We start from the raw sequence: 91,352 nt of genomic DNA, 5'->3' as shown, positions 1-91,352 counted from the left end.
TTCTGGTTCTGGTTCTGGTTCTGGTTCTGGTTCTGGTTCTGGTTCTGGTTCTGGTTCTGGTTCTGGTTCTGGTTCTGGTTCTGGTTCTGGTTCTGGATTCTTTTTGGGAGGGGGGAGTTCAGCCCTTGCGGCCGGTGGTGACGACGAGCGTCCCGGCGGCGGCGAGTTCGGTTCCGACGCACGCCCGCACCTTCACCTGGCGCAGGCCTCCGAGGCGCTGCCCCAGCTTGGCCTCCAGCGTGAGCTGGTCCCCGGGGACGACGAGCCGGGAGAACTTCATGTTGCTGATGGAGCCGAGGTAGCCGACGCTTCGCGAGGCGTCGTCCTCTCCGGTGCCCGCGGCGCTTTCGAGGATCTCCGCGACGTAGACGACGGCGACGAGCTGGGCCATCGACTCGACGATCATCACGCCCGGCATGATCGAGTGGTCCGGGTAGTGCCCGGCGAAGAATGGCTCGTTGACGGAGACGCTCTTGACGCCGCGGCCCGAGACGCCCGGGACGACGTCGTAGGCCCGGTCGATCATCAGCATCGGCCACCGGTGCGGCAGCATCTGCTTGATGTCGTCGGACGAGTAGCTCAGGGCCTTGCGCGCGGGCGCGGGGGCCGGCGCTTCGAGGAGTGTGGTCGCGGGGCTCACGCGGCGGTCTCCCGGTCCTCGATGAAGTCGACCAGGGCGTTGATGGAGCCGAAGGCCTCGAAGTCGTCGTCGCTGATCAGCACGTCGAACTCGTTGTTGACCATGACGACGATCTCCAGCGTGTCCAGCGAGTCCATCTCCAGGCCCCGGCCGAACAGCGGCTGGTTGTCGGAGACGACGGCCGGCTCGACTTCGAGACCGAGCCGATTGATGATCATCGACTTGACCTTCATGTTCTTGCCGAGACGGGTCTCGGCCTGGGTACGGATGTCCTCGAAGGTGGCGGTGGACATAGTGGGTCTCTCCTGTGAATCGGTGGATATTGAGTTCAGTTGGGGATCATTCCGCCGTCGACGGTCAGCACCTTTCCGGTGATGTACGAAGCGGCGGACGAGGCCATGAAGACAGCGGCCTGGGCGACCTCGGCGGGGGTGCCGGTGCGGCCGAGCGGGATCACCTGGAGGGCTTCCTTCAGGTGGGCCGGGGGGACCTTCTTGACCATGTCGGTGTCGATGAACCCCGGGGCGACGACGTTGACGCGGATACCGCGCGGCGCCACCTCGTACGAGAGGGTCTTGGCCAGGGCGATCACTCCGCCCTTGCTGGCGGCGTAGTTGGCCTGGCCGGCCCGTCCGGCGATCCCGCTGGTGGAGGCCATCAGGACGATGGAGCCGCCGCTCGCGTACATCTGCTTGGTGGCCTCGCGGGCGGTGAGGAAGGAGCCGGTGAGGTTGGTGCCGATGACTTCCTGCCACTTGGCGCTGCTCATGGCCGCGAGGTGGCCGTCCGCGGTCACGCCGGAGTTGAGGACGGCGACCTGGATCGGCCCCCACTCGGTGCGGATCCGCTTGAACATCGCGATGACCTGAGCCTCGTCACCGACATCGGCCTGGACGAGGAGGGCCTCGCGGCCCAGGGCGCGGATCTGCTCGGCGACCTCCTCCGCCTTGGCCGCGCTGGCACGGTAGTTGAGGACGATGTCGCAGCCCTGCTCGGCGAGCGCCAGCGCGGTGGCCGCGCCGATGCCGCGCGAGGCTCCGGTGACCAGGGCCCGGGTGCCCTCGGGGAACAGGAAGCTCATGCCACGCCTCCCGCCATGGCCGCGGTGACCCGGTGCCGGCCGGGGTCGAAGCCCTCCGCCTCGCTGCCGATGCCGTCCCGGGTGGCCGCCGCGAGGATCGTCCGGGCGACGGCGAGGTCGAGGATGCCGAGGCCGAAGGGGGAGAAGACGATGGTCCCCCCGGTCACCGGCCCCTCACTCTGGCCGAGCACGGTCGCGATCTCGGCGTTCACGAAGCGGCGGTGCCCCACCTCCTGCTCGGCGCGGTGCAGCGAGGTCCGCTCGCGCATCACGTGCTCGATGTCGTCGACCACGTTGTAGGCGTTCAGGACGGAGTCCGTGCTCAGGTCGCGCAGCGACAGGTGCAGGATCACCTGATGCCCGGGGCGGTCGGGGTGGGCGGCGAGGTCGAGCCAGTAGGTGGAGTCGGTGGTGGCGACGGAGACCGTGCCGGCGCGCAGCGCGTCGTCGACGTCACCGGCGAGGAAGCTGATCTCCGGTCGCTCGGCCGCCAGTTGGGCGGCGAAGGTGGCCGCGCGGCCGGGCACCGCGTCCTGGACGGTGACCGTGCGCAGTTCGGGGTGGACCAGCACGAGGAAGTCCAGGACGCGCCGGTTGATGGTGCCGCAGCCGATCAGCCCGGCCGTGTGCACCGGGCGGTCGCCGTGCAGCGTGCGGCTCGCGAGGGCGGCCGACGCCGCGGTGCGGGACGCCGATATCTGGCTGGCCTCCAGGACGGCGGCCGGGTAGCCGGTGCGCAGGTCGTTGAGGATCTGCACCGACGAGGCGCGCTGCAGGCCCCGCTCGACGTTGGCCGGGAACGAGGAGATCCACTTAAGGCCCATGACGGGCTCGGGTCCGCCCAGGTAGGCGGGGAGCGAGATGATGCGGGAGCCGTCGTCGCCGGGCGGGCGCAGGAACCCGGAGAACGGCACCTCCGAGCGGCCCTGGCCGTGCAGCACGTACGCGGTGCGTACGGCGTCGAGCACGGCGGGGTCGAGGCCGTTGAGCGCGGCGGCGACGTCCTCACGACCGAGGATTCTCATGACTGGTCAATTCCTCTGCGTGGAAGATGAGTTGAGACGAAGAGTTGATGGGACGCGTAACGCGTCGCCGGCGGGGCGGTCAGCCGAAGCGGGACTCCACCCAGGTGTCGCTGTAGATCGTGTCGAGGTAGCGGTCGCCCCCGTCGGGGAGGATCGCGACGCAGGTGGCACCCGGCGTGATCCAGGAGGAGGCATCCAGCAGGGCGGCCATGACAGCGCCGGACGAACCGCCCGCGAGGATCGACTCCTTCGCCAGCAGGGCCCGGCAGCCGCGCACGCAGTCCAGGTCGGTCACCTTCACCACCCGGTCCGCGAGACCGGGACGCATCAGCGCCGGGACCACCGCCGCGCCGTGCCCGGGGATGGTGCGGCGGTGCCGGCGCTCCCAGGACTCGGGCGGGCCGAAGATCACGCTGCCCACCGCGTCCACCGCCACCACCTGGGTGGGCAGGCCCTCGGCGGCGATGTACTCGGCGCAGCCGCGCAGCGTGCCGGTGGTGCCGGCAGCCAGGAAGAGGTAGTCGGGAGCCTGCGAGAGCGCTTCGTGGATCTCGCGCATGGTGTGCTGGTGGGCGAGGGCGTTGTACTCGTTGCCGTACTGGTTGGGCCAGTAGGCGTCGGGCACGGTGCGCAGGAGTTCCCCCACCCGCCTGATCCGGGACGGCAGGTACTCGCCGGTCTCCGGATCGCGGTCCACGATCTCGACCGTCGCCCCGTACGCCCGCATGATCGCGGCGTTCTGGGCGGTGGTGCGCGGGTCGGCGACGCAGATCAGGTCGAGCCGGTAGAAGTTGCAGAGCTGGGCCAGGGCGATACCCAGGTTGCCGGAGGAGGACTCCACGACGGTGGAGATGCCCGGCATCAACACCCCGGTGGACAGGGCGTGTTCGATCATGGAGCGGGCGGCGCGGTCCTTGATGGAACCGCCCGGGTTGAACCGCTCGCACTTGCCGTAGACCTGGAAACGCGTGGGCGGGAAAAGACGGTCGAGGGCGACCAGCGGGGTGGAGCCGATCGTCGCGATGATGTCCGGATCGCGGGGACGGGCCGCGGCGGCGGCGCGGGTCGCCGCGGCGGAGGGGGCCACGGTCATTCCGGTACCTTTCTGCTGATCTGGAGCCGGAGTTCACTGACGTAGCGCTCGCCGTCGGCCCCCGTGAGCCAGGAGTCCCGGGGGTGCGGCAGCGGCTCGCTGAGGATCACGGTGGCGTCCTCGTCCAGGCGCCGGGTGCGGCGGACGAGGTTGGCGAAGGAGAGCACCAGGGTGGGACTCGTGAAGTCGACCAGGGACGGCTTCGTCTCCTGCGGGAACTTCACGAAGGCCTGGTCGGGCAGCCCGCCGGCGCGCAGCCAGCGCCGTACAGCGAGGTAGTCACCCGCCCGGTCCGGCTTGGCGGCGAGCAGGATCTCCCCGACGGGCACCCGCCAGGTCTCCCGGAACAGGACGAGCCCGTCGAGGGTGACGCGCGGGGCGTGCGGCCGGTCGAGCCCGATCTTGAAGGCGTCCGCGGCGATGATCGACACCGGTACGGCGAGCAGTTCGGCCATGCTCCACTCGCGCCCGCCGGGCGTGGTGGCGGTGACCGTGCCGTCCCGCTCGGCCAGGGTGATCGCGGCGGCCGGGTCGATCCGGGAGCGGTCGTCGAACGGCGCCCGGGTGAACCCGATGAGCCGGTCGCCCGCGCCGATGGGGGCGGGCACCATGCGGCCGCTGTTGCGCTTCCAGTCGACCGGGAGCAGCGGTACCAGGCGTGGCGCGCCGATCGCCGCGTTCACCTTGTCGCGCAGGGAGCCGGCGTCACTGGTCCAGTCGAGGAACGGCAGGTCGCAGGTGGCGAGGCAGGCGTGCAGCTCGCCGAGGACGACGGTCAGGTCCCCGTCCGCCTCCTGGACCACCTGGAGGTCGGGGCTGTGCAGGGCGAGATGGGGCGAGCGGACCGGGCCGGTGGCGAAGACGGCGCGCGCCCGCCGCTCGATGTCGCCCACCCGCAGCGCGACCGGCTCCACGCCGGCCGGATCGAGATCGAGGACCTCACGCCACTTGCGGGCGAGTTCCCTCGTCGCGGTGTGCACCGGCCGGGCGCCGTCGCCGCCCCAGAACAGGCCGAGCACCTGCGGCCACACGTCGGCGAGGGTGACGGGGGAGCGCCGCGGCGCGGCAGCCCGGATGAACCCGGCCACCTCCGCCTCGACCAGCTCCACCAGGCGGTTGCCGAACCAGTCCGCCGCGTCGGCCACCAGGGCGAGCGGCCGGGCGATCCCGTCCAGGAAGCCGGTGCCGACCTCGACCTGGCAGTCGCGCACCGCGTCCTGGTAGCAGAGGGTGCGGCCCGCGTACGCCTTGCCCTCGTCGCGGGACGCGTCGAGTCCGGTCGTCCGCACGAAGTACGCGTCCAACTCGTCCATACGCGCGGCGAGTTCGTCGGCGGTGGTGGCGGCGTCGATGGCGTCGCGGTGCCGGTCGAGTCCGGTGAGGACGGTCTCGAAGCGGACGAACAGCTCGGGATCGGCGACGGCGGCGACCCGCCGTCGCAGGATCCGCTCGGCCCGCACGTCGACCGGGATGTTGGCGTCCCAGGTCAGCACGCGCTGCTTGAGCAGCCGGGTCAGGATCTTCTCGACGCGGGGCCGTGCCCCCTCGGCGTCCCAGCCGTCCTCGCGGACGAGGGCCTCGGTGATCGCCGCGCCGTTGCGCTCCCCGTCCGCGTGGCCGAGGACCTGCCGGTCCTCCGGGCGCAGCCGCGTCACGCGTCCGCCCGGCAGCAGCAGCCGGTCACCGTCGAGGTGGACGTCGGGGCGCGGCAGCGGCGGGAACCACCAGCGGGCGCCGGGCTGGGCGGCCATCCAGTCCGCGACAGCGGCCAGCGCCCAGCGTTCGAAGTACGTACGGCTGCGCGCGACCAGCCGCTCGCCGTGGTCCACCGCGAGGCCTCCGGGCGCGCGCCCGACGGACATCCAGGCGGCCGGACCGAAGAAGCCGATGGTCTCGGCCTTGGCGCAGTAGCGCAGCCAGTACATGGCCAGGGTGCGCTCTCGCTGCTTGCGCTTGGACTCCTTGCCCGTGCCGGCGGCGAGCGCGTCGAGGACGCGGTAGACGGTGCGGTTCTGCCAGGCGATGGCCGTGCGGACCTTCTCGTCACCGGCGAGGACGGCCAGGCGGTGCGTCTCGGCCGCGCAGTCGGCGAGGTAGGCGGCGGTGAAGGCGTCCTCGTCCCCGCGGTCGGCCGCGGCGGCCGCCGCCGGCCCGCCGAGCAGGTCGAGTCCCGAGGCGGGGAAGCCGGCGCTGCGCAGCAGCCCGACGCCCCACATGTGCCACTCGCTGTCGCCGAGGCGCCGGGTGGGCCGGAAGTCGGCCCAGTCGTGCCCGCGCAGCGCTTCACGGGTGCCGGTCACGCGGCCCGCCTCCCGAGGTCCGCGTCGCGGTCCCCGCCGGTGCCGGTTTCGGGGCCGGCCTCCGCGCCTCGCAGCGCGGCCGCGAGCCGGGCGACCCCCTTGGGGATGAGCTTGCGCGGGACATTGCTGAAGCAGAGCCGCAGCGCGTCGCCGCACTCCCCGTCGAGCCCGAAATGGCTGCCGGGGACGAAGGAGACGCCCTGCTCGGCCGCGGCGAGCGCGAAGCGGCCGGTGTCGGCGCCGCCCTCGTGCCGCAGCCACAGGTAGAAGCCGCCTTCCGGCCGCTGCCACCGCCAGGGCCCCTCGGTCCCCAGCTCCTCCTCCAGCGCATCGGCCATCAGGCCGCACCGTTCCCGGTAGCGCTCGCGGTAGGCGTCGATCAGGGCGTCCCAGCCACCGCGGGCGTGGAACGTGGCGAGCGCGGCCTGGGCGAACGCCGACGGCGACAGCGCCATCACCTCGGTCGTGCGGCGCAGCCGCTCCGCGACCGGCTCGGGTGCGGCGATCCAGCCGCAGCGCAGCCCCGGCGCGAAGATCTTGGAGAAGGTGCCGAGGTAGACGACGTTCTCCGGGTCGATGCCCTGGAGGGTGGGGACCGTGCCGCCGTCGAAGCCGAGCAGCCCGTAGGGGTTGTCCTCGACGATCAGCAGGTCCAGTTCCCTTGCCGCTTCCGCCAGTTGGTGGCGCCGCTCGACGGACAGGGTGGCGCCGGTGGGGTTCTGGAAGGTCGGGTTGCAGTACAGCATCCGTACCTGCTGCCCGTCGGCCCGCAGCCGGGCCACGGTCGCCCGCAGCTCCAGCGGGTCGAGCCCTTCGGCGTCCTCGGGGGCTCCGTGCAGCCGCAGTCCCGCCGTACGGAAGGCGGTGGCCGCGCCCGGGTAGGCGGGGGTCTGGCACAGTACGGTCTCCCCCGGTGTGGCGAGGCCGAGGCCGAGGGCCAGCAGCCCCATCTGGGAGCCGGCGGTCGGCACCAGGTTCGCGGCGCCGGTGCTGCCGCCCTCGCGGGCCATCAGGTCGGAGATGGCGGGGACGAGGGCCTTGGCCACATGCGGGGTGCTGTACTGGAACGCGATCCGGCCGCCGAGCCGGGTCAGCCGGGCGAACTGCTCGGAGAGTTCCTTCAGGGGCAGCAGGTCGAGGTCCGGCAGGCCGCCGGCGAACGAGATCAGATCACCGCCCCGTTCGAAGAGCTGCGGCATCTCGGCCGTGGGTCTTATGTCGGTCCACATGGCGGTCAGCTCCCCGACAACGCGTTCGCGCCGCTCGCCAGCTGCTCGTGCACGAGCTTCAACAGGCCGGCCGACGAGGTGAGCGAGAGGTCGGCGAGCGCGTCGGGGTCCAGCTCGATGTCGAATCTGTCCTCGACGGCCATCACCAGGGCGACGGTGTGGAGCGAGTCCACGCCGAGATCCACGAGCGGCACTTCGGAGCCGGTGACCTGCACGGCGCATATCTCCTCTACGAGCTGGTCAAACTGCGACTGGTCCATGGGAGCTCCCTGTGAGTGCGGCGGGGACGGTGGTGACAGCCGTGGTGACGGCTGCGGAGGGTGCGGCGGTGGCCCCGGCCAGGAGCAGCCGGGCGACGGCCGCGCGGTCGGGCTTGCCGTTGGCGGTCAGCGGCACGGTGTCGAGCGGGACGATCCCGTCGGGAAGGCGGGCCGGGTCCAGACGGCGGGCGAGAGCCGTACGGACCTCGTGCGGGGCGAGATCCGTCTGCACGGCGAGCAGGAGCGGGGCGTCCTCGTCGGCGGGGCGCGGGACGACGGCGGCGTACACGCCGGGGACGCGCTCGGCGGCGAGCTCGATCTCCGACAGGCTCATCCGCACACCGCGCCGTTTGATCACGTCGTCGTCGCGGCCGACGAAGTACAGCAGACCGTCGGCGTCGAGCCGGCCCTGATCGCCGGTGTGCAGCTCCAGGGAGCCGTCGGCGCGGCGCACGTACCGGCTCTGCCGCTCCAGCGGGACCCCCCAGTACCCGGCCATCACGGTCTCGCCATGGACGACGATCTCGCCGACCTCGCCCGGCGGCAGGGTCTGCCCGTCCGGGCCGACCGTCCGTACCCGGACACCGGGGATGGCGCGGCCCACCGAGTCGGGATGCCGCTCGTAGAGCGCCGGGTCCAGGACCGAGATGCGCTTGCACTCGGTCATCCCGTACATCGAGGCGAAGACGGAGCCGGGGAAGGCGTCGAGCAGTTCGCGCATCACGGCCGGGCTGGGCCGGGCACCGGTGTTGGTGAACAGCCGGACCCCGGTGGCGCGGCGCAGCTTCTTCTGCAGCAGGCCGAGGATCTGCGCGAGCGAGGGCACCAGCGGGATGACGGTGACTCCGTGGCGCTCGATCACCCGGATCAGTCCGATGTCGCCGCCCCGGTCGGTGAGCACCAGGGCCGAGCCGGCCAGCGTGCACAGCAGGGCCTGGTAGAGGCCGTAGTCGAAGGAGAGCGGCAGCCGGCACAGCACCACGTCGTCGGCGCGGTAGCCGAGGCCCGCGTTGACGGCGCGGACCGCGGCGAGGATCTGCCGGTGCGGGCAGACGACGCCCTTGGGGCGGCCGGTGGTGCCGGAGGTGTAGATCAGCAGGGCGACCGCGTCGTCCGCGACCTCGGCGGTGGTGTGGTCGGCGGGCGTGTGCGCCATCTCCCGCGCGGCCCGCTCCACCTCCACGGTTCTCCCGGCGGCGCCGCCCGCGGCGGGCGGGCAGACGGCGAGAGCGGCCGTGCAGTCCCGCACGATGTGGTCGATCTGGTTGTCCGTGAGGTCGGGGTGCACCGGAACGAACACCGCCCCGATGCGGAGCGCGGCCCAAAGGAGGGCGAGGAAGGTACGGTCGCCGCCACCGGCGTAGACGACGCGGTCGCCCTCGCCCACTCCCTGACCGCGCAGCCAGCCGGCCGCCCGGTCGGTCTCGGTGCCCAGCTCGGCGTAGGTCAGCGGCCCCGCGGCGTCGACGAGGGCGAGGTGCCCGGGGCGCTCGGCGCGGGCACGTGCGAACAGCTCAGACACCGGCATGGACGAGGTCCTCCTTCCAGGCGACTGCGGCACCGATCCGGGCGCGCACCTTGTCGAGGTCGCGGGGCGCGGTGACGCAGACGACGGCCAGCTCGGGAAGCTGGCGCTTGAAGATGCCCGCGAGGGTGCGGGCGGGCGGCAGACAGACCGTCACCTCGGGCGCGATCCGGCCGAGCGACTCCAGGCACAGGTCCCAGCGCACCGGCTTGACCACCTGCTCGACCAGGCGGCGGCGGATGTCGTCCGGTTCGCGGACGACCGAACCGTCGGCGTTCGACAGGAGGGCCCCGGTCGGCCGCCGGAACGGTGTCCGCTCGGCCGCCGCGGCGACGGCCCGGCGCGCGGACTCCATGTACGGGGTGTGGAAGGCGCCGGCGACCTGGAGCGTCTTGACCGTGGCGGAGGGCGGCGGGGCGGCGACGAGCCGCTCCAGGTCCGCCGTGGCCCCGGCCGCGACGATCTGTCCCGCGCCGTTGAACGTGGCCGCGTGCAGGCCCAGTTCGCGGATGCGGTCGAGTACTTCGGCCTCCTCGCCGCCGACCACGGCCGCCATCGAGGTGGGGACCTCGGCACAGGCCGCGGCCATCGCCCGGCCACGTACCGCGGCCAGCCGCACGGCGTCGGCGGGGGCGAGCGCCCCGGCGTACACCGCCGCGGTCAGCTCCCCGACCGAGTGCCCGGCGGCCACCAGCGGGCCGTCCGGCTCGGCCATGGTGAGCGCCTCATGGGCGAGGAGCCCGGCGGCGACCAGCAGCGGCTGGGTGTTCTCGGTACGGGCGATCTCCGCGGCCGGCGCCTTGCCGCCGAGGTACACGAGGTCCACATCGGCGGCCTCGGACCAGGCGCGCAGCCGCTCGGCGTGCACCGGGTCGCGCAGCCAGCCGGCCAGCATGCCCGGGGTCTGGGAGCCCTGCCCCGGTACAACGAATGCGTACATGAGTTCGAATCTCCTTTCGTAGGGGTGTCGTTGACCGGTGCGGGGGCCCGGCGTCGGAGGCGGAAAGGGTCGGAGGGAGAAGAGCGTCGGAGGGAGGAGAGGGGGAAGCGGTGAGGGGAGGTGCCGGCGCGGGCCTCAGTTACGGCCGGTGCTCTTGCGGAAACGGCGAACGGCCATGAAGGAGAAGGCCGCGAACCAGGCGACGGTATTGACCACGGCCATCACGAGGCTGGAGTGCTCACCGCTGAAGGAGTAGCCCTCGGTCAGGCTGTACCGGGCGAGCGTGGCGACGCCGAACATCGGCGAGTAGCGGGAGATCTCCAGCATGGTGCCGGACAGCGGGATGAAGAGATTGCCGAGGAAGGCGAGCGCGGTCATGGTCAGACCCGGCATGTGCATCACGGTGTCGGGCTTGAGAGCGAGCCCCAGCGCGATGCCGAGGGCGGCGAAGACGGCCGCGCCGAGCCATGCCACCAGCAGGGACGTCACCCACACCGTGGCCGTGGCCTCCACCCCGGTGAACACACCGAGCACACCCACGACGGCCACCGGCACCGCCGCCATGATCACGGAGGACAGCATCTTGACGAAGAGGTAGCCGGGAGGGGCGAGCGGGCTGAGCGCCATGGTGCGCATCCAGCCGGACGCCTTCTCCACGGAGATGGTGGCCGCCGAGCTGACCGCCGCGGTCGCCGCTCCGTACACCGCGATGCCGGTCATCATCCAGGCCGCGAAGTTGCCGTGCGGGAGGGTGGCGTTGGCGGGTGCGGTACGGAAGAGCGCCAGGTAGAGGACGGCCGGCAGCAGCAGCGTGAAGATCGTGGTCTGCCGGTTGAAGCGGCGGCGCAGTTCGTAGCCGATGAAGACGGAGTTGACGCCACTGAACGGCGAGGTCCGCACCTCGTGGGTGGCCGAGGCAGTGCTCATCGGGTGCCCCCTTCGGTACGGCTGTGGTGGGTGACGGTCATGAAGGCCTCTTCGAGGCTGCGCGGGGTGACCTCGATGTCGGTGGCGGATGTCTGCTCGATCAGCAGGCGCAGCAGCGCGTCGGAGTCGGTGGTGTCGAAGTGGTACCGCCCGCCGCGCGGGGTGCACGAGCGGACCAGCGGGGACTGCGCGAGGGTGGCTGCGCTCTGCTCGCCGATCCGCGCCGACACGGTGCGCCCGCTGAGAGCGGACCGCACGTCGGACACCGAACCGTCGACGACGACACGGCCGCGGTCGAGCATCACCACCCGGTCGGCGAACCGGTCCGCTTCCTCCATGTAGTGGGTGGCGAACATGACCGTCATGCCGCGCTCCGTGTCCTCACGGACCGTGGCCCAGAACTCCCGGCGGGCGACGACGTCCATACCGGCCGTCGGCTCGTCGAGGACCAGCAGCTCGGGCCCGGAGAGCAGGGCGAGGGCGAACCGCAGCCGCTGCTGCTCGCCGCCGGAGCACTCCGCGACGCGGCGGCCGCGCAGCTGGTCGAGCCCGGCCCGTGCCAGCACCGCGTCGATGTCGGCGCCGGGGTGCAGCGAGCCGAGCATCCGCACGGTGGCCTCGACACTCAGGTCGGGCAGCAGCCCGCCCGTCTGGAGCACCGCGGCGACCTGCCCGGAGCGCACCACCTGCCGCGGCTCACGTCCGAACAGCCGCACCGAGCCCTCGTCGGGCCGCGTCAGCCCGAGCAGCATGTCGATGGTGGTCGTCTTGCCGGCGCCGTTCGGTCCGAGGAAGGCTACGATCTCACCCCGCCGGATGCGCAAGTCGATGCCGTCGACGGCGGTGAACCGCTCTCCCTTGGTATCGGTGAACCGCTTCACGACAGAGGTGAGCCTGACGGCATCCGAGGACGTCACCTCCTCGGGCACCGGGCGCGGTCGGGTTTCGATCATCTTCGAGTCCTCACGATCTGGGCGGGGGTGGCCTGGCAGGGGCCACTCTTCCGGGACCGCCTATCCGCCCCTGCCCGCCGGTCTATCCGGCCGCTATCGGGATGCGGAGGTGCCGGATAGCGGAGTCGGGGCGGCGAGCTGCGGGCCGCGGGCCGCCGGGAGGTGTCCGGCACTTGGACGTACCGGGCATCCGGGATGCCGCCGGACGTCGTAGTGATCTGTCGGCCCTTCGACTTCGGCACTCGACTCGACCGCCTCGCGGACCTGGCGCAGTCGGCGCAGTCGGCGCAGTCGGCGCAGTCGGCGGGCCGCAACGAGGAACCGGCCGCGTTGGCGGCGTCCGTCGGGGCGGCCGCGCAGGGACGTGGCGGCGCTATTGGGCAGGAGGACGGCCGCCCAGATCCGTTCCATGTGGTCTCAATACTGTGGACGATGGATTTCGGCGCAACAGCCGGGTGCGTCGCGAATAGGACCAGGAGCCCTGTTCAGTTCACCAGACACGCACCATCAACGGGCCTGAACCCAAAGAGTTTCGGATCAACAGGACCGGGGTGCCACCGCCGAATCCAGCAGTCGCTGGAAGTCCCGAACGAGCACCATGCAATAGGTGTCGAGATGTGCCAGGTTCCGAAAGACATCGGTCGCGATCTGCTCTTGTCGCTGAATGTTGCTGTCGAAGTCCCGTACGGTGATCAGCGCGTCGTAATCCTCGAAACGAATCCCATGGTCGTCTTCGTAATCATGTGACAGCTCCACTTCGACGGCTGCACGACCGAGGGAGGCGCTGTAGTCAATACGTCCGGGCGTCGTGACATGCAGCAGGGTCCCGCAAGCGGACCCGATGTCGGAAATCAGCCTTTCCACTGGCCGCCCGGGGCTGATGAAGATGGTGTGACTGACGCTCAAGGGTTCCGGCCGCCGTTCACTCAGGCGCTGACCCGCGCCGCTGGGGCGCGGTGTCTGGTTCGGCGGCCCGGAGGTCGGCCAGTAGTTCGGCCTGGCCCGTCAGCACGCCGGACAGGATGGTTCGCGCCACCCGCAGCAGCTCCGCCACCTGTGGGTTGGCCAGCGAGTAATAGACGGCGGAGCCCTCGCGGCGGGGGACGACGAGGTTGGACCGGCGCAGGACGGCCAGTTGCTGGGAGAGGTGGGCCGCTTCGATGCCGATCTCGGACAGCATCTCGGAGACCGCGTACTCGCGTCGGCTGAGGAGTTCCAGCACGCGGATGCGCACCGGGTGTCCGAGGGTTTTGAAGAACTCCGCTTTCAGCTGGTACAGCGGCGCGCTCACCGACCGGGCCCCGCTGCACGCCGGACCGACGGACCGCCGGACGGCCGGGCGGCCGCTGTCGTGCGAGTACCGTGCATCGCATCCACCTCAGAACTCTTCGCCATGGGGACATCATCGCGCCCCCACGCCGAGGTCGTGACCTCGGGAATTGCCAAGATTAGCAATGCCGGAAGGCGCCGAAGGGGGTTCGGTGCCCGGCTCCGGGCAAGACCGGAGCCGGTGGACCGGCGTGTGGCGCGTCGGTCGTCCCACCGCCGCGTGCCGAGGTGTCCGGTCAGGCCTTCTTGACCACACTGGACTTGAGCTGCATCGGGCCGAACCCCTCGATCCTGCAGTCGATGTCGTGGCCGTCCGCACCGTCCACCAGGCGGATATTGCGCACCTTGGTGCCGGCCTTGATTCCGCTCGGGCTGCCCTTGACCTTCAAGGTCTTGGTCACCGTGACCGTGTCGCCGTCGGCGAGTACGTTGCCGACCGCGTCCCTGACCGCCCCGTCGCCCCCGGTGCCGCCCGAGGGTTCGTCGGACGCGGGTGACCACTCATGGCCGCATTCGGGACAGACCAGAAGCGCGCCCATCTCGTAGGTGTGCACGCTGGAGCACTCGGGGCACGGCGGCAGCGTCTCGGTCGTATCGCTCATGGTGATTCCTTGCTTGATCGTTCCTGTACATGTACATCTCCCGCATCGGGCCCCTGGACGCGGGCACCTCTCACAGCGGGAGGGTGATCCAGATGCTCTTGCCCTTGCCGTCCGCGTCGCTCCTGACGACGGCGGTGCCGCCGAGGCCGAGGGTGAGTTCCATGACGGTGCCCAGCCCGCCGCTGCCGCTCGTGCCGGTGGCCGCCGAGAAGAGCAGGGGCCGGTACGGGTGCCGGTCGTGCACGGCGAACGCGAACGTGTCCGGGCCGGCCGCGTAGATCACCGTGACGGTCGGGGACAGTACCGCGGCGTGCTGGACGCTGTTGGTGACCAGCTCGGAAAGGATCAGCAGTGCCGGATCGACCGTGGAGTGACGTCTGCTGACGCCCCATTCGGTCAGCACCTGTTCGGTGGTCTCACGCGCGATCCGCACCGCGGAGCCCATCGCGGGCAGAGTCAGTACGTGCCGCAACGGGAGAGCTTCGAGTCGACTGCTCACCTGGCGGCCCCGGCGTGGGCCAGGCGGAACCCCGCGACGGTCTGCGGGCGGATGCGTACCAGGGTGTCGTGCGGCCCGTGCGCCCAGCCCTGGAGGGTGCGGCGGTAGTGGCCGGCCTCGTCCGGGTCGGTGATGGCCTCGGCCGGGCCGGTCACGGTCACCGTCCAGCCGATGCCGCCTGCCGCCTTGATCTCCTGTGCGTGATAGGTGAGCGACGAACGGGAGGCCAGGGCCGCGGCCTGCGCGGGCGTACGGACGATCAGTCGCCCGTACTCGAGGACGTGGACGGCCGGGCGGAGCACGGGAACCTCGTCCCGGACGTACACCAGCTGTCCCTGGGACGCGCTTTCGAGCAGCCACAGCGCCTCGGTACCTGGCAGCTCGATCATGCGGCGGGAGACGGGGGTGGTCATCGGGGGGCCTCTTCGGTGACGGGTGCGGCGGGCAGGAGACCGGCCCGGTGCAGGTGGGCGCGGGCGCCGGCGATCGCCTCCGGTGTGGTGGCGTACTCACGGCCCTCCAGGCGCAGCAGGTCCAGCGCCCCGACCGATTCGAGGGCGCGTCGCTGGCCGGGGCGTATGCCGGAGGTCAGTACGGCGATGCCTCGCCGGTTCAGCTTCTCCACGGCGTCCTTGAGGACCAGGGCGCCGGTGGCGTCCATCGTCGTGATCCGCGACATCCGCAGGATCACCACGCGGACGTCGGCGACCTCGGAGAGCTCCAGGAGGAAGCGGTGGGCACCGGCGAAGAACACCGGCCCGTCGATGCGGTAGGCGACGATGTGCTCGGCCAGCAGCGCGTGTTCCTCCTCGCTGTGCTCGCCCGGCAGATCAGCCGTGAAGTCGACCTGGTCCATCCGGGCCTGGTTGGCGACCGCCCTCAGCGCCAGGGCGCCCGCGACGACCAGGCCGATGATGACCGCGTAGACCAGGTCGAGGGCGAGTGTGGCCACGGCGGTCAGCACCAGCACGATCGCGTCCGGGCGCGTCGCCTGGACCATCGCCCGCAGTGCGCCGACCTCGACCATGCGGATCGCGGTGGCCAGCAGCACCCCGGCGAGCGCGGCCAGCGGGATCCTGGAGACGAGCGGGGCGGCGGCGAACACGATCACCGCGAGGACGGCGGCGTGGGTCAGGGCGGCGAGGCGGGAACCCGCGCCGCTCCGGACGTTGACGGCGGTACGGGCGATCGCCGCGGTGGCGGGCACGCCGCCGAACAGCGGGGCGGCCAGGTTCGCGATGCCCTGCCCGAAGAGTTCCTTGTCCGGGTCGTGCTTCTGGCCCACCGTCATGCCGTCCGCGACCGTGGCCGACAGCAGCGACTCCAGCGCCGCGAGCGCGGCGACCGCTATGGCCGGGGTCAGCAGCGAGCCCAGCGCGGACAGATCGAGGAAGGCGAGCGACGGCGCGGGCAGCCCGGACGGCAGGTCGCCGATCGGGGCCGCCGCGTCCAGGTGGAAGAGCTGGGCGGCCAGCGTCGCGGCGACGACGCCGACGATCGAGAACGGGATGGTGGGCCGCCACCGGGCACCGAGCAGCATCACGGCCGCCACGGCGAGGGCCAGGGCGGCCGCGGTCCAGTTCGGGGCGCGTACGAACTCCCCGACGGCCCGCCAGGCCACCACCAGGACCGTGTCGCCGTCGGGGGTGGCGACCCCGAGGGCGTTCGGGATCTGCTGCAGGCCGATCACGCACGCGATGCCGAGGGTGAAGCCCTCCACCACCGGCGCGGGGATGTACCGCATGTACCGGCCGGCCTTCAGCAGGGCCAGCGCGATCAGCAGCACGCCGGCCATCAGCCCGACCGTCAGCACCCCGCCCGGCCCGTACTGGGCGACGATCGGCACCAGCACCACCGTCATCGCGCCGGTCGGCCCCGATACCTGGAGGTTGGAGCCGCCGAACAGCGCCGCGAGCGCACCCGCGACGACGGCGGTGGCCAGTCCGGCCTCGGCGCCCAGGCCGGAGGAGACCCCGAAGCCGAGCGCGAGCGGCAACGCCACGATCGCCACGGTGAGACCGGCGAGCAGGTCACGGCGCGGATTGCGGGCCATGACGGCGAAGTCCGCACGGGCGGGCAGCAGCGACCGCACCCGGTCCCACGACCGGGCAAGCACCACGCTCATCGCGCCGAGACCTCGGCTTCCCGCAGTTCCGCGAGCAGCTCGTTCTGCCCGGCCAGCATCTCGGTCAGAATCCGCCGCGCCGCCCGCAGCAGCTCCGCCACGTCCCCGCCCGCCAGCTCGTAGACCACCGTCGAGCCCTCCCGCACGGAGGAGACGATGCCCGAGCGGCGCAGCACCGCAAGCTGCTGAGACAGCGCCGAGGGCTCCACCTCGATCGCCGCACGCAATTCACGGACCGGCATCGGACCGTCCTGCAACAGCTCCAGAACCCGTATCCGCACGGGGTGCCCGAGCATCCGGAAGAGCTCGGCCTTGGCCTGGTACAGCGGAACCGCCACGGTCACGGACCCCCTTCACCACCCCGACAGCCCGGGGCTTCGCTCGGCACCGCGCCCACGGCTATCTGTCGGCACGGCACACACAGCATGTAGTGAATTGCATAATTTCGCAATTCGTTGATTCATTGAAAGGTCTCAGGTGCTCGCAGGCTTGGGGAACCGCCTACCTAGTGGCCGCCGGTGAGTTCGCCGCTGAGCCTGTCGTGGATGCGGGCGCTGGGCTGGTTGAGGCCGATGATCTCGACGGACTTGCCGCGTTGGGCGTACTTGGTCTCGATCGCGTCGAGCGCCGCGACGGAGGAGGCGTCCCAGATGTGGGTGGCCGTCAGGTCGATGACGACCTTGTCGGGGTCGCCGGCGTAGTCGAACCGGGTGACCAGGTCGTTGGAGGAGGCGAAGAAGAGCTCACCGGTGACCGCGTAGACGACCTGGGTGCCGTCGGGGTCGACGACGGCGGTGACGTCTGCCAGGTGGGCGACCCGCTTGGCGAAGACGACCATGGCGGTGACGGTGCCGACGACGACACCGATCGCGAGGTTGTGGGTGGCGACGACGCAGGCCACGGTGACGGCCATGACGGCGATCTCCCCGGCGGGCATCCGCTTCAGGGTCTTCGGGGCGATGGAGTGCCAGTCGAAGGTCGCGAAGGACACCATGACCATGACGGCGACCAGAGCGGCCATGGGGATGTCGGAGACGACCGGGCCGAAGACGACGCACAGCACCATCAGGAACGAGCCCGCCAGGAACGTGGACAGACGGGTGCGGGCGCCCGACACCTTCACGTTGATCATCGTCTGGCCGATCATGGCGCAGCCGCCCATGCCGCCGAGGAAGCCGGTGACGATGTTGGCGATGCCCTGGCCGATGGACTCGCGCGTCTTGGAGGAGTGGGTGTCGGTGATGTCGTCCACCAGCTTGGCCGTCATCAGCGATTCCATCAGGCCGACCAGCGCCATCGCGAGCGCGTAAGGGGCGATGGTGGTCAGCGTGTCCAGGGTGAAGGGCACGTCGGGCAGGCCCGGTACGGGCAGGGCGGACGGCAGCTCGCCCTTGTCGCCCACGGTCGGCACGGCGATCCCCGCGGCGACCGTGATCACGGTGAGGATGACGATGGACACGAGCGGGGCCGGGATCACCCGGGTGACCTTCGGGAAGAACACCATCAGAGCGAGCCCGGCGGCGATCAGCGGATAGACGGGCCAGGGCACGTCGTGCATCTCCGGGACCTGGGCCATGAAGATGAGGACGGCGAGGGAGTTGACGAAGCCGACCATCACGCTGCGGGGCACGAACCGCATCAGCTTCGCGACGCCCAGTGCGCCGAGGATGATCTGGAAGACGCCGGCCAGGATCACCGCGGCGATCAGGTAGCCGAGGCCGTGCTCGCGGTTGAGCGGGGCGATGACCAGGGCGACTGCGCCCGTCGCGGCGGAGATCATCGCGCGGCGTCCGCCGACGACCGAGATGGTCACGGCCATGGTGAAGGACGCGAACAGGCCGATCGCGGGGTCGACCCCGGCGATGACCGAGAACGAGATCGCCTCGGGGATCAGGGCGAGCGCGACCACCAGGCCGGCCAGGACCTCGGTGCGCCACACCTTCGGGTCGGACAGCCAGTCGGGACGCAGACCGCGCAGCCGCGCGGCCGGGGACAGGGCGGAGGTAGTCAAGAGAAGCGGAACCTGTCGTGCTCGGGCCCACCCGGCGGCACCGAGGGGCGTACGGAACAGTACGAAGGCCGGGGTCGCCGTACGCGGCGACCGGGATGGCCGTACGCGGAGACCCGGATGGCCGTCCGCGAAACCCGCGAGCGGCGGGCCGAAGTCACCGGGAGCAGTGGCACAACCTGCGAACAGTCCGGATGCCGCCGCTCAGGGGCGAAGGGTCACGGCGGGAAGGCGGCGGCGCCGGGCTGTACGGGCATGCGCACGCGCTCTCCTGCGGCATCGGGCTTCGCCGAGGGCGTCGTCGGTCCCGGCACGGCTTTTGGCGACGGGCCGACCCGTCCCGCACCATGAACACGGAACGGCGGTGGCTCAAACCCTGACAGCCGCCGACTCTACTCTAACGTAACGGTAGAGATTGACGCAGACCGCCGCTGGACCGGGACCGGGACCTGGACCCCGCCCCCGGCCCCGGCGGCAGACGAGGAGAGGCACCCGCGTGAGCAGCGAGCACATGCAGATCGGCGAGGTCGCCGCGCGGACCGAGCTGTCGCTGCGCACCATCCGGCACTACGAGGAGACCGGCCTGGTCATCCCCTCGGCCCGCTCCCAGGGCGGTTTCCGCCTCTACACCGAGACCGACGTCGCCCGACTGATGGTGATCCGCCGCATGAAGCCGCTCGGCTTCACCCTGGACCAGATGCGGGACCTCCTCGACGCCACCGACCGCCTCGACGCGGTCCCGCCCCCGGCGGGCGCCGAGCGCGATGAACTCCTGGAGCGCGTGAGCCACTTCGAGCAGGCCGCCGCCGAGCGCGTCGCCGACCTGCGCAAGCAGCTGGGGCGGGCCGAGGAGTTCGCCGGCACCCTGCGCGAACGACTCGGCGAAGCCGCGCCCACCCGGCCCTGACAGACCCGGACGCACGGGACGCACGGGACGCACCGGACACACGACGCTCACCGGACGCGCCGGACGGCGGCGACAGCGATGGGCAAGCGGGCAAGTGGGCGACATCCCTTCGTACCGGGTCCAAGGCCCCGCTCCTGGCGGAAACCCGAGTTTTCGCCAAGTCGGCCTCTCGCGCCCCTTCGTGCACCAATGAGCCCCGCCCCGCCCGTATGCGGGCCCTGACCTCACGGTCAACGGTGAGCGACGGGGCGCGAGGGGAACGCCGCGCGCGTGTGGCCGGCCGGGCGGGCGATGAGGGCGCGACGGGGGGTGGCGGCGTTCAGGCCGTCCAACTGGCACTTCTGTTGTTACCAGTCGGTATGTGCGATGTGGCGTGAAGCACACCCTTGAGAGTGGCCCTCTGCGACCATCAACGCCTATCAAAATCAGCCGTCCGGACCTGCCGCGGGGGGAGTGGCCATGGGGCTGCTCGGCAATGATCTGGCGTTCGCGCGCGCTCTGACGGCACACGAGCACGAGAACGTCATGGCTCTCGGGAACCGGAAGGTCTATGCGGCCGATGCCCATCTCCTGTCGGAGGGGGACCGGTCCGGTCACGTCATGATCATACTTCAGGGATGGGTGACCGTTTCCGTGGCAACGGACCGTGGCGCCACCCGGCTGATACTCGGCCTGCGCGGTCCCGGTGAACTCCTGGGCGAAATGGCGGCGTTGGACAGCCACCCCCGTAGCGCCACCGTGCGGGCGCTGGGCCCCATAGCGGCCCAGGTCATCCCGGGAGACGCGTTCCGCCGCTTCCTCGCCCAGCACCCCCGGGTCAGCGGGCTGGTGATACGGCAGCTCACCTTCCGGCTCCGCAGCGCCGACCAGGAACGGTCCGCGCTCGCCTCGCTCACCGTTCTGCAGCGCCTGGCCGGGCGGCTCACCGAACTCTCCCGGGCCGAACCCGCCGGCCCCTACACGCAGTCCGCGCCGCGGCCCCTGCCCGCCGGCACCGTCGTCCACCTGGCCCAGGACGAGCTGGCCGCCACCGTCGGAGCCACCCGTGAGGCCGTCGCCAAGGCGCTGCGGCTGCTGCGGGACCAGCGCATCGTGCGGACCGGAACCCGGCTGGTGGAGATCCTCGATCCCGAACTGCTCGCACTCCTCTCGGACGGTCATCAGGAGTAAATCCCCCGCCTGTCGTGTGTAAACGACTACAGACGGCCTCTCGTCCCGGGCCCGAGGCTGATGGGGGACGGCACAGCGAACAGGACAGGGGCACGAGGTGGACCACGACGTGACGGATGTCGCCGAAGCGCGCTACGAGCTGGTGATCAGCGTCGACGCCAGACGTTCCGGCGAGTACGACGACATCGAGAAGACCCGTATGCGTGCCCGGATCTACCGGGTCCTGGAGACGGCGTTCACCCACACCAAGGTCGCGCGGGACTCCCTCCACATGGAGGACCGCGGCGACGGCGTGCTCGTCTCGGTGTCCGGCCAGGTCCCCGTCGCCAGGCTGCTCGGCCTCTGGATGGTGGAGGTGCACGAGAAGCTGCGGGACGAGAACCGCGCCCTGCGCGTACCGCTGGGGCTGCGGGTGGGCATGCACGTCGGGCCGGTCCGGCACGACGACCGGGGCATCGCCGGGCGCGCGGTCGACCTCGCCTGCCGGCTCGCCGATTCCACCGTCGCACGGCAGCTGCTGGACACCGAGCAGGCCGACCTCGTGCTGGTGGTCTCCCGGTCGCTGTACGAGGACGTGGTCAGCGGCGGCGGCAAGTTCATCGAGCCCGCCCGCTACTCCGCCGCCCGCCTGAAGCTCAAGGAGGGCGACGTCACCGCCTGGTTCCACCTTCCCGGCAGGCCCGCACCGGCCATCGCGGCCGATGATCCGCAGCGGGCCACCGGCACACATACGCCCGTGACGGGGGCGGGCGAGTCCGGCGCCGGTGGCCTCACACCCACCGGCGCCGAGGACTCCCGCCCGGACGTCCACGGTGACACCGACAGCTCCGACGATCCCGACAGCACTGGCGCTCCCGACGACGCCCAGTACTACGTGCAGGGCGACATGTCCCAGCACACGCGCAACGTCTACCAGCAGCCCGTGCACATCGGCCGCCGCACCGGCGACGCCGGCCCTCGGAAGGGCTGATCCCCATGAGCGACGAGGAGCCCGCGGGCGGTCCCCCGGACGACGCTCCCCCCGAGGACGTCGACAAGAACAAGGACAGGGACAAGAACAAGGACGGCGGCCGGGACAGGGAGAAGGAGAAAGAGAAGGGCGGCGAGAAGGGCAGGGACGGCAAGTCCTCCTCCGACGAGGGGAAGCCCGACAGCGACGGCGAGTCCACCGACAGCGAGGCGGACGACAAGGAGTCGGAACGGGAGCGCGCCGCCGGGCGGTTAAGGGAACACACCCGCAACCCGCTCGCCGAGGAGGAGAGCGAGGACGGACCCACCGATCTCGCCGCCGCCTCACGGGCCCACGGCGACGCCCGGATGCTGTTCAGCACCGGCCGGGACCTGCACACCTTCGACCGTCCGCGCATCGGCCGTGTCTACATCGGCGACACGTACATGCAGATGGACGCGCGTCGGTCGGGTACGGGCATCCGCAGCGGACCCGTGCCCGCCGATGAGCTGCGCGAGCTCCGCCGGGCCCATGTGGCACCCGATGGGTACGTACGTCTGCGCAACGCGCTCGGCGCACGGCGGCTGCTGGTCCTCGGCGCCGCCCCCGGCACGGGCCGTACCAGCACGGCTCTCTCACTGCTCGACGACGTCACCAACTTCGCGGTGGCGGAAGCGAACAGGAACGCGGATACGAATACGGGTACAGGTACAGGTACAGGTACAGGTACCCGTACGGCTACGGAGCCCCCGGCGGACTCCCGGGTGTGGCGGGTCGACCCCGACGACGGAGTACGGCAGCTGGCCGACTCCCTGGGCGGCGAGGAGGTGCGGCCCGGCACCGGGTATCTGCTGGAGCTCTCCCTCACCGGGCCCGGTGTGCTGCCGCCGGACGAGATCGGCCTGGACCGGCTGGCCGCGGCCCTGGCCGGCTGCCGGGCCTTCGCGGTGATCGTGGTGACGGTGGGTTCGGCGGCGAACCCGCTGCTGGCCGGGCGGTACGGGATGCTCTGCCCGCCCGCGCCCACCCAGGAACTCCTCACCACCCGGCTCCGGGAGCGGCTGGAGGACCGGGCCGACGCGGCCGCCGACGACAGCCCGCCGACGGCGGAACTGCTGGCGCGTGCGGAGGAACTGGCGGAGCGCGAGGAGGTCCGGGACGCGGTCGGGCTCGCTGATCTGCGCCCCGTCGAGGCCGAGTTGTTCGCCTCGCTGCTGGCCGGGCATGTGCTGGAGACCGTCTCCTACGAGGACTTGCTGGCCGGCTGCCGGAGCCTGGCCGCCGGCCAGGCCCAGGAGTGGTTCGCCGGGGTGGACCGGGCACTCGCCGCGCGCCCGGCCGACACGGAGGGGACCACGGGGCAGGCCGCGGTGCTGTTCCACCCGGTGGCGTTCCGTATCGCACTCGCCGTGCTGGGCGGCGCCTCGCACAGCGCCGTGGCGTCCGCGGCCCATCTGCTGACGTGGGAGCTGTCCGTACAGTGCGACCCGGACAACGCCCCGGCCCGGCCACTGTTCTGCGACGACCCGGACTCCGATCTGGCGCTCTCCCGCGCCGAGTTGAAGAACGGCCTGGTGGAGGTCGCCGGGGCCGAGGTGGCTGCCCGGCTGATCTGGTACCGGGGCTCCGCCCTGCCCGCCGCGGTGCTGACCGAGGTCTGGGACCGGCACTTCCCCGCCCGCGCGCCGGTCGTGCGCTGGCTGCGGCTGCTGGCGGACGACCCCCGGCCCCAGGTGTGGATGCGCGCGGCGGTCGCCGCCGGGGAGCTGTGCGTACAGGACTTCGACCACGGTTACGCGGAGCTGGTCCGGCCGCTGGCCGAGGCGTCCACCGCGCGCCGCAGGTTCTTCGCGGCCACCATGATGGACCAGGCGGCCGGCCACGCCTCGCACCGCAAGGCGGTGCGCAAGCTGGTCGACGACTGGGGCAGGTACGGGACGAACTCGCTGCGCTGGTCCGCGGCGATGGCCCTCGGGTACGGGAACGCCGCGGCCACGACGGACGACGCGCTGGACGCCCTGGCCCGGATCGGGGTCCGGGACGAGGGCGAGCAGATGGCGGTCGCCTCGCTCAACGTCGTACGGCTGCTGGCCCTTCCGGACGGTCCCCGGGTGCTGCGGCGGATGACCGACTGGACGCGCCACAAGTACGTGACGTACCAGGACCTCGGCCTGGTGACCGCCGTCCGGCTGATGCTCACCTCGGTCGACGAGGTGCTGTTCGAGGCCTCCGCCTCGCCGCTCGGGGAACGCGACGACCGGCCGCTGGCGCTCGCCCTCGCCGCCTCGCGACCCGAACTGGTGGGCCCGATGGCCGACTTGATGTGGACGGCCCTGAACACCGCCCGGTCCAGGGACGTGGCGATGGACGCCCTGGAGTCCTTGCTGCGCTCGGCCGTGCGCAAGAACCGCTCCGAGGGGGCGCGACTGGGCCTGGCGGCACTGCTGCCCGTGCTCATGGCCGAGGAGCAGGACAGGCGGCGGCTGGACTGGCTGCTGCGCCGAATGATGAACGATCCCGAGAACCGGCTGCCCGACGCGCAGGCGCGCGCCCTGTGGTGGCTCGCCGTACCGGCGCGGGGCCGGGCGGGCGAGGAGGAGAGAAATGGCTGAGGAAAGCGGCCCGGCACCCGCGGGTCCGCTCCTGCGGGAGTACGCGCCCACCGGACCGTTCCGGCAGACGAGTGCCCGGACGGCATCGGTGCTGTTCTACCGGAACGGCGGCTACAGCGTGGTCACCGTCTCCGGGGTCCAGCACTACGACAAGCGGGCGCTGGCCCGGCCGCACACCGTGTGCGAGATCGCGCTCGGCACCTACGAGACGACGCTCCAGATGGAGTTGCCCGCCAGGGGCGGGGCCTCGTTCTTCAAGGCCGAGGTCGACATCCACTGGTCCGTGACCGATCCGCACCTGGCCGCCACCGAGGTGGTGACCGATGTCGCCAAACGGCTCACCGCCCCGATCCTGGAGCGGCTGCGCGAGGTGTCGTCGGCCTTCCCGGTGGCCGAGGCCGAACAGGCCAACCGCGCCATCACCGGTCACTGCGCCGGCGGGCGCTGGGACGACCTGGGCGGCGATGTCGGCCTGCGGGTACGGCTGTACGTCAGGCTGCGGGTGGACGACCGGACGATCACGCACATGGACGACATCCGGGAGGCGCGCGACTCGGCCGAGGTGACCCGGGTGCACCAGGAGAGGTTCCGCGCCATGTTGCAGGGCGGGGAACTGGACCAGCTCAGCTACATGCTGGCGGCCCAGCCCGAGGCGGCCAAGGACTTCCTGGAGAAGATCCGCCAGGAGGGCAGGCAGGACGAGAAGGACCGCGTCGAGCGGCTCTTCGACATGGTCGACAGCGGCCAGATCCAGTCCAACGACCTGGAGACGCAGGCGCTCGCCCTCCTCAACCGGGGCCGCCGGCCCGTGCAGGGGCCCGTCGGCTCGCTGCCCGCCCACCGCAGGGCCCCGGAGCTGGAGCCCGCGGCGCCGCAACCGTACGCCCCCGAGTGGCTGGCGGAGGAACCGCCCGCCGCGCCGGGTCGCAGGACCGGCCCGAAGGAACCCGAGGACGAGACGCCGGAGCGTCCGCGCCGCCGCCGCGACGCGGACGACGGATGGGCCTGGGCGGAGGAGGACTGATGACTGCCGACGGCGGGGCACGGACCTCCCCCGATCCGGTCGTCACCGTGCAGGGCGGGGGGCCGCACGGCGACGACCGGACGGGGGAACGCATCGCCGAACGGCTGCTCAACACGGTCAGGGAGGATCTCGGCCGGGCCGACTCCAAGGCGGCGGTGCTCCTCTCCGGGGCACTGGCGCTGCCGGCCTTCCTGATCGGGCGGCACGGGGCGCCCGACTGGCGCGGGCCCGCCGACGCCGCGCTGATCGCCGCGGGAGTGCTCTGGATCATCGCGGTGACCGCGCTGGTCCGGGCGCTCATGCCGCGTACCGGCACCGTCCGCAGCGGGCGCGGGGTGACCTACTTCGGCGATCTGCTCGCCCCGTACGACCTGGTGCGGCTGTCCGCCGAGGTCTCCGACGCCGGGCGCGATCCGGCCCGGTGGCTGCTCATCCAGGCGGTGGACGTCAGCTCGATCCTGGCCGGCAAGTACCGGGCCATCCGCTGGGGCGTCGGCACGCTCGCCCCGGCGGCGGCGCTGGCCATGGGCTGGAGCCTGATCGCGCGCTGAGCGGCAGCCGGATGCGCGCCACACCGCACCACACACAGAACACAGAACACAGAGACTCAATAAGGGGACGGCCGTGGGAAGACTCAGGACAGGACGGCGGACAGGAAGGCACTGGTCGCGCCGGGCGGCGGTCTCCGCGCTGGGCGGCGCCGCCGTGCTCGCGTCCCTGTTGTCGCCCGCCCGTCATGATCCGGTGGTGGCCGCGGCGTCCGAACCGGCCTCCGCCGCCGTCAACTACGCGGTCGGCGTGGACGAGTCCGCCAGCCTCGCTCCCGCGGACATGAAGGCGGAGAAGGCCGCCGCGTCGCGGATCGCGATCGGTGACGTCTCCGCGTCCTCGCACGTCACCGTCTTCGGTTTCGCCGCCGCCGAGACCGGTGACCAGCGGGCGGTGGACCCGGTGTGCCCGCGCACCGAACTGGACGCGGCGGGACGCGAGTCGATCGGCGCGTGCGTGGGCAAGCTGCGCAGCCGCAAGAAGAACGAGGGCACCGGTACGGACTTCCCGAGCGCGATACGTCAGGGAGTGCACGATCTGAGCACCGGGACCGACCCTTCGGTGCCCCGCGTGCTGTTCCTCCTCACCGACGGCCGGATGGACGTCACGGACAGCGAGAAGTACGGCGGCGAGGCGCACCGCGCGGCCGAGGGCGAGCGGCAGCTGACCGCGGCGCTCAAGGAAGCCGCCGCCCAGCAGGTCCAGATCTGGCCGCTCGGCTTCGGCTCCGCCCCGGACAAGGCGCAGCTCGACCGGATGGCGGCCGGCGGCTACCAGAAGGGCTGCGTCGAACTGCCCTCCGCGCGGCCGGGGGCCGGCAAGGTCTCCGGGGCGAAGGACGTCGGCCCGATGCTGGAGAAGATCTTCGCCGCGGCCCACTGCCTGCGCTACAGCCGGGGCCCCAGCGACCGGCCGCCCACCACGCTGGAGATCGGCGTCTCGCCCCTGGCGACCGTCGGCAGCATCGTGGTCGACAAGGGTGATCCCGAGGTGACGGCCACCTATTTCGACCCGAGCGGCCACAAGGTGCCCACCTCGGGGACGTACCGCAAGTCGGGGTTCGAGCTGGCGGGTGCCGGTGCCACCGTCGAGGCCCTGAAGATCACCGACCCGGTGCCCGGCGTCTGGAAGGTGAAGGTCGAGGCGCCCGAGGGGCACCGTTCGCTGCCGGTCGGCGTCAGCGTGCTCTGGCACGGCGAGCTGCGCGGGGCCATCACGATGGACCCGCCGTCGCCGCAGGCCGGGCAGAAGACCACGGTGTCCATGCGGCTCCAGACCCGCGAGGGCTACGAGATCAAGGACCCGCGCGACTACGAGGGCCTGCGGGTCCGCAGCGAGCTGACGGGGGACGGCTTCGAGCCGCTGGAACTGAACCTCACCGACGACGGCACGGGGGCCGACCCCGAGAAGGGCGACGGCTCCTTCACCGGGACCGTGCGGGTCCCGGAGGAGGCGGACGGGGCGCTGAAGGTGACCGGCACCCTGACGGCCTCGGGGCTCACCGCCGACGTCCGCAGCGAGGCCGGCACGGTTCCGCCGGGCGAACCGGACGTCGTCGCCGCGCTCACCCTGCCCGGCGCCGACGTCCATCCCGGCGCCGCGGTCGGCGGCACCCTCGCCGTCCACAACACCAGCGACGCCCCGCACACCCTGCGGCTGTCCGTCGCCGACATCGGCCGGGGCATGCTCACGGTCACCCCGGCGGAGATCGTGCTGAAGCCGGGCGAGTCCGGGACCCGGAAGGTGAGCGTCGAGGTCGCCCCCGCCGACGTCTTCGGGGCCCGCCTCGGCGACGACGGGCTCCAGTTGGGCGGCACCCTGACCGTCGTCGACGCCACGGACGCCCACCGCGCGCTGGTTCGGTCCCCGCTGTCGGTGCGGGTGACGCCGGAGCCCGGGATCTGGGACGCGTACTGGTGGGCGTTCATGGCCGGCGCCGTGCTCGTCGTACTCGCCGTCGTGGTGGCGCTGGCCTGGCGCAGGCTGCGCATCCGCCGCCGGGACCCGTACGGCCTGGTGCTGCAACTGGTCTCCGACGAGGGCGACATCCTCGGCGACCATCCGGCCAGGCACGGGAACAAGCAGCAGTGGTACGAGTTCGCCGTCGTGGAGCCCCATCGCAGCCCGCGCATCGAACGGCGCGACCACGGTCCGTACGCCGTGCAGCGCAGCCCCGAGGGCGGGGCGGTGCTGCGCAAGCGCGGCGGCGAGCGGACCAGGCTGCCCGTACAGGGCCGGGTCCAGCTCATGGAAGGGCTGAGCCTGGCCCTCGGCACCCCGGCGGGGGGCGCATCGGCGGACGGCTCCGTGCCGCCGACCCCGGACGGGGGCCCGAGCACCTACGACGAGACCTACCTGTGACGCGCGGGACGGGCCGGTGCGCCGGAACCCCGCCCCCCGAGCACGGGCCCGGGGCCGGCGGGCCGCGGGAACCCCATGGACGCACAGAGGACGAACCGGCTGTCGTTACGGCCGTAAGCGGGAGGAACCCATGAAAATCTTCCAGCCGATGCTCTTCGTCGGACTGGGCGGCACCGGTGGTCTGGTCGGCGCGGAACTGGAGCGCAAGCTGCGCGCCGAACTGTGCGGTCCCGACGGTGTCGCGCTCAGCCACCTGGGCAACCACGCCCCCTACCAACTGCCGGGCTGCCTGCAGTTCGTGTACGCGGACTACAGCGAGTCCGACCTCCAGCGGCTGCCGCAGTTCAATGTGGACCCGTCGCTGCGGGCCGCGTACGCCCACACCTCCCGTGCCACCCACAACCTGCTGCCCAACTTCGACAGTTCGCCCGAAGTGACCAAGATGCTGCGGGCGAGCCTGCGCGACGAGGTCTCCGACTGGCTGCCGCCGCGCACCGACGAACCGAAGGTCACCCCGCTCCACAACGGTGCCGGCCAGCTGCCCACCGTCGGCCGGGCCGCTCTCTTCGCGACCCTCAGGCACAGCCTCGCCCCGGTCCTGGAACCCCTGCTCCAGGCGATCGACGCCATCGCCAGGTCCGCCGGTGAGCTGAGCGAACTCGGCGGCGGCAAGGCCACCGGCTGCGATGTGTTCGTCGCCTTCTCCGTGGCCGGAGGCACCGGCGCGGGGATCTTCCTGGACTACCTGCACCTGATCAACCACGCGTTCCAGCAGCGCCATTTCGACGGGGTGAAGATCTATCCGCTGGTCGTGATGCCGTCCTCGTTCTCCTCGTCGGGCGGTGGCGGCCGGGAGGCGGAGCTCAACGCGGCCCGCGCCCTGGTCGACCTGTTCCGGCTGGTGGACGGGCAGAACGCGCCGACCGAAGGGGAGGAGATCGGCGACCTGGACCACAGCCCGGGGATCGGCATCCGCTATCCGGGCATGACGCCGATCCGGCTGCGGACCGGCATTCTGCCCACCGCGTTCCTGTTCAGCCCGACCGCGGGCATCCGCCAGGACGACCTGCGCCGCTCCATCGTCTCCCTGGTGATGTCGCTGATCGGCACCGAGCTGGGCGACGGACGCTCCCGGGGCCGGTCGACGGCGGCCGACGACGACTTCCAGACGTTCGCCGCGAGCTTCATCAACCGCGGGGTACAGCGCAGCGCCGTGTCCCCGACCGGGATCGGCAGACAGGGCGTCTCCACCAGCCTGGTGGCCTCCATGACCGCGCCGATGGACCAGCTGGCCGACCTGGTGGCCGGCCGGCTGCTGCGCAAGGCGGTCACGGAGCTGGTGGAACGGCCGCGCGCCGCGCTGCGGGACAGCGCCGTACCGATGATCCGGCAGCTGTTCACCGACGCCCAGCTCGAAGAGCTCTGGGAGCGCAGGCAGTTGGACGTGCCCGAGCCCGATCCGCTGCCGCGCGGCAGCAAGGCCATCGAGCAGGCGCTGGCCGAGCGGAGCGCGGACATGCAGCGGCTGCTGTCCGACCTCCAGTCCAAGGCCGACCGGCAGGCCGCCTCGATGGCCGACCGGTTCTCGCCGCGCCCCGCCATCGACAAGCTCCTCCAGAGCGTGGACCCGTTCCTCGCCGAGCGCGTCGTGCGGGGCGTCCCCAAGAGCGACGAGCAGATCGCCCGGCTCGGGTTCCTCGGCATGCTCAACAGCCGGGCCGGCGCCCCCCAGCGCCCGCCGGGAGTGACGGAGCAGCCGCCGAAGAACCCGCGGATCAAGGGCCGGCTGGCGGGTATGTCCCCGGCCCGCTGGGGCGACGACGACGTACAGGCCGCGCTCCGGGCACAGGACACCTGGTACCAGTGGCGGAGCCGCACCGTCTGGCACGAGGCCTGGCGGGAGCAGCAGCAGCGCTGGCAGTCCCACGCGGACACCGCCGGGACCGATCTGAGCCGCCTGGTGAACGCCTTCCGCAAACACTCCGACCAGGAGCGCAAGGTCTCCGCGCAGAAGGGCCTCGAACTGTACGAGGACCGCACCGGCATCTCGTACCTGCTGCCGCCCCAGCGCACCCTCAACCACTTCTACGAGGACCTGGTCACCCGGCTGATCCGCCGGGAGGGGCTGCGCGAGCACGACGACGAGGCCGCGCTGCTGCTCAAGATGATCGACGGGGACACCTGGCGCCACGTCCACGCGCTCAGCCGGCGCAGCCCGGACAACGCCGTCGCCGTCGTCAAGGCGCAGTTGGAGGGCCGCATCACCCGGCTGTTCGCGGAGAGCGGCGAACAGCTGGAGGAACGGCCGCTGTTGCCGCCCATGGGCACCCTGCTGGCCGCCGCCGCGGGCGACGCGGACGCGACGGACCAGGTCAGCAAGGAGGCCCTGGACCTGTTCGGCCGGAAACTCACCGGGCTGCTGCCGGTGGGCTTCACCCCGGAGGGCACCGGGCCGCTGCGGGTCCTGGTCACCCACCCGCGGGTGCAGGCGGTGGACGAGGTGAAGGAGTACCTCGGCAAGACGCTGCGGCTGCCGGCCGACGCGAAGAACTCCGTGGACTTCCGCGGGGTGGAGAGCGACTCGATCACCGTCGTCCTCTTCCGCAGCGAGATGAGCCTCACCCAGGTGCCCGAGGCCCGCAAGGTGCTGCGCCAGTGGGCCAGGGCGAAGGAGTCCGAGCAGTCCCAGGACGTGCTGCGCTGGCGTCAGCGGCTCGGCTACCGCGACAGCTGGATGGTGAGCAGCGAGGAGGACCGGCGCACGATCCTGCACCGGCTGCTGTGCTGCATGTGGAACGGTCAGGTGGATGTCGTGGACGGTGACCCCGCGTCGCCGGAACGGGTGCGGCTGCGGCTGTTCCCGGAGACGGGCGGCAGTGTGCCCGGGGTCCGGCTGCGGCTCGGCGACTTCCCCGGCGGTGTGTCGAGCTGGGCGGAGCTGCTGCGGGCGTACGAGCGCTGGACCGTCCTGGACGACGAGCGGACCGTCGAGGACTACTGCCAGGGGCTGATGAGCGCCCAGCCGCTGGGCCTGGCCAGGACCGGCAGCGAACCGCACCCGCTCTTCGTCGAACTGGTCGAGAAGATCGCCCCGCGCCAGCTGGAACTGCTGGCGGACCGCAGGGAGCGGGGCGGCGAGCGGGTCGAGGGATGGGTCCAGCCGCTGTGGGAGTTCTGGGCGGAGACGCTGCCGGCCGCGCTGGACGCCGAGTTCGGGGACCAGCGCGCGGTACAGCCGACCCTGCGCACGCTCCTGGAGCATGTGCGCGGCGGTACGCCGGAGCCAAGGGCCCGCAAGGAGTTCCCGGAACCCCGGCGCCCCGTGGCCGATGACGACGACTGGGGCACCGCACCGGGCGCCTCCAGCGGCTACACGGCCTCCCGCGACGGTGACGGCGGCGGCGCGGCGTACGGCTCCCGCGACCCGTACGCGGAGCCCGAACGCGACACCCGGCGCGACACCCAGCGCGAGCGCGACGCGTACGCGGGGCGCGACACGTACGCAGGGCGCGACGCGTACGCAGGGCGCGAACCCGACACCCGGCGCGAGCGCGACGCGTACGCGGGGCGCGACACGTACGCAGGGCGCGACGCGTACGCAGGGCGCGAACCCGACACCCGGCGCGCACGCGAGGCGTACGCCGAGCCCGAACCCGAGCCCGACACCCGGCGCGTGCGCGACGCGTACGCCGAACCCGAACCCGAGCCGGACGCGCGGCGGGAACGCGACCCGTACGCGAAGCCCGAACCCGACACCCGGCCCGATCGCGCCCCGTACGACCCCCTGGGGGCGGACCCGGACGACGACGACCCGTTCGTCGGCGGCCCCCGGCGTGCGCCCGAGGACCGTTCCGAGGGCGACGCGCCCCGTACCGGCAGGCCGGCGCCCTGGGACGACGACTCCGGCGACCGGCGACCGTACCGGGCCGACGGCGACGACGACCGCTACCGCCGCAGGTCCCTGGACGGTGATGCGGAGTGATCACGCGTGAGGACGTCGCCAACGTCGTCCACCTGGACCTGCGCAGCGGAGCCGCGGAGCTCGACGCCGCCGCTCCCCTGCGGGCCAGGGTCGCCCGCCAACTGGGCCTCGCCGGACTGCCGGAACCCGATCACCCGCTGTTCCTGGTGGTCGACACCCCGGCCGGGCTGAGGGACCACCAGCGGCAGTACGAGCTGCTCACCACCTACCGTGCCGTGGGCGAGATCAGGATGCTGGTCCTGCTGGTGGGCAGTGCACCCGGTTCGTACTCCGGCGAGGACGAGGCGTTCCAGCCGGACCGGCGGCTGGAGAGGCCCGCGGTACTGCGGGCCTCCGGCATCGCCCTGCTGTGGGCCGGGGATCTGCGCTCCGCCCGCACCGCGCTGGAACAGCCCGCTCCCGACGCGCCGGACGCACTGGCCGTCCTGGTGGACCTGCTGTCGGTTCCGGACGTCTTCCTGAGGGTGCTCGACGACCTCGGGTCGCTGCCGGAAGCCATCGGCACGCCCGGGGTGCGGCTGCTGGAGCAGGACCTGCCGCCGGAGGTACGTGACCGGGCCTGGCGCGACGCGCTGCGCCGGTTCGCGGGCGAGGACACCGAGCTCGCACCGGACCTGCCGGTGACCGCGTGGTCCGGCGCCGATCTGCCGGAGCCGCTGCGGGGGCTCGCCACGGGCCGGTCCGGCCGCGACCAGCGGCACCGGGAGCCGGGCGGGATGGCGGACAGCGCGTACGCCTCGTGCGCGCGGGCCCTGGACCAGGCCCGGAGCACCCTGTCCGGGCTGCGGGCCCTGACCGGGCTGCTGCGCGCCTCGCACCGGGAGGCGTTCGAGGCGGATCTCGACCAGGCCCGCGAGGCCCTGGGCGAGTACCGGGAGCTCGTCACCACCGCCCTGCACAGCGACGGCGGCTCCGGCACGGCGCCCTCCGCCGCCGAAGCGGCGGCCCGGCTCGCGGCCCTCGGGCTGCGGGTGCCATCGGCCGAGGGGGTGGGCGAGCGGATCGGCGAGGGGCTGCGGGAGTTCGCCCGGAAACTGATGGGCCAGAAGCTGGCCCTGCGCGCGGTGGCCCAGCGCTTCACCGGGCTGGCCGGGCAGGTGGAACCGGTCCCCGGCTCCGCGCTGCTGCCGAAGCTGGCCGGCCACTCCGCCGAGGCCGTGGCACTGCGGTCCGGGACGCGCGGCGGCCCGCTGCCGGACTTCGTCACGGGTCCGGCGGCGACGGCCCTGGCCGCCTCGGCGGGACTGCTCGGCGCACTGTGGCAGGGGCCCCTAGCGGTGCTCGCGGTCATCGTCCCGCTGGTGTTCTTCGGCGTGGCGGGGCTCAGCGCGTCCCGGCTGCGCGACGAGCCGGCGGGTCACCGGTCGGTCGGCCCCCGGGTCGCGGCACTCTGCGCCGCCGCGGCCGGGCTGGCCGTCGCGTACGCGACGGACCCCCCGCTCTGGCTGAGCACCGCCGGGCTGCTGGTGGGGCTCGTCCTCGCGGTGGAGACGGCACGCCGGCTCTGGGACGCGGCAGCCGCCTACTGGGCCGCGGGCAAGGGGGCGACGGCGCTCCGCCGGGCCCTGGACGGGCTCGACGGCCTGCTGGCCGACGTGGTCCGTGAGCACTGGGCGGCGAAGGAGCGGCTGTACTGCGCCGACGCGGCACGGTCCGTCGCCGGGATGCTGCGGGCCACGGCCGCCGCCGCGGACGCCGAGGCGGTGCCGGGGCCCGAACAGGCCGCGGTCCACGCGGGGTCCGGCGCCGAACCGCCGGCCATGGACGACTGGCTGGACAGTTCCTCGGCCCTGGAGTCCGACACCTTCGCCGCGTCCGACGACGACGAGGCCGACTGGGCGAGCGAGTACGCCTGGCAGGACGAGCGGTCCTGGGACGAGCCGGCGAGCGGTCCCGGCGCCGCCGCCCTGCCCGCCGACCCGTGGGAGGACCGCACGGCCGGGACTCCGCGCTGGCTGGACCGCGAGAGCGGCGAGGGCGGGTCCGAGCTGGTCGCCACCCTGGCCGACGATCTGATGGACGCCGCCCTGGAAGCGATGAACCCGTACTGGGGCGCCGTCGAACACGGCCAGACCGGCACCCTCGCCGTCCGCCGCACCGAGGAGCGGGTACGCGATCTGCTGGCCGCCGCCCGCCGCCACCTCCAGCGCAACGGGGTACTGGCGCCGCCACCGTTCGCCGACAGCCACCGCACCCGCACAGGATCGGCGAACCTGCTGGGCACCGACCCGCACGGGGTGGCCGAACTGGTCGGCGCCGAGGCCGACCGCCGGGCCGTCGTCCAGCTGTCCTCACCCGAGCAGGGGACGCTGCTCAGCCGCGACCCCGAGGCGGCGGTGTGGATCCGCTTCGCACCGCAGGCCGTGCGGAGCGAGGTCGAGACGGCCTGGCTGGCGAGCGGATCGCTCCAGCCGGAGGACGTGCTGTGGACCTCGTCGGGCCGGTACGCCGGTCTCATCCGGCTCACCCCGCTGCGCATGGGCGTGGTGGAGAACGTCCGGCCCCACCAGAGCCCCCGCAACCCCGGGTCCGACTGGCTGGAGCAGGAAGCACTGGAGTACGAGGAAAAGGACGGCGACCGCTGGTGACCAGCACCTCCCATTCGCACCTGGCGGACCCGGAGAGCCCGCGGCGGGCCACGCTCACGTTCAGCACGCCCTCGGGCCGGCGCCGCACCGCGCCGGCCCGCTTCGGCGCCCGAGGGTCCCGCCGTGATCCGCAGCTGCCCCAGGTCATCCGCAACGGTCTCCTCGACGACGAGGGCCAGCAGTGCGTCCAGGTCCGGCTGACCGCCGCCGACGCCGCGAATCCGGCGGCGCGCGCCCTGCTGGACACGGAGGCGGGCACCGCCCTGCATCTGCACCGGGTCCTCGACGGTTCGCCGTACGCGCCGCTCTTCCCGAGGATCATCGGCCATGAGCTGGACACGGCCGAGCCGTACCTGCTCTACGCGGCACCGCGCGGTGTCGCCGCCGCGCGCACCCATGTGATGTCCGCGACCGATCAGCGGGTCCTCGCCCGTGACCTGATGCTGGCCCTGTGCCTGCTGGACAGCCAGGACCTGGTGCCGCGCGGCATCTCGCCGGGCACCGTGCTGTGGGACGGCACCTCGCTCCAGCTCTGGGGACTGGAGGCGGTCGCCCGCACCGGACGGCCCAGGACCCGGTGGGGACGGGCGCCCTACTGCTCGCCCGAACAGCGCCGGGGCGAGGGCGTCACCGACCCCCGCGACGGGGTGTGGAGCGCCGCCCAGGTGCTCTACCAGCTGGTGACCGGCCGGCCCGGCCCCGCCGACCGGGTGCCCGCCGACCTCGCCTCCCACCGGGTACTCGCCGAGACGCTGCGGGGCGCCTTCGCCCCGCTCGCCCAGGACCGCCCGACGCCCGCCCGGCTGCTCGACCTGCTGGCCCCGGGCAGCTCCCGGCGCGTCGCGCTCGACGTACCCGCCGACGAGACGCGCCCGCACCGGGAGGCGTTCGAGCAGACGCTGCGCCTCAAGCGGCAGGCGCCCGTCCCCGAACCCCGCGACGAGCCGGACGGGCAGGGCGCCGGCGAGGTGGTCTGCCCGTACTGCCTGGAGAACATCCAGCTCGACCTCGGCTCGCTGTTCGTCACCGACAGCAGAATGCAGTACCAGCCGCTGGACCCCGCGGGCATCGCCAACCCCTTGCGGCGCCAGGACGTCATGCGCGGCGCCGTGCAGAAGTGCACGGCCGATCCGGACTTCCCCGAGCACTTCATCCCGGTGCCCTATCTGACGTACGGGCGGCCCCTGACCGTGGCGATGGTCGGTCAGTCCTCCACCGGCAAGAGCCATCTGCTGACCCAGATGATCGCGGCGATCACCGACGGCGGCCTGGAGCCGTTCGGCCTGAAGTGGCAGTCCGTCAATCCGGAGCAGCACGCGCGGTTCGTACGGGAACGGGTGCAGCCGCTGCGCAACGGCAGGGTCCTCGACCACACCAGCGGCGTCGGCCTGGACGGCTTCGCCCGCTTCGTGGAATCCCTGCTGATCACCGACGCGCAGGGGCAGGTGCGACCGGTCGCCTTCTTCGATCTGGGCGGCGAGGACCTCGTACGGACCGACTCCGCGCTCCGCTTCCTGCTCGGGGTCGACGCCATGGTCTTCGTCGTCGACCCGGCGCTCGCGCTCCCGCTGCCCCAGCTCGACCACGCCAGGCGGCACTGGGGCCTGGAGGTGAACCGGGACGGCGATCTCGCCTTCGCCACCGTCCTGGACCGGCTGCCGAAGAACGGCCCGTACCTGGATGTGGCGGCCGCGATGGTGCTCGGCAAGGCCGACCTCCTGCGGTTCCAGCCCCCCGTCGACCGGTGGCTGGGCGAGGCCGCGCCCACCTCGCTCGACCCCGCGCTGACCCGCGAGGAGAGCGGGGACGTCTACGCGTTGCTGCGCCGGCACGCCGGGCAGGCGTGGCTGCGCCCGTTCGACACGATCCGCCGGTGCACCCTGCACGTCTCCTCGGCCACCGGCGGCCAGGAGGACGGGGGCCGCTACCCGGCGGGGGCGGGCCCCCGCCGGGTGCTGGAGCCGCTGCTGTCGGTGCTGGCGATGCACGGGCTGATCGAAGTGCCTGGCGGCGCGGAGGCGTTCGCCGTGGGAAAGGCGCCCGCGATGGAAGCGGTACCGCTGTCGGAAGCGAGTGAATTCCCGGGAGAGGAAACGACGTGAGCGACTTCCAGGACCGGAGGCCGGCTCACCGGGATCCGGCCGGCCCGCGCGGACGGGACGGGCAGGGCGCACGGGACGGGCAGGGCGCACGGGACGGGCAGGGCGCACGGGACGGGCAGGGCGCACGGGACGGGCAGGGCGCACGGGACGGGCAGCGGGCGCGGCGGCGCGGCGACGCCCCCGGCCCGGTGCACCAGGCCGTCTTCCGCTGGGAGGGCAACCAGGGCCGCCAGGGCACCGGCATGAAGGCCGTCGCCCACTCCTGCCCGGCCGAGCTCGCCGACGAACTGGGCCGGGAACTGGGCCCGTTGCTGTGGGTGTCGGGTACGGCGGCCCCACGGCCGAGCGTCGTGCGCACCCTGTCGGGCGACGGCCGGGTCATGCTCGTCCGGCGCTGGCCCACCACGGACCGGGGCGGCCGGCCCAGCACGGTCAGCCACGTCCTGATCGGTGACGCGCGGACCCTGGGGACCGAGGAGTGCCTCGGGCTCGCGCACGGCGGCTGGGGCAGCAGCCGGGAGGCCGCCGAGCGGGCTTCCGGGAAGCTGAAGTTGGTGGAGTACGCGCAGCTCGAACCCCTGGTGTCCCAGCGGCTGCCCGGCATGACGAAGCGGCTGGAGAGCGTCCGGCGCACGCTGATCCTGGTCGCCGCGGAGTGGCTGCGCGATCCGGATCAGCGGGTGTCGCTCCTCACCGACGAGGTGGATCCGCACGGCGGACTCGACCCGGACGACGTGCCGTTGGTGTACCTGGGGCTGTACCGGCTCTTCGGTTCCTGGCCGGGCCGGGACTGGACGTTCGCCACCTACGACACGGCCGACCACCATCAGCTGCGCCTGATGTGCGTGTCGCGCTGGGAGCCGGACACGGGCGGCTCCGGTCCGCTGGCCCGGATCACGGGGCGGATGGGGGGCGAGCCGAAGTTCGAACACCTGGCGGCCGCCAGGCTGGTGGACCATCTCCTCGCGCACCCGGCCGCCGCCCCCGGTGTACCGCAGCTGGCCGGCCTGCTCAGGGACGGCGCTGCACTGGGCTGGCAGCGGCGGCGCGGCCTGCTCAAGGAGATCCTGGACGCCGAGCACCGGCGCGGCACCCGCGTCGTCGCTCCCTCGCCGCGCCCCCTGGAAGCGGACCGTGCCCCGGACGAGGAACCGGCCCCCGGTCCGGCCGGGCCCGCCGTGCCTGCCGCGCCCGCCGCGCCTGACGTGATTCCGGACATGGGCCCGGACATACTCACCGCGATCCCGGCCGCACCGGCCGAACGCCCGGCCGTGCCCGCCGACCGCCCGGCCGTGCCCACCAGGACCTCGGAGGCAATCGCCGGCCGCCCGGACCCCCTGTCGAAACCCCTGACCGCACCCGCCCCGCCCGCCCCGCACGGGACACCGGCGCCCTCGGTCCCGGCGCGGCCGCCGCACCTCGGCGGGCCGCCCCTGCCCCCGGCCTCCGGCGAAACGCCACTCCACGAGGTCCTCCGCACCCACCGGCGCAACGATGCCGTCGGACGCGGTGTGCTCGCGGAGCGCATGCGTGGCGTCCCCGACGAACTGCTGCTGGCCGAACTGCGGTCCGAAGGGCTGCCGCAGGAGTCCGTGGAGCTGCTGCTGAACGAACTGGGAGGCCGCGCCCGGGTCTCGTCGCGGCCGGAGTCGATGCGACACGAGCTGTGTGCGGAAGTGCTCCGCAACGGGCTGTACTTCGCACCGAACAGGCCGGGCGCCGAGTCCGTCTCACGGTTGGTCCTGGCCGAACGGGCGGCCGCGCTGTTCACCTGGGCCGTCGCTCCGCTGGCCCGTGACGGGCGCCATCTGCTCGATCTTCAGGAGCTGCTGCACCGCATGAGCCGGGACCGCCACCCCACCGCGGGCACCTGGATCCAGCTGAGCATCACCGACCCTCCGGGCGGCAGCGCACCCGATCTGCCGCCCGTCCTGTGGCAACAGCTCCTGCGGGACCGGATCACCCAGGCCCCGGCCAGGACCCCGCAGCCGCCCGCTTCCCCGCTCGCCCCCGCCCCGGCGCCGGTTTCGCCGGCGGCCGCACAGCGGCCCCCCGGCCTGTGGGACCGGCTCACCGAACGGACGACGGAGGCCGGCTGTGTGGTGGGGTGCACCCTCGGACTGCTCGTCGTGATGATCGCGGGCGTGGTCATCTTCGTGTGAGGGCAGCGACCGGACGGCCGCAGGACCCCGCCCTGCCCGTCGCGGACCACGTGGTGCCGCTCCCCGTCCACGTCCCACGCCTCGTCGACGTAACAGAGCAACTGCCACGCCTCCGGGTCCCCGTACAGCGTGAGGCCGGTGGCCGCCGGTCCGGTGGCGGCGCGCGAGGCGGGGGCGAGGTACGCGCAGGGGGCGTTGACCCGGAAGTCCTTGCCGCCCCGGGGGACGCGTACCGCACGCGGTCCGCGAACACCCTTCCCGCGCTTGACGGTTACCGGCTTCTCCTCGCTGCTGACCACGAAGGTACGGACGTCCGCCCACGCCACCGGCTCCACCGGCGGCTCCTCGGTCTTCCTGCTCCTGCCGAACGCCACCGCTGTTCTCCCTGGTCACTCGCCCGTCGCTCAGCACCTGACCTGAGCGTACGACCCCTGCGGAGTTCACGATTTCTTCACGCCTCCTCCTTCCGGGCGTTACCGTTCTCCTCGTGTACAGCGGATTGCGCTGTGTCACGGATCAACATGCCGCCGCTGCCAGGGCGCGTCCCGACGCGGCTGCGTGTCTGGGGGGACTGCATGCGTGAAATGACCAAGGGGGCCAACGTCGGCCTCGCGGACCTGAGCGACGAGGCCGGATCGGTCATCGCGAGTCTGAGCTGGAGCAGCAACGCCGGGGACGGCGACGCCGATGTGTCCGTACTGCTGCTCGACGGCAAGGGCAAGGTCCGCACCGACGCCGACTTCTTCTACTACAACAACCCGGCGGCGGCCGACGGCAGTGTGCAGTTGCTCGGCAAGACGCCGACCGGCAGCGGCAGCGAGGACCGCATCAGCCTCGACCTGACCGCCGTACCCGCGGACGTCGAACGCCTGGTGGTGGCCGCGAGCCGGTACGGCGGCTCGCGCTTCGGTGAACTGGACGATCTGCGGATGACGGTCGCCGACCGCACCGGAGAGGTGCTCCTCGGGTTCTCGATCGCCGATGCCGGGGTGGAGAGCGCCTTCATCTTCGGTGAGTTGTACCGACGCGGCACGGAGTGGAAGTACCGGGCCATCGGCCAGGGGTACGAGACCGGACTGGCGGGTCTCGCCACGGACTTCGGGATCGACGTCGACGACGAGGGAGAGCACGAGGAGGCGAACGGCAGCGGGACCGAGAGCGACGGCGGGACCGAGAGCGGCAGCGGGACCGGCGGTCCCGGCGACGCGGCGGAGCCACGGACCGCGCGGGACGCCACGGGCGCTCCCCCGCCCCGCACCGGCGAGCCCCCCGCGCCGGTACCCGCCGGGCAGCCCGCCTCCGTGCCCCGGCAGCCGGTTCGCGAGGCCGAGGGTGACGGCACTGACCCGGCGACGGCCCCGCCCCGGCCCACCCGTGGCCCCCGGACCGCGAAGAAGAAGGTGACGCTCCCGGCCGTGGCCAAGAAGTCGCTGGCCGAGAACGACACGTGGAGGCCCGCCCGGCTGTTCCCCGTCCCGACGCTCAAGAGCGACAGGGAGCGGGAGGTGCGGGCGACCTCCGTGCTGCTGTCGGTGATGACGCAGGTACCGGAGTTCGGACGGCGGCTGACCGCCGCGTTCGGCGCTCCGGCGGGGCGTATGCAGACGTTCACCGAGGTCTCGCTCCCGCACGGGGACACCCCCAAGCGCCCCGACGGTGTGATCCGGGTGGAGCGGGCGGGCAAGCTGTGGACCGCCCTCGTCGAGACGAAGACGAACGGCAACGGGCTCAAGTCCGAACAGGTCCAGAACTACATGGACATCGCCGCCCGCCGCGGTTACGAGGCAGTGATCACGCTCTCCAACGACGTCGCCCTGGAGGGCAGTCCGCTCGTCGACGTCAAGACCGACGGACGGCGCAAGCACAAGGTCGCGCTCTGGCACCTGTCCTGGGCGGAAGTGGCCCACCAGGCACACATGCTGATCCGGCACGAGGGCGTCGGGAACGCCGCTCACGCCTGGCTGTTGCAGGAACTCCTGCACTACCTCCAGCACGAGAACTCCGGCTGTCACGGTTTCCAGAACATGGGGCCCGCGTGGGTCCCCGTACGCAGGGGCATCGACACGGAGACGCTCAGCCTGGGCGATCCGCGCGCCGTCGAGGTCATCGAGAGCTGGGAACGCCTCATCCGGCAGGTGTGTCTGCGGCTCGGGGGCGAACTGGGCCAGAAGGCCCTTCCCGTGCAGCGTGCCCAGCGCGGCACCACCGCGCGGTCGCGCCGGACGGCCCTCGCCGAACAGCTCTGCGAGGACGGCCGGCTGACCGCCGAACTGCGCGTCGACGGTTCCCCCGGCACCATCACGATCACGGCCGACCTGCGGACCGGGAAGCTGCGCACGTCGGTGGAGATCCCGGTGCCGGAGGGCGCGTACCCCCTCACCTCGGCCAAGCGGCTGATGCGGCAGCTGGCGGAGGCTCCCGCCGACCTCCACGTCGAGACGCTCGTCGAGGGCCACAGCGGTCCGCGCGGCACCCTGGAACGCCTCCGTCCGGAACCGGGCGACATGCTCCCCAAGGACGGCAGCCGGATCGCCGGGTTCCGGCTCTCCCTCTTCAAGGGCATGGGCGGCTCGCGCGGCAACGCCGAATCCGGCTTCATCCGCAGCGTCGACGACGCCGTGGACCGGTTCCACGCGCACGTCGTCGCACATCTCCCGCAGGCCGAACGCCGCACCGCGCGCCGGTCGCCGGAGCCGGAGCCGTCAGGTGCACCGGTGCCGGCCTGACACCAGTGCCGGCCTGACACCGGTCCCGGTCTGACAGCGGTGCCTGCCTGACACCGGTCCCGGCCTGACAGCGGTCCCGGCCTCCCGGTCCGGCGCGCACGTTGTGGGCCGGTCCGGGAGCCTTTCGGGTCTCCGCCAGGAGGCGCCGCACGACGTCCTCGTGCGCCGCTCCCCCGAGCGCGGGCTCCGCGTCCGTCCGATGTCACACTCCTGCCCCGGCGACGCTCTCAGGGTGTAACCGCGACAGGAGGCACCTGATGTCCGACCCCGCCCCCGGCCCCCGGCCCGGAACCGACCCGGGCCTCGGGCCCGGCACCGCCACCGAGGTGTTCGTCGACCATCGCGAGCTGCTGTTCTCGCTCGTCTACAACATGCTCGGCAGCGTCGCCGACACCGAGGACGTCCTCCAGGAGACCTGGCTCTCCTGGACGGCCCGGAACGAGGCGTCCGACGCGGAACGGATCGAGAGCCCGCGCGCCTACCTCGTACGGATCGCCGTCAACAAGGCGCTCTCGCGCCAGGCCGCCATCAGCCGCCGCCGCGAGACGTACGTCGGTACGTGGCTGCCCGAACCGCTCGTCTCGACCGCCGGCGCCCCGCCGCCCCCCGACGACGAGGCCGCCGACCGGGCGGAGCAGGCCGAGTCCGTGTCGATGGCGATGCTCGTCGTCCTGGAGATGCTGAGCCCGCTGGAACGCGCCGTCTTCATCCTGCACGAGGTCTTCGGCTACGCCCACACGGAGACGGCCCGGATCCTGGGCCGCAGCCCCGCCGCGGTGCGCCAGCTGGCCCACCGCGCCCGCGACCACGTCCAAGCCCGCCGCCCGCGCCACCGCCCCGATCCGCTGCTGCACCGGCGGGCCACCGAACACTTCCTGGACGCGGTGTTCGGCGGCGATCTGGCCGCGCTCATGCGGTTGCTCGCCCCCGACGTCACCCTCTGGGCCGACGGCGGCGGGAAGTCCCCGGCGGCCGGACCGCACCCGGTGCACGGCCGCGACAACGTCGCCCGGCTGCTGATCTCCCGCGCATCGCACCGCGAGGGCCTGGAGATCGCCTACCGGCAGGTCAACGGCGACCCCGCGGCGGTTCTGTTCAGCGGCGACACCCCCTTCGCCGTGATGGTCCTCGACCTGACGCCGGACGGCGAACAGATCAGCGACATCTACAACGTCGCCAACCCCGACAAACTGCCGCCCCCGGCCCCGTCCGAGTGCCCGGCTTGAGCGCCCCGCCCGCGCGCCCCCTGCACCACAGCGCGCCCCCTCCACCACCGGTCACTCAGGACGAGAAACGGGAGAAACCTCATGCTGTTCGTCCTCTGCACAGCGGTCACCGCGCTGACCGCCGCACTCAACGCCATGTCCGCGGTGCTCGACTTCCTCCGCTACGAACCGATCCTGGTCAACATGGAGAAGGCGGGAGTGCCCGCCTCCTCGCTCTTCCGGCTCGGAGTACTCAAGGCCGCGGGGGCCGCCGGGCTGCTCGTCGGCTTCGCCGTCCCGCTGATCGGTACGGCCGCCGCGGCCGGGCTGGCGCTGTTCTACATCTGCGCCATCGGCGTCCATCTGCGCGCCCGTGACCACGGCTACTGGCTGGCCGGCTTCTTCCTCGCCCTGGCCGTCGCCACCCTCGCCCTGGGCGTGGCCCACCGAGGGGCGTGGTGAGGGACGGAACCGGCCACCCAAGGCACCAAAGGGTCACAAAGGGTGGCAAACGGCTTCAATCGGCCGCGAACAGCTCCGCGGGCGGTGATGGTGCTGGCCGTCGCGCCCCGCGCTCGCGATGATCGGGCCATGACCAAGAGCGACAAAGGCCAGGACATCACCCTCCGGATCGCCCAGCAGCCGGAGGCGGACGAACTCCTCGGACGCAGCCCGCTCGCCGCCCTGGTGGGCATGCTGCTGGATCAGCAGGTGCCGATGGAGTGGGCCTTCTCCGGCCCGTACACCCTGGCGCAGCGGATGGGCGGGGACGATCTGGACGCCCATGAGATCGCCACGTACGACCCCGAGGCGTTCACCGAGCTGTTCACCGCCAAACCCGCGTTGCACCGCTATCCGGGCTCGATGGCCAAGCGGGTGCAGCAGCTGTGCCAGTACCTGGTGGCTCAGTACGACGGGGTGGCGAGCGCGGTGTGGAGCGACGCCGCCACCGGGGCCGAGCTGCGGAAGCGGCTGAACGCCCTGCCCGGTTTCGGCACCCAGAAGTCGCAGATCTTCCTGGCGCTGCTGGGCAAGCAGTTCGGCGTCCGGCCGCCGGGCTGGCGCGAGGCGGCGGGCTCGTACGGGGAGGACGGCTCGCACCGCTCGGTCGCCGACATCACCGGCCCCGAGTCGCTCGCCGAGGTCCGCTCGTACAAGCAGGAGACCAAGGCGGCGGCCAAGCAGGCGGCCAAAGCCGCGAAGGCCGGCGCCAGGGGCAGGTGAGGCGAGCGCCGTCCGACGCCCCAATTCCGGAATGGACGCTTATATGCCCTCGCGGCCGGCAGCGCAGTCCCGCTCCGTGGCTGCGCCCGGTGGCTCTTGACCGGTAGGCTTTCCGTGTGATCTTCAAGCGCATCGGAAATGGGAAGCCTTATCCCGACCACGGCCGGGAAAGCACCCGGCAGTGGGCGGATGTCGCGCCGCGCCCGGTCCGCCTCGACCAGCTCGTGACCACCAAGGGCCAACTGGATCTCGAAACCCTCCTCGCCGAGGACTCCACGTTCTACGGCGACCTGTTCGCGCACGTCGTGAAGTGGCAGGGCGACCTCTACCTGGAGGACGGGCTGCACCGCGCGGTCCGTGCCGCGCTCCAGCAGCGCCAGGTACTCCACGCCCGCGTGCTCGAACTCGGCTGATACACACACCGCCCCGCACCGCGTCCCGCGGGGTTCGTTCGGGTGTTTTCCCACTCGGACGGGTGCGATCCATTGATCATTTAGTAGGCATCATCACCGGGTCGCACTACGCTGCGCCCATGAGCATGCTCACTCCCCCCGGCATGGGCGGAAAATACCGCATCACGGGTGACAAGTACCCGCGCATGCGGCGCCCCCGCCGCCGCAGCAAACTGGTCCTCGCAACCACCGCCTCCGTGGTCGCCCTTGGGGTGGCCGGATGGGGCACACTGCAGCTCATCGATGTCTTCACGGGCAGCGACAAGACGGCCAGCGCCGCCGACCGCAAGGCGCAGTGCCCGTCCGCCAAGCCGGCCGCGCCCGCCGCGGCACTGCCGAAGCCCGCGAAGATCAAGGTGAACGTCTACAACGCGACCCCGCGCGGCGGGCTCGCGAAGGCGGCGGCCGATGAGCTCAAGAAACGCGGGTTCACGATCGGCAAGGTCGGCAACGCCACCGCCACGTACGACAAGAAGGTCGCAGGGACCGGCATACTGCTGGGCGCTCCGACCGCGGTCAACGGCACCTTCCCGGTGCTCGGCACACAGCTGCCGGGGGCCGCGACGAAGACCGACGCCCGCAAGTCCGCGGACGTCGATCTGATCATCGGTACGAAGTTCAAGGCGTTCAGCACACCGCAGGCGGCCTCCACCGCCCTGACCGCCCTGCTCAAGCCGACCCCCGCGCCGTCCTCCTCCTGCTGAGGACCGCGGGGGCGGCGGGCGGGACAGGCTCCGGTCGTGCTCCGGTCGGCTCTAGTCGGCGGTGCCGTACATCCGGTCACCGGCGTCACCGAGGCCCGGAACGATGTAGCCGTGCTCGTTGAGCCGCTCGTCGACCGAGGCGGTGACCACGGTGACCGGCGTCCCCGCGAGCTCGCGCTCCATCACCTCGACGCCCTCGGGGGCGGCGAGCAGCACGACGGCGGTGACGTCGTCCGCACCGCGCTTGATCAGCTCCTGGATGGCCGCGACCAGCGTGCCGCCGGTGGCCAGCATCGGGTCCAGGACGTACACCTGGCGGCCCGAGAGGTCCTCCGGCATACGGGACGCGTACGTGGACGCCTGCAGCGTCTCCTCGTCGCGGATCATGCCCAGGAAGCCCACCTCGGCGGTCGGCAGCAGCCGCACCATGCCGTCGAGCATGCCGAGGCCGGCCCGCAGGATGGGCACGACCAGGGGCCGCGGATACGAGAGCTTCACGCCGGTGGTGGGTGTCACCGGGGTCTCGATGTCGACCTGCTCGGTGCGCACATCGCGGGTGGCCTCGTACGCGAGCAGGGTGACCAGCTCGTCGGCGAGGCGCCGGAAGGTCGGGGAGTCGGTGCGCTTGTCGCGCAGGGTGGTGAGTTTGTGCGCGACCAGCGGGTGGTCGACGACGTGGATCCGCATGGACCCACAGTAGCCGCGCCTCCCGTACGCGTGCGCTGGCATCAACCACACGTTCGGGGGGAAGGTGGGGGCATACGGACCCAGCCTTGGGGTGATGAGCCGATGCCGGACGGGGCACAGCGGAAACGGGACGGGGCGGACCCTCCCGGGCCCAGGGACGCGCAGGAGACCGACGCGCAGGAGACCGACGCGCAGCGCCGCAGGCGCCGCGCCCAGTTCCTCCGCGAGCTTCACGAGGCCAAGGCGCTGCGCGACCGGGTCCAGCCGCGGCGGGTCAAGGCCGCCCGAATGCGCCAGGCCATGCGGATGCGGACGTTTCGCTGGTAGCCGTCCGGCCTGCGGAAGAACCCCCTGGTTGCGGCGTCGGACGGAACTGATGGCCGACGCAACGTCCGAACTGCTCTCGCCGGGCCCTCGTTTCTGCCACGATTCCGATGGGCGGGACGCAGGACAGCCGGACCACCGACTGCCCTCCCGCCGGACCGACACACCTAGGGTCTTTCGTTTGGATCAGGCCGGATCAGGCCGGATCAGGGAGCGGGGTCAAGATGCGCGTGCCGGACCCCGCGAGCCCGGCCTGAGCCGAACGAGAGGCCCCTAGACCAGTGGGAGAGTCACGGTGTACTTCGCCGCACTGCTCGCGCGCACCGAAGACGGGTGGGAAGCGAGCGACACGGATCTCGACGACGTGGAGACCCTGTCCGATCTGACGGATCTGGCCCGTGAAGCCTCGGTTGACGAGGACACGGTGCTCGTTTTCATCGAGCAGGAGGACGCCTGGTTCGGCGTCATCCGGGTGGACGGTGAGGAGGACCCGCGTATCTACGTCTCGAACGCCTCCGCCGCCGCCCGCTCCTCGTACGGGGAGATCCTGCTCACCGATGAACTGCTCGGCCGCGAACCCGGGGCCGAGGACTCGATTGCCGCCCTCGAAGAGCTCGTCGGACTCGACGGTACTGAGGACGGCGAGCCGGACAACCACAACGACAACAACAACACCACCACCACCGACGATGACGACGACGACGGGCTCGACCCCGTACCGGCAGGCCCCCTCGGTGACACCGGGGTCCTGTCCGACCTCGGGCTGCCCGAGGCGGAGCTGCTGATGCTGCGGACGGACGCACTGGTGGAGATCGCGGACGCGCTGGGAGCGGCCGAGGTCCTGGAGACCGTCCGTTAAGGTCCGCGGGTGACCGAAGCACCGCACCCGCACGACCCGCCCCAACCGCACGATCCACCGCACGATCCCGTACGGAACCCGTGGCGGGCGGCCATGCGCCGCGCCCTGGACGAGGCCGACCGGGCGGCGGCGGCCGGCGATGTGCCGGTCGGCGCCGTCGTCCTCGCCCCGGACGGCACACCGCTCGCCGCGGGACACAACGAACGCGAGGCGACCGGCGACCCGACCGCGCACGCCGAGATCCTTGCCCTCCGCCGGGCCGCCGCCGCGCTCGGCGAATGGCGGCTGTCCGGATGCACCCTGGTGGTCACGCTGGAGCCCTGCACGATGTGCGCGGGCGCGCTGGTGCAGTCCCGGGTGGCCCGGGTCGTCTACGGGGCCCGGGACGAGAAGGCCGGAGCGGCCGGCTCCCTCTGGGACGTCGTACGCGACCGCCGGCTCAACCACCGCCCCGAGGTGATCCCCGGAGTGCTGGAGGCCGACTGCGCGGCCCGCCTCACCGCCTTCTTCCGCCACCGCTGACCTGGCATCCCCGCGTCCGGGCGGTTCCTTCGGGAATCGGATTTCGAAGGACGGCCGGGATGGTCTAAGCTCTCTCTCGGTAGCGTGTCCGAGCGGCCGAAGGAGCTCGCCTCGAAAGCGAGTGTGGGGAAACTCACCGAGGGTTCAAATCCCTCCGCTACCGCAGGTAGATGAAGGGACCGACCCGTTTGGGTCGGTCCCTTCACTGCGTTCCGTCTCAGTTTCCGTCTCAGTTGGCCGGTACGAGAGCCCCGGCGGCTCCGTCGTCATCGTCGGGCCGGGTGGCCTCGCTCCGCCAGATGAGCCCGTCGACCTGGTCCGCGACACTGGTCCGAACGGTGTCGACCATGTGCTGATAGCGGGCAGCCATTGCGGTGGTTGACCAACCCATGAGCCCCATGACGGCCCGCTCCGACACTCCGAGGATCAACAGAACCGTCGCGGCGGTGTGGCGGGCATCGTGCAGACGGCCGTCCCGCACCTTCGCGGCCTGCAACAGCTCCTTCCAGTCGTCGTAGTCCGTGCGGGGCGATGTGCCCCGACCGGTCACCGTGGCGAACAGCCAGCCCTCTTCCGTCCACTTGTCTCCGGCAGCGGCCCTTTCGACGTCCTGCCGCTTCCGGTGTGTCCGGAGCAGATCCGCGAGTTGCTGCGGGAGCCCGACCGCCCGGCGGCCAGCGCGCGACTTGGTGTCGGCCGTCTCCGGGTTGGTCCGCTGCCGCTGGGGGCAGTACCCAGCCTTCCGCCCGCATTCCTTGGCGCTAGCACAGCCGTGGGCGTACTGCGGCCGGCGTCGACTGCGCCTCACCATCAGGACGCCACGCCCAAGGTCCACGTCGGTCCACTTGAGCCCCAGTGCCTCGCCCTGCCGCAGACCGAGCGCCAGCGCGACGGCCCAGCGAGCCGAGTTCCGCCGATCGTCGGCGGTCCGCAGCAGCCGCTGCACCTCGTCGACAGTGAAGGGTTCGATCTCTTCTTCCCGCACCCGCGGCGCCTTGGCCAGGCGTACGGGGTTCTGTCCGAGGTGCCCCCGCCGCACCGCCTCGTTCAGGGCGGTGCGGAAGGTGCGGTGCACCTGATGAGCGGTGCCCGGTTTGCTGCCGGCCGCCATCATGCGGCTGTACAGGTGCTCGATGTGCTCGGGCCTGAGCTTGTCCAGCTTGTGCGCCCCGAGGCCGGGAATCAGGTGCTTCCTGACCGCGACCCCGTAGCCCACCATCGTGTTCTCGTTGACTCCGAGCGGAGCGATGTCGTCCACCCAGTGCGTGAGCCATGTGGTCACGGTCCAGGCGCGGCCCGGCTTGCGCAGAGTCTTTGCGTCGCGCTCCCGCTCAAGTTCCTTGACGGCCTTGGCTACCTCGGTGCGCGTCTTGCGTTCGACGTGCCGACGGTCCGGCTTGCCGTCATCGCGGGTGCCGACGGTCACGCGGCCGTGCCACTTCCCGTCCTTGCCCTGGTAGATCGAGGATCGGCCGTTCGGCTGGCGGGTGCGCCTCTTCTTCTCGTCCATGTGGTGGCCTCTCAGGCAGTGGTGATGGCAGGCCGGTTGGCCGTGCGGAGTCGCGTGACGTAGTCGTGTACGGCGTCGGCCGGAACCCTCCGCAGACGGCCGACGGGGACGGATTCGAGCTGTCCGGTACTGATCAGGCGGAAGCAGAGCGTTCGGCCGATCCCGAGTCGCCGGGCCGCCTCTTCGACGGTGAGGAGCACCAGCGTCGGATCAATCAGTTGTGTGGCAGTGCTCACGGGCGCGCCTTCCTGGGGCAGCGAGGGGCCCGGGGCCCCTTCCTGTCAGGTCCGCTACCTCCGCTACCTCCGCTACCGCCCTGGTCAGGGGCATGATCGAGGTAGCGGATGTGGTAGCGGTAGCGGATGGGAGCCGCTACCGGCCCCGGCCCGGGTGGGTGCGGGACCGGTAGCGGGTAGCGCTCAGGTAGCGGACGGGAAGAGCTCTGCCGCTACCGTTTCCGGGCCGCTGACCTGCGCGGTAGCGGAGGTAGCGGAGGTAGCGGCTCCTGAGGGGGGAGGGGGGCAGTACCGCTCCCACGCGTCATGGAGATCGAGTGCGTAGTAGCCCTTGAGCACAGTTCCGGCGGTCTTGATGTTGCGGGCCTTGACCGGCATGTTGTCGAGGGTCATGTACTCCCCGAGCATCTTGGCCAGGCCCCGGGAGTCGAGCGGCCGGCCGCTCATGTCCGCCCATGGCGCTTCGTCCAGCGCGCACAGCCGGTCCAGGATGGCGACGGTCGGCATGCGGTCGATGCCTGCCATGACGTGGTCCCGGAGATCAGTCAGCAACCGGATGCCGAGACTGCCTTTGTCGTCGGCACGGGCGGCGTTGACCAGTTCCATGCACGCGGTGCGGGCGCGCTCGGGCCAGTCGCCGCCCGCCGCGTCCGCGACAGACAGCAGCGGCTCCCACACGTCGGCGGGGCGGTCGGTGACACCCTCGGGCATCTCGGGCCACCTGCCCGCGATGTCGTCGCGGACCTGCTCGGCCCACTGAGCGAGCCGGTCCCGCAACTCGTGCCCCTCGGCTTCGTGGAGCCGGGCGCGGAAGGGCTCAGCCTTCTCGTTCCTGGCCCGGCGCCGCATCCGGATGATGACGGACCGGGTGGTGATGGTGTCGGGCAGGTAGCCGAGCCCGGCGACGGCAACGGCGGTGTAGGAGGGGAACTCCACCACTGTCTGGTTGCCGCCGTCACCAACGCACCGGTAGGTGACTCCGGAGCGGCGGTGCCCGGCGTTCAGGAAGCCGCGGAGTTCTTCGTTGTCGCCGGCCTTGGGACCGAAGACGGTGTCGATCTCGTCAAACAGGATCGTGGGCCGTCCGGCCGGGTCGGAGACGGAACGGAAGAGTGCGGCGGCCCGTGCGTTCACCGCCAGCATGGGGCGCGGCACCAGGGTCTCCACCACCTCCAGGGCGCGGGACTTCCCACTGCCCGGTTCCGGGGAGAGGAACGCGAGGCGCGGTGTGGAGTCGAACGCGTCCAGGAGATGGGCGTGCGCGTCCCACAAGGTCACGGCGACGTAGGCAGCCTCGCGGGGGAAGACGTTGAATCGGCGGTGAAAGGTCTCGACCTCGGCGAGCAGGGCGGCGCCGTCGATGGGGGCCGTGGTCTGTGCGGTGGCGCTCATGCGGCGTTCCTCCTGGACTCGGCGACGGTGTCGTGCGGGCACTGCCCGACGTGTGCGAGGGCGGTGAGTTCGATGACGGCCCGTTGGCCACGGGCCCGTTCGTGGTGGCCACAGCCACAGAGCCAGTCCGCTACGGGGATCTCGTAGCGGTCGAGCCCGTGCAGGCTCAGACCGGGCTGGATGCCGGACACGGTGGCCATGTGCGGGTCAGGGAGAACCGCAACGGGGACGCCTTCGGCGACGACCTTCGGCGCGCCACTGCCGGATGCGGCCGGGGCCGGTTCGGCGGTGCCGGGGCCGGTGCTGGGTGTCTGGACGCTCTTAAGTGGAGGATTTCTGCGCGCCGTCATGAGGCCCTGCTCGCGGGGTTGTTGGCGATGGACCAGTTCAGTGCGCTGGTCACTGCGGCGCGGCACTCGTGTTCGCGGAGTCCGGCCCGCAATCCCGCTGAATTAAGAGCCTGCTCTACCTCGTGACGGGCGAGGTCGCCGGACGGGATGAACCGCCCCAACGCCCGTGCGGCCCGGATCAGCGTCCAGTTCCGCGCACCCTCCCCAGCCCCGGCCACGGCCGCCGTTTCGGCCCTGAGGGCGGCTGAGGCGTAGCGAGGGGCGTTCGACGGCGATGGTGCAGCCATCAATGCCCGCACAGGCTGACGAGGCGCCAGGGGGGCGTACAGCCATTCCGGGAGCGGTACGGGTTCGGTGGGGTCGATCACCTCGTACGTGCCGTGGGGGAGGGTGCTGCCGGGGGCGACGACGTATCCGCCGTGGGCGCGGGTGTCGATGTGGGTGCCGAGCTTGCCTGCGCTGTTGCCGAGCCGGGCCCCGTCCGGGGCGGTGAAGTACAGGTGCGCCCCGCCGCTCGCGGTCCGGACCCGGTAGGTGGTGGGGACGGCCTGGTCGGCGCGCTCGCAGAGCGCTTGCAGGGAAGTGACGCCGTCAGGCGTTCCTTTCGGGTCCTTGGCCTTGACCGTGTCCAGGTCGACGACGACCAGCCCGGACGGGCCCGTGGCGATCCCGACGTTGAACGCCCCGGACGACCAGGCCGCGCGGATACGGTCCGGGTCGGTGGTGGCCCGCTGCTCCGGCTTGCGGTGCCCGTCGGCGCAGCCTCCGAGACCGGGACAGACACTCTCGCCGTGGAGGGCGGGGCGCTTGTCGCGCGGGCGGAGCGGGAACACGTGCCAGCCGCGCTCGGCTGCTCGTAACGCCGCGCAGAGCAGCGCGGTGGTGCGGTCGTGGGTCATGCTGGTGTCTCCAGTTCTCTCTCGTGGGTGTTCTGGACGTGGGCGGCCCCGGACTTTGGCGAGACGGGGCCGCCCTCGGTGTGTTCAGGCGATGTCGAGCGCGAGTTGCGCGGGCACGAAGGGCGCGGGCTCGGCCGTTTCCACGGCGAGCAGGGTGCGGTAGGCGGTGTGGGCCTGGTGGATGACGACGCCGTTGCCGAGGATTTTGAGCTGGTCGGAGCGGGAGAGTCCCAGGTCCGTGCCGGTCACCCAGCCGGAATCGGCGCCCATCATCCATTCGACGAACGCCGGGGAAAGGCGCCGGTTGTTCTTGGTGCCGGGTTCGGTCGGCTCGGGTGCGGGGCGCCCCAGCACGGCTTCCCAGCGCCGGATGGCGGGTCCGTAGTCGGTGCCGTTGGTCGCCACCCACTGCCCGTCCAGCCGCACGGCCTGGCCGGGGAGGTAGTAGTTAGCGGCGCGGTCGTGCTGGCGCGGGCCGTTCTGCACCTGTCGGCTCGGGTCGAGCTGGCGCGTGGCGTCCGTCAGCGTCATCCCGTAGCCGCTGCTGTACGGCGTCCCGTCTGGCCGGAAGTTCGCCGTGCCTCGAGCATCCGCGACCATCGGCGTCGGCAGCAGGTTGACGGCGGTGCGCAGGTTCATTCCGCCCTGCCGTTTGTCCGAGAGGCCGGGGCCTCCGGTGCCGTCGGCGGCGGCCGGTGTGGGCAGGAGCCTCAGGTGTTCGCCGGGGGAAGCAAGAACACCACTTCGTCCTCCAGCGTGGGCCCGTGTCCGCCCGCCTTGCGCTTGTCCGGGTGTTGCGGTCCGCCGTTGCGGCCCAACTGTGAGGTGGGGGTCTTCAGCAGCGGGATACGCGATGGCGAACCAGCGGTCGCGTCGGTGGCAGGCTCCGACTTCGGGATCTCCAGCGCGTAGGCACATCCACCGCGCGTCGTACCCGATCGCGGCCAGGTCGGCGGCGACGACGTCAAGTCCCCGGCTGCGGAGGGCTGCGACGTTTTCCAGGAAGACGAGTCGGGGTCGAAGGTGGCGAATGGCTTGGGCGATGGTTTTCCAGAGTCCTGAGCGGTCACCGGCGATTCCTCCCCGAGGTCCGGCGTTGGAGATGTCCTGGCAGGGAAACCCGGCGGTCAGTGCCGCCGGCCGGGGCCGCGTCGCGGCGAGTGCCGCCCAGTCGACGGCCTTGATGTCCCCCAGGTTGGGAACGTGCGGCAGCCGGGCGGCGAGCAACTGGGAAGCGGCCGGGTCCTTCTCTCCGACCAGGACCGTGGGCAGCCCGGTTGCGGCGTGCACGGCCTGGTCCAGCGCACCGGACCCGGTGCACAGGCTGATGTTGCCGCCGTCCGACGGCACGGTGGACAGATGCGTCATGCTGGCTGTCTCCAGTTCTCTGATGTGGATGGCTGGACGACGGCGGCCCCGGATCATTGGTGTGAGAGGGGCCGCCGTCGGCGTAGCTAGTCGCAGGTGCAGCCGGGGTGCTCGCTGCTGCCGTCGGCGCCGCATCCGCAGCAGTGCGGGTAGAAGTAGGGCTCGGTGCCGTCGGTGGGGTCGCACCGTTCGCAGTCGAGGTACTCGGGTTCTTCGGCCGCGTCGTAGTCGTCGTGGTCGGTCTGGGCGCTGGTCACGCGGTGCCTCTCGGGTGGGAAACAGGGCTGTGGAGGGGTGCGGGAAGGTGGCGGGCACCCCCCTTTACCGGCCTTACCTTGCAGGTCAGGGGCCTTTACCTCCCCCTCTACCGGGGTAAGGGGCCCCCGCTACTCCGTAGCCCTGCCGAGGGGCGGGCAAGAGGGTGTTGTCGGGGGTGTGTGGTGGGGGCCGGGTAGTGGGGGGGGACCCTTTACCTGCCGGTGCTGAGGAGGATCTCGGCGGGTACGGCGGCTTCGATGTCGCGGCGCTGGTATCCGGCGCCGTTGGAGCCGCTGATCTTGACCTGCTTGCTGGTTCGCTTGACTCCGGCGGACTCCAGCGCGGCGGCGAGCTGCTCGGCGTTGAAGTCGCCGTAGACGTCCTCGTCGAGGTTCACGAGACCGTTCAGCAGATCGGTCGTGAACATGCGGGGCGAGTGGCGCATGACTTCCAGCGTGTCCGAGACGATCGGCGGGACGGTGACGCCGGCCGCGTCGGCTGCGGCGGTGACATCGCCCGCGGCTTGTCCGGTGAGCTGTCCGGCGGCCTCGCGCAGGACGCGGCCCTTGCGGCACAGTCCGCCGAACGATGGCCCGTCGAGGTAGTCGGCCCGCACGGTGACGTAGGAGGCGGGTCCGGTGACCAGGACGCCGACGCCCTTGTGTTCTTCGGACAGGACGGAGGCGTCGGCGCCCTGGGCGGCCTTGCCCTTGCCGAGGACCATGTCACTGCTGGCCCGGTCGACGACCTGTGTCGAGTAGCGGATGGTGATGATTTCGCGCAGCTTGGTCGGGACGCTGTCGGCGTCGGGGCGCTGGGATGCGAAGTTGGAGACGAACCCGGCGGCGGGGCCGCGTCGGGCGATGCGGCACAGGTCGTTGATGACCTGCTCGCGGTCTTCCCTTTCCATCGCGGTGAAGTATTCCTGGAGTTCGTCGATGGTCACGAAGATGACCGGCACGTTGTACTTGGCGACGATCTCCGGGGTGAGCTTGCCCTCGGGGCACACGGAGGTGGGCAGGTCCCGCAGCAGGGCGAACCGGCGTTCCATCTCCACCAGCAGTTCGGCAAGCATCGCCTTGAGCGCTTCGATCGCGTCGTCCTCGGCGCCCATGACCAGGCAGTGCGCGACGGCCTTCATCGGCATCCAGTCCGCGCCGCCCTTGCCGTCCGCGACGTAGTGCCGCACGAACGGGTCCAGCAGCCCGGCAGAGGTCAGCAGGCGCTGGGAGAACGTCTTGCCGCGTCGGGGCAGGCCGCCGAAGAACATCGACTGCCACATCACCGGGATGCTCACCCGCACCCCACGGGCGTCCTGGCCGAAGGGGACCGGGTCCCAGATCGAGAACCGCTCCGCTGTCTCGAACGGTGACGGGTTCAGCGGGCCGAGGTAGGGGTCATCGTCTGCGACCCACATGGAGACGCGGCCGGCGTTGCCGCCCTTGGCCGCGCGGACGCGGGACATGATGACCTGGATCTCGTCGACTCCGAGTTCCTGCGCGATGACTTCCCGCTTGGCCAGCACGTCGGAGGCGGTCTTGCCGCCGCCGCGGGGGAGGTCGAAGATCACGGCCCAGCCACGGCCGTCACGGACCGGGCCCATCGAGCAAGACACCTTCGGAGCGTCCTTCTCCTCGCCGGTCCGGCCGCTTTTGAGGAGGCCGGCGGCGCGCAGGGCGTCGTTGAGCTGCTGCGCGGACATGTCGACCCGCAGCGGCGGGGCGCCCTGGTCGAGGAACTGGGTGTCCTTGCCCCGGCCCAGGTAGGCGAGGGGGGTGACGACGGCGCCGGCGATCCCGGTCTGCAGGACCGGGTCGGCCAGCATGATGCCGATCGCGGCAGCGGCCACACCCACGGCGGCGGCACCGAACCGCCAACGCCGGGTACGGGTCCGTTCCGCGTGGGCGATCTGCAACCGGGTGGCCAGCTCGATGTCCTCGGGTCGGGCCTTGCTCTGGGCCCGGAGCGCTTTGACGGTGGCGGTGTGGTCCTGTGCGGACAGTGTCGGCCACAGCCCTGCCGTGGCGCGGAAGAAGCCGCGGGCGGCCAGCATCACGGTCTTGATCAGGTATTTCGGGGCCCGCAAGACGTGGTAGCGGGTGTGCCACCACGTGAGGCGGGCCAGGGCGGCGGCGTTGGCCTTGATGGACGCGGCCGACCGCGCCCACGCCGGCAGGACCGGGGCGTCCGGGACGGTCAGCCAGTCGGACAGCGGATTGTCGGCCCGGTCAACCGCCTCGACACCCGCCACCACGGTGTCGGCGTCGGGTGCGGTCGGGGCGGTCTTGACCAGGGATACGGGGGTGGGGCGGTGGTCGTCCAGATGGTGGAGGGTGCCCATGTCGGCGCCCTCGGTGGCAAGTTCGGTCATGGCGGGTGCGCTCCTGTCTCACAACGGGGTGACCTGACGACACGCAGGGTGGTGTTCAGCGGTCGGCGCGCTGCACGGCCCGCTCAGCGAGGCGTACGCGCTGCTCGGCTTCCTTGCGGGCCTGGCGGGCGGCGGGGCGGTCGGTGCGGGGTGCGGTGCGCTCGGCGGCCTTGGCGTTGGCCAGGGCCTGGCGGGCATCTGCCTGGACCTGGTGCAGGGCCCGCAGCTCCTGGGCGCCGCGCTCGGCGGCCCGCTGGTCGATCCGCTCGATACGGGCCTCAAGGCGGGGGTCGACACAGTCGGCCATGGCCTGACGGAAGCCCTTGCGGAACAGCCGGTTGCGCTCACGCTTCTCGGCGGGGGTGTAGCTCTCCATCACGGGGTGTCCTCCCGGGCGACGGGCCGGGCTGTCCGGCCCTGCGCCCGCCCGGTACGAGACCGGACGGACACAGGGACGTCAGCCACGTCGACGCCGGGCCCTGGACACCGACTTGGAGGCGGCCTTGCCCTCACTGCCACCGACCGACTTCACGACGGTGACCACGCCCCAGGCCATGACGGCGGCGAGGAGCGCGAGGATCGCGAGGTTCGCGGCGATGGCGGTGAGGACACCGACCAGCAGCGGGCCGAAGTACACGCCGGCCGCGACCATCCCCGCGCCGACGCCGGAGCCGAGCGCGAGGCGCTGAACGGTGCGATCGGGCGGGGCCTGGTGGATGTGCTGAACGATCTGCTGCGGCGGCGCCTGCGGGGCAGGCAGGGTGCGCGGGTCGGCGTAGGTGTAGGTGCCGTCCGGAAGCTGTATGACAGTGACCGCCCGGGGGGCGGGCAGGCTGGGGTCCATGCGGTTCCTTCCACAGGCATCGTGCGTGCGGGAAGTGCCCCGGGCCGGATTCGATCCGGCACCCTCACGGCGTGGTCCGGGGCGGTGTGTTCAGTAGTCGTGGGCTGGTCAGAGGTCGAAAAAGGGGTGTCCGGCCCAGAGGTCTCCTGCCGGGTCAGCGCTGGTGGAAGTCGCGGGCGGACTGTCGGGCGGTGTCCTTGATGCCGGTCACCAGCTCCTCGACACGGTCGAGGGGGACGTAGAGCATCCGGCTCTTCCCGCCGTTGCTGATCCGCACGGCCACGGCGGGTTCCGGACGGTCGGAGGCGGCCCGCAGGATGACGGGCTCGGCGGTCAGCTCGGCGCCGCCGCCGGAGCCGTCGACGATGAAATGAAAGGTCATCGGCGTGTCCTGTCCTGTCCGGTCAGTCGCGGCGGGTGGAGTTGTTGATGGCATCGGCCAGGTCGGAGGTGGCGGCGGCGGTGGCGAGCTGGGCGAGGATCTCGGCGCGGCGCAGCTCGGTGTCCCGCAGCGGCGGCCCGTTCAGCGGGTCGCGGGTGACGATGCGGGTGGCGGCCTGACGCAGTTCGGCGGCGGTCATGTGGGGGTGTCCTTCCGGGGCGGCGGGGTGTCGTGGCAGGGGACGCACATGCCGAGCGAGCGCGGGATGCAGTACCCGGTATCGCGGCGGCAGTTGGGGCAGGTGCGGCGAGCCCGCATGGCTTTGGCCAGCGCAGCGGCGCGGCCGGGTGTCATGGGGCGTACGGGGCGGGCGCGGTCGATGCGGTAGAGGTAGGCGACCAGCGGTTCCCGGCGGCGGCGCGGGCGGTGGAGTACGGCGGCGACGTCCTGTCCGCCGGGCCGCAGCCCCAAAGCGCGCAACTGCCGGCGGGTCGCGTATCCGTCGGGGGCGAGGTGCCACCGGTATTCGGGGAGCGTGGCCATCACGCGACCATGCGTTTCCACGCGGCCCGCAGCCGGACTTCGGATGCGGAGTGTCCGGCCGCCCGGAAGCGGCTCGCCATCTCCCGGTAGGAGAGGGCGGGTGCTTCGCTGTGGCGGATCTGGTCGACCATGGTGTCCAGCGCCTCATCGGTGAGGGCGCCGGCGGACTCCAGCTCGAACACTGATACGGGCTCGGTGGGGCCCCAGACGGGGAGTTCCCAGCGGGGTGTGACGCTGGGTGTGACGCGGGTCGTCACGCTGGTCAGCGCCCGTCCGGTGCCTTCACCCTTGCGTGCTTTCTCCAGCGTCGACCAGGCCTGGGAGAGGGTGTTGGCGGTCGTGGCCTGGACGTGTGCGACGCGGGCACCGGCCTGCGTCACGGCCGTCAGCCGGGTCTCTTCCGTGGCGGCTTCCGACCGGAGTCGGGCGCGGGCCACGGCGGCTTCGTCGCGGGCTTCCTGCTGGATGCCCTGGATCGCGTCCAGTGCCTCACCGGTGAGCGCGGTGCGCTCCCACAGCCCGTGCACGAGCCACAGGGCCTTGGCGGCGATGGGCAGCCAGGCGACGGCCAGCCACGCGCCGGTGGACTCTTCGGCGGTGATGGCGTGGGTGATCAGGACGCCGGTCGCGATCAGTCCGAAGGACCAGCCGACGGCGGTGACCGCGTTGCTGTGGTCGCCCTGCGCGGCGAGGCGGCGTTCGTAGGCGAGGGTGGCCAGCCACCCTCCGTCGATCCCGAGACCGACGACCAGGGCGACGGGCCATGGCATCGCCGTGCCGAGCCACATCACGACCACGGCCAGGGTGAGCACCATGGACACCGTCGTCATCGCGACGGCGGGCAGAACGGTCTTGGCCTTCATGCCGCACCGCCCGTGCTCAGCGGCCGGACCGACACGGTCGCGATCAGCCAGACCGGCGACGTCGGGTCGCCGTAGATGTCGCTGTCCTCGATCCAGGACCACTTGTTGCCCGGCGCGCTCTCGTAGCCGAGCCCGTTCAGCGCGCGCTCGCGCTCGGCGATGGTCGGGGTCACAGCCTCACGGGGCCAGATGTGCTCGGGCCACGGGGCCGGGGTGTTCAGCAGCGGGACGTGCAGGTGCCACTGGCCGCCACTGTCAGACATCTGCGCGGGAAGTGTGGTCATCACCGCTCACCGCCCCGGCGGGCGCCGTTGCGCAGGACCCAGCCGATGAACTGGACGAAGCCGCCGCTGGCGAGCAGGTAGCGCCACACCGTCTCGTGCGTCAGCATCACCAGCACGGCCCCGGAAACAGTCACCGCGATACCGACGGACACGATGACCAGCGCGCGGCGCTGCGAGGTGGAGTCCGTGTTCACGCCGCACCGCCCGTCAGGGGCGACGCGGCACGGTTGGTGACGTCCCGCCGGGCGACCATGACCCGGTTACGGGCCCGGCGGACACGCCGCATGTCCAGCTCGTTGGCCGGGCGGTCGATGGTCATGATCTGCGCGTCCAGCAAATCGACTTCCGCCCGGATGAGCGGCATCTCGTGCTCGATCGCGTCCAGCTCAGCGGCCGTCGGCTCGAAGTCGAGCGAGGCGGCCGTAACGGTGGCTTGAAGTGCAGCGATGGTCTTCATGGGTCGTTTTCTCCTAGTCGTGGGACGGCCCGAAAGCGGCCCCGGTGGTAGGACACCGGGGCCGCGCGCCGTCTTGGTGGGCCACCCGTGCGGGGTGGCAGTGCCCCGGGCCGGATTCGATCCGGCGCCCTCACGGCTGGGCCGGGGCTGTCCGACTAGCCGCGGAAGCGGTCGTTGGGGTTGCCGTAGGTACCGAAGTGGCTGTCGGAGGCATCAAAGGCCTTCTCGTCCGCCGCCTGTGCCTGCGGGGAGTCCTCGCCATAGGTACGGCGCGCCTCGGTGCAAGCCTTCTCAGCCTCGGCCAGTGCGTCAGACGACTTCTTCCAGCCCATGTCGGGCTCCTCTCGGTTGGTGACTGATAGAGCGGGGAGTGCCCCGGACCGGATTCGATCCGGTGTCGTCACGGCACCCGCGATGCGGGTCCGGGGCTGGGGTGTTGGGGTCAGCGCTGGACGACGGGGCGGTGAAGGTCCCGGTGGGTGACCGAGACCCGGTAGCCCTCGGTTCGCAGCCGCTCGGCCAGGACCCCGGCGAAGGTCGGGGCGCGGTGACGGCCGCCGGCGCATCCGTCGGCCACGGTCACCGCCCCGGCGCTGGGACCGGCAGCGAACGCGGCCACCGCCGTGGCGGTCGCGTCGACCAGCGCGGTGATGCCCGGCGTGTTCAGCACTGCGGTGCGGACCGGCTCGTCATCGGCGGTCATGTACCGCAGCTCCGGGCTGACGTGCGGGTCACGGAAGTGCTCGCGCAGATCGATCGTCAGGTGAGCGGCGGGCGGGGCGCTGTGCAGGTAGCCGAACGAAACGATCTCGATCTCAACGTTCATCAGGACTCCCAAGCGGTGAGGAAGGGGTGTTCCGGCTCCCCTCAACCCCGCCCGTACAGCCCCGCAGGAAGCGGTCTGGACGGGCGGAGGAGGCAACCGGCCGCAGCCCAGAGGGTGCGGGTGGTCAGATGACGCGATGGGCGCGGCTGCCATGCCGGTCCAGCAGTGGCAGCGCCCCAGGTATTCGTCGAAGCATCGGAACTCCCTCGGCCGCAGGGACGGGGATGAGAGTTCGGTTCTCGTGTTCGCACGGCGCCGCTCGATCCGGGGAGATCCGAAGTCCCGGACGTCTGAGGGGGCGGCTTCAAGGTGAGCCGCGCGGTTCTTTCGAGTCGGTGGCGTGTCCCCCATCTGGGGTGTCGGGCCCCGGTGTGACGGGGGCCCCTTCTCGGCCGACTGGTCTCCACTCGCCTCGCCGCAACGGTCGCGACGTACTGCGGTGGATCACGCTGTGCAGTTGTCGGTATGGCGCAATCGCCCCACTCCGAAAGTTCCGGATTGGGCGGTGGCCACACCAAGAGACTGGACCGGTGGACCGGTCCAGTCAAGTCGCGAAACAAGAGTTGGGAGAGCTTGGATTGAAAGTTCGCAGCTCAGACGGCATGACAAGCCATCAAAAAAAGCTGGACCGGCGGACCGGTCCAGCTCCATTCGGGGGCTTGCTTTGACTACATCGCGTAGGTGTCGACCTGCTCGAAGAGCGAGGAGGGGGTTACCCCCTCCTCGCAGACCAGGGGATGCCCCTGCTCGTCGTGCGCCGTGTGCAGCAGCACTGCGACCGGGGCCCCTGTCGGCACTCCCAGACGTTCGGCCTCCGTCTCAGTAGCGAGGCGCACGGTGGTGATGTCGACTCCGCTGGTCGGAAACCGTCCGGTCTGACGGCGAACGTAGCGTGTCGTACCTTCTGCGATCGGGGCGGTGTCAGCCAGGCGGGGCGCCGCTTCCGCGATGTCCGGCGGGAACCATGCCTCTACACAGCTGTGCGGGGCTCCGTCCGGGAGCTGGAGGACGCGGACGCGTCGGAGCGCCTTCACGCCGGGGGCAATGCCGAGCGCGACGGCGACGCGGGCGGGAGGCTCTGCCCAGTCAGGCTCGCCGATGCGCAGGAAGGGCATCCCGCCCAAGATGCGAGCCGAACCGGCGCGGCGCGTGCCGGCAGGACGGGCCACGGGCGTCTCCGACACGACAAAGCCGGTGCCCTGCTTGGCAACGACCACGCCGTCATTGCGCAGCACGTCCACAGCCTTAATGGCAGTGGCGCGCGACACCCCCCACTGTTCGGCCAGCTCCCGCCCGGACGGGATGGTCTTCCCAGGTTCGATCCCACCAGCAGCAATTCGGGCGCGCAGTGACTCAGCGATCTCTTCGTACTTCAGAACGGCCATGGCTTCCCCTATTCCGCACGCTGGACTGGTCCACCGGTACACAGGATACTGCGACCATGTCGAATCTCGAATTGGCTCCCTCCGTGATGCGGTTCTACGGCGAGACTGTGAACGAGGACAGCCGCCTGCGTACCTCGGCAGACGGCCGGATGGAGTTGGTCAGGACTCAAGAACTCCTCCGACGCTTCTTGCCCCCCGCGCCAGCACGCGTGCTGGACGTGGGAGGGGCGACCGGGATTCATGCTGAATGGCTGGTGAAGGACGGCTACGACGTCACTCTCGTGGACCCCGTGCCCCGCCATGTCGAGAGCGCGTCTGCCGTGTGCTCGGCGTACGTCGGGGACGCGCGAGAACTGCGCGAGCCTGATGACAGCTTTGACGTTGTGCAGCTACTCGGGCCGCTCTACCACCTGCCCGATGCGAATGATCGAAGCAGAGCATTGACGGAAGCCTGCCGGGTGGCGAAGCCGGGCGGGCTGGTCGCTGCGGCAGCGATCAACCGGTACGCATCACTCTTTGAGCACGCCACGTACGCCCACCTGCACACTGAACGGATTCACGACTCCGTCTCCAAGATCCTGGAGACAGCCGTCTATGACGGCGTCCGAGGTTTCACCCTGTCCTACTTCCACCGGGCCGAAGAGCTGGTAGAAGAGCTGACCGCCTCCGGCCTGACGGACGTACAGGTCTTCGGTATCGAGGGACCCGCGTGGTCTCTGGTGAAGGCTGCGGAGCAGCAGCCGGGCGAGGGCCCCACGGACGGGTTGCTGGCGTCCGCCTTGGCCGCCGCCCGTATGGCAGAGCCGTACCCGGAGCTGCTCGCAGCCAGCTCTCACCTTCTGGCTGTGGGCAGGGCCCCCGCCCACAGCAACGGCTGACGATCGCCGTCTCAGTTTCCGTCTCGTTCACTGCCGTACGCCACCGTTCACGGCCGTACTCCGCCCCTTGCGGAAGCACGGAAAAAGCCTGCCGCGAACGGCCGTGAACAGTGGCGTACGGAGCCCTGACCAGCAGGAACAGACCTCGAAAGCGAGTGTGGGGAAACTCACCGAGGGTTCAAATCCCTCCGCTACCGCTCTCACACCCTCCTGAACTGCGGAAACGCAGTCAGGGGGGTGTTTTGCGTGAGGCATGCGCCGCGCGACCGTGCTGCACCGGAAGGCCCCAGGAGAACAACTGGTCCGCGCGCCAGTCGCGTTGCGCATTCCCACGGAGGGATATGGCCCTGCGGTCCCTCCGAGATGACGCCCCGCACCCGGCCTCACCGCCGGCGATCAAGTCCGCCATCGACACAGCCCGCTCAGATGCGGCTGCGCCGCCCACGTGGGAACCCGGCTGGACAGAAGTCCTACCCTTGGTGGGATAATGGGGGTATGGCTATCGAGCATGCACCTCTGCACGAGACCACCGTCAAGAAGTCCGTCACCATCCCCAGGTCGCTAGCCCGCGAGGTAGAAGCCCGCACGGGGGCTCGGGGCTTCTCCAGTTTCGTCTCCGACGCCGTCGAACACGCCCTCGCCCTGACCAAAACCAGGGAGATCGTCGAGGCGCACGAGGAGAAGCACGGCTCCTTCACTCCCGAGGAGATCGAGGAGGCCCGCCGGACATGGCACGGCGAGTAGTCCCGGCGTTCCCCCGTGCCCTCCTCATCCTCGATGCACAGCCGCTGTCTCTGCTGGCCGACCAGGACCGCAATATGACCTTGATGCTCAAGGTCGCCGAAACCGAGGGGTACGCGGCCGCGATCTCCACCGTCAGCATCGCCGAAGTCCGCCGCACCGGACAGGCCGCGAACCACCTGCGCTGGCTCCGCTCCCGACTCACCGTCATTCCGGCGACCGAGATCATCGCCGACCGTGCGGCGAAACTGCTGGAGGACGCCGGTCTGGACGGTCACGAAAACGTCGTGGACGCGCTCGTGGTCGCCACGGCGGCCTGCTCCGACGGGCCGATGAAGGTCGCCTCCACCGACGGTTCCCACATTCCGAAGCTCTGCCACGCGGCATCCGTGGGCCGCAGCAGCCCCGTGGAGTGGGTTCGCGTCTGACTCCTCCCCCGACCGCCGCCCGGACATCACGCGCGCGGGCCCCGGCTCGGGAACGAGCCGGGGCCTGCGGGCTGTGCTTCTGCTCAGGTCGGGGGAAGCGGCATCGGGGGGACAAGCCGCTCCCCCCGATGAGAACGGGCCCTACCAGCCCTCGCCGCGATCGGGGGGATGCTGCGGCGAGGACCCCACAGAGGGGCCCAGTTCCTCGCCCTGCGGACTTCCTGCCACATCCGCCGGGCTCGTCATCCATCCTGCCTGCCCGCAGAAGCCGCGCGGCCGGGCAAAGGGCCCCGATCTCCGGGTCCTTGGTCCTTAAAGTCCGGATGAGTGATCGGAAACAGCAGGCGGATACGGCCATTCGTGCGGATAGACTCGCCCGACCGCGCAGGCGATCGAAGGGGAGTCAGGGGCCGATGGTGCAAGCGAAGAAGATCGCTCTCTACTTGATAGTCGTCTTCGTGCTCTACACGATCATCACGTCCCCGGCACGGGCCGCCGATCTCGTCCAAGTAGGGTTCGAGGGCGTTTCGAGTGCCGCGCAGAGCGTCGGTGACTTCATGTCCGAGCTCGTGAAGTAGGAGTACCCGCATGATCCGCCATCTGGTCCTGTTCAAGCTGAACGACGGCGTCGAGCGCGACGACCCGCGGGTCGTCGCGGGGGCCAGGGCCTTCCAGGAACTGGCGGACAAGGTCCCCGGGCTGGAGTTCTGGGAGTGCGCCTGGAACATCACCGACCGGCCGATCGCGTACGACTTCGCCATCAACTCCGCCGTCGCCGACGAGGCCGCGCTGAAGAGCTACATCGAGCATCCGGCCCACCAGGCGGCCGCCGGTCAGTGGCGTGAGTTCGCCACCTGGGTGATCGCCGACTACCCGTTCTGACCCCTTCGGCCCTGCGAGCCCCTCACCACAGTGGTGAGGGGCTTTTCTTTGTGTTTAAACCGATTCGAGGCCAACACGGCGCAATAGGGTGCTTGCACATAGTGGACATGTCTTGTGATGCTATGACCGCTTTTGACGGATGAGTTGATCGAAGTTGACCGCAAAGGGGTGGCGTCACCGTGCCGGCCAGTACAGCGCCTCAAGTGCCTCCCCAGACCGCCCAGACGGGGCAGACCACCCAGACGGCGTCCGCCGTCCAGACGGCACCGCCCGCCCGGACGGAGCAGACCGTCCAGCAGCCGCAGAGCGTCCAGCCGTCACAGGCCGTCCAGCCGCCGCAGCAGGTGCAGTCGGCACAGGAACAGGCGCAGTCGGCCCAGGAGCAGCCGCAGGCGGCCGTGCAGACGATCGAGACCGAGACGCCCGACGACACCGTCACACCCGCCCGGACCAGGGGCGCGGACACCAGGGCGCTCACCCAGGTGCTCTTCGGGCAGCTGAAGGGGCTGGAGCCGGGGACGGCGGAGCACGGCCGGGTCCGGACGGCGCTGATCGAGGCGAACCTCCCGCTCGTGCGGTACGCCGCGGCGCGGTTCCGGAGCCGCAACGAGCCGATGGAGGACGTCGTCCAGGTCGGCACGATCGGCCTGATCAACGCCATCGACCGGTTCGACCCCGAACGGGGCGTCCAGTTCCCGACCTTCGCGATGCCCACCGTGGTCGGCGAGATCAAGCGGTACTTCCGGGACAACGTACGGACCGTCCACGTGCCGCGCCGGCTGCACGAGCTCTGGGTCCAGGTCACCGGCGCCACCGAGGACCTGACGACCGCTCACGGCCGCTCGCCCACCACCGCGGAGATCGCCGAGCGGCTGAAGATCTCCGAGGACGAGGTGCTGGCCTGCATCGAGGCGGGGCGCTCGTACCACGCGACCTCGCTGGAAGCCGCCCAGGAGGGTGACGGCCTGCCCGGCCTGCTGGACCGGCTCGGCTACGAGGACCCGGCGCTGGCCGGGGTCGAGCACCGCGATCTGGTCCGGCACCTGCTCGTCCAGCTGCCCGAGCGGGAGCAGCGGATCCTGCTCCTGCGCTACTACAGCAATCTGACGCAGTCCCAGATCAGTGCGGAACTGGGTGTCTCCCAGATGCATGTGTCAAGGCTCCTCGCCAGAAGTTTCGCCCGACTTCGATCCGCAAACAGGATCGAGGCGTAACCGGAACGGGTAAATCACTCCCTGGAAATTCCCGCCGGATCGCATGTGGCAAACCCCTTGTTAACAGCACAGACTCCCCCAAGACTTGTCGACAAGTCACTACAGCGCGTTGCCGACATGTGACATTCTGCGGGAACCGCGTTTGCCGCCGCCTCACCTCCGGTATTCAGGTGGAGGCTGCGTTCCTCCGATGGTCGCGGCCGCCGCGACCGTCCGCGACCTCAAGGGGGTGGCATGTCCGCAGAACAGGGCAGCTCGAAGGTGCTCACGCTCACCAAGAGCGCACCCGCACCCGTTGTGCTCACCAGCTCGTCGGAAGCCATCGACACCCGCACGCTGTCCCGCTCGCTGTTCGTGCGGCTCGCCGCACTGGGTCCCGCACCGGGTCCCGATGGAACGGACAGCCCCGAGCGTGCCTACGTGCGGGACACACTCATCGAGCTCAACCTGCCGCTGGTGCGTTACGCCGCGGCACGGTTCCGCAGTCGTAACGAACCCATGGAGGACATCGTCCAGGTCGGCACGATCGGCCTGATCAAGGCGATCGACCGGTTCGACTGCGAACGCGGCGTGGAGTTCCCCACGTTCGCGATGCCCACCGTCGTCGGCGAGATCAAGCGCTTCTTCCGCGACACCTCGTGGTCGGTACGCGTGCCCCGCCGGCTCCAGGAGCTCCGGCTCGCCCTCACCAAGACCAGCGACGAGCTCGCCCAGAAGCTCGACCGCTCGCCGACCGTGCCGGAGCTGGCCAAGGCGCTCGGGGTCTCCGAGGAGGACGTCGTCGACGGCCTGGCCGTCGGCAACGCCTACACCGCCTCCTCGCTCGACTCGCCCTCACCCGAGGACGACGGCGGCGAGGGCTCGCTGGCCGACCGGCTGGGGTACGAGGACGCGGCGCTGGAGGGCGTCGAGTACCGCGAGTCCCTCAAGCCGCTGCTGGCCAAACTCCCGCCCCGTGAGCGGCAGATCATCATGCTGCGGTTCTTCGCCAACATGACCCAGTCGCAGATCGGCGAGGAGGTCGGCATCTCGCAGATGCACGTCTCGCGCCTGCTGACCCGCACGCTCGCCCAGCTCAGGGAGGGGCTCATCGCCGACTGACCCATGCGCAGCCGCGCAAGGGTTCCGAATTGACGGACCGTCAGCCACACTGGCGCGATGCGACGTCAGACATTCGGCCCGCCCGGCCGCCGGGGCACCGTGATCGCCGCCTCGGCGGCCGTGCTGTGCCTGGGCGCGGCGCTGGCGGGCTGCGGCGACGGGACGGGCGGCGGAGGCTACACGGCCATCGGCGCCGCGCAGACGGCCCCCGGAAAGGCCCCCTCGGGGGCGGTGCCGCCCTCGGGGAAGGTCACCCTGGTCCCGCTGGACGGGGACGAGCAAGGGGACGAGCGCGGGGACGAGCGCGGAGGCGGCAAGAAAGACGGCGACGGCAGACGCGGCGGCGCCTCGCCCTCACCGGGCTCCTCGGCCGCGTCCCGCGACGCGGGCGGTGCGGGTGATTCCGGCGGTACGGGTGGTTCCGGCGGTGCTGCCGGGCGGCCGGGTGCGCCGGGCCGTACAGCGGACGGTTCCGGCACCACGGGCGGCAGCGGCACAGGCGGCAGCGGCACGGGCGGCGCGAGCCCCACGGGCGGCTCCAGCGGCTCCAGCGGCTCCAATGGCTCCGGCGGCTCCGGCTCCACCGCCACCGCGACCCCGTCCGCGCCGGGCTCCACCGCCCCCGCAGGGGCGGCCGTGCTGAAGGTGGGAGCGCCCGAGCGGGCGGCGGCGGACCAGCGCTGGTGCGAGAAGGTGACCGTGGAGTTCCGCAACACCGGTGGATCACCGGCGCGTTCGGGCACCGTCACCTTCGCCACGCACGTCATCGGCGGGCTGGGGATCGACTGGGCGACCCTGGAATCGACAGCGCCGCTGCCCGCACCGATCGGCGCGGGAGCGGCGCGGAAGAAGACGTACACCGTCTGTGTGGACGCCTGGCGGGTGCCCCTGGGCATGCATGTCGAGACCCGGGACGTCACCGCCGTCTGGAAGTGACGGATGGGAACGGGGTGACCGGAGGGCCGGTCAGCCGAGCGCGAGCCAGGCGACCGCGCCGAGGACGACGATCACCGCGACGACGATGGCGATCAGTCCGGTCCTCGGGCCGGACGACACGGCCGCGGGCTGCTGCCGGCGCTGCGGCTCGCCCTCGTCGACGAAGGCGCGGAACATCTGCGTGTTGCCTGCCGGGTCGCTTGTGCCCTCGGGACCCTGCGGGGCGTGGGGGTTGTGTGCCATGTCGCAGGACCCTAGCGAACTCGGCGCAGGCGCCCAACCCCCGGGGCGGTGAAGGCGCGAGGCCGCGGCCGGGGAACCGGCGCCGAAGGCGCGGGTGAGGAGTGCGGAAGCCTCGGGTGTCCGGCGGGGATGGCAGGTATGTGCGGCGGGAAGCCCTCCGGGCCGGCCGGCCCCCACGCCGTGACCCGGGCCGCGCCGGGCGCCGCGTCTCCCGCGCAACACCGGTGCGCCCCGGGCCACTTGGGGATCGCGGCCGCCCGCGCCCACCGGTCCTCCCGTATATACACGCGAGGGGCGGTCGCACACCGCTCGCGGGCGGGGCACCATCGCCCGCCGGGCGGACCGGCCCGGCGGGAGACCGGGCTCCGGACCGTGCCGCCCGTACCTCCTGTGTGGCACGAGACACATCCAGCACTCGCGCACCGCACACGCTGGGGCTTTGACTCCAGCTCTACGGAGCCTTTTGCGTTCCTTTACTTATGCAAGCCCTTTTTCGTTTGCCTGCATCAACCAACGGCTTCTATGGTTGCCCTAAGCAACAAGATGGCCGGTATGAAGATGTGTCTGGGGGTCCCGTGGCTGCACGGAGTCAGTATGAAGAACTGGCCCGGCAGCTGAGCGCCATCGGCGCCGTGAAACGAGGACTCGCCCGAACCCTGCCGGCCGAGTGCCCCGCGGGCTCCGCGGCCGTACTGGCTCTGCTGAGCCGGCACGGCGAAATACGGATCAGCAGACTGGCCGAACTACTCGACGTCAACATGTCGGTGACCAGCAGACACGTCGCCCACGTGGCGGAACGCGGCTGGATCGAACGGTCTCCGGACCCGGCGGACAAGCGTTCCCGGATCCTGCGGCTGACCCCTGCGGGCGAGGACGTGCTCGGCGACCTGAACCGCCGGACCACCGAAATGTTTGTCCACCATCTCCAGGATTGGTCCGACGAAGAGGTCGGGCAGCTCAACACACTGTTGGCCCGGCTGCGCGACAGCTTCTCCTGTCGCAGTTCCGGCGGGTGCGCCCCCGGAAGGCACAGCGGTGACTGCCGCTCCCGGCCGGCCGACGGCAACGACGGCTCGTACACCCGTACACCCGTGTAACAGAAGCAAAGACAAGGATTTCAATGGCTACGACCACACCAACCGGTGTGCGGGGCGGCCACGCCAAGCACGGAGGGAACGATTCCTCCGACGGCACGCCGATGACACACCGGCAGATCATGGAAGCACTCACCGGGCTGCTGCTCGGCATGTTCGTCGCGATCCTGTCGTCCACCGTCGTCTCCAACGCCCTGCCGGAGATCATCTCCGACCTCGGTGGCGGTCAGAGCGCCTACACCTGGGTCGTCACGGCCTCGCTGCTGGCCATGACGGCGACCACCCCCCTGTGGGGCAAGCTCTCCGACCTGTTCAGCAAGAAGCTGCTGGTCCAGATAGCACTGATCATCTACGTGCTCGGCTCGGTCGTCGCCGGTCTGTCGACCAGCAGCGGCATGCTGATCGCCTGCCGTGTGGTGCAGGGCGTCGGCGTCGGCGGTCTCTCCGCCCTCGCCCAGATCGTGATGGCCGCGATGATCGCCCCGCGCGAGCGCGGTCGTTACAGCGGCTACCTCGGCGCGGTCTTCGCCGTCGCCACCGTCGGCGGCCCGCTGCTCGGCGGTGTCATCACCGACACCAGCTGGATGGGCTGGCGCTGGTGCTTCTACGTCGGCGTGCCGTTCGCGGTCATCGCCCTCATCGTGCTCCAGAAGACCCTGAAGCTCCCGGTCGTCAAGCGCGAGGTCAAGGTCGACTGGACCGGTGCGTTCTTCATCAGCGCCGCGGTCTCCCTGCTGCTCCTCTGGGTGACCTTCGCGGGCGACAAGTACAACTGGATGTCCTGGCAGACCGGCGTGATGCTGGCCGGCTCCCTGCTCCTCGCCCTGCTCTTCGTCTTCACCGAGTCCCGGGCCCGCGAGCCGATCATCCCGCTGCGGCTGTTCCGCAACCGCACCATCACGCTGGCCTCGCTGGCCTCGCTGTTCGTCGGTATCGCGATGTTCGCGGGCACCGTCTTCTTCAGCCAGTACTTCCAGCTGGCGCGCGGCAAGTCGCCGACGATGTCCGGTGTGATGACGATCCCGATGATCACGGGTCTGTTCATCTCCTCGACCCTCTCGGGCCAGATCATCACCAAGACGGGCCGCTGGAAGGCCTGGCTGGTCAGCGGCGGCTTCCTGCTCACGGCCGGTCTCGGGATGCTCGGCACCATCCGGTACGACACCACGTACTGGCACATCGCGGTCTACATGTTCGTGATGGGTCTCGGCATCGGCATGATGATGCAGAACCTGGTGCTCGCCACCCAGAACCAGGTCGACCCCAAGGACCTCGGTTCGGCCAGCTCCGTCGTCACCTTCTTCCGTTCGCTCGGTGGCGCGATCGGTGTCTCGGCACTGGGCGCCGTCATGGCGAACCGCGTCACCCACTACGTCAAGGACGGCCTGACGGACCTCGGTCCCCAGGGCGCGTCCATGGACACCGGCGGCGGGGGCATCCCCGACCTGGACAAGCTGCCCGGACCGATCCGTACGGTCGTCGAGGCCGCCTACGGACACGGCGTCGGTGACGTCTTCCTGTACGCGGCTCCGGCCGCACTGCTCGCCTTCGTGACCACGATCTTCATCAAGGAGGTCGCGCTGAGGACGAACGCCGCGAACGACGCCCCCCAGCCGGAGGCAGAGGCGGCGGCAGTGACGCCGGCCGACGCGGCGGTCCTCGCCGAGGTCCCGTCCGGCAGCGCGGCGCTGGTCTCCGAGGGAACGGCCGGCGTCACCGCGGTCGACACCCTTCAGGCCCCTGCGGTGGCGACCCTGCGGGGCACCCCGGTACGCGGTGTGGTGCGCGGCGCCGAGGGCGCGCCCGTCGGGCACGCCGCCGTCACGCTGATCTCGCTGGGCGGCCGGCAGCTGGGCCTCTCGGCCGCGCAGGCCGACGGCGGCTACGCCCTGGACGCCCCGGGCACCGGTTCGTACGTACTGATCGCGTCCGCCGACGGCTTCCAGCCGCAGGCGTCCACCGTGGTGGTCGGCGAGGAGCCGCTCACGTACGACATCCTGCTCGCCGGTACGAGCGGGCTGGCCGGAACCGTGCGGGCAGCCGAGGGCGGTACGCCGGTCGAGGGCGCCATGATCATCGTGACCGATGTGCGCGGCGACGTACTGGCCACCGGCAAGTCCGGTGAGGCGGGCGAGTTCGCCTTCGGTGAGCTGATCCCCGGTGCGGTGACCGTCGCGGTGAACGCGGCCGGGTTCCGCCCGATGGCGCTGCCCGTGGAGGTCGGCGGCCAGGGTGTCACCCGGGTCGACGCCGCACTGCGGTCCGGTGCGCTGGTGCAGGGTGTCGTGCGGGCCGGTTCCGGTCTGCGGCCGCTGCCGGACGCCCGCGTCACGCTGATCGACGCGGCGGGCAACGTGATCGCCAACTCCACGACCGGGGAGGACGGGGCATACGCCTTCGCCGACCTGGACGCGGGCGAGTACTCGGTCATCGCGACCGGATACCCGCCGGTGGCGGGCGCCCTGACCGTGGCCGGTCGGGGTATCGACGGCCACGACATCGAGCTCGCCCACCCCGGCGAGTAGTCAAGACCCCCGGCGGGACAGCGCTTCGAGCGGAGAGGCTGTCCGCGCCGGTGGAAATGGGCCCCGGTGGCGGGGACGGCAGGCAGGGGACGGCCTACCGTCCCCGCCCCGGGGCCCGACTCATAGAGTGACCCGTTCCGTGAGCGGGCGGGTCATTGAGCAAGGAGAGAAAACGGGATGGGACTTCGCGCACAGGTACGGACGCGGGACGGCTGGGCCGTCCAGCACGCGGTCGTGACGGTCACCGACATGACCGGTACGCAGGTGCTGCGGGCCGCCGCCGACGAGGACGGGGCGGTACGGGCCGATGCCCCGCTGTCCGCGGGCGCGTACACCGTGATCGTGACGGCGGTCGGGTACGCACCCGCCGCCTCGACCGCCCTCGTCACGGCGAGCGGCCGGGTCGAGGCCGGCACGGTGGTACTGGCCCGCCAGGGCGGGGTGGAGCTGCCGCCGCCGGGCGCCTGGTCGCTGGACCCGGCGCACTGCTCGGTGGGCGCGGTCGCCCAGCACCTGGGGATCTCCAGCGTGCACGGCCGGTTCACCGAGTTCGGCGGCCGGATCGAGATCGCCGAGGACGTGCAGCGGTCCCGGGTGGAAGCGGTCATCAGTGCGACCAGCATCGACACCGGCAACGGAATGCGGGACAAGCACCTGCGGTCCCCGGACTTCCTCGACACGGACCGGTTCCCGGAGATCACGTACCGCTCCAGCGGGCTGACCCCGGCCGGCCCCGACCGGTGGACCGTGCACGGTGAGCTGTCGCTGCACGGGGTGTCGCGCCCCATCGACCTCGACCTGAGCTACCTCGGCACCGGCCCCGACCCGTGGGGCGGCGTGCGCGCGGCGTTCCGGGCGACGGCCGAGCTCCGCCGCGAGGACTTCGCCATGAACTACAACCAGGTGATCCAGGCGGGCATCTCGGCGATCGGCACGACGCTGCGGGTGGAGCTCGACATCCAGGCCGTGCAGGGCGATTCCCTTCCCGCCGCGTAGCCGTCCGCGGTCGTAGGGTCTGTTCCATGGCATCCAACATCGCGACCAACACCGCCGTGGAACTCGACGCATTGCTGGCCTTCGTACGGCCCAGGCACCGGGCGATCCTGCTGACCACCCGGTCCGACGGCCGCCCCCAGGGCTCCCCGCTCACCTGCGGCGTCGACGAAGCGGGCCGGATCGTCGTCTCGACGTACCCCGAACGCGCCAAGACCCGCAACGCCAAGCGGGACGAACGGGTGAGCCTGATCGTCCTGTCCGACGAGTGGAACGGGCCGTGGGTGCAGATCGACGGCTCGGCCGAGGTGATCGACTCACCGGACTCGGTCGAGCCGCTCGTCGAGTACTTCCGCACCATCTCCGGGGAGCACCCCGACTGGGACGAGTACCGGGCGGCGATGGTGAAGCAGGGGAAGTCGATCATCAGGATCACGCCCGAGCGCTGGAGCCCCATCGCGACGGGCGGCTTCCCGGCGCGGCTGGCATCCGATGACTGACCGGATGCCGGACCGGATACCGGACCGGATGACGGACCGGATAACTGACCGGCCGGCCCGCCTCGCGACCGTCCCGCCGGTCAGTGCCGAACACCTCGCGCGGGCGCGGCTGCTGGCCGCGCCCGACCTGACCGCGCCCGTGATCCGCTCGCTGGAGCGGACCGCCGGGCGGCCGGTGGAGCGGACGGGCGCGGAGCCCGCCGTTCCGGACGGTCCCTACGTGTACGTGGGGGCGACGCTGCCCGAGGCGCTGCGCGGGGACGGGCTGCTCTGGTTCCACAGCGTGAACGCCGGTACCGACGCCCTGCTGGACGCCGGGCCGTGGCCGTCCGGGGCGCTGCTCACCCGGACCGTGGGCCGGATGGGCGAGCGGATCGCGCAGTACGTGCTGGCGTGGGTGCTGGCCGACTGCCAGTTCGTCCCGGAGTTCACGGCGCAGCACGCGCGGGCCGAGTGGCGCCGCGTCCCCGGCGAACTCGTCTCCGGGCAGACCGCGTTGATCCACGGCACCGGCCGGATCGGCTCGGCCGTCGCGGGGCTGCTGCGGGCCTGCGGCATCCGGACGGTGGGCGTGGCGCGCACCCCGCGCGAGATCCCGCCCGGCTTCGACGCGTTGGCCGGCCCGGACGAGCCGGTGGACGCCCGCTGGGTGGTCGCCGCGCTTCCGCTGACCGGGGCGACTGCGGGCCTCTTCGGGGCGGAGCGGTTCGCGACCATGGGCGGCGCGTCGTTCATCAATGTGGGGCGGGGCGCGACCGTGGACCTGGCGGCGCTGGAGGCCGCGCTGCACGCGGGGACGGTGGGGCGGGCGGTGCTCGACGTGCTGGCGGACGAGCCCGCGGGGCCCGGTGACCGCTGCTGGCGGCTGCCCCGCACGGTGGTCACCTCGCACTCCGCGGGCATCACCGCGGACGACGACATCGTCACGGACTTCGCGGCGTGCCTGCGCGAGCTCCTCGCGGGCCGCGTCCCGGCACTCGCCGTGGACCCGGCACGCGGCTACTGACGACGGGCGCGCGCCGGCGGGACTTCTCGACCACGGCCTATCCCCGTCCGCGCATCGCCTCGATGCCCGCGATCAGCAGGTCGAGGGCGAAGGTGAAGTCCCGCTCGCGCATCTCCTCGACGGTGTCCCCGCCGCGCGCCTCGATCAGGCTCTGCGAGGCCGCCATCAGGTCCTTCAGCTGCGGCTGGACGCTGAGCGTGCCCAGCGCCTGCCGGTAGAAGTCGTCCTGGCTGAGCCCCGCGTCCGAGGAGCGCTGCACGACATGGCCCTCGATGGTGCCGAACCCGTACACGAACTGGAAGACCGCCGACATCGCGCCCGTCTGGTGCCGCAGCGGCAGCCCGGTGGCCCGGATGATGTCCTGCATGGCGTACGAGAAGAGCAGCGAGTGCGGGCCGATGTTCAGGAAGTTACCGGCCAGCGCCGACGCCCAGGTGTGCCGGACGAGCATGTTCCGGTAGCTGGTGGCCAGTTCGCGCAGCCGTTCGCGCCAGTCGGCGTCCGTGCGCGGGGGCGCGATCTCGGCGAAGACCGAGTCCAGGGCCAGCTCCAGCAGGTCGTCCTTGGTGTCGACGTACCAGTAGAGGGACATCGCCGTGACGTTCAGCTCGGCGGCGAGGCGGCGCATGGAGAACTTGGCGAGGCCCTCGGCGTCCAGCAACCGGACCGAGGCCGCCGTGATCCTCTCCCGGTCGAGACCGGCCGGCTGGTCGGATTTCCGGCTGCGCGTCGGTGCCCTGCCGTCGAGCCACACACTCGTCCTGGCAGGGTTCTTCACGCGATCGGCCGCGGACACCATGGCGCACTCCCTTGTCTCGCCGGCGGGACGAACCGGGTACGTACTCCATGCCCAAAAACCGGAGTCGTACGGTCCGGAACGTCCCGTCCGATGCTATGCCGCTACCGCGGCCGGGTCAGCCTGAGCTGATTCTCCCCGCTCCGCACGGCGCAGCAGCACGGCGGCCAGCACTCCGCCCACCAGCACCGCCGCCGCCCCCACCAGCTGGCTCGTCCCAAGACCCGAGGCGAAGGCCTCCGTGATGCGCTGCCGCTCCCCCGCACCGCTCGCGGCGGCCTGTGCGGCGGGCAGCGAGGCGGCCCCCACGGCCGTCGGGACGAGCGTGGCGAACCGGGAGTTCAGCACCGCGCCGAGCACCGCGACCCCGAGGCCGTTGCCGCATTCGGCGAGGGTGCCGTTGACCCCGGCGCCGACGCCCGCCTTCTCCGGCGGGATCGCGCTCATGATCGCGTTGGCCATGGCGGGTGCGGCGAGCGAGATGCCCGCGCCCATCACGACCAGGCCGAGCAGCATGCCCCCGTAGCCGCCCCCGCCGAGCAGCGCGATCGAGGCCAGACCGGCGGCGAGCAGCCCCATCCCGGAGGCGATGGTCACGGGCGTGCCCAGCTTGGGCAGCAGCCGTGCGCCCAGCCCGGCGAGGTTGAGCACGATGACGCTCACGGCCAGCGGAGCCGTCCGCAGACCGGCCTCCAGCGGACCGTAGCCCAGCACGAACTGGAGCTGCTGGGTGAGCAGGAAGAGCGAGCCGCCCATCCCGAACGCGACCAGGATCGCGCCCGCGACCGCGCCGACGAACCGCTGGTTCCGGAAGAAGTGCATGTCGAGCATCGGATACGGGATGTGCAGCTCCCACAGCACGAATCCGGCGAGGACGGCGACCCCGGTGAACGCGGTCAGCAGCACCTGGCCGGAGGTCCAGCCGTGCCCCGGTCCGGAGATGATCGCGTACACGACCGCGGCCATACCGATGGTGGAGAGCAGCGCGCCGAGGAGGTCGGGGCGCTCCCCGATCCGGCTCTTGGACTCCGGCACCAGCCACGCCACGGCCACCAGGCCGATCACGGCGACCGGGATGTTGATCAGGAAGATCGCGCCCCACCAGAAGTGGTCGAGCATGACCCCGCCGATCAGCGGGCCGACCGCGAAGCCGAGCGAACCGACGGTCGACCAGACGCCGATCGCCTTCACCCGCTCGGTGTCGTCGAAGATCTGGACGACGACGGCCAGCGTCGTGGTCATCAGCAGCGCACCGCCGATGCCCATACCGGCCCGCGCGGCGATCAGTTGAGCGGAGGTCTGGGCGAGCCCGGCCACCAGCGAGCCGATGCCGAAGAGGGCGAGCCCGGCGATCAGCATCCTCTTGCGGCCGTAGCGGTCGGCCGAACTGCCGGCGGTCAGCAGCAGACCCGACTGGACGAGCGAGTAGGCGTTGATCATCCACTGCACATCGGCGGTGGAGGCGTCCAGTTCGCGGGTGAGGGAGGGGATCGCGATGTTGAGAACGGTGTTGTCGAGCACCACGGTGAGCTGGGCGAGGCAGATGACACCGAGGATCAGCCAGCGCTGCGGATGGCTCCTCGGCGAGAGGTGGTTCTGCTCGGCGGCGGTCGCCGTCATACGGACTCCCGGACGTTCGGTCATGGCCCTATACGGTGTACAGGGAAGCAGTTATACACCGTAGAAGGGCTCCCGTCCGGCGTACAACCGACTTTCCCGGGGTACGGTGCCGATCGCTGATCCGACAAGGGCTGGAGTGGTATGTCACTGCGTCGTCGTACGGTGGAAGTCCTGCTTGCCGCGGGCCTGTTGGGGACGGTGCTCGTACCTCCCGCGACGGCCTCCGGTCACGGTCACGGGCACGGTCATGGGCAGGAGCGGCTGGTGCCCCTGCGTGTCGCCACGTACAACATCCATGCGGGTGCGGGCATGGACAACGTCTTCGATCTCGACCGGCAGGTGGCCGAGCTCCGCTCGCTGGACGCGGACGTGATCGGGCTCCAGGAGGTCGACGTCCACTGGGACGCCCGCAGCGAGTGGCGGGACCTGGCGGGCGAGCTGGGCCGGCGGCTCGGCATGCGGGTGTCGTTCGCCCCGGTCTACAGCCTCGACCCGGCGACAGCGGGCGCGCCGCGGCGCGAGTTCGGGGTCGCGGTGCTGTCCCGGTACCGGATCGTGAGCGCCGAGAACCACGACATCACCCGGCTCTCCACCCAGGACCCGAACCCGGTGCCGGCACCCGGACCCGGCTTCGGCGAGGTGGTGCTGCGGGTGAAGGGGCTGCCCGTGCATGTGTACGCGACGCACCTCGACTACCGCGGCGACCCGTCCGTACGGACCGCCCAGGTGGCCGACACCCGCCGGATCATGGCCGAAGACCGGAAGGAGGAGCGGGGGCCAGTGCGGCAGATCCTGCTCGGCGACTTCAACGCGGCGCCGACCGCCCCGGAGCTGGCCCCGCTGTGGAAGAACCTGACGGACGTCGAGCCGGGCGGCCCGACCTTCCCGGCGCAGGACCCGGTGCAGCGGATCGACTACGTGGCCGTGTCCAAGGACACCGTGCGGGTACGCGACGCGGCGGTGACCGAGACACTCGCCTCGGACCACCGCCCCGTCGTCGCGGACCTGTTGCTGCGGCGCTGAGCCTGCCCGCCTACCTACCTGCCTGCTTACCTACCTGGCTGGCTACCTGGCTGGCTGGCTGCCTGCCCGCCTGCCTCAGCCGTTCTTCGCCGGCTGGGTCAGGTCGTAGAACGTGGCACTGCCTGCCGCGACCTTCTTGAAGTTCGCCTCCACCCAGGTGGAGATCTTCGACGAGGTACCGCTGTCGCCGCCCATGCCACCCATACCGCCACCGCCTTCTCCGCTGGAGATGAAGTAGTGGATGCGGCCGTCCTCGACGTACTTCTTGAACTGGGAGAGCGTCGGGGACGGGTCGCTGCCGTTGAAGCCGCCGATCGCCATCACCGGGTCACCGGTGGCGAGCTGGTAACTGGCGGCGTTCTGCGAGCCGATGGCCGCGGCACTCCAGGTGTAGTCGTCCGCGTCCTTGGCCAGGAGCTTCTTGGCCGCGGCGTCGACGGACGCGCCGTTGAGCAGCCCGCCCATGCCGCCACCGCCACCGCCACCGCCACGGCCACCTCCGCGGAAGCCTTCGCCCGCGCCGGGCATGGCACCGGGCTGCTTTCCTTGCTGCTGACCCGGCTGCTGGCCTTGCTGCCCGCCCTTCTGCGATGTACCGGGCTGCCCCTGCCCCTGGCCCTGCTGGTTGCCGGTCGGGGGCTGTCCGCCCTGGCCGCCGGTCGGGGGCCGCATGCCACCGCCGGGGCCGCCGCGCCCGCCACCGCCGCCGAATCCGCCCATCCCGCCGGCGGACGGGCCGGCCGTCACGATCGAGCCCTGGTGTCCGGTGTTCAGCGTGTTCAGCGTGTACGCGAGCGGGCCGGCCAGCGAGGCGGCGAAGCCCAGCCCCACGGCGGCGAGGGCCAGTTGGCGCCCCAGCCGGGCCGCGAGGAGCAGGCCCACCGCGCCCACGAGCCCGGCGACGAGTACGGTCGGCCGCAGCCACGGCAGGTAGTCCGGGGTCCGCCCCAGCAGCACGTACGACCAGAGCGCCGTCGCGGCGACGGTGAGCGCGAGCGTGGCCCCCGCCCACCAGCGGGACCGCTCCTCCCACAGGACCGTGACGCCCATGCCGATCAGCGCCGCGATGTAGGGGACCAGGGCGACCGTGTAGTACTGGTGGAAGATGCCGGCCATGAAGCTGAACACGCCCGCGGTCATCAGCAGCGAGCTGCCCCAGGCGAGGAAGGCCGCCCGGACCGTGTCCGTCCTCCTGGCCCGCCAGGTCAGCCAGACGCCCGCGACCAGCAGGATCAGGGCGGCGGGCAGCAGCCAGGAGATCTGGCCGCCGATCTCGGAGTTGAACATCCGGCCGATGCCGGTCTCGCCCCACTGACCGCCGGACCCGCCGCCGGACCCGCCGCCGGGGCCGCCCCCGCCGCCGACGCTGCCGGTCTCCTCGCCGTTGATCCGGCCGAGCCCGTTGTAGCCGAAGGTCAGCTCAAGGAACGAGTTGTTCTGCGAGCCGCCGATGTACGGGCGTGAGGAGGCGGGCCACAGCTCGACGATCGCCACCCACCAGCCGCCCGCGACGACCATCACGAGCGCCGAGAGCCCCAGCTGGCCGAACCGCTTCCGTACGGAGACCGGTGCGAACACCGCGTACAGCACCGCCAGCGGCGGCAGGATCAGGAACGCCTGAAGGGTCTTGGACAGGAATGCCAGCCCGACCGCGACGCCCGCCCACACCAGCCACTTGGTGCGGCCGTCCTCCATCGCGCGCAGCACGCAGTAGACCGTGACGGTCATCAGCAGCGCGAGCAGCGCGTCCGGGTTGTTGAAGCGGAACATGAGAGCGGCGACGGGCGTCAGCGCGAACACCGCCATGGTGATCAGCCCGGCGGCGGCGCTGAACCGGCGGCGCACGGCGGCGTAGAGCACCCCGGCCGTGGCCACGCCCATCAGCACCTGCGGGAGCAGGATCGCCCAGGAGCTGAGGCCGAGGACGCGCACCGACAGGGCCATCGGCCACAGGGTGGCCGGGGGCTTGTCGACGGTGATGGCGTTGGCCGAGTCCAGCGAGCCGAAGAAGAAGGCCTTCCAGCTCTGGCTGCCGGCCTGCGCGGCCGCGGAGTAGAAGGAGTTGGCGTAGCCGGAGGCGCTGAGGTTCCAGAGGTAGGCCACGGTGATGACCAGCAGCATGCCGAGGAAGGCCGGACGCGCCCAGCGGGGGTCCTCGGGCCGGCCCCGCCACCCGCGCTGCGGCAACGACCGGCCGGGGCGCCCGTGGTTCACGGAAGGGGCGGAGGGCGGGGGCGCGTCCGGCGGGGACGGGAGATGATCGGGGTGGAGCGTGGTCATCGGACGTTCCTCAGGTCGTTGCGGGTGTCGTCGGCCGGGGCGGCGGCCGGAGCCGGGACGGGGGCCGGGAGGCCCGGAGCACCGTCGCGGTCCGGGAAGACCCAGGCGCGGAAGAGCAGGAAGCGCAGCACCGTTGCCGCGAGGTTGGCCGCGATCAGCACGGCGAGCTCGGTGGAGTGCGAGGGCGCTCCGCTCGCCGCCCCCAGCGCGGCGAGCGAACCGCTGGTCAGCGCGAGGCCGATGGCGAAGACCACCAGGCCCTGCGCCTGATGGCGTACGGCTCCGCCCCGGCCGCGTACCCCGAACGTGAGCCTCCGGTTGGCCGACGTATTGGCGACGGCCGACACCAGCAGCGCGCCCCCGTTGGCGAGCTGCGGGCCGACGCCCAGCCGGAACAGCGAGTACAGGGCCAGGTAGAAGAGGGTCGAGAGGGCGCCCACGACACAGAACCCGACGAGCTGCCGGGCCAGTCCGCGCGGCACCCCGCCGATCCCCCGGTCGCGCGGGTCGTCACCGAAGGGCCGGGCCAGCCGGTCCAGCGGCAGCGCGCCGACGGCCAGCGCGCGCCCCACCCGCCAGACGCCCTTCAGGTCCTCGGTGGCGGTCCGCACGATGTGGACCGTCGAGTCGGGGTCGTCGACCCAGTCGACCGGCACCTCGTGGATGCGCAGCCCGGCCCGCTCCGCGAGCACCAGCAGCTCGGTGTCGAAGAACCAGCCGGTGTCCTCGACCATCGGCAGCAGCCGCTGCGCCACATCGCGGCGGATCGCCTTGAACCCGCACTGCGCGTCGCTGAACCGGGCGGCCAGCGACGAGCGCAGGATGATGTTGTACGCCCGCGAGATGAACTCCCGCTTCGTCCCCCGCACCACCCGTGAACTGCGGGCGAGGCGCGAGCCGATGGCCAGGTCGGAGTGGCCGGAGATCAGCGGGGCGACGAGCGGGAGCAGCGCGTTCAGGTCGGTGGACAGGTCCACGTCCATGTAGGCGAGGACCGGGGCGTCCGAGTGCGACCAGACCGTACGCAGCGCCCGCCCCCGGCCCTTCTCCTCCAGCCGGAAGGACCGCACCCGGGGAAGCGCCGCCGCGAGCCGCCGCGCCACCTGCGGGGTCCGGTCGGTGCTCGCGTTGTCCGCGACGGTGATCCGGAAGGCGTACGGGAAGGTGCGCGCCAGATGGTCGTGCAGCCGCAGCACACACGGTTCGAGGTCCTTCTCCTCGTTGTAGACGGGTACCACCACATCGAGTACGGGGGCACCTGCCGTGTCGCCCGCACCGGCCAGGAGGTGTTCCCGGGCCGGCAGGGTGCCCCAAGGAGTGTCGGTTCGCATGACATCGACACTCGCCAACCGCGCTGTCACACCCGTGTGCTGAGCCTGTGGTCCGCCTGTGAGTGCGCGGGGGCGCCGGGCGTGGATCCCGCGTGCCCGGGGTCCGCCGGGAGATGGACGGCGAACACCGTGTCCCCCGGCACCGACCGCACCTCGGCGAGACCGCCGTGCGCGGCGGTGACGGCCTGCACGATCGCGAGGCCGAGCCCCGTCGACCCGGCGTGCCGGGAGCGCGAGGCGTCCCCGCGAGCGAACCGTTCGAAGACGTGCGGCAGCAGCTCCGCCGGGATACCGGGCCCGTCGTCCTGGACCTCCAGGGTGACCCAGGGATACCCGGCTCCCGCGCGCACCCGGGCCGTGACCGTGGTGCCGGGAGGGGTGTGCGTACGGGCGTTGGCCAGCAGGTTGACCAGCACCTGCTGAATCCTGGTCGGATCGGCCCGTACGGTCGCGGGCGCCTCGGGCAGCTCAAGCCGCCAGTGGTGCGCGGGCCCCGGCCCCTCCGGGGATGCCGCCCGGCCCGCGACGCGGGCGTCGCTCACCGCGTCTATGACGAGCGGTGACAGATCGGTGCTCTCGTACGAGAGCGGCCGTCCGGCGTCCAGCCGGGCGAGCAGCAGCAGATCCTCCACCATGCCCGTCATGCGTTCGGCCTCGGACTCGATCCGTCCCAGCGCGTGCCGGGTGTCGGGGCCGGTGTTCTCCCGTCCGCGCCGGGTCAGTTCGGCGTATCCGCGGATCGAGGCGAGCGGGGTGCGCAGCTCGTGGCTGGCGTCGGCGACGAACTGCCGGACCCGCATCTCGCTCTTCTGCCGCGCGTCCAGGGCCGAACCGACATGGCCCAGCATCCGGTTGAGGGCCGCGCCGACCTGGCCGACCTCGGTACGCGGATCGGCCTCGGTCTCCGGGACCCGTTCGAACAGGGCGACCTCGCCGCTGTGCAGCGGTATCTCGGAGACCCGCGTCGCGGTGGCGGCCACCCGGCGCAGCGGCCGCAGGGCGACCGTGACGATGGCGGCGCCCGCGATCCCGGCGGCGATGAGCCCGGCCCCGGTCACACAGACCTCGACGAGGATCAGGGTGCTGAGGGCCCTGCTCACCTCGGCGGTGGGAATCCCGACGAGGACGGTCGTGCCGTCGCTCATGGAGACGGACTCCACCCGGTAGCCGCCGAGTCCGGGCAGCTCGACGTCGTGCGCGTGCCGGTCCGTGCCGACACCGGCCGTCTCCAGCACATGCTGCTGGGCGCCGGTCAGCGGCTCGTTGCTCGGCTGCACGCCGGGCCCGCCGGCCTTCACGACCACCGAGTCGGTGACCGCGCCGTCCGCGAGGACGACGCCGAACGTGTTGAACGGCTGGCCTCCCCCGCCTATGAACCCGAGCGGCTCCTTGTTCTTGAGCCCACCGGGTCCGGGCGCACCCGGCAGCCGCTCGGCCCGGACCACGATGTCGCGCAGCTGGTCGTCGAGCTTTCCGTACATGTAGCTGTGGAAGGCGATGGCGGTGACCGAGCCGATCACGGCCGCGACGACCGCGATCAGCGTCACCGCGGAGACGACGAGCCGGGTCCGCAGCGTCCACGGCCCCTTCCGCAGCCGTCGCACGCGGTTACTCACCGGGCTTGATGAGATATCCCGCCCCGCGCCGGGTGTGGATCATCGGCGTCCGGCCGGCGTCGATCTTCTTGCGCAGGTACGAGATGTACAGCTCGACGACATTGGCCTGGCCGCCGAAGTCGTAATTCCAGACCCGGTCCAGGATCTGCGCCTTGCTCAGCACCCGGCGCGGATTGCGCATCAGGAAGCGCAGCAGCTCGAACTCGGTCGCGGTGAGGTGGATGTTGGCACCGCCCCGGCTGACCTCGTGGCTGTCCTCGTCCAGCATCAGGTCGCCCACGGCGAGCGTCGACTCGCTGCGCACCGCCGCCGTACCCGACCGCCTGATCAGCCCGCGCAGCCGGGCCACGACCTCCTCCAGGCTGAACGGCTTCGTGACGTAGTCGTCGCCGCCCGCCGTGAGCCCGGCGATCCGGTCCTCGACGGAGTCCCGCGCGGTCAGGAACAGCACCGGTACGTCGGAGAGCTCCCGGCGCAGCCTGCCGAGGACGGCGAGCCCGTCCATGTCGGGCAGCATCACGTCGAGGACCACCGCGTCGGGCCGGAAGTCACGGGCGGTACGGACCGCGCCGGCACCGTCCCCGGCACTGCGCACCTCCCAGCCCTCGTAACGCAGCGCCATGGAGAGCAGCTCGGCCAGCGGGGCCTCGTCGTCCACGACCAGGACCCGGACGGGGCTGCGGTCCGGCCTGAGCAGTTCGGTGCGCCCCTGGGGCGAGGTGGTCGTCGTCATGGCCCCAACCCTGTGAGACGCCCCTGAGAGAGTTCTTTCCCGATTCTGTGAATTCCCTGAGAAAGCCCGAGAAAGGCGGTGGCGGCCCGGTTCAGCAGTACCGGCTCGGCTCAGCGGTACCGGCTCAGCTCAGCAGGACCGGCTCGGCTCAGCAGTCGAACAACGCCTTCGCGTTGTCGTGGCAGACCGCCCGCAGCCAGTCGTCCCCGAGCTCCAGCCGCTCCAGGGCGTGCAGTTGATGGGCGTACGGGTACGGGATGTTCGGGAAGTCCGTCCCCAGCAGGATCCGGTCCCCGAGCGCCGCGAGCCGCCCCCGCTCCGCCATCGGGAAGGGGGTGAAGCCCTCCGTGAAGTCGGTGAACGTCATCGTCGTGTCGAGCCGCACCTGCGGGTACGCCTCCGCGAGCGCCAGGAACTCCGCGTACTCCGGCATCCCCATGTGGGCCACGATCAGCCGCAGCCGGGGATGCCTGGCGAGCAGCCGTCCGATCGGTTCCGGCCCGGTGTGCTTCCCGGGGGCCGGCCCGGACCCGCAGTGCATCACGACCGGGACCCCGGCCTCGGCGAGCAGCCCCCACACGGGTTCCAGCAGCGGATCGTTCGGGTCGTACGCCCCGACCTGGAGGTGCGACTTGAAGACCCGCGCCCCGGCCCCGACCGCCTCCGCCACGTACCGCTCCACGCCCTCCTCCGGGAAGAAGGTGGCGGTGTGCAGACAGTCGGGCACCCGGTCGGCGAACCCGGCCGCCCAGCCGTTCAGCCAGGCCGCCATGCCCGCCTTGTGCGGGTAGAGCATCGAGGTGAACCGGAGCACGCCGAACGAACGGAGCAGCGCGAGCCGTTCGTCCTCGTCGTGCCGGTAGGCGATCGGCCACTCCATCCCGGTCAGCGGACCGGCGGAGTCGAAGTAGGCCCAGACCTTGCGCAGCACCTGCTCCGGCATGAAGTGCGTATGGACGTCGATGAGCCCCGGCAGCCCGAGCCGCTCCCAGAACCGCACCACGTCGTCGCGGCCCGCAAGGTCCTCACTACTCATCCGGCACCCTCTTCTTCTCCGATGATCCGATCGCCTGCGGGCGCGGTCTCCGCCCGGCCCCGACCGCACGATCGTCCGCCCGTCCGCCCGTCCGCCCGTCCGCCCGTCCGCCCGTCCGCCCGACGATGCGTCCGCCCGTCCGTCCGACGATCTCAGAACAGCCCGTCCTGCGACACGCCGCCCCCGACGCCGACGGTCGGCACACTCACCCCGGCCTCCGGGCCGGCCGCCACCAGCGCCCAGCCGGTCATCAGCCGGGTGTCCACCACGACGGTGCCGTCCGCACCGGTCTCCAGATGCAGATCGGGCCCGGCGGCCGCGACCAGCCACCCCGCGACCGCACCCCCGCCCACCAGCCCGGTCACCGCCCGCACCACCCCACCACTCCCACTGCCTCCGCCACTCCCACCGACCCCAGTGCCCCCACCACCAACTCCACCGAGCCCACCCACCTCTCCGACCTCACCGATCCCGAAGATCCCCGCGTGGTCGACGGCCTCGAACGGCAGCCGCTCCAGCGCCTCCGGCCAGCCGCCCCCGTCGAGCGCCACGGCACGCCCGTACAGCTCGCCCACCTCACCGGCCCGCTCGGCCGCCCCCGGGAGCTCCGCCCGCACCGCCCGCTTTCGCGCGTACGGAATCCGGTCCGGCACCCCGAGCGCGGCCCGGAGCAACTCCTCGGCCCGGCGCGCCGCCATCAACGGACCCCGCCCCAGCCAGCTGAAGACCACCGCGCCCTGCTCCCGCAGCCGGGCCGCCCCGCGCGCCTCGGCCGTGATGCCCACCTTCACCATCCCGGGCCCGAACCAGGCCAGGTACACGCGGTAGGTACGCGGGTCATCGGGAATCGTGTCGGCCGCCACCGAATGGGCCCGGTCCAGCCGCCCGCACTCCGGACACCGGCCCCCGGTGCTCCGCGCCGCCACCACGGCCCCCACCGGACACACGTTCCCCCGGGCCCCGGCGCAACCCCGCACCCCCTCGGCGCGGAACCCGAACCCGGCCCCGTACGCCAGCGCGCTCCCCCGGACCTCGCGCCCCTTCCGCCACCCGAGCACGGGACCACCCCGTTCCTCGGGCCACCGGAGCCCGGTGCACTGCCACTCCATACGTGAACCCTACGACCGGCCACTGACAACGGGCTCGGGACTAGGATTCGCGCCATGGACCTGACCGTGCAGGACGTGGACCGGTTCGAGGCCGCCAGGCCCCGCCTGGAGGCCATCGCCTACCGTCTCCTCGGCTCGGCGAGCGAGGCCGAGGACGCCGTGCAGGACACGTTCCTGCGCTGGCAGGCCGCCGATGCCGACCGGATCGAGGTCCCCGAGGCCTGGCTGACGAAGGTCCTCACCAACCTGTGCCTCAACCAGCTCACCTCGGCCCGTGCCCGGCGCGAGACCTATGTGGGCCAGTGGCTGCCCGAACCGCTGCTCGCCGGGGACTCGATGCTCGGCCCCGCCGAGACCGCCGAACAGCGCGAATCGGTGTCGTACGCGGTGCTCACCCTCATGGAACGCCTCTCGCCCAACGAGCGGGCGGTGTACGTGCTGCGCGAGGCGTTCGGCCATTCGCACCGGGAGATCGCCGAGATCCTCGACATCACCGAGTCCGCCGGCCAGCAGATCTTCCACCGCGCCAAGAAGCACATCGCGGAGGGCAAGCCCCGCACCGAGGTCGACGAGGCCGCCACCCGGCGGATCGTCGAGGAGTTCCTCACGGCCGCCACCAGCGGCCGGACCGAACCGCTCGTACGGCTGCTCACCGAGGACGCCGTGTCCGTCGGCGACGGCGGCGGAAAGGTCCCGGCCCGCGCCAAGGCGTTCGAGGGCGCCCTCGCGGTCGCGACGTTCATGCGAGGCCTGTTCAAACCCGGCAAGGCCAAGCGCGCCCTGGTCGGCGGCTCACCCGGGGTCTACGTCACGACCGCCAACGGCGCCCCGGCCATCGTGGCGGTCTTCGAGGGCCGGGTCATCGGGATCATGTGCCTGGAGATCACCGCCGAGGGCATCGCCGCGATCCTTAACCAGGTCAACCCCGACAAGCTCGAACGCGCGACCCAGCGGTGGGCGGCCGCCGGCGGCCACGGAGACCCCTTGTTCAACGCCTTCTAACTCCAAATGTGACGCGCATCACACTCCACTCGTGTCAGAAAACGGCGGGCCGCCCGGTTCAAGGGGCGAACCCGCGCGAGACAGGAGCAGGGAAATGCAGCATCGAATCATCGTTCTCGGAGCCGGATACGCCGGAGCCGTCGCCGCCGGACGCCTCGCCAAGCGCCTGCGCCGCGAAGACGTCGCGATCACCCTCGTCAACGCCGAGCCCGACTTCGTCGAGCGGGTCCGGATGCACCAACTGGCGGTCGGCCAGGACCTCAGGCCCCGGCCCTTCAGCGAGATGTTCGCGGGGACCGGGGTCGAGCTGAGGCTCGCGAAGGTCACCGGCATCGACGTCGACCGCAGGACAGTCACTGTCACGGAAGCGAACAGCGCCGAGGAGCAGAAGCAGGAGCTGACGTACGACAGCCTCGTGTACGCCCTCGGCAGCAGCTGGAACACCCAGGGCGTCCCCGGCACCGCCGAGCACGCCCACGAGATCGCCGGCCGCCCCGGCGCACTCCGGCTGCGCGAACGGCTGGCCCGCCTGGAGGCCGGACAGCCCGTGGTCGTCGTCGGAGGCGGACTCACCGGCCTGGAGGCCGCGACGGAGATCGCCGAGTCCCGCCCGGACCTCGACGTAACCCTCGCCGCCCGCGGCGGGCTCGGCGACTGGCTCTCCCCCAAGGGCCGCCGGCACCTGCGCCACGTCTTCGACAAGCTCGGCATCACGGTGCACGAGAACACCGCCGTCACCGGCGTCGAGCCCGACCACGTCACCACCGCCGACGGCACGTCCGTCCCGGGCGCGGTCACGGTGTGGACGGCGGGCTTCGCCGTCCACCCGATCGCGAAGGCCACCGCCCTGGAAGTCACCGGCACCGGCCAGATCGTGGTCGACGGAGCCATGCGCTCGGTCTCGCACCCGGACGTGTACGCGATCGGCGACGCGGCGATGGCGATGGGCCCCGGCGACAAGCCGCTGCGGATGTCGTGCGCCTCGGGCATCCCCACGGCATGGCAGGCCGCCGACGGCATCGCGGCACGCCTGACCGGCGGCAAGCTCCCGAACACACCGCTCCGCTACTTCAACCAGTGCATCTCACTGGGCCGCAAGGAGGGCCTGATCCAGTACGTCACCGCCGACGACCGCGCCGTCCGGGCCGCCGTGACGGGCCGATTCGCCGCGTTCTACAAGGAACTGGTCTGCAAGGGCGCGGCCTGGGGCGTCGCCAACCCGACCTTCGGCATGCCGACCCGCCGCCGCCCGGTCGTCCGGGCCGGGCAGCAGCCCCAGGAGGCCGCGACCGCCAACGCCGAGGCCTGACGCGCGGCAAGCCGGGCCGGTGCCGATGCCGGGCACGGAGACCCAGCGCCTCCGCGCCCGGTACCGCTTGAGCAGAGCGGATCCGCTCGCCCTCCACACCGGTCACGTCAGGGCAGGATCGTGCCGGGCGCCGGTACGCCCACGGCGCACCCCGGTGAACTCGTACAGCAGCACCTCGTCCACGAGCCGGTTCGTGTACAGACGGCGGGTGTCCCGCTCGCCGGGGTTCTCCAGGGCGGCGAGCACCAGCCCCGGGTCCGTCGCGGCGGCCGAGCGCAACTGGACGACCTCCGTACGCGTCAGCCCTTCGATTCCGTACGACGCGCCGTCGGCCCCCACCGGCACCACGCCCCCGGCAGACTCGGCCGACGTCTCCCGCACGTCGGTCACGGCACGGCTGAACGCCTCGGGCGGGTTCGCGCCCCTACGCCCCACGGGCACTCGGCCGACTGCCAGGGCCGCGATGATGCGGGCCGCCGGACGGGCCGGGCGCCGGCCGATGGCCACCCCGTGGAGCTCGGCAGCGATGTCGCGGGCGTCGAGGCCGCGGTCGATGAGCGGGCGCAGCGCGTACACGAGGCGGCGCAGCCCCTCGTGCTGCGTCCAGGCGACGAGGGGCGCACCTGCCGGGCGACGGCGATGTCACGGGCGACCTGGAACGGGGAGCGCGGTGGCACACGGCCGGACGACGTGCGCCTGCGCGAGGTGTAGTTCAACCTCCCACTCACATCAGCCTTGCGTACGTCGTGGTGGGGCCCGGAAGAATGGGGCGCACGCCCGCCTGAACCGCGCTTTCCAACAGGCGAATTATCCACAGGCCGGGGCTTGGGCTTCACCTGTGCGCTCTGCACCGCACGAGTCCGGCCCGCGTCCGTCACCCCGCTCACCCTCGCCCCGTATCCGGCGCCCTCCAGGCGGTGACCCATCGCCGTGTCGTACACGGCCGGGATCGTCGCCGTGCCCGCGTACCGGCGGCCGGGCAGGTGCAGGTTCCGCTTCGTCCCGTGCCGCTGCCACACCAGCGCGCCCAACTCCCGTAACACTCGGACGTGCCGCTTCACCGTCGCCGCCGACACCCCGCACCGGGCGGCGGCGCCCTCCAGGTCGTACAGCACGGAACCGAGCCGGTAGTCCATCCGCCCGGCCAGATCGCGCGCGACGGCGAGCGTCGTCGCCCCTGCCCGGCGATGCAGACCCGCCTCTACGAGCCACACCACCGCTCGCAGCCACACACGCGGCCGGGTGCGCCGGGAGGCCGTCGCATCGAGCTCCTGGAGTACACGGGGAACGGGGGCCCATGCCGGATCCGGGCATGACGGAGAAGCGCAGCACGAGGCCGCGCCGGTGGGGTGGCGCATCACAGTCCGAGGGGTGAGGGGCGGCCGGTGGAACCGCGGGCGTCGCGGAGAAGGGGGCCGTCGCGGACGGCTCAGGGCGTGGGAGTGGTCACCACGCGGATGCCGGCCCTACGATCGAACGCGAATCCTTCTCTTCACATGGGTGGATCTCGGATCGGCGGGGTGATAACCCGCTGGTCACTACGGCCGGGCGGTCTCTGCACCGCTCGGCCGTTCTGTTATTCGGCGGCAGGCCCTTGCGCTTCGCGGTCGGCCCTGCGACGTTGCGCTCCGCTCAGCCGCGATGCTGTGCAAGCCGTCCCGCATGGGCGCGGGGCACTTCTTCCCAAGGAGACCGACGACGTGGCGGAGCTGGCCGACGACCGCCGGCCGTAGGATCTCGCCGCCGTGTTCGTCCCACCCGCGACAACGCCGCCCACCTCCCTTGCGGCCCTCCAGACTCGGGTCCTCACTCAAACCGGCGAGGCCCACAACAAGATCAAGACAACGTGTTAATGATCTGCGAGCCTTTAGCATTTCGGCGTAACGTCGCGGGCGCTGCCCAGGATGGCCGCCGGGAGACAGCCAGCCCCGGGAGGAGTTCGCGGCTCAGTTGGTGGGCGCTGGCATGTTGGCGAGGTCGCTCTACAGGCCGGTCAGGGACTGAGTACCGCCCCTGACCGCGAGACAAAGCCGCCCTCTTATTACGTGTAGTGGGGAGATCCGGACTCAATCATCCCTGGTGGAGCGATCTTTGCTCTTGAGCCATGTGACACTGCCTACTATTAGAGCGGCGAGAAGTACGAGTGCCACGATGATGGCAATCTTTGAGCCAACGTCCATGGTTCCGTACACGAAATCCTCCTCGTTAGAGTACTGAAGCTGTTCTGATGGTTCGATGCCTGAGGTGCTGGCTGCACCTACCTTTCGTCCGCGCGGTTATCCTCCCGTTGAACGCTGAGGAGGTCTCCGGGCTGGCATTCGAGGACCTCGCAGATGCGCGCCAGCGTGCTGAACCGGATGGCCTTGGCACGGCCGTTCTTCAGCACCGAGAGGTTGACGTTTGTGATGCCAACCTTGTCGGCAAGGGAGGCAAGAGTCATGCCGCACTCCCGTAGCAGTTGGTCAAGGTGGACTACGACCGCATGACCATCACTGTCTTCAACTGTCATACGAGCCCCTCGAGGTCTTCTCGCATTCTGGAGCCGACGCGTGTGATGCGGGCAAAGGCCAAGAGTCCGAGCCCGGTCAAGATGGCCAGATAGGGTGGATTCCAGGATTGAATCCAGGTGCCGGCGCTAAGGTCAGCGCTGCGGGAGAGGCTGCCTAGCAGGGCAGTTTGCGCCACTGCGGACACGCTTTCCGCGATCATGCTCCCCGCCAGGATCCACCACCCCAAAAGGCGGAGCCTGGAAGCTGTCTGCGCCGTGTGGACGCCAGCGTTGGAGGCACCGTCCAGGAGCCGGTTGAGGAGGTGCAGCCCTCCGATCCATGCGGCCAGTGAGGTCAGGGCGCCAAGGTGGGCGAGGATGCTCTGCCCGGTCGTGGCGTCCGTTGCGCAGTAGCGCGGAACGGAGTCGACACTCGCGCCGGGTTCAGGAATGAAGGCCTTCGGGGACGAGGAACTGTTGGATGTCCAGTCGGTGACGCATACGCTGCTGCCGCCCCACTCCCCACGAATTATGGCGAGCAGGAACCAGGCGATGAGCAGCCCCATGATCAGGCGCAGGGCCACCGAAGCCACCGTCGCGATGGGTTCAAGGAGCTTCTTGTTCTCTTCCACTGCACTCCCCCGTATCGTTTTTCGATGTTATCGAGAAACGATACGCAGGTTGCGGGGGCAGGGGAACCCCCAACGCCAGTGGGGTGGGGGGGGGGGGGGCCCCCCCCCCCCCCCCCCCCCCGGGGGGGGGCGGGGGGGGGGCCCGCCGGGGGCCCCCCCCCATCCGCGGGCGTCGACCCCCACCCCCCCACCCGGGCGCCCCGCCGGGAGGGGCGCGGGGCCG

Annotated in this window: 90 protein-coding genes and 1 tRNA gene; 38 read left to right on the top strand and 53 right to left on the bottom strand. The window is 71.5% G+C overall.

What is annotated here, in order from left to right:
- Positions 1–118: 118 nt before the first annotated feature.
- The 20 genes from fabZ to ACZ6S6_RS30585 all read right to left on the bottom strand — a co-directional run bounded on the left by fabZ (position 119) and on the right by ACZ6S6_RS30585 (position 18,539).
- Positions 119–640, bottom strand: coding sequence for a 3-hydroxyacyl-ACP dehydratase FabZ (fabZ, locus tag ACZ6S6_RS30680; RefSeq protein WP_362961568.1), 522 nt, complete (start codon positions 638–640; stop codon positions 119–121).
- Entirely contained in the window at positions 637–933 is a 297-nt protein-coding gene (locus tag ACZ6S6_RS30675; protein WP_362961566.1) for an acyl carrier protein, read from the bottom strand. Before ACZ6S6_RS30675 ends, fabZ begins: the two co-directional genes overlap by 4 nt.
- Before the next feature lie 35 nt (positions 934–968).
- Positions 969–1,721 (bottom strand): 3-oxoacyl-ACP reductase FabG, encoded by a 753-nt coding sequence (gene fabG / locus ACZ6S6_RS30670; RefSeq protein ID WP_362961564.1) that lies wholly within the window; start codon positions 1,719–1,721, stop codon positions 969–971.
- Positions 1,718–2,746 carry a 2,3-diaminopropionate biosynthesis protein SbnB gene (gene sbnB, locus ACZ6S6_RS30665; RefSeq protein ID WP_362961562.1) on the bottom strand — a complete coding sequence of 343 codons (1,029 nt, stop codon included), beginning with the start codon at positions 2,744–2,746 and terminating at the stop codon, positions 1,718–1,720. Before sbnB ends, fabG begins: the two co-directional genes overlap by 4 nt.
- Before the next feature lie 79 nt (positions 2,747–2,825).
- The gene (gene sbnA, locus ACZ6S6_RS30660; RefSeq protein WP_362961560.1) at positions 2,826–3,839 is read right to left on the bottom strand and encodes a 2,3-diaminopropionate biosynthesis protein SbnA; all 1,014 of its coding nucleotides are present in this window, start codon (positions 3,837–3,839) and stop codon (positions 2,826–2,828) included.
- Positions 3,836–6,139: a lantibiotic dehydratase gene (locus ACZ6S6_RS30655; protein WP_469708011.1), complete on the bottom strand. Its 2,304-nt coding sequence runs from the start codon at positions 6,137–6,139 to the stop codon at positions 3,836–3,838. The genes sbnA and ACZ6S6_RS30655 overlap by 4 nt, the downstream gene beginning before the upstream one ends.
- Positions 6,136–7,368 (bottom strand): aminotransferase-like domain-containing protein, encoded by a 1,233-nt coding sequence (locus tag ACZ6S6_RS30650; protein WP_469708009.1) that lies wholly within the window; start codon positions 7,366–7,368, stop codon positions 6,136–6,138. Before ACZ6S6_RS30650 ends, ACZ6S6_RS30655 begins: the two co-directional genes overlap by 4 nt.
- 5 nt (positions 7,369–7,373) lie before the next feature.
- On the bottom strand, positions 7,374–7,628 hold the full coding sequence (locus ACZ6S6_RS30645; protein ID WP_362961554.1) for an acyl carrier protein: 255 nt from the start codon (positions 7,626–7,628) through the stop codon (positions 7,374–7,376).
- Positions 7,609–9,156: a class I adenylate-forming enzyme family protein gene (locus ACZ6S6_RS30640; protein ID WP_469708006.1), complete on the bottom strand. Its 1,548-nt coding sequence runs from the start codon at positions 9,154–9,156 to the stop codon at positions 7,609–7,611. Before ACZ6S6_RS30640 ends, ACZ6S6_RS30645 begins: the two co-directional genes overlap by 20 nt.
- Complete coding sequence (locus tag ACZ6S6_RS30635; RefSeq protein WP_469708004.1) at positions 9,143–10,093, bottom strand: ACP S-malonyltransferase; 951 nt, start codon at positions 10,091–10,093, stop codon at positions 9,143–9,145. Before ACZ6S6_RS30635 ends, ACZ6S6_RS30640 begins: the two co-directional genes overlap by 14 nt.
- Before the next feature lie 135 nt (positions 10,094–10,228).
- The gene (locus tag ACZ6S6_RS30630) at positions 10,229–11,020 is read right to left on the bottom strand and encodes an ABC transporter permease (RefSeq protein WP_362961548.1); all 792 of its coding nucleotides are present in this window, start codon (positions 11,018–11,020) and stop codon (positions 10,229–10,231) included.
- Positions 11,017–11,973, bottom strand: a complete 957-nt coding sequence (locus tag ACZ6S6_RS30625) for an ABC transporter ATP-binding protein (protein WP_362961546.1) — start codon at positions 11,971–11,973, stop codon at positions 11,017–11,019. The genes ACZ6S6_RS30630 and ACZ6S6_RS30625 overlap by 4 nt, the downstream gene beginning before the upstream one ends.
- A 537-nt stretch (positions 11,974–12,510) precedes the next feature.
- Positions 12,511–12,879 (bottom strand): hypothetical protein, encoded by a 369-nt coding sequence (locus ACZ6S6_RS30620; RefSeq protein ID WP_362961544.1) that lies wholly within the window; start codon positions 12,877–12,879, stop codon positions 12,511–12,513.
- A gap of 16 nt (positions 12,880–12,895) precedes the next feature.
- Complete coding sequence (locus ACZ6S6_RS30615; RefSeq protein WP_362961542.1) at positions 12,896–13,264, bottom strand: ArsR/SmtB family transcription factor; 369 nt, start codon at positions 13,262–13,264, stop codon at positions 12,896–12,898.
- Between the two features lie 274 nt (positions 13,265–13,538).
- Positions 13,539–13,904: a zinc ribbon domain-containing protein YjdM gene (locus tag ACZ6S6_RS30610; protein WP_469708001.1), complete on the bottom strand. Its 366-nt coding sequence runs from the start codon at positions 13,902–13,904 to the stop codon at positions 13,539–13,541.
- A 70-nt stretch (positions 13,905–13,974) separates the two neighbouring features.
- The gene (locus tag ACZ6S6_RS30605) at positions 13,975–14,403 is read right to left on the bottom strand and encodes an ATP-binding protein (protein ID WP_469707999.1); all 429 of its coding nucleotides are present in this window, start codon (positions 14,401–14,403) and stop codon (positions 13,975–13,977) included.
- Positions 14,400–14,816 (bottom strand): pyridoxamine 5'-phosphate oxidase family protein, encoded by a 417-nt coding sequence (locus ACZ6S6_RS30600; RefSeq protein WP_362961536.1) that lies wholly within the window; start codon positions 14,814–14,816, stop codon positions 14,400–14,402. Before ACZ6S6_RS30600 ends, ACZ6S6_RS30605 begins: the two co-directional genes overlap by 4 nt.
- Complete coding sequence (locus ACZ6S6_RS30595; protein WP_469707997.1) at positions 14,813–16,528, bottom strand: SulP family inorganic anion transporter; 1,716 nt, start codon at positions 16,526–16,528, stop codon at positions 14,813–14,815. Before ACZ6S6_RS30595 ends, ACZ6S6_RS30600 begins: the two co-directional genes overlap by 4 nt.
- Positions 16,525–16,866: an ArsR/SmtB family transcription factor gene (locus tag ACZ6S6_RS30590; RefSeq protein WP_469708121.1), complete on the bottom strand. Its 342-nt coding sequence runs from the start codon at positions 16,864–16,866 to the stop codon at positions 16,525–16,527. Before ACZ6S6_RS30590 ends, ACZ6S6_RS30595 begins: the two co-directional genes overlap by 4 nt.
- A gap of 167 nt (positions 16,867–17,033) precedes the next feature.
- On the bottom strand, positions 17,034–18,539 hold the full coding sequence (locus tag ACZ6S6_RS30585; protein ID WP_469707995.1) for a SulP family inorganic anion transporter: 1,506 nt from the start codon (positions 18,537–18,539) through the stop codon (positions 17,034–17,036).
- 493 nt (positions 18,540–19,032) lie between these two features.
- Between ACZ6S6_RS30585 and ACZ6S6_RS30580 the strand changes: the two genes are divergently transcribed.
- From ACZ6S6_RS30580 to ACZ6S6_RS30495, 18 genes are all read left to right on the top strand, one after another.
- Positions 19,033–19,443, top strand: a complete 411-nt coding sequence (locus ACZ6S6_RS30580; protein WP_362961530.1) for a MerR family transcriptional regulator — start codon at positions 19,033–19,035, stop codon at positions 19,441–19,443.
- A gap of 459 nt (positions 19,444–19,902) precedes the next feature.
- On the top strand, positions 19,903–20,613 hold the full coding sequence (locus ACZ6S6_RS30575; RefSeq protein ID WP_469707992.1) for a Crp/Fnr family transcriptional regulator: 711 nt from the start codon (positions 19,903–19,905) through the stop codon (positions 20,611–20,613).
- A gap of 97 nt (positions 20,614–20,710) precedes the next feature.
- Positions 20,711–21,583, top strand: a complete 873-nt coding sequence (locus ACZ6S6_RS30570) for a nucleotidyl cyclase domain-containing protein (RefSeq protein ID WP_469707990.1) — start codon at positions 20,711–20,713, stop codon at positions 21,581–21,583.
- 5 nt (positions 21,584–21,588) lie between these two features.
- Positions 21,589–24,174 carry a hypothetical protein gene (locus tag ACZ6S6_RS30565; protein WP_469707988.1) on the top strand — a complete coding sequence of 862 codons (2,586 nt, stop codon included), beginning with the start codon at positions 21,589–21,591 and terminating at the stop codon, positions 24,172–24,174.
- The gene (locus tag ACZ6S6_RS30560; RefSeq protein ID WP_469707986.1) at positions 24,167–25,198 is read left to right on the top strand and encodes a hypothetical protein; all 1,032 of its coding nucleotides are present in this window, start codon (positions 24,167–24,169) and stop codon (positions 25,196–25,198) included. Before ACZ6S6_RS30565 ends, ACZ6S6_RS30560 begins: the two co-directional genes overlap by 8 nt.
- Entirely contained in the window at positions 25,198–25,749 is a 552-nt protein-coding gene (locus ACZ6S6_RS30555) for a Pycsar system effector family protein (protein ID WP_469707984.1), read from the top strand. Before ACZ6S6_RS30560 ends, ACZ6S6_RS30555 begins: the two co-directional genes overlap by 1 nt.
- Positions 25,750–25,822: 73 nt before the next feature.
- On the top strand, positions 25,823–28,108 hold the full coding sequence (locus tag ACZ6S6_RS30550; RefSeq protein ID WP_469707982.1) for a VWA domain-containing protein: 2,286 nt from the start codon (positions 25,823–25,825) through the stop codon (positions 28,106–28,108).
- A gap of 130 nt (positions 28,109–28,238) precedes the next feature.
- Positions 28,239–32,090 (top strand): tubulin-like doman-containing protein, encoded by a 3,852-nt coding sequence (locus tag ACZ6S6_RS30545; RefSeq protein ID WP_469707980.1) that lies wholly within the window; start codon positions 28,239–28,241, stop codon positions 32,088–32,090.
- The gene (locus ACZ6S6_RS30540) at positions 32,087–34,678 is read left to right on the top strand and encodes a hypothetical protein (protein WP_469707978.1); all 2,592 of its coding nucleotides are present in this window, start codon (positions 32,087–32,089) and stop codon (positions 34,676–34,678) included. The genes ACZ6S6_RS30545 and ACZ6S6_RS30540 overlap by 4 nt, the downstream gene beginning before the upstream one ends.
- Positions 34,675–36,780 (top strand): serine/threonine-protein kinase, encoded by a 2,106-nt coding sequence (locus ACZ6S6_RS30535; protein WP_469707976.1) that lies wholly within the window; start codon positions 34,675–34,677, stop codon positions 36,778–36,780. Before ACZ6S6_RS30540 ends, ACZ6S6_RS30535 begins: the two co-directional genes overlap by 4 nt.
- Positions 36,777–38,942, top strand: coding sequence for a hypothetical protein (locus ACZ6S6_RS30530; RefSeq protein WP_469707975.1), 2,166 nt, complete (start codon positions 36,777–36,779; stop codon positions 38,940–38,942). The genes ACZ6S6_RS30535 and ACZ6S6_RS30530 overlap by 4 nt, the downstream gene beginning before the upstream one ends.
- Before the next feature lie 264 nt (positions 38,943–39,206).
- The gene (locus tag ACZ6S6_RS30525; protein WP_362961509.1) at positions 39,207–39,362 is read left to right on the top strand and encodes a hypothetical protein; all 156 of its coding nucleotides are present in this window, start codon (positions 39,207–39,209) and stop codon (positions 39,360–39,362) included.
- Between the two features lie 164 nt (positions 39,363–39,526).
- Positions 39,527–41,668 (top strand): TerD family protein, encoded by a 2,142-nt coding sequence (locus ACZ6S6_RS30520; RefSeq protein ID WP_362961613.1) that lies wholly within the window; start codon positions 39,527–39,529, stop codon positions 41,666–41,668.
- Between the two features lie 257 nt (positions 41,669–41,925).
- Complete coding sequence (sigJ, locus tag ACZ6S6_RS30515; RefSeq protein ID WP_469707972.1) at positions 41,926–42,894, top strand: RNA polymerase sigma factor SigJ; 969 nt, start codon at positions 41,926–41,928, stop codon at positions 42,892–42,894.
- 81 nt (positions 42,895–42,975) lie between these two features.
- A complete protein-coding gene (locus tag ACZ6S6_RS30510) occupies positions 42,976–43,335 on the top strand; it encodes a DoxX family protein (protein ID WP_469707970.1) in 360 nt (119 codons plus the stop codon).
- 129 nt (positions 43,336–43,464) lie between these two features.
- Positions 43,465–44,097 carry an HhH-GPD-type base excision DNA repair protein gene (locus tag ACZ6S6_RS30505; protein WP_469707968.1) on the top strand — a complete coding sequence of 211 codons (633 nt, stop codon included), beginning with the start codon at positions 43,465–43,467 and terminating at the stop codon, positions 44,095–44,097.
- Positions 44,098–44,213: 116 nt separating this feature from the next.
- A complete protein-coding gene (locus ACZ6S6_RS30500) occupies positions 44,214–44,510 on the top strand; it encodes a type II toxin-antitoxin system VapB family antitoxin (RefSeq protein ID WP_018101777.1) in 297 nt (98 codons plus the stop codon).
- A 143-nt stretch (positions 44,511–44,653) separates the two neighbouring features.
- Positions 44,654–45,253 carry a LytR C-terminal domain-containing protein gene (locus ACZ6S6_RS30495; RefSeq protein WP_469708118.1) on the top strand — a complete coding sequence of 200 codons (600 nt, stop codon included), beginning with the start codon at positions 44,654–44,656 and terminating at the stop codon, positions 45,251–45,253.
- Between the two features lie 51 nt (positions 45,254–45,304).
- Here ACZ6S6_RS30495 and upp read toward each other — a convergent pair whose 3' ends face one another.
- Positions 45,305–45,940: a uracil phosphoribosyltransferase gene (upp, locus tag ACZ6S6_RS30490; protein ID WP_311304301.1), complete on the bottom strand. Its 636-nt coding sequence runs from the start codon at positions 45,938–45,940 to the stop codon at positions 45,305–45,307.
- Between the two features lie 102 nt (positions 45,941–46,042).
- On the opposite strand from upp, the gene ACZ6S6_RS30485 reads away from it, so the two are divergent.
- The 4 genes from ACZ6S6_RS30485 to ACZ6S6_RS30470 all read left to right on the top strand — a co-directional run bounded on the left by ACZ6S6_RS30485 (position 46,043) and on the right by ACZ6S6_RS30470 (position 47,808).
- Positions 46,043–46,267: a hypothetical protein gene (locus tag ACZ6S6_RS30485; RefSeq protein ID WP_469707965.1), complete on the top strand. Its 225-nt coding sequence runs from the start codon at positions 46,043–46,045 to the stop codon at positions 46,265–46,267.
- 292 nt (positions 46,268–46,559) lie between these two features.
- The gene (locus tag ACZ6S6_RS30480; RefSeq protein WP_469707964.1) at positions 46,560–47,123 is read left to right on the top strand and encodes a tRNA adenosine deaminase-associated protein; all 564 of its coding nucleotides are present in this window, start codon (positions 46,560–46,562) and stop codon (positions 47,121–47,123) included.
- A 9-nt stretch (positions 47,124–47,132) separates the two neighbouring features.
- On the top strand, positions 47,133–47,645 hold the full coding sequence (gene tadA / locus ACZ6S6_RS30475; protein ID WP_469707962.1) for a tRNA adenosine(34) deaminase TadA: 513 nt from the start codon (positions 47,133–47,135) through the stop codon (positions 47,643–47,645).
- 78 nt (positions 47,646–47,723) lie between these two features.
- Positions 47,724–47,808 (top strand) — tRNA-Ser (locus ACZ6S6_RS30470).
- 66 nt (positions 47,809–47,874) lie between these two features.
- Here ACZ6S6_RS30470 and ACZ6S6_RS30465 read toward each other — a convergent pair.
- The 20 genes from ACZ6S6_RS30465 to ACZ6S6_RS30370 all read right to left on the bottom strand — a co-directional run bounded on the left by ACZ6S6_RS30465 (position 47,875) and on the right by ACZ6S6_RS30370 (position 61,613).
- Entirely contained in the window at positions 47,875–49,155 is a 1,281-nt protein-coding gene (locus tag ACZ6S6_RS30465) for a tyrosine-type recombinase/integrase (RefSeq protein ID WP_469707960.1), read from the bottom strand.
- An 11-nt stretch (positions 49,156–49,166) separates the two neighbouring features.
- Complete coding sequence (locus ACZ6S6_RS30460) at positions 49,167–49,391, bottom strand: excisionase family DNA-binding protein (RefSeq protein ID WP_469707958.1); 225 nt, start codon at positions 49,389–49,391, stop codon at positions 49,167–49,169.
- A gap of 183 nt (positions 49,392–49,574) precedes the next feature.
- On the bottom strand, positions 49,575–50,783 hold the full coding sequence (locus tag ACZ6S6_RS30455; RefSeq protein WP_469707956.1) for a DUF3631 domain-containing protein: 1,209 nt from the start codon (positions 50,781–50,783) through the stop codon (positions 49,575–49,577).
- Entirely contained in the window at positions 50,780–51,133 is a 354-nt protein-coding gene (locus ACZ6S6_RS30450) for a hypothetical protein (RefSeq protein ID WP_469707954.1), read from the bottom strand. Before ACZ6S6_RS30450 ends, ACZ6S6_RS30455 begins: the two co-directional genes overlap by 4 nt.
- Positions 51,130–52,032, bottom strand: coding sequence for a bifunctional DNA primase/polymerase (locus tag ACZ6S6_RS30445; protein WP_469707952.1), 903 nt, complete (start codon positions 52,030–52,032; stop codon positions 51,130–51,132). Before ACZ6S6_RS30445 ends, ACZ6S6_RS30450 begins: the two co-directional genes overlap by 4 nt.
- Positions 52,033–52,116: 84 nt before the next feature.
- Positions 52,117–53,400 carry a DNA cytosine methyltransferase gene (locus ACZ6S6_RS30440; RefSeq protein ID WP_469707950.1) on the bottom strand — a complete coding sequence of 428 codons (1,284 nt, stop codon included), beginning with the start codon at positions 53,398–53,400 and terminating at the stop codon, positions 52,117–52,119.
- Between the two features lie 86 nt (positions 53,401–53,486).
- Positions 53,487–53,657 carry a hypothetical protein gene (locus tag ACZ6S6_RS30435; RefSeq protein WP_469707948.1) on the bottom strand — a complete coding sequence of 57 codons (171 nt, stop codon included), beginning with the start codon at positions 53,655–53,657 and terminating at the stop codon, positions 53,487–53,489.
- A 212-nt stretch (positions 53,658–53,869) separates the two neighbouring features.
- Positions 53,870–56,029, bottom strand: a complete 2,160-nt coding sequence (locus tag ACZ6S6_RS30430; protein ID WP_469707946.1) for a P-loop NTPase family protein — start codon at positions 56,027–56,029, stop codon at positions 53,870–53,872.
- Positions 56,030–56,084: 55 nt separating this feature from the next.
- A complete protein-coding gene (locus ACZ6S6_RS30425) occupies positions 56,085–56,405 on the bottom strand; it encodes a hypothetical protein (RefSeq protein ID WP_469707944.1) in 321 nt (106 codons plus the stop codon).
- An 81-nt stretch (positions 56,406–56,486) separates the two neighbouring features.
- A complete protein-coding gene (locus ACZ6S6_RS30420; protein WP_469707942.1) occupies positions 56,487–56,873 on the bottom strand; it encodes a DUF6251 family protein in 387 nt (128 codons plus the stop codon).
- Between the two features lie 154 nt (positions 56,874–57,027).
- Positions 57,028–57,255 carry a hypothetical protein gene (locus tag ACZ6S6_RS30415; RefSeq protein ID WP_469707940.1) on the bottom strand — a complete coding sequence of 76 codons (228 nt, stop codon included), beginning with the start codon at positions 57,253–57,255 and terminating at the stop codon, positions 57,028–57,030.
- A gap of 22 nt (positions 57,256–57,277) precedes the next feature.
- Positions 57,278–57,454, bottom strand: a complete 177-nt coding sequence (locus ACZ6S6_RS30410; RefSeq protein WP_469707938.1) for a hypothetical protein — start codon at positions 57,452–57,454, stop codon at positions 57,278–57,280.
- Positions 57,451–57,798: an RRQRL motif-containing zinc-binding protein gene (locus ACZ6S6_RS30405; protein WP_469707936.1), complete on the bottom strand. Its 348-nt coding sequence runs from the start codon at positions 57,796–57,798 to the stop codon at positions 57,451–57,453. Before ACZ6S6_RS30405 ends, ACZ6S6_RS30410 begins: the two co-directional genes overlap by 4 nt.
- Entirely contained in the window at positions 57,798–58,661 is an 864-nt protein-coding gene (locus tag ACZ6S6_RS30400) for a protein spdB (RefSeq protein WP_469707934.1), read from the bottom strand. The genes ACZ6S6_RS30405 and ACZ6S6_RS30400 overlap by 1 nt, the downstream gene beginning before the upstream one ends.
- Positions 58,658–58,945 carry a DUF6303 family protein gene (locus tag ACZ6S6_RS30395; protein WP_469707931.1) on the bottom strand — a complete coding sequence of 96 codons (288 nt, stop codon included), beginning with the start codon at positions 58,943–58,945 and terminating at the stop codon, positions 58,658–58,660. Before ACZ6S6_RS30395 ends, ACZ6S6_RS30400 begins: the two co-directional genes overlap by 4 nt.
- Entirely contained in the window at positions 58,945–59,139 is a 195-nt protein-coding gene (locus tag ACZ6S6_RS30390) for a hypothetical protein (RefSeq protein ID WP_469707929.1), read from the bottom strand. Before ACZ6S6_RS30390 ends, ACZ6S6_RS30395 begins: the two co-directional genes overlap by 1 nt.
- The gene (locus ACZ6S6_RS30385) at positions 59,136–59,402 is read right to left on the bottom strand and encodes a DUF6284 family protein (RefSeq protein ID WP_469707928.1); all 267 of its coding nucleotides are present in this window, start codon (positions 59,400–59,402) and stop codon (positions 59,136–59,138) included. The genes ACZ6S6_RS30390 and ACZ6S6_RS30385 overlap by 4 nt, the downstream gene beginning before the upstream one ends.
- 155 nt (positions 59,403–59,557) lie before the next feature.
- The gene (locus tag ACZ6S6_RS30380; protein ID WP_469707926.1) at positions 59,558–59,734 is read right to left on the bottom strand and encodes a hypothetical protein; all 177 of its coding nucleotides are present in this window, start codon (positions 59,732–59,734) and stop codon (positions 59,558–59,560) included.
- Positions 59,735–59,844: 110 nt separating this feature from the next.
- Entirely contained in the window at positions 59,845–60,228 is a 384-nt protein-coding gene (locus ACZ6S6_RS30375; RefSeq protein ID WP_469707924.1) for a RapZ C-terminal domain-containing protein, read from the bottom strand.
- A 668-nt stretch (positions 60,229–60,896) separates the two neighbouring features.
- Positions 60,897–61,613 (bottom strand): GntR family transcriptional regulator, encoded by a 717-nt coding sequence (locus tag ACZ6S6_RS30370; protein ID WP_469707923.1) that lies wholly within the window; start codon positions 61,611–61,613, stop codon positions 60,897–60,899.
- Between the two features lie 56 nt (positions 61,614–61,669).
- Between ACZ6S6_RS30370 and ACZ6S6_RS30365 the strand changes: the two genes are divergently transcribed.
- From ACZ6S6_RS30365 to ACZ6S6_RS30330, 8 genes are all read left to right on the top strand, one after another.
- On the top strand, positions 61,670–62,491 hold the full coding sequence (locus tag ACZ6S6_RS30365) for a class I SAM-dependent methyltransferase (RefSeq protein WP_469707921.1): 822 nt from the start codon (positions 61,670–61,672) through the stop codon (positions 62,489–62,491).
- Positions 62,492–62,986: 495 nt separating this feature from the next.
- Positions 62,987–63,235: a hypothetical protein gene (locus ACZ6S6_RS30360; RefSeq protein ID WP_362961497.1), complete on the top strand. Its 249-nt coding sequence runs from the start codon at positions 62,987–62,989 to the stop codon at positions 63,233–63,235.
- Entirely contained in the window at positions 63,220–63,660 is a 441-nt protein-coding gene (locus ACZ6S6_RS30355) for a type II toxin-antitoxin system VapC family toxin (protein WP_362961495.1), read from the top strand. Before ACZ6S6_RS30360 ends, ACZ6S6_RS30355 begins: the two co-directional genes overlap by 16 nt.
- 413 nt (positions 63,661–64,073) lie before the next feature.
- Positions 64,074–64,238 carry a hypothetical protein gene (locus ACZ6S6_RS30350; protein WP_185092260.1) on the top strand — a complete coding sequence of 55 codons (165 nt, stop codon included), beginning with the start codon at positions 64,074–64,076 and terminating at the stop codon, positions 64,236–64,238.
- Between the two features lie 10 nt (positions 64,239–64,248).
- The gene (locus ACZ6S6_RS30345) at positions 64,249–64,542 is read left to right on the top strand and encodes a Dabb family protein (RefSeq protein WP_362961493.1); all 294 of its coding nucleotides are present in this window, start codon (positions 64,249–64,251) and stop codon (positions 64,540–64,542) included.
- A gap of 344 nt (positions 64,543–64,886) precedes the next feature.
- Positions 64,887–65,756: an RNA polymerase sigma factor SigF gene (locus tag ACZ6S6_RS30340; protein ID WP_469708116.1), complete on the top strand. Its 870-nt coding sequence runs from the start codon at positions 64,887–64,889 to the stop codon at positions 65,754–65,756.
- Between the two features lie 234 nt (positions 65,757–65,990).
- The gene (locus tag ACZ6S6_RS30335) at positions 65,991–66,857 is read left to right on the top strand and encodes an RNA polymerase sigma factor SigF (RefSeq protein ID WP_123460544.1); all 867 of its coding nucleotides are present in this window, start codon (positions 65,991–65,993) and stop codon (positions 66,855–66,857) included.
- Positions 66,858–66,914: 57 nt separating this feature from the next.
- A complete protein-coding gene (locus ACZ6S6_RS30330; protein ID WP_469707917.1) occupies positions 66,915–67,793 on the top strand; it encodes a hypothetical protein in 879 nt (292 codons plus the stop codon).
- A 30-nt stretch (positions 67,794–67,823) separates the two neighbouring features.
- Here the strand turns inward: ACZ6S6_RS30330 and ACZ6S6_RS30325 are convergent, their stop codons facing one another.
- Positions 67,824–68,036, bottom strand: a complete 213-nt coding sequence (locus ACZ6S6_RS30325; protein ID WP_362961489.1) for a hypothetical protein — start codon at positions 68,034–68,036, stop codon at positions 67,824–67,826.
- 575 nt (positions 68,037–68,611) lie between these two features.
- Here ACZ6S6_RS30325 and ACZ6S6_RS30320 point away from each other — a divergent pair.
- The 5 genes from ACZ6S6_RS30320 (at position 68,612) to ACZ6S6_RS30300 (ending at position 74,154) form a co-directional block, all read left to right on the top strand.
- The gene (locus tag ACZ6S6_RS30320) at positions 68,612–69,133 is read left to right on the top strand and encodes a MarR family winged helix-turn-helix transcriptional regulator (RefSeq protein WP_362961487.1); all 522 of its coding nucleotides are present in this window, start codon (positions 68,612–68,614) and stop codon (positions 69,131–69,133) included.
- Between the two features lie 101 nt (positions 69,134–69,234).
- Complete coding sequence (locus ACZ6S6_RS30315) at positions 69,235–71,655, top strand: MFS transporter (protein WP_469708115.1); 2,421 nt, start codon at positions 69,235–69,237, stop codon at positions 71,653–71,655.
- Positions 71,656–71,832: 177 nt separating this feature from the next.
- Positions 71,833–72,651, top strand: a complete 819-nt coding sequence (locus ACZ6S6_RS30310; protein WP_362961483.1) for a YceI family protein — start codon at positions 71,833–71,835, stop codon at positions 72,649–72,651.
- A 26-nt stretch (positions 72,652–72,677) separates the two neighbouring features.
- Entirely contained in the window at positions 72,678–73,148 is a 471-nt protein-coding gene (locus ACZ6S6_RS30305; RefSeq protein ID WP_469707914.1) for a PPOX class F420-dependent oxidoreductase, read from the top strand.
- 28 nt (positions 73,149–73,176) lie between these two features.
- Positions 73,177–74,154, top strand: a complete 978-nt coding sequence (locus ACZ6S6_RS30300; protein ID WP_362961607.1) for an NAD(P)-dependent oxidoreductase — start codon at positions 73,177–73,179, stop codon at positions 74,152–74,154.
- 37 nt (positions 74,155–74,191) lie between these two features.
- Here ACZ6S6_RS30300 and ACZ6S6_RS30295 read toward each other — a convergent pair whose 3' ends face one another.
- Together ACZ6S6_RS30295 and ACZ6S6_RS30290 are read right to left on the bottom strand one after the other, a co-directional pair.
- Complete coding sequence (locus ACZ6S6_RS30295) at positions 74,192–74,953, bottom strand: TetR/AcrR family transcriptional regulator (RefSeq protein WP_362961479.1); 762 nt, start codon at positions 74,951–74,953, stop codon at positions 74,192–74,194.
- 93 nt (positions 74,954–75,046) lie between these two features.
- A complete protein-coding gene (locus ACZ6S6_RS30290; protein WP_469708112.1) occupies positions 75,047–76,570 on the bottom strand; it encodes an MFS transporter in 1,524 nt (507 codons plus the stop codon).
- Between the two features lie 141 nt (positions 76,571–76,711).
- On the opposite strand from ACZ6S6_RS30290, the gene ACZ6S6_RS30285 reads away from it, so the two are divergent.
- Complete coding sequence (locus ACZ6S6_RS30285) at positions 76,712–77,593, top strand: endonuclease/exonuclease/phosphatase family protein (protein ID WP_469707911.1); 882 nt, start codon at positions 76,712–76,714, stop codon at positions 77,591–77,593.
- Positions 77,594–77,668: 75 nt separating this feature from the next.
- Here ACZ6S6_RS30285 and ACZ6S6_RS30280 read toward each other — a convergent pair whose 3' ends face one another.
- The 6 genes from ACZ6S6_RS30280 to ACZ6S6_RS30255 all read right to left on the bottom strand — a co-directional run bounded on the left by ACZ6S6_RS30280 (position 77,669) and on the right by ACZ6S6_RS30255 (position 85,698).
- Positions 77,669–79,873 (bottom strand): glycosyltransferase family 39 protein, encoded by a 2,205-nt coding sequence (locus ACZ6S6_RS30280; protein ID WP_469707909.1) that lies wholly within the window; start codon positions 79,871–79,873, stop codon positions 77,669–77,671.
- Positions 79,870–81,204: a bifunctional glycosyltransferase family 2/GtrA family protein gene (locus ACZ6S6_RS30275; protein WP_469707908.1), complete on the bottom strand. Its 1,335-nt coding sequence runs from the start codon at positions 81,202–81,204 to the stop codon at positions 79,870–79,872. Before ACZ6S6_RS30275 ends, ACZ6S6_RS30280 begins: the two co-directional genes overlap by 4 nt.
- A gap of 26 nt (positions 81,205–81,230) precedes the next feature.
- A complete protein-coding gene (locus ACZ6S6_RS30270) occupies positions 81,231–82,799 on the bottom strand; it encodes a HAMP domain-containing sensor histidine kinase (protein WP_469708110.1) in 1,569 nt (522 codons plus the stop codon).
- A 13-nt stretch (positions 82,800–82,812) separates the two neighbouring features.
- The gene (locus ACZ6S6_RS30265; protein ID WP_362961469.1) at positions 82,813–83,553 is read right to left on the bottom strand and encodes a response regulator transcription factor; all 741 of its coding nucleotides are present in this window, start codon (positions 83,551–83,553) and stop codon (positions 82,813–82,815) included.
- A gap of 148 nt (positions 83,554–83,701) precedes the next feature.
- Complete coding sequence (locus ACZ6S6_RS30260) at positions 83,702–84,589, bottom strand: amidohydrolase family protein (RefSeq protein ID WP_362961467.1); 888 nt, start codon at positions 84,587–84,589, stop codon at positions 83,702–83,704.
- A 152-nt stretch (positions 84,590–84,741) separates the two neighbouring features.
- Positions 84,742–85,698: a DUF2797 domain-containing protein gene (locus ACZ6S6_RS30255; RefSeq protein ID WP_469707905.1), complete on the bottom strand. Its 957-nt coding sequence runs from the start codon at positions 85,696–85,698 to the stop codon at positions 84,742–84,744.
- Positions 85,699–85,752: 54 nt separating this feature from the next.
- On the opposite strand from ACZ6S6_RS30255, the gene ACZ6S6_RS30250 reads away from it, so the two are divergent.
- Both ACZ6S6_RS30250 and ACZ6S6_RS30245 read left to right on the top strand, forming a co-directional pair.
- Entirely contained in the window at positions 85,753–86,700 is a 948-nt protein-coding gene (locus tag ACZ6S6_RS30250; RefSeq protein WP_469707903.1) for an RNA polymerase sigma-70 factor, read from the top strand.
- A 94-nt stretch (positions 86,701–86,794) separates the two neighbouring features.
- A complete protein-coding gene (locus ACZ6S6_RS30245) occupies positions 86,795–88,009 on the top strand; it encodes an NAD(P)/FAD-dependent oxidoreductase (RefSeq protein ID WP_469707901.1) in 1,215 nt (404 codons plus the stop codon).
- A 102-nt stretch (positions 88,010–88,111) separates the two neighbouring features.
- On the opposite strand, the gene ACZ6S6_RS30240 is transcribed toward ACZ6S6_RS30245, so the two are convergent.
- The 3 genes from ACZ6S6_RS30240 to ACZ6S6_RS30230 all read right to left on the bottom strand — a co-directional run bounded on the left by ACZ6S6_RS30240 (position 88,112) and on the right by ACZ6S6_RS30230 (position 91,129).
- Positions 88,112–88,585, bottom strand: a complete 474-nt coding sequence (locus ACZ6S6_RS30240; RefSeq protein WP_362961459.1) for a hypothetical protein — start codon at positions 88,583–88,585, stop codon at positions 88,112–88,114.
- A 1,681-nt stretch (positions 88,586–90,266) separates the two neighbouring features.
- Positions 90,267–90,518, bottom strand: a complete 252-nt coding sequence (locus ACZ6S6_RS30235; protein WP_362961457.1) for a helix-turn-helix domain-containing protein — start codon at positions 90,516–90,518, stop codon at positions 90,267–90,269.
- On the bottom strand, positions 90,515–91,129 hold the full coding sequence (locus ACZ6S6_RS30230; RefSeq protein ID WP_362961455.1) for a hypothetical protein: 615 nt from the start codon (positions 91,127–91,129) through the stop codon (positions 90,515–90,517). The genes ACZ6S6_RS30235 and ACZ6S6_RS30230 overlap by 4 nt, the downstream gene beginning before the upstream one ends.
- Positions 91,130–91,352: the final 223 nt, after the last annotated feature.

It is taken from the genome of Streptomyces sp. NPDC048671 (assembly GCF_055587045.1).
This window is presented reverse-complemented; position numbering and strand designations above follow the sequence as displayed.

Bases quoted from the DNA above. Each gene is read 5' to 3' on its own strand.
- fabG (WP_362961564.1), bottom strand. From the start codon at position 1,721: ATGAGCTTCCTGTTCCCCGAGGGCACCCGGGCCCTGGTCACCGGAGCC.
- ACZ6S6_RS30250 (WP_469707903.1), top strand. From the start codon at position 85,753: ATGGACCTGACCGTGCAGGACGTGGACCGGTTCGAGGCCGCCAGGCCC.
- ACZ6S6_RS30280 (WP_469707909.1), bottom strand. From the start codon at position 79,873: ATGACCACGCTCCACCCCGATCATCTCCCGTCCCCGCCGGACGCGCCC.
- ACZ6S6_RS30600 (WP_362961536.1), bottom strand. From the start codon at position 14,816: ATGACCACCCCCGTCTCCCGCCGCATGATCGAGCTGCCAGGTACCGAG.
- ACZ6S6_RS30350 (WP_185092260.1), top strand. From the start codon at position 64,074: ATGGTGCAAGCGAAGAAGATCGCTCTCTACTTGATAGTCGTCTTCGTG.
- ACZ6S6_RS30630 (WP_362961548.1), bottom strand. From the start codon at position 11,020: ATGAGCACTGCCTCGGCCACCCACGAGGTGCGGACCTCGCCGTTCAGT.
- ACZ6S6_RS30450 (WP_469707954.1), bottom strand. From the start codon at position 51,133: ATGACGGCGCGCAGAAATCCTCCACTTAAGAGCGTCCAGACACCCAGC.
- ACZ6S6_RS30510 (WP_469707970.1), top strand. From the start codon at position 42,976: ATGCTGTTCGTCCTCTGCACAGCGGTCACCGCGCTGACCGCCGCACTC.
- sbnB (WP_362961562.1), bottom strand. From the start codon at position 2,746: ATGAGAATCCTCGGTCGTGAGGACGTCGCCGCCGCGCTCAACGGCCTC.
- ACZ6S6_RS30635 (WP_469708004.1), bottom strand. From the start codon at position 10,093: ATGTACGCATTCGTTGTACCGGGGCAGGGCTCCCAGACCCCGGGCATG.
- ACZ6S6_RS30335 (WP_123460544.1), top strand. From the start codon at position 65,991: ATGTCCGCAGAACAGGGCAGCTCGAAGGTGCTCACGCTCACCAAGAGC.
- ACZ6S6_RS30520 (WP_362961613.1), top strand. From the start codon at position 39,527: ATGACCAAGGGGGCCAACGTCGGCCTCGCGGACCTGAGCGACGAGGCC.
- ACZ6S6_RS30495 (WP_469708118.1), top strand. From the start codon at position 44,654: ATGGGCGGAAAATACCGCATCACGGGTGACAAGTACCCGCGCATGCGG.
- upp (WP_311304301.1), bottom strand. From the start codon at position 45,940: ATGCGGATCCACGTCGTCGACCACCCGCTGGTCGCGCACAAACTCACC.
- ACZ6S6_RS30555 (WP_469707984.1), top strand. From the start codon at position 25,198: ATGACTGCCGACGGCGGGGCACGGACCTCCCCCGATCCGGTCGTCACC.
- ACZ6S6_RS30300 (WP_362961607.1), top strand. From the start codon at position 73,177: ATGACGGACCGGATAACTGACCGGCCGGCCCGCCTCGCGACCGTCCCG.
- ACZ6S6_RS30425 (WP_469707944.1), bottom strand. From the start codon at position 56,405: ATGGAGAGCTACACCCCCGCCGAGAAGCGTGAGCGCAACCGGCTGTTC.
- ACZ6S6_RS30395 (WP_469707931.1), bottom strand. From the start codon at position 58,945: ATGACCACACTTCCCGCGCAGATGTCTGACAGTGGCGGCCAGTGGCAC.
- ACZ6S6_RS30410 (WP_469707938.1), bottom strand. From the start codon at position 57,454: ATGACCGCCGCCGAACTGCGTCAGGCCGCCACCCGCATCGTCACCCGC.
- ACZ6S6_RS30380 (WP_469707926.1), bottom strand. From the start codon at position 59,734: ATGGGCTGGAAGAAGTCGTCTGACGCACTGGCCGAGGCTGAGAAGGCT.
- ACZ6S6_RS30245 (WP_469707901.1), top strand. From the start codon at position 86,795: ATGCAGCATCGAATCATCGTTCTCGGAGCCGGATACGCCGGAGCCGTC.
- ACZ6S6_RS30360 (WP_362961497.1), top strand. From the start codon at position 62,987: ATGGCTATCGAGCATGCACCTCTGCACGAGACCACCGTCAAGAAGTCC.
- ACZ6S6_RS30235 (WP_362961457.1), bottom strand. From the start codon at position 90,518: ATGACAGTTGAAGACAGTGATGGTCATGCGGTCGTAGTCCACCTTGAC.
- ACZ6S6_RS30295 (WP_362961479.1), bottom strand. From the start codon at position 74,953: ATGGTGTCCGCGGCCGATCGCGTGAAGAACCCTGCCAGGACGAGTGTG.
- ACZ6S6_RS30430 (WP_469707946.1), bottom strand. From the start codon at position 56,029: ATGACCGAACTTGCCACCGAGGGCGCCGACATGGGCACCCTCCACCAT.
- ACZ6S6_RS30595 (WP_469707997.1), bottom strand. From the start codon at position 16,528: ATGAGCGTGGTGCTTGCCCGGTCGTGGGACCGGGTGCGGTCGCTGCTG.
- ACZ6S6_RS30575 (WP_469707992.1), top strand. From the start codon at position 19,903: ATGGGGCTGCTCGGCAATGATCTGGCGTTCGCGCGCGCTCTGACGGCA.
- sbnA (WP_362961560.1), bottom strand. From the start codon at position 3,839: ATGACCGTGGCCCCCTCCGCCGCGGCGACCCGCGCCGCCGCCGCGGCC.
- ACZ6S6_RS30455 (WP_469707956.1), bottom strand. From the start codon at position 50,783: ATGAGCGCCACCGCACAGACCACGGCCCCCATCGACGGCGCCGCCCTG.
- ACZ6S6_RS30505 (WP_469707968.1), top strand. From the start codon at position 43,465: ATGACCAAGAGCGACAAAGGCCAGGACATCACCCTCCGGATCGCCCAG.
- ACZ6S6_RS30640 (WP_469708006.1), bottom strand. From the start codon at position 9,156: ATGCCGGTGTCTGAGCTGTTCGCACGTGCCCGCGCCGAGCGCCCCGGG.
- ACZ6S6_RS30560 (WP_469707986.1), top strand. From the start codon at position 24,167: ATGGCTGAGGAAAGCGGCCCGGCACCCGCGGGTCCGCTCCTGCGGGAG.
- ACZ6S6_RS30420 (WP_469707942.1), bottom strand. From the start codon at position 56,873: ATGGACCCCAGCCTGCCCGCCCCCCGGGCGGTCACTGTCATACAGCTT.
- ACZ6S6_RS30375 (WP_469707924.1), bottom strand. From the start codon at position 60,228: ATGAACGTTGAGATCGAGATCGTTTCGTTCGGCTACCTGCACAGCGCC.
- ACZ6S6_RS30400 (WP_469707934.1), bottom strand. From the start codon at position 58,661: ATGAAGGCCAAGACCGTTCTGCCCGCCGTCGCGATGACGACGGTGTCC.
- ACZ6S6_RS30255 (WP_469707905.1), bottom strand. From the start codon at position 85,698: ATGGAGTGGCAGTGCACCGGGCTCCGGTGGCCCGAGGAACGGGGTGGT.
- ACZ6S6_RS30445 (WP_469707952.1), bottom strand. From the start codon at position 52,032: ATGACCCACGACCGCACCACCGCGCTGCTCTGCGCGGCGTTACGAGCA.
- ACZ6S6_RS30405 (WP_469707936.1), bottom strand. From the start codon at position 57,798: ATGGCCACGCTCCCCGAATACCGGTGGCACCTCGCCCCCGACGGATAC.
- ACZ6S6_RS30650 (WP_469708009.1), bottom strand. From the start codon at position 7,368: ATGTGGACCGACATAAGACCCACGGCCGAGATGCCGCAGCTCTTCGAA.
- ACZ6S6_RS30365 (WP_469707921.1), top strand. From the start codon at position 61,670: ATGTCGAATCTCGAATTGGCTCCCTCCGTGATGCGGTTCTACGGCGAG.
- ACZ6S6_RS30305 (WP_469707914.1), top strand. From the start codon at position 72,678: ATGGCATCCAACATCGCGACCAACACCGCCGTGGAACTCGACGCATTG.
- ACZ6S6_RS30625 (WP_362961546.1), bottom strand. From the start codon at position 11,973: ATGATCGAAACCCGACCGCGCCCGGTGCCCGAGGAGGTGACGTCCTCG.
- ACZ6S6_RS30260 (WP_362961467.1), bottom strand. From the start codon at position 84,589: ATGAGTAGTGAGGACCTTGCGGGCCGCGACGACGTGGTGCGGTTCTGG.
- ACZ6S6_RS30370 (WP_469707923.1), bottom strand. From the start codon at position 61,613: ATGGCCGTTCTGAAGTACGAAGAGATCGCTGAGTCACTGCGCGCCCGA.
- ACZ6S6_RS30290 (WP_469708112.1), bottom strand. From the start codon at position 76,570: ATGACGGCGACCGCCGCCGAGCAGAACCACCTCTCGCCGAGGAGCCAT.
- ACZ6S6_RS30275 (WP_469707908.1), bottom strand. From the start codon at position 81,204: ATGCGAACCGACACTCCTTGGGGCACCCTGCCGGCCCGGGAACACCTC.
- ACZ6S6_RS30345 (WP_362961493.1), top strand. From the start codon at position 64,249: ATGATCCGCCATCTGGTCCTGTTCAAGCTGAACGACGGCGTCGAGCGC.
- ACZ6S6_RS30610 (WP_469708001.1), bottom strand. From the start codon at position 13,904: ATGAGCGATACGACCGAGACGCTGCCGCCGTGCCCCGAGTGCTCCAGC.
- ACZ6S6_RS30330 (WP_469707917.1), top strand. From the start codon at position 66,915: ATGCGACGTCAGACATTCGGCCCGCCCGGCCGCCGGGGCACCGTGATC.
- ACZ6S6_RS30265 (WP_362961469.1), bottom strand. From the start codon at position 83,553: ATGACGACGACCACCTCGCCCCAGGGGCGCACCGAACTGCTCAGGCCG.
- ACZ6S6_RS30385 (WP_469707928.1), bottom strand. From the start codon at position 59,402: ATGAAGACCATCGCTGCACTTCAAGCCACCGTTACGGCCGCCTCGCTC.
- ACZ6S6_RS30645 (WP_362961554.1), bottom strand. From the start codon at position 7,628: ATGGACCAGTCGCAGTTTGACCAGCTCGTAGAGGAGATATGCGCCGTG.
- ACZ6S6_RS30565 (WP_469707988.1), top strand. From the start codon at position 21,589: ATGAGCGACGAGGAGCCCGCGGGCGGTCCCCCGGACGACGCTCCCCCC.
- ACZ6S6_RS30325 (WP_362961489.1), bottom strand. From the start codon at position 68,036: ATGGCACACAACCCCCACGCCCCGCAGGGTCCCGAGGGCACAAGCGAC.
- ACZ6S6_RS30675 (WP_362961566.1), bottom strand. From the start codon at position 933: ATGTCCACCGCCACCTTCGAGGACATCCGTACCCAGGCCGAGACCCGT.
- ACZ6S6_RS30315 (WP_469708115.1), top strand. From the start codon at position 69,235: ATGACACACCGGCAGATCATGGAAGCACTCACCGGGCTGCTGCTCGGC.
- ACZ6S6_RS30355 (WP_362961495.1), top strand. From the start codon at position 63,220: ATGGCACGGCGAGTAGTCCCGGCGTTCCCCCGTGCCCTCCTCATCCTC.
- ACZ6S6_RS30440 (WP_469707950.1), bottom strand. From the start codon at position 53,400: ATGACGCATCTGTCCACCGTGCCGTCGGACGGCGGCAACATCAGCCTG.
- ACZ6S6_RS30545 (WP_469707980.1), top strand. From the start codon at position 28,239: ATGAAAATCTTCCAGCCGATGCTCTTCGTCGGACTGGGCGGCACCGGT.
- ACZ6S6_RS30310 (WP_362961483.1), top strand. From the start codon at position 71,833: ATGGGACTTCGCGCACAGGTACGGACGCGGGACGGCTGGGCCGTCCAG.
- ACZ6S6_RS30485 (WP_469707965.1), top strand. From the start codon at position 46,043: ATGCCGGACGGGGCACAGCGGAAACGGGACGGGGCGGACCCTCCCGGG.
- ACZ6S6_RS30465 (WP_469707960.1), bottom strand. From the start codon at position 49,155: ATGGACGAGAAGAAGAGGCGCACCCGCCAGCCGAACGGCCGATCCTCG.
- ACZ6S6_RS30415 (WP_469707940.1), bottom strand. From the start codon at position 57,255: ATGACCTTTCATTTCATCGTCGACGGCTCCGGCGGCGGCGCCGAGCTG.
- ACZ6S6_RS30285 (WP_469707911.1), top strand. From the start codon at position 76,712: ATGTCACTGCGTCGTCGTACGGTGGAAGTCCTGCTTGCCGCGGGCCTG.
- sigJ (WP_469707972.1), top strand. From the start codon at position 41,926: ATGTCCGACCCCGCCCCCGGCCCCCGGCCCGGAACCGACCCGGGCCTC.